112 protein-coding genes, 5 pseudogenes and 1 riboswitch (2 of these 118 running past the window's edge) are annotated in these 115,343 nt (G+C 43.7%); of the genes and pseudogenes, 46 read left to right on the forward strand and 71 right to left on the reverse strand.

Features of this window, described 5'->3' with window-relative positions:
• Positions 1-375, reverse strand: a pseudogene (locus F972_RS13215) (GGDEF domain-containing protein) (it extends 1,343 nt beyond the left edge of the window).
• 333 nt (positions 376-708) lie between these two features.
• Complete coding sequence (locus F972_RS13220) at positions 709-1,548, reverse strand: class D beta-lactamase OXA-279 (protein WP_004683508.1); 840 nt, start codon at positions 1,546-1,548, stop codon at positions 709-711.
• Positions 1,549-2,259: 711 nt separating this feature from the next.
• On the opposite strand from F972_RS13220, the gene omp33-36 reads away from it, so the two are divergent.
• Entirely contained in the window at positions 2,260-3,156 is an 897-nt protein-coding gene (gene omp33-36, locus F972_RS13225) for a porin Omp33-36 (protein ID WP_262450922.1), read from the forward strand.
• A 115-nt stretch (positions 3,157-3,271) separates the two neighbouring features.
• Here the strand turns inward: omp33-36 and F972_RS13230 are convergent, their stop codons facing one another.
• Positions 3,272-3,922, reverse strand: a complete 651-nt coding sequence (locus tag F972_RS13230) for a response regulator (protein ID WP_004678977.1) — start codon at positions 3,920-3,922, stop codon at positions 3,272-3,274.
• A gap of 349 nt (positions 3,923-4,271) precedes the next feature.
• On the opposite strand from F972_RS13230, the gene msuE reads away from it, so the two are divergent.
• Positions 4,272-5,012 (forward strand): FMN reductase, encoded by a 741-nt coding sequence (msuE, locus tag F972_RS13235; protein ID WP_004683512.1) that lies wholly within the window; start codon positions 4,272-4,274, stop codon positions 5,010-5,012.
• A 150-nt stretch (positions 5,013-5,162) separates the two neighbouring features.
• Here the strand turns inward: msuE and F972_RS13240 are convergent, their stop codons facing one another.
• On the reverse strand, positions 5,163-6,221 hold the full coding sequence (locus tag F972_RS13240; RefSeq protein ID WP_034428190.1) for an RNA-guided endonuclease InsQ/TnpB family protein: 1,059 nt from the start codon (positions 6,219-6,221) through the stop codon (positions 5,163-5,165).
• A 20-nt stretch (positions 6,222-6,241) separates the two neighbouring features.
• On the opposite strand from F972_RS13240, the gene tnpA reads away from it, so the two are divergent.
• Positions 6,242-6,655, forward strand: coding sequence for an IS200/IS605 family transposase (gene tnpA, locus F972_RS13245; RefSeq protein WP_004680797.1), 414 nt, complete (start codon positions 6,242-6,244; stop codon positions 6,653-6,655).
• A gap of 112 nt (positions 6,656-6,767) precedes the next feature.
• Here tnpA and acs read toward each other — a convergent pair whose 3' ends face one another.
• Positions 6,768-8,711 carry an acetate--CoA ligase gene (gene acs, locus F972_RS13250; RefSeq protein ID WP_004683516.1) on the reverse strand — a complete coding sequence of 648 codons (1,944 nt, stop codon included), beginning with the start codon at positions 8,709-8,711 and terminating at the stop codon, positions 6,768-6,770.
• 274 nt (positions 8,712-8,985) lie between these two features.
• On the opposite strand from acs, the gene F972_RS13255 reads away from it, so the two are divergent.
• Entirely contained in the window at positions 8,986-9,555 is a 570-nt protein-coding gene (locus F972_RS13255; RefSeq protein WP_004683518.1) for a DUF805 domain-containing protein, read from the forward strand.
• Positions 9,556-9,670: 115 nt separating this feature from the next.
• On the forward strand, positions 9,671-10,642 hold the full coding sequence (locus tag F972_RS13260) for a mechanosensitive ion channel family protein (RefSeq protein ID WP_034423051.1): 972 nt from the start codon (positions 9,671-9,673) through the stop codon (positions 10,640-10,642).
• On the opposite strand, the gene F972_RS13265 is transcribed toward F972_RS13260, so the two are convergent.
• The 5 genes from F972_RS13265 to prfB form a co-directional block, all read right to left on the reverse strand.
• The gene (locus F972_RS13265) at positions 10,639-11,346 is read right to left on the reverse strand and encodes a 16S rRNA (uracil(1498)-N(3))-methyltransferase (protein WP_004756924.1); all 708 of its coding nucleotides are present in this window, start codon (positions 11,344-11,346) and stop codon (positions 10,639-10,641) included. The two genes, F972_RS13260 and F972_RS13265, sit on opposite strands and share 4 nt — an antisense overlap.
• Complete coding sequence (locus F972_RS13270; protein ID WP_004769951.1) at positions 11,343-12,659, reverse strand: 3-deoxy-D-manno-octulosonic acid transferase; 1,317 nt, start codon at positions 12,657-12,659, stop codon at positions 11,343-11,345. Before F972_RS13270 ends, F972_RS13265 begins: the two co-directional genes overlap by 4 nt.
• A gap of 101 nt (positions 12,660-12,760) precedes the next feature.
• On the reverse strand, positions 12,761-13,825 hold the full coding sequence (locus F972_RS13275) for an alkene reductase (protein ID WP_004683524.1): 1,065 nt from the start codon (positions 13,823-13,825) through the stop codon (positions 12,761-12,763).
• A gap of 26 nt (positions 13,826-13,851) precedes the next feature.
• Positions 13,852-14,154: an ArsR/SmtB family transcription factor gene (locus F972_RS13280; protein ID WP_004683525.1), complete on the reverse strand. Its 303-nt coding sequence runs from the start codon at positions 14,152-14,154 to the stop codon at positions 13,852-13,854.
• 151 nt (positions 14,155-14,305) lie between these two features.
• Positions 14,306-15,401 (reverse strand): peptide chain release factor 2 gene (gene prfB / locus F972_RS13285; RefSeq protein ID WP_141629338.1). Its coding sequence is split into 2 segments (ribosomal slippage): positions 14,306-15,328 and positions 15,330-15,401, totalling 1,095 coding nucleotides; the frame shifts between segments, so codons are not numbered across the junction.
• Between the two features lie 409 nt (positions 15,402-15,810).
• Between prfB and F972_RS13290 the strand changes: the two genes are divergently transcribed.
• The gene (locus tag F972_RS13290) at positions 15,811-16,578 is read left to right on the forward strand and encodes a putative porin (RefSeq protein WP_004769952.1); all 768 of its coding nucleotides are present in this window, start codon (positions 15,811-15,813) and stop codon (positions 16,576-16,578) included.
• 75 nt (positions 16,579-16,653) lie between these two features.
• On the opposite strand, the gene recJ is transcribed toward F972_RS13290, so the two are convergent.
• The 10 genes from recJ to F972_RS13340 form a co-directional block, all read right to left on the reverse strand.
• Positions 16,654-18,354, reverse strand: coding sequence for a single-stranded-DNA-specific exonuclease RecJ (gene recJ, locus F972_RS13295; RefSeq protein WP_004769953.1), 1,701 nt, complete (start codon positions 18,352-18,354; stop codon positions 16,654-16,656).
• Positions 18,355-19,008, reverse strand: a complete 654-nt coding sequence (gene pdxH / locus F972_RS13300) for a pyridoxamine 5'-phosphate oxidase (RefSeq protein ID WP_004683530.1) — start codon at positions 19,006-19,008, stop codon at positions 18,355-18,357.
• A 12-nt stretch (positions 19,009-19,020) separates the two neighbouring features.
• Positions 19,021-20,358 (reverse strand): phosphoglucosamine mutase, encoded by a 1,338-nt coding sequence (gene glmM, locus F972_RS13305; protein WP_004769954.1) that lies wholly within the window; start codon positions 20,356-20,358, stop codon positions 19,021-19,023.
• 126 nt (positions 20,359-20,484) lie between these two features.
• Entirely contained in the window at positions 20,485-21,951 is a 1,467-nt protein-coding gene (gene guaB / locus F972_RS13310) for an IMP dehydrogenase (RefSeq protein WP_004756912.1), read from the reverse strand.
• A gap of 117 nt (positions 21,952-22,068) precedes the next feature.
• The gene (locus F972_RS13315; RefSeq protein WP_004679002.1) at positions 22,069-22,875 is read right to left on the reverse strand and encodes an oxygen-binding di-iron domain-containing protein; all 807 of its coding nucleotides are present in this window, start codon (positions 22,873-22,875) and stop codon (positions 22,069-22,071) included.
• Between the two features lie 161 nt (positions 22,876-23,036).
• The gene (locus F972_RS13320) at positions 23,037-23,612 is read right to left on the reverse strand and encodes a TMEM165/GDT1 family protein (RefSeq protein ID WP_004683535.1); all 576 of its coding nucleotides are present in this window, start codon (positions 23,610-23,612) and stop codon (positions 23,037-23,039) included.
• Positions 23,613-23,697: 85 nt separating this feature from the next.
• A riboswitch (yybP-ykoY riboswitch) is annotated at positions 23,698-23,838 on the reverse strand.
• Between the two features lie 40 nt (positions 23,839-23,878).
• Positions 23,879-24,160 carry a hypothetical protein gene (locus F972_RS13325; RefSeq protein WP_010589234.1) on the reverse strand — a complete coding sequence of 94 codons (282 nt, stop codon included), beginning with the start codon at positions 24,158-24,160 and terminating at the stop codon, positions 23,879-23,881.
• 123 nt (positions 24,161-24,283) lie between these two features.
• Positions 24,284-26,227, reverse strand: coding sequence for a 2-oxo acid dehydrogenase subunit E2 (locus tag F972_RS13330; protein ID WP_004683538.1), 1,944 nt, complete (start codon positions 26,225-26,227; stop codon positions 24,284-24,286).
• Between the two features lie 2 nt (positions 26,228-26,229).
• Positions 26,230-28,947, reverse strand: a complete 2,718-nt coding sequence (gene aceE, locus F972_RS13335) for a pyruvate dehydrogenase (acetyl-transferring), homodimeric type (RefSeq protein WP_004683539.1) — start codon at positions 28,945-28,947, stop codon at positions 26,230-26,232.
• A gap of 204 nt (positions 28,948-29,151) precedes the next feature.
• Positions 29,152-29,853, reverse strand: a complete 702-nt coding sequence (locus tag F972_RS13340; protein WP_004683540.1) for a M23 family metallopeptidase — start codon at positions 29,851-29,853, stop codon at positions 29,152-29,154.
• A 106-nt stretch (positions 29,854-29,959) separates the two neighbouring features.
• Here F972_RS13340 and F972_RS13345 point away from each other — a divergent pair, with 106 nt between their 5' ends.
• Positions 29,960-30,400 (forward strand): hypothetical protein, encoded by a 441-nt coding sequence (locus F972_RS13345; RefSeq protein WP_004683542.1) that lies wholly within the window; start codon positions 29,960-29,962, stop codon positions 30,398-30,400.
• 97 nt (positions 30,401-30,497) lie between these two features.
• Here F972_RS13345 and lpxC read toward each other — a convergent pair whose 3' ends face one another.
• The 9 genes from lpxC to F972_RS13390 form a co-directional block, all read right to left on the reverse strand.
• On the reverse strand, positions 30,498-31,400 hold the full coding sequence (gene lpxC, locus F972_RS13350; protein WP_004679015.1) for a UDP-3-O-acyl-N-acetylglucosamine deacetylase: 903 nt from the start codon (positions 31,398-31,400) through the stop codon (positions 30,498-30,500).
• A 111-nt stretch (positions 31,401-31,511) separates the two neighbouring features.
• Entirely contained in the window at positions 31,512-32,693 is a 1,182-nt protein-coding gene (gene ftsZ, locus F972_RS13355; protein ID WP_004683544.1) for a cell division protein FtsZ, read from the reverse strand.
• Positions 32,694-32,858: 165 nt separating this feature from the next.
• Positions 32,859-34,121: a cell division protein FtsA gene (gene ftsA, locus F972_RS13360; RefSeq protein ID WP_004769958.1), complete on the reverse strand. Its 1,263-nt coding sequence runs from the start codon at positions 34,119-34,121 to the stop codon at positions 32,859-32,861.
• Between the two features lie 67 nt (positions 34,122-34,188).
• Positions 34,189-35,046, reverse strand: a complete 858-nt coding sequence (locus tag F972_RS13365) for a cell division protein FtsQ/DivIB (RefSeq protein ID WP_004683548.1) — start codon at positions 35,044-35,046, stop codon at positions 34,189-34,191.
• A 3-nt stretch (positions 35,047-35,049) separates the two neighbouring features.
• Complete coding sequence (locus tag F972_RS13370; RefSeq protein ID WP_004683549.1) at positions 35,050-35,976, reverse strand: D-alanine--D-alanine ligase; 927 nt, start codon at positions 35,974-35,976, stop codon at positions 35,050-35,052.
• 46 nt (positions 35,977-36,022) lie between these two features.
• Entirely contained in the window at positions 36,023-37,468 is a 1,446-nt protein-coding gene (gene murC / locus F972_RS13375) for a UDP-N-acetylmuramate--L-alanine ligase (RefSeq protein ID WP_004683550.1), read from the reverse strand.
• Between the two features lie 13 nt (positions 37,469-37,481).
• Positions 37,482-38,579, reverse strand: coding sequence for an undecaprenyldiphospho-muramoylpentapeptide beta-N-acetylglucosaminyltransferase (gene murG / locus F972_RS13380; RefSeq protein WP_010589235.1), 1,098 nt, complete (start codon positions 38,577-38,579; stop codon positions 37,482-37,484).
• A gap of 225 nt (positions 38,580-38,804) precedes the next feature.
• On the reverse strand, positions 38,805-39,749 hold the full coding sequence (gshB, locus tag F972_RS13385; RefSeq protein WP_004756907.1) for a glutathione synthase: 945 nt from the start codon (positions 39,747-39,749) through the stop codon (positions 38,805-38,807).
• 215 nt (positions 39,750-39,964) lie between these two features.
• Positions 39,965-40,444 carry a glutathione peroxidase gene (locus F972_RS13390; protein WP_004769961.1) on the reverse strand — a complete coding sequence of 160 codons (480 nt, stop codon included), beginning with the start codon at positions 40,442-40,444 and terminating at the stop codon, positions 39,965-39,967.
• A gap of 179 nt (positions 40,445-40,623) precedes the next feature.
• Here F972_RS13390 and F972_RS13395 point away from each other — a divergent pair, with 179 nt between their 5' ends.
• From F972_RS13395 to F972_RS13410, 4 genes are all read left to right on the forward strand, one after another.
• Entirely contained in the window at positions 40,624-41,076 is a 453-nt protein-coding gene (locus F972_RS13395; RefSeq protein ID WP_004769962.1) for a MarR family winged helix-turn-helix transcriptional regulator, read from the forward strand.
• A 4-nt stretch (positions 41,077-41,080) separates the two neighbouring features.
• Complete coding sequence (locus F972_RS13400) at positions 41,081-41,269, forward strand: DUF3565 domain-containing protein (RefSeq protein ID WP_004769963.1); 189 nt, start codon at positions 41,081-41,083, stop codon at positions 41,267-41,269.
• Between the two features lie 221 nt (positions 41,270-41,490).
• The gene (locus tag F972_RS13405; protein ID WP_004769966.1) at positions 41,491-42,171 is read left to right on the forward strand and encodes a hypothetical protein; all 681 of its coding nucleotides are present in this window, start codon (positions 41,491-41,493) and stop codon (positions 42,169-42,171) included.
• Between the two features lie 5 nt (positions 42,172-42,176).
• A complete protein-coding gene (locus tag F972_RS13410; protein ID WP_004769967.1) occupies positions 42,177-42,728 on the forward strand; it encodes a macro domain-containing protein in 552 nt (183 codons plus the stop codon).
• Position 42,729: 1 nt separating this feature from the next.
• On the opposite strand, the gene F972_RS13415 is transcribed toward F972_RS13410, so the two are convergent.
• From F972_RS13415 to pyrE, 4 genes are all read right to left on the reverse strand, one after another.
• Positions 42,730-43,116, reverse strand: coding sequence for a type II toxin-antitoxin system death-on-curing family toxin (locus F972_RS13415; RefSeq protein WP_004769969.1), 387 nt, complete (start codon positions 43,114-43,116; stop codon positions 42,730-42,732).
• Positions 43,113-43,292, reverse strand: a complete 180-nt coding sequence (locus F972_RS13420) for a hypothetical protein (protein WP_004769971.1) — start codon at positions 43,290-43,292, stop codon at positions 43,113-43,115. Before F972_RS13420 ends, F972_RS13415 begins: the two co-directional genes overlap by 4 nt.
• Positions 43,293-43,341: 49 nt before the next feature.
• Positions 43,342-43,677, reverse strand: coding sequence for a hypothetical protein (locus F972_RS13425; protein ID WP_004769972.1), 336 nt, complete (start codon positions 43,675-43,677; stop codon positions 43,342-43,344).
• Positions 43,678-43,918: 241 nt separating this feature from the next.
• Positions 43,919-44,569, reverse strand: a complete 651-nt coding sequence (pyrE, locus tag F972_RS13430) for an orotate phosphoribosyltransferase (RefSeq protein WP_004760411.1) — start codon at positions 44,567-44,569, stop codon at positions 43,919-43,921.
• 41 nt (positions 44,570-44,610) lie between these two features.
• Between pyrE and F972_RS13435 the strand changes: the two genes are divergently transcribed.
• Both F972_RS13435 and F972_RS13440 read left to right on the forward strand, forming a co-directional pair.
• A complete protein-coding gene (locus tag F972_RS13435) occupies positions 44,611-45,435 on the forward strand; it encodes an exodeoxyribonuclease III (RefSeq protein ID WP_004769975.1) in 825 nt (274 codons plus the stop codon).
• Positions 45,436-45,919: 484 nt separating this feature from the next.
• Entirely contained in the window at positions 45,920-46,270 is a 351-nt protein-coding gene (locus tag F972_RS13440) for an arsenate reductase (RefSeq protein ID WP_034426706.1), read from the forward strand.
• Positions 46,271-46,328: 58 nt separating this feature from the next.
• Here the strand turns inward: F972_RS13440 and F972_RS13445 are convergent, their stop codons facing one another.
• Positions 46,329-46,766 (reverse strand): DUF2147 domain-containing protein, encoded by a 438-nt coding sequence (locus F972_RS13445; protein ID WP_004679055.1) that lies wholly within the window; start codon positions 46,764-46,766, stop codon positions 46,329-46,331.
• Positions 46,767-46,953: 187 nt separating this feature from the next.
• Here F972_RS13445 and F972_RS13450 point away from each other — a divergent pair, with 187 nt between their 5' ends.
• Both F972_RS13450 and F972_RS13455 read left to right on the forward strand, forming a co-directional pair.
• Complete coding sequence (locus F972_RS13450; protein WP_004679056.1) at positions 46,954-47,865, forward strand: alpha/beta hydrolase; 912 nt, start codon at positions 46,954-46,956, stop codon at positions 47,863-47,865.
• A gap of 272 nt (positions 47,866-48,137) precedes the next feature.
• Positions 48,138-49,325 (forward strand): GGDEF domain-containing protein, encoded by a 1,188-nt coding sequence (locus F972_RS13455; protein WP_004683564.1) that lies wholly within the window; start codon positions 48,138-48,140, stop codon positions 49,323-49,325.
• A gap of 114 nt (positions 49,326-49,439) precedes the next feature.
• On the opposite strand, the pseudogene F972_RS13460 reads toward F972_RS13455, so the two are convergent.
• From F972_RS13460 to F972_RS13480, 5 genes and pseudogenes are all read right to left on the reverse strand, one after another.
• Positions 49,440-49,803 (reverse strand): annotated as a pseudogene (locus F972_RS13460) (glutathione S-transferase); the annotation flags it as partial.
• Complete coding sequence (gene dsbD / locus F972_RS13465) at positions 49,772-51,640, reverse strand: protein-disulfide reductase DsbD (protein WP_004769979.1); 1,869 nt, start codon at positions 51,638-51,640, stop codon at positions 49,772-49,774. The gene dsbD and the pseudogene F972_RS13460, both read right to left, overlap by 32 nt.
• A 77-nt stretch (positions 51,641-51,717) precedes the next feature.
• Positions 51,718-52,485 (reverse strand): transporter, encoded by a 768-nt coding sequence (locus tag F972_RS13470; RefSeq protein WP_034422671.1) that lies wholly within the window; start codon positions 52,483-52,485, stop codon positions 51,718-51,720.
• A gap of 32 nt (positions 52,486-52,517) precedes the next feature.
• The gene (locus F972_RS13475; protein ID WP_004683570.1) at positions 52,518-53,063 is read right to left on the reverse strand and encodes an ankyrin repeat domain-containing protein; all 546 of its coding nucleotides are present in this window, start codon (positions 53,061-53,063) and stop codon (positions 52,518-52,520) included.
• 140 nt (positions 53,064-53,203) lie between these two features.
• Positions 53,204-53,575: an HPF/RaiA family ribosome-associated protein gene (locus F972_RS13480; RefSeq protein ID WP_004683572.1), complete on the reverse strand. Its 372-nt coding sequence runs from the start codon at positions 53,573-53,575 to the stop codon at positions 53,204-53,206.
• 367 nt (positions 53,576-53,942) lie between these two features.
• On the opposite strand from F972_RS13480, the gene F972_RS13485 reads away from it, so the two are divergent.
• On the forward strand, positions 53,943-54,668 hold the full coding sequence (locus F972_RS13485) for an outer membrane protein OmpK (RefSeq protein ID WP_004683574.1): 726 nt from the start codon (positions 53,943-53,945) through the stop codon (positions 54,666-54,668).
• A gap of 91 nt (positions 54,669-54,759) precedes the next feature.
• The gene (locus F972_RS13490) at positions 54,760-55,311 is read left to right on the forward strand and encodes a GNAT family N-acetyltransferase (RefSeq protein ID WP_004679067.1); all 552 of its coding nucleotides are present in this window, start codon (positions 54,760-54,762) and stop codon (positions 55,309-55,311) included.
• 23 nt (positions 55,312-55,334) lie between these two features.
• On the opposite strand, the gene urtE is transcribed toward F972_RS13490, so the two are convergent.
• The 7 genes from urtE to F972_RS13525 all read right to left on the reverse strand — a co-directional run bounded on the left by urtE (position 55,335) and on the right by F972_RS13525 (position 63,686).
• Complete coding sequence (gene urtE, locus F972_RS13495) at positions 55,335-56,033, reverse strand: urea ABC transporter ATP-binding subunit UrtE (protein ID WP_004683575.1); 699 nt, start codon at positions 56,031-56,033, stop codon at positions 55,335-55,337.
• 9 nt (positions 56,034-56,042) lie between these two features.
• The gene (gene urtD, locus F972_RS13500; protein WP_004679069.1) at positions 56,043-56,870 is read right to left on the reverse strand and encodes an urea ABC transporter ATP-binding protein UrtD; all 828 of its coding nucleotides are present in this window, start codon (positions 56,868-56,870) and stop codon (positions 56,043-56,045) included.
• Complete coding sequence (urtC, locus tag F972_RS13505; protein ID WP_004683577.1) at positions 56,871-57,941, reverse strand: urea ABC transporter permease subunit UrtC; 1,071 nt, start codon at positions 57,939-57,941, stop codon at positions 56,871-56,873. It abuts the gene before it with no gap.
• A 4-nt stretch (positions 57,942-57,945) separates the two neighbouring features.
• Complete coding sequence (urtB, locus tag F972_RS13510; protein WP_004769980.1) at positions 57,946-59,568, reverse strand: urea ABC transporter permease subunit UrtB; 1,623 nt, start codon at positions 59,566-59,568, stop codon at positions 57,946-57,948.
• A gap of 91 nt (positions 59,569-59,659) precedes the next feature.
• A complete protein-coding gene (gene urtA / locus F972_RS13515) occupies positions 59,660-60,937 on the reverse strand; it encodes an urea ABC transporter substrate-binding protein (RefSeq protein ID WP_004769981.1) in 1,278 nt (425 codons plus the stop codon).
• A 260-nt stretch (positions 60,938-61,197) separates the two neighbouring features.
• Positions 61,198-63,081, reverse strand: coding sequence for a DNA topoisomerase IV subunit B (gene parE / locus F972_RS13520; protein WP_004683582.1), 1,884 nt, complete (start codon positions 63,079-63,081; stop codon positions 61,198-61,200).
• Positions 63,082-63,098: 17 nt separating this feature from the next.
• On the reverse strand, positions 63,099-63,686 hold the full coding sequence (locus F972_RS13525) for a YqiA/YcfP family alpha/beta fold hydrolase (protein ID WP_034422666.1): 588 nt from the start codon (positions 63,684-63,686) through the stop codon (positions 63,099-63,101).
• Between the two features lie 261 nt (positions 63,687-63,947).
• Between F972_RS13525 and F972_RS13530 the strand changes: the two genes are divergently transcribed.
• The gene (locus F972_RS13530) at positions 63,948-65,294 is read left to right on the forward strand and encodes a PGAP1-like alpha/beta domain-containing protein (RefSeq protein ID WP_004769982.1); all 1,347 of its coding nucleotides are present in this window, start codon (positions 63,948-63,950) and stop codon (positions 65,292-65,294) included.
• Positions 65,295-65,655: 361 nt separating this feature from the next.
• On the opposite strand, the gene F972_RS13535 is transcribed toward F972_RS13530, so the two are convergent.
• Positions 65,656-66,156, reverse strand: a complete 501-nt coding sequence (locus F972_RS13535; RefSeq protein ID WP_004683586.1) for a disulfide bond formation protein B — start codon at positions 66,154-66,156, stop codon at positions 65,656-65,658.
• A gap of 18 nt (positions 66,157-66,174) precedes the next feature.
• Positions 66,175-67,752, reverse strand: a complete 1,578-nt coding sequence (gene gshA / locus F972_RS13540) for a glutamate--cysteine ligase (RefSeq protein ID WP_004756876.1) — start codon at positions 67,750-67,752, stop codon at positions 66,175-66,177.
• 234 nt (positions 67,753-67,986) lie between these two features.
• Between gshA and F972_RS13545 the strand changes: the two genes are divergently transcribed.
• The 3 genes from F972_RS13545 to F972_RS13555 are packed head-to-tail and all read left to right on the forward strand — an operon-like array spanning position 67,987 to position 70,447.
• Complete coding sequence (locus F972_RS13545; protein ID WP_004683589.1) at positions 67,987-68,526, forward strand: DUF924 family protein; 540 nt, start codon at positions 67,987-67,989, stop codon at positions 68,524-68,526.
• 37 nt (positions 68,527-68,563) lie between these two features.
• A complete protein-coding gene (locus F972_RS13550; RefSeq protein ID WP_004683590.1) occupies positions 68,564-69,121 on the forward strand; it encodes a CC0125/CC1285 family lipoprotein in 558 nt (185 codons plus the stop codon).
• Between the two features lie 18 nt (positions 69,122-69,139).
• Entirely contained in the window at positions 69,140-70,447 is a 1,308-nt protein-coding gene (locus F972_RS13555) for a DUF445 domain-containing protein (protein ID WP_004683592.1), read from the forward strand.
• 36 nt (positions 70,448-70,483) lie between these two features.
• Here the strand turns inward: F972_RS13555 and F972_RS13560 are convergent, their stop codons facing one another.
• On the reverse strand, positions 70,484-70,933 hold the full coding sequence (locus F972_RS13560; RefSeq protein ID WP_004683594.1) for a hypothetical protein: 450 nt from the start codon (positions 70,931-70,933) through the stop codon (positions 70,484-70,486).
• A 281-nt stretch (positions 70,934-71,214) separates the two neighbouring features.
• Between F972_RS13560 and F972_RS13565 the strand changes: the two genes are divergently transcribed.
• Positions 71,215-72,369: a pyridoxal phosphate-dependent aminotransferase gene (locus tag F972_RS13565; protein WP_004756874.1), complete on the forward strand. Its 1,155-nt coding sequence runs from the start codon at positions 71,215-71,217 to the stop codon at positions 72,367-72,369.
• Between the two features lie 91 nt (positions 72,370-72,460).
• Positions 72,461-73,828, forward strand: coding sequence for an MATE family efflux transporter (locus tag F972_RS13570; protein WP_004683597.1), 1,368 nt, complete (start codon positions 72,461-72,463; stop codon positions 73,826-73,828).
• A 63-nt stretch (positions 73,829-73,891) separates the two neighbouring features.
• On the opposite strand, the gene F972_RS13575 is transcribed toward F972_RS13570, so the two are convergent.
• Positions 73,892-74,719, reverse strand: a complete 828-nt coding sequence (locus F972_RS13575) for an SDR family NAD(P)-dependent oxidoreductase (RefSeq protein WP_004683598.1) — start codon at positions 74,717-74,719, stop codon at positions 73,892-73,894.
• A 346-nt stretch (positions 74,720-75,065) separates the two neighbouring features.
• Here F972_RS13575 and F972_RS13580 point away from each other — a divergent pair, with 346 nt between their 5' ends.
• The 4 genes from F972_RS13580 (at position 75,066) to F972_RS13595 (ending at position 79,400) form a co-directional block, all read left to right on the forward strand.
• The gene (locus tag F972_RS13580) at positions 75,066-75,743 is read left to right on the forward strand and encodes a TetR/AcrR family transcriptional regulator (protein ID WP_004683600.1); all 678 of its coding nucleotides are present in this window, start codon (positions 75,066-75,068) and stop codon (positions 75,741-75,743) included.
• 237 nt (positions 75,744-75,980) lie between these two features.
• Entirely contained in the window at positions 75,981-76,691 is a 711-nt protein-coding gene (gene phoB / locus F972_RS13585) for a phosphate regulon transcriptional regulator PhoB (RefSeq protein WP_004679100.1), read from the forward strand.
• An 8-nt stretch (positions 76,692-76,699) separates the two neighbouring features.
• The gene (gene phoR / locus F972_RS13590) at positions 76,700-78,058 is read left to right on the forward strand and encodes a phosphate regulon sensor histidine kinase PhoR (RefSeq protein ID WP_004683602.1); all 1,359 of its coding nucleotides are present in this window, start codon (positions 76,700-76,702) and stop codon (positions 78,056-78,058) included.
• A 352-nt stretch (positions 78,059-78,410) separates the two neighbouring features.
• Positions 78,411-79,400, forward strand: coding sequence for a restriction endonuclease (locus F972_RS13595; protein ID WP_004756871.1), 990 nt, complete (start codon positions 78,411-78,413; stop codon positions 79,398-79,400).
• Positions 79,401-79,462: 62 nt separating this feature from the next.
• On the opposite strand, the gene asd is transcribed toward F972_RS13595, so the two are convergent.
• The 3 genes from asd to pncB form a co-directional block, all read right to left on the reverse strand.
• Positions 79,463-80,314, reverse strand: a complete 852-nt coding sequence (gene asd, locus F972_RS13600) for an archaetidylserine decarboxylase (protein ID WP_004683606.1) — start codon at positions 80,312-80,314, stop codon at positions 79,463-79,465.
• Complete coding sequence (locus F972_RS13605; protein WP_004683607.1) at positions 80,311-81,159, reverse strand: sulfurtransferase; 849 nt, start codon at positions 81,157-81,159, stop codon at positions 80,311-80,313. Before F972_RS13605 ends, asd begins: the two co-directional genes overlap by 4 nt.
• A 104-nt stretch (positions 81,160-81,263) precedes the next feature.
• Complete coding sequence (gene pncB / locus F972_RS13610; RefSeq protein WP_004683608.1) at positions 81,264-82,469, reverse strand: nicotinate phosphoribosyltransferase; 1,206 nt, start codon at positions 82,467-82,469, stop codon at positions 81,264-81,266.
• Positions 82,470-82,620: 151 nt separating this feature from the next.
• Between pncB and dtd the strand changes: the two genes are divergently transcribed.
• On the forward strand, positions 82,621-83,061 hold the full coding sequence (gene dtd / locus F972_RS13615; protein WP_004683609.1) for a D-aminoacyl-tRNA deacylase: 441 nt from the start codon (positions 82,621-82,623) through the stop codon (positions 83,059-83,061).
• 47 nt (positions 83,062-83,108) lie between these two features.
• Here dtd and F972_RS13620 read toward each other — a convergent pair whose 3' ends face one another.
• The 3 genes from F972_RS13620 to serB form a co-directional block, all read right to left on the reverse strand.
• Positions 83,109-83,588 carry a hypothetical protein gene (locus F972_RS13620; RefSeq protein ID WP_004679115.1) on the reverse strand — a complete coding sequence of 160 codons (480 nt, stop codon included), beginning with the start codon at positions 83,586-83,588 and terminating at the stop codon, positions 83,109-83,111.
• A 148-nt stretch (positions 83,589-83,736) separates the two neighbouring features.
• Entirely contained in the window at positions 83,737-84,072 is a 336-nt protein-coding gene (aciT, locus tag F972_RS13625; RefSeq protein WP_004683610.1) for a ciprofloxacin tolerance protein AciT, read from the reverse strand.
• A gap of 403 nt (positions 84,073-84,475) precedes the next feature.
• A complete protein-coding gene (gene serB, locus F972_RS13630; protein WP_004679119.1) occupies positions 84,476-85,696 on the reverse strand; it encodes a phosphoserine phosphatase SerB in 1,221 nt (406 codons plus the stop codon).
• Positions 85,697-85,793: 97 nt separating this feature from the next.
• On the opposite strand from serB, the gene F972_RS13635 reads away from it, so the two are divergent.
• The 8 genes from F972_RS13635 (at position 85,794) to glmS (ending at position 93,969) form a co-directional block, all read left to right on the forward strand.
• Entirely contained in the window at positions 85,794-87,086 is a 1,293-nt protein-coding gene (locus tag F972_RS13635; protein WP_004769984.1) for a hypothetical protein, read from the forward strand.
• Positions 87,087-87,245: 159 nt separating this feature from the next.
• On the forward strand, positions 87,246-88,367 hold the full coding sequence (ribBA, locus tag F972_RS13640; protein ID WP_004769985.1) for a bifunctional 3,4-dihydroxy-2-butanone-4-phosphate synthase/GTP cyclohydrolase II: 1,122 nt from the start codon (positions 87,246-87,248) through the stop codon (positions 88,365-88,367).
• Positions 88,368-88,378: 11 nt separating this feature from the next.
• The gene (gene ribE / locus F972_RS13645; protein WP_004659764.1) at positions 88,379-88,849 is read left to right on the forward strand and encodes a 6,7-dimethyl-8-ribityllumazine synthase; all 471 of its coding nucleotides are present in this window, start codon (positions 88,379-88,381) and stop codon (positions 88,847-88,849) included.
• Positions 88,850-88,852: 3 nt separating this feature from the next.
• Positions 88,853-89,302 (forward strand): transcription antitermination factor NusB, encoded by a 450-nt coding sequence (gene nusB, locus F972_RS13650; RefSeq protein WP_004683615.1) that lies wholly within the window; start codon positions 88,853-88,855, stop codon positions 89,300-89,302.
• A gap of 12 nt (positions 89,303-89,314) precedes the next feature.
• Complete coding sequence (thiL, locus tag F972_RS13655; RefSeq protein ID WP_004769987.1) at positions 89,315-90,232, forward strand: thiamine-phosphate kinase; 918 nt, start codon at positions 89,315-89,317, stop codon at positions 90,230-90,232.
• Between the two features lie 22 nt (positions 90,233-90,254).
• A complete protein-coding gene (locus F972_RS13660; protein WP_050994563.1) occupies positions 90,255-90,731 on the forward strand; it encodes a phosphatidylglycerophosphatase A family protein in 477 nt (158 codons plus the stop codon).
• 22 nt (positions 90,732-90,753) lie between these two features.
• Positions 90,754-92,118 (forward strand): bifunctional UDP-N-acetylglucosamine diphosphorylase/glucosamine-1-phosphate N-acetyltransferase GlmU, encoded by a 1,365-nt coding sequence (gene glmU, locus F972_RS13665; RefSeq protein WP_004769989.1) that lies wholly within the window; start codon positions 90,754-90,756, stop codon positions 92,116-92,118.
• 12 nt (positions 92,119-92,130) lie between these two features.
• The gene (gene glmS, locus F972_RS13670) at positions 92,131-93,969 is read left to right on the forward strand and encodes a glutamine--fructose-6-phosphate transaminase (isomerizing) (RefSeq protein ID WP_004769990.1); all 1,839 of its coding nucleotides are present in this window, start codon (positions 92,131-92,133) and stop codon (positions 93,967-93,969) included.
• A gap of 85 nt (positions 93,970-94,054) precedes the next feature.
• Here the strand turns inward: glmS and F972_RS13675 are convergent, their stop codons facing one another.
• The 3 genes from F972_RS13675 to pncA all read right to left on the reverse strand — a co-directional run bounded on the left by F972_RS13675 (position 94,055) and on the right by pncA (position 96,097).
• Entirely contained in the window at positions 94,055-94,693 is a 639-nt protein-coding gene (locus F972_RS13675) for a YitT family protein (RefSeq protein ID WP_004756852.1), read from the reverse strand.
• 216 nt (positions 94,694-94,909) lie between these two features.
• Positions 94,910-95,374, reverse strand: coding sequence for an Lrp/AsnC family transcriptional regulator (locus F972_RS13680; RefSeq protein ID WP_004683644.1), 465 nt, complete (start codon positions 95,372-95,374; stop codon positions 94,910-94,912).
• Positions 95,375-95,464: 90 nt separating this feature from the next.
• A complete protein-coding gene (pncA, locus tag F972_RS13685; RefSeq protein ID WP_004769992.1) occupies positions 95,465-96,097 on the reverse strand; it encodes a bifunctional nicotinamidase/pyrazinamidase in 633 nt (210 codons plus the stop codon).
• Between the two features lie 268 nt (positions 96,098-96,365).
• On the opposite strand from pncA, the gene dapA reads away from it, so the two are divergent.
• From dapA to purC, 3 genes are read left to right on the forward strand one after another with little or no spacing between them, the layout of a single operon-like run.
• On the forward strand, positions 96,366-97,259 hold the full coding sequence (dapA, locus tag F972_RS13690) for a 4-hydroxy-tetrahydrodipicolinate synthase (RefSeq protein WP_004769994.1): 894 nt from the start codon (positions 96,366-96,368) through the stop codon (positions 97,257-97,259).
• A gap of 15 nt (positions 97,260-97,274) precedes the next feature.
• Positions 97,275-97,877 (forward strand): hypothetical protein, encoded by a 603-nt coding sequence (locus F972_RS13695; protein WP_004679173.1) that lies wholly within the window; start codon positions 97,275-97,277, stop codon positions 97,875-97,877.
• 36 nt (positions 97,878-97,913) lie between these two features.
• Positions 97,914-98,633, forward strand: coding sequence for a phosphoribosylaminoimidazolesuccinocarboxamide synthase (gene purC, locus F972_RS13700; RefSeq protein ID WP_004679174.1), 720 nt, complete (start codon positions 97,914-97,916; stop codon positions 98,631-98,633).
• Between the two features lie 171 nt (positions 98,634-98,804).
• Here the strand turns inward: purC and F972_RS16355 are convergent.
• From F972_RS16355 to F972_RS13720, 5 genes and pseudogenes are all read right to left on the reverse strand, one after another.
• Positions 98,805-99,047 (reverse strand): annotated as a pseudogene (locus tag F972_RS16355) (hypothetical protein); the annotation flags it as partial.
• A 123-nt stretch (positions 99,048-99,170) separates the two neighbouring features.
• The gene (locus tag F972_RS13710) at positions 99,171-100,442 is read right to left on the reverse strand and encodes a replication-associated recombination protein A (RefSeq protein WP_010589201.1); all 1,272 of its coding nucleotides are present in this window, start codon (positions 100,440-100,442) and stop codon (positions 99,171-99,173) included.
• A gap of 83 nt (positions 100,443-100,525) precedes the next feature.
• Positions 100,526-100,857, reverse strand: a pseudogene (locus F972_RS16085) (hypothetical protein); the annotation flags it as partial.
• Positions 100,858-100,964: 107 nt separating this feature from the next.
• The gene (locus tag F972_RS13715; protein ID WP_004769995.1) at positions 100,965-102,128 is read right to left on the reverse strand and encodes a PQQ-dependent sugar dehydrogenase; all 1,164 of its coding nucleotides are present in this window, start codon (positions 102,126-102,128) and stop codon (positions 100,965-100,967) included.
• 100 nt (positions 102,129-102,228) lie between these two features.
• On the reverse strand, positions 102,229-102,681 hold the full coding sequence (locus F972_RS13720) for a YcgN family cysteine cluster protein (protein WP_004683652.1): 453 nt from the start codon (positions 102,679-102,681) through the stop codon (positions 102,229-102,231).
• Positions 102,682-102,866: 185 nt separating this feature from the next.
• Here F972_RS13720 and F972_RS15575 point away from each other — a divergent pair, with 185 nt between their 5' ends.
• The 7 genes from F972_RS15575 to ahr all read left to right on the forward strand — a co-directional run bounded on the left by F972_RS15575 (position 102,867) and on the right by ahr (position 107,800).
• Positions 102,867-103,025 carry a DUF1328 domain-containing protein gene (locus F972_RS15575; RefSeq protein WP_004679179.1) on the forward strand — a complete coding sequence of 53 codons (159 nt, stop codon included), beginning with the start codon at positions 102,867-102,869 and terminating at the stop codon, positions 103,023-103,025.
• 115 nt (positions 103,026-103,140) lie between these two features.
• Positions 103,141-103,911, forward strand: a complete 771-nt coding sequence (locus F972_RS13730; protein WP_228127127.1) for a dienelactone hydrolase family protein — start codon at positions 103,141-103,143, stop codon at positions 103,909-103,911.
• Between the two features lie 378 nt (positions 103,912-104,289).
• Positions 104,290-105,327 (forward strand): A/G-specific adenine glycosylase, encoded by a 1,038-nt coding sequence (gene mutY / locus F972_RS13735; RefSeq protein WP_004683656.1) that lies wholly within the window; start codon positions 104,290-104,292, stop codon positions 105,325-105,327.
• 70 nt (positions 105,328-105,397) lie between these two features.
• Complete coding sequence (locus tag F972_RS13740; RefSeq protein ID WP_171062643.1) at positions 105,398-105,901, forward strand: M23 family metallopeptidase; 504 nt, start codon at positions 105,398-105,400, stop codon at positions 105,899-105,901.
• A gap of 9 nt (positions 105,902-105,910) precedes the next feature.
• The gene (locus F972_RS13745) at positions 105,911-106,156 is read left to right on the forward strand and encodes a hypothetical protein (RefSeq protein WP_004679184.1); all 246 of its coding nucleotides are present in this window, start codon (positions 105,911-105,913) and stop codon (positions 106,154-106,156) included.
• A 36-nt stretch (positions 106,157-106,192) separates the two neighbouring features.
• The gene (locus F972_RS13750; RefSeq protein ID WP_004683659.1) at positions 106,193-106,747 is read left to right on the forward strand and encodes a DNA-3-methyladenine glycosylase I; all 555 of its coding nucleotides are present in this window, start codon (positions 106,193-106,195) and stop codon (positions 106,745-106,747) included.
• A 27-nt stretch (positions 106,748-106,774) separates the two neighbouring features.
• On the forward strand, positions 106,775-107,800 hold the full coding sequence (gene ahr, locus F972_RS13755) for an NADPH-dependent aldehyde reductase Ahr (protein WP_004769998.1): 1,026 nt from the start codon (positions 106,775-106,777) through the stop codon (positions 107,798-107,800).
• Positions 107,801-107,812: 12 nt separating this feature from the next.
• Here ahr and F972_RS13760 read toward each other — a convergent pair.
• From F972_RS13760 to F972_RS13790, 7 genes and pseudogenes are all read right to left on the reverse strand, one after another.
• Positions 107,813-108,046: pseudogene (locus F972_RS13760) on the reverse strand (IS982 family transposase); the annotation flags it as partial.
• 136 nt (positions 108,047-108,182) lie between these two features.
• Positions 108,183-108,830 carry an START domain-containing protein gene (locus F972_RS13765; protein WP_004683666.1) on the reverse strand — a complete coding sequence of 216 codons (648 nt, stop codon included), beginning with the start codon at positions 108,828-108,830 and terminating at the stop codon, positions 108,183-108,185.
• 93 nt (positions 108,831-108,923) lie between these two features.
• The gene (gene dapB / locus F972_RS13770) at positions 108,924-109,745 is read right to left on the reverse strand and encodes a 4-hydroxy-tetrahydrodipicolinate reductase (protein ID WP_004679191.1); all 822 of its coding nucleotides are present in this window, start codon (positions 109,743-109,745) and stop codon (positions 108,924-108,926) included.
• Positions 109,746-109,853: 108 nt separating this feature from the next.
• A complete protein-coding gene (dnaJ, locus tag F972_RS13775; RefSeq protein WP_004756847.1) occupies positions 109,854-110,954 on the reverse strand; it encodes a molecular chaperone DnaJ in 1,101 nt (366 codons plus the stop codon).
• A 145-nt stretch (positions 110,955-111,099) separates the two neighbouring features.
• The gene (locus F972_RS13780; RefSeq protein ID WP_004679195.1) at positions 111,100-111,477 is read right to left on the reverse strand and encodes a hypothetical protein; all 378 of its coding nucleotides are present in this window, start codon (positions 111,475-111,477) and stop codon (positions 111,100-111,102) included.
• A 132-nt stretch (positions 111,478-111,609) separates the two neighbouring features.
• Entirely contained in the window at positions 111,610-114,738 is a 3,129-nt protein-coding gene (locus F972_RS13785; protein WP_004683669.1) for an efflux RND transporter permease subunit, read from the reverse strand.
• Positions 114,739-114,740: 2 nt separating this feature from the next.
• A protein-coding gene (locus tag F972_RS13790) for an efflux RND transporter periplasmic adaptor subunit (protein WP_004683670.1) crosses the window boundary here: on the reverse strand, positions 114,741-115,343 show its 3' portion. Its footprint extends 498 nt past the window's final position; the window shows 603 of its 1,101 coding nt (coding positions 499-1,101); its start codon lies off the right edge, out of view; the stop codon is at positions 114,741-114,743.

Here is a 115,343-nt window from a genome sequence, read left to right on the forward strand (position 1 = left end):
AGTTTGGAGCTGTGTTGCTACTGAATTAAAACCTGCTTGATTTAAAATAGATACTGTTTCATTAATCTGCTCATCAACGACTAATCTAAACTCTGCCAATTCCTGTTTATTTTTTACTATTTCTTCTGATGTACTTGACATAACCTTATTTGCAGGTCCGCGCTCTCTGGAAATCTTATTCGCTGTTTGGACTAATGCACGTAAACTGGTGATTTCACTCAAAACCTGATTTGTTTTATTATATTCTTGAAAACTGTTAAGAATTAAAGGAATAGAAATATATAGAATGGATAAAATAATAATCGCCATGCAAACAAAAAGTCGAAGGCTGATTTGTTCTGAACGTAATTTAACGCGCCTTAAGTTACGCCCCATTAACCCACCTTGTCTTTTTCAAAAAAGCCATTCCGATGTATTTTTAAACAAAAAATGATTTTACCTGTGTTTTCTCAACCACAGCAACTTTTTCAATTTTCTCAATATCATTGATCAAATCACCTAGCAGCAAGACTATTGAATAAATAGATTCTAAAGATAAAAATTATCAATTTCACAAATCAGGCTTGTCCGCACATAATTTAATCAAGCCAAGCAATATCTGAATCTGTACTTTTAACCCTCTAGGATGTTTTCTCCCCCAAATATAAACATCCTATTTCCAAGCCCAACTTTTTCGTTAAAGTTGGGCTTTTTTTTAAGAAAAAGATTTTATTGCGTCTCTAACAATTTCAATTGTTGTAATGCCTGATAAACAATCGCTTTACGCGCATCGCCCTGCTTAGAATTATTTATTTGCATATTTAAAGAAAATGCAATCACCTGCCCATTCGGTTGCTCAATCCAGCCTGTCCACCAACCTACTTGGGGCGTTACATCCATACCCCAACCACTTTTGGCATAAATTTTGGTTCCTTTAACTTCATCAACCAAAACCATCTGTTTCACTTGTTCCTGCACAGATTGATCAAATGTAAGCTGCTTATGAGCCAAAGCATAAGCAAATTTGACTTCTTCAACGGGGGTAATCTTCAGTGGACCAACCAACCAAAAATCATCGACTTGCGTTCCGATCTCAGCATTGCCAAAGCCCACTCGCTTCACTTCGTTCGCCATCAGCTCTAAACCAATACGTCGAGCCAATTCTTGATAAACAGGCACTGCCGATGCCTGCATCGCCTCAGCTAAGGTTAAATCTTTTTCCCAGCTCGCAAAAGCACGCTTTTTGCCATCCCATTTAAACACTTCGTTTGGCGAACTTTTGTGATGCTGTATCCCAATCAGAGCATTTAACATCTTGAAAGTTGAGGCTGGAATATAAGCTGTATTCGATCGACTCAGCGCATTGCCATATTCTTGAAGTGTTTGCCCATCATATGTAACAAATACGCCAACAGTTTGAGCATGTTGGAATAAAGAAGCGATCTCGGTTTGGTCGTGTTTTTTTGACACGGCGCTTTGAGTTGGGGCCTGCAAATTTTGGCAACCTAGCAACGTCAGTCCAATCATTACAGATGCGCAAAGGCCAAGATGTTTTAGTATTTTTGGCATAAGAAAAGCAGAAGTCGAGTATAGATTTGATTACTATAAACCTTTTGTATTATTCGCTCTGTATTGTTATCTCATCTATAATAGGAAAAGAACAGACAAAAAAAAGCTCAACCTTGGGGAAAGCTGAGCTAGTAAACTACAAATACACAAAGAAAATGTTCCGAGATCGTAAAATGCAAATTACCTATCTCTTGCTTCACATTATGTGAACTATACCTCACAATGTAAAACCGATTAAACAAATTGCATTTAAAAAACTAATCGGTAAATCAGATTTAACCTTTAAATCATTTCTTTCTCATTTTTAAATTGATCATGATTTCATCAAAAATTATTCGCTATTTTTTGTATAGTTCATCGCAAAATTATTAAAAAAATATGTTTAAACCACACTTTTAATGGCAAAATTATGACACAAGCCAGCACAAGTTGAATGTAAAAAACGATTGATACAATCGAATTAACCAATCAAACAAATCTCATACAGCACTTAAAAATGATCTTCCGCCTTAGCTATAAACAATTATATCTATTTGTTAATTATAACTTTTATTTAGCGTTGACAACAAACTTTGCTTTTGTTTGTTTTTTAAACAAAATGTGGTCAGTGTTTCACCCTTCGTCGGAGGCTTGGATTTATGACATTGACATCATACTTTGTTACAATACAATGACCCCAATTTAACTCAATCACTGTTAAAGCTGGAAATTATTATGAAAAAACTCGGTTTAGCCACTGCTTTATTATTAGCCATGACCGGTGCTAACGCTTATCAAGTTGAAGTTCAAGGTCAATCTGAATTTTTAGATACAACTGTAAATGACAAAAACTTTACTGGTGCTGGACAAGCAACTTACTACTTCAAAGATGTAGACGCTTCTAAAGGTCCTTTAGCTGAAGCTGCGTTCTTAAACCACGCATCTAATGTTTCTGCTGCTTACAGCTATACTAAACATGATGGTGATGAAGTTGTAACTTCTGAAACTCAATCATATGGCGCAAAAGGTGAAGCTTACATCCCTACACCATACCTACCGGTATATACAAGCGCATCTTATAGCCACACTAAATCTAAAGTTGACGGCGAAAAAGACAATGGTGACCGCTTCGCATTAGAAGTTGGTACTATGCTTACTCCTAACTTCTTAGTTGCTGTTGGTTATACAAACATTGCTGACCAATTTGCTTTAGATGCAAACAGCGTACTTTCAAGCGGTATCGTAAAATCAGTCGCTCAACCATTAGTGATTGGCGAAGACCAAGATGCAATTACTGCACGTACTAAATATGTAGGTAACATCGACGGTACAAACATGGCTGTAGGCTTTGAAGCTGGTCTTGTTTATGGCGATACAACTGCATATGAATTAAAGTCTGACCTTTACCTAACGCCTAAGTTAAGCGTTGGTGCTTCTTATGCAGAAGTAAGTGCAAGCTCTAACCCAGCAAGTGACAAATTCTCTCCAATCAAATCTGCTTGGGGCGCGAACGTAAACTACTTCATCACTCCAGCGGTTGCTGTTGGTGCAAGCTACGTAAATGCAAATGCAGTAAATGCTGACTTAGATACGCAAACTGTTGGCGTAAACGCGAAGTTCCGTTTCTAAGATTGAATTGCGGTTCTATCCAGAACCCAGATTGATCATAAAAAAACCAGTTCATTTTGAACTGGTTTTTTATTTTAGAAGAATCGGAAAAGTCTTTCAGTTCCCAGCTACAAGACTACATCTTTTTGTCTTCGATATTTAAGGCACTGATTGCCAACACTGCCTGAGTACGGTTTTGTACGCCAAGTTTACGGAAAATGGCGGTTACATGCGCCTTGATGGTTGCCTCGGAAACTTCCAGGTCATAGGCAATCTGTTTATTTAGCAACCCCTCAGCCACCATCATTAATACGCGGAACTGCTGCGGCGTCAGTGACTGTAAACGCTCTGCCAGTGCGGTTTCGTCCGCAGCCCTTGGGTCAAATCCTGCATGAGTCGGTAAATTCGGTGGCAGCCAGATCTCACCCTCCAGCACCTGCTTAATGGCCTCGCCAATATGGCTTGGGTGTGAGGATTTTGGAATGTATCCCATTGCTCCGTGTGCAATTGCCCGCTGGATAATCGACACTTCCTCATGGGCAGAAACAATAATGATCGGAATCGCTGGATACTGTGCTCGTACATACACCAGTGCAGAAAATCCAGAGGCACCTGGTAGATTCAGGTCCAGCAACACCAGATCGGGTTCCGCCCCATGTTCCAGACGCGCATAGAATTCGTCAACATCAGCAGTTTCCTGAATCTGTGCCTGTGGCAGGCTATAACGAACCGCTTGAATCAACGCATGTCTAAATAAGGGATGATCATCTACAATTAAAATATTCATAAGTGCTTTACGCAATCTGTAAGTACGTCAATGTACTGTGTTTATTCAAATTCAATCTATCCTAGCCTATTTTTAAATAAACCGCAGGTCAAGCACAAGACCTGATTTATTTCCTTTTCCAGCAAAATAAATCGAATATTTATATAATCCATATCCTATTTATTCAAGAATAAAGCCCTTAAAGAAATATTGAATAGAAACATGCAATTAAAACCAACTAAATTCAAGCCTATCATTATTTTTAGATATATCGATAAAAAAGATAAGCTTGCAGCATTTCCTTATTTTACAGCCAGCATATTCAGGTAGATAAATAGGGGCAATTCAGGAAAACTGCCCAGGCCCAACCATGCCAAATCACCAGACAATCGCCACTCCCCTCAACATTGTTGCCGTTTCAGGCGGGCTAAATAGTCCCTCTAAAACTGAAAGTTTAATTCAGGCCATCCTTGATGAACTTTCAGAAGCAATCAGCATTAAGGTGCATTTCATTAAACTCAGTGAAATTGGTCCTTTATTGGGTGGCGCCATTTACCGTAACCAACTACCACAGCGTGTACAGGATGACCTTGCCGCAGTTGAGGCGGCAGATGCCCTGATTGTGGGCACACCCGTTTACCGTGCATCATTCACTGGTTTATTTAAACATTTCTTCGACTTTGTTGAACAGACTGCTTTAGTCGATGTTCCTGTATTGCTGGCGGCTTCAGGTGGTAGTGATCGGCATGCACTGGTGCTGGAGCATCAGCTACGTCCGCTATTTAGCTTTTTTCAGGCACAGACCCTACCGATAGGCGTATATGCCACCGATCGGGACTTTACACCTGAATACACGGTAAAAAGTGAGCAACTGTCAGACCGTGTGACCCTGGCTGTAGCGCGTGCCTTACCAATTCTGGAGTGGGCACCTGCCAAGGGTCAGCGTGCGGCGGCAACCAGGGCAAAAACCGAACAGGCCAACCAGAATCTCGGCATTAACAAACAGATTGAACAGGCGGATGTACTCCCCTCAGCGGCAGTACCTGATCTGGATGCGGCAGAATCACGCCTCCATCCAAAACCACAAAAAAATCTAAACCACGTTGCATAAAGAAATAATTCGTTTTTAGACTTGATAAGAAGAAAAATAAAGTAATGGCAAGTATTATTGCCCCAGGACTCGGCTTGGGGCTTTTTATTTTCGGCAGGTTTCAATTTTCCTGGCTGACCATTAAATGCTGCTCTTGACATCCTCCCCGACCTAAAGGACGGGGATTCCTACTGCTAGACGCTCATGTCCGAGCGCAAGAATATTCAGTGCGGAATTTACATCCCGATCATGGAGCGTACCGCACTCCATGCACTGCCATTCTCTTATTCCTAAGCCTGCCCTACCTTTCGGACTACTGGAGCGTGAGCCACAGCACGAGCAAGTTTGGGTGGTATACGCTTCATTGACTTCTTCATACCATACCCCTGCGTTCTCGCATTTATACTTGAGCATGGTTCTTAGTGTTGTCCAACTTGCATCTAGCACTGATTTAGCTAATTTAGTTTGTGCGAGTGCTTTGGCATTCACATTGCCAACGAAGATTGCTGCATGTTCATTCACCAGTTTATGACTGAATTGATGCAACATGTTTTGACGTATATTTTTAATCTTGGCGTGAATTGCTTTGACACGTTTCTTATTTCTAGCACGTTGAGCAATGCCAAGTTTTTGTTCATATTGCCGATAGATTTGAGGGGCTTTGAGCTTTATACCATCTGAACAAGTAGCTAAGTCTTTTAATCCCAAATCTATACCAATTGAGGTTTTAGCGCTGGTTTTCTCTGTTTTAATTGAATCAACTACAAGACAGACATACCAACGCCCACGACTATCCTCTACAAACGAGCCTGTTTTAACATTGTATTTGCTTAGTCCGTAGCTGTCCCATAGTTTGAATTGATGCTTGCCGTATTGAACATATCCATCAGCATATTTGATTGCAACTTTTTTGAATGGTATCCAGCCCAATGAACGCCTAGCTGATTTTTTATTGCTGACTCGCCATTTTAATTTTGCTTTTTTGAATTGCTTTCTGCGTGTAATGAGTTCTTCTGTTATGGCTTGAATGGTTTGACTATGCAAATTGCATTCTTTCGATGTGCCTTTTGTGTATTTAGCAATATCGTATGCTGAAAAGAATTGTTGTTTTCGTTGTAGATGTTTAAAACACAAATCATTCACGTAATTCCAGACAAAATTCACCTCAGATGCCATCTGATTTAGCACCTTGCAATGTTTGTCTTTTATGCGTAATTTGAGTGTTTTCATTGCTAAAATATATTTGGTCTATGAGCTATAGTCAAGAGATTAGGACAGGTCGACATTGTGTTTTTAATATGCACGTTCATTTAGTCTTTGTGGCTAAATATCGGCGTGATGTTTTTACTAAAGCAATGCTTGAAACGATGCGTGAAGTATTTGAGCGTGTATGCTTGGACTTTGAAGCTGAGTTGGTAGAGTTTGACGGTGAACATGACCATGTACATTTGCTCGTCAATTATCCGCCTAAAGTCGCTATTTCTAGTTTGGTAAATAGCTTGAAAGGTGCATCTAGTCGAATTTTACGAACCAAACACCCTGAAATTAAAAGCAAATTATGGGGTAATGCCTTGTGGTCGCCTAGTTACTTCGCTGCATCATGCGCAGGTGCGCCTATTGGGATTATTAAGCAGTATATTCAACAACAGCAAACACCGCATTAATGGCTTACGCCAGTCGCTTATATCCTCGGGCTAAACCCCGAGGTTTTACGCTCCAATGGATAAAAAAGAGCGTTCACTTGAACACTCTTTTCTTTTATTATTTGGATAGGGCTTACCTGTCTGGATAGACCGTTGCAATGAGGGCATCCACCACCGCTGGTTCAGCCAGGGTTGAGGTATCACCCAGTGTATCTAGTTCATTGGCGGCGATCTTTCTCAGGATACGGCGCATAATCTTGCCTGAACGGGTTTTTGGCAAGGCAGGTGCCCAGTGCAAGGCATCAGGCGTTGCCACTGGTCCAAGTACCTTACGCACCCAGTTGACCAGCTCCTTACGCAATTCCTCTGATTCAGCGACATCAGCCTGTAAGGTGACAAAAGTACAGATTCCCTGCCCCTTGATGTCATGCGGCATTCCGACTACCGCAGCTTCGGCAACCGCCTCATGTGCAACCAGGGCACTTTCAATTTCGGCTGTACCTAAACGGTGACCTGAAACGTTGAGGACATCATCCACACGGCCAGTAATCCAGTAGTAGCCATCCTCATCACGGCGCGCACCATCGCCAGTGAAATAGCAGTTTTTAAAGGTGGAGAAATAGGCTTCAATAAAGCGCTCTGGATCGCCCCAGATAGTCCGCATCTGACCTGGCCATGAGTCTTTAATCACCAGATTGCCCTCATTCGCTCCTTCCAGCTCATTGCCCTCACCGTCAACAAGGGCAGGCTGCACCCCAAAGAATGGACGGGTCGCAGAACCTGGTTTCAATGCGGTTGCACCTGGCAGTGGTGAGATCAGGATTCCACCTGTTTCAGTCTGCCACCATGTGTCCACAATCGGGCAACGGCTTTCACCAACGACTTCATAGTACCAGTTCCACGCTTCTGGGTTGATTGGCTCACCCACTGAACCTAACAGGCGCAGGCTACTGCGGTCACTTTCACGCACATAGGCATCACCCTCGCGCATCATGGCGCGAATGGCGGTTGGTGCGGTATAGAGGATGGTGACATTGTGCTTGTCAATCACATGGCCGATACGCGCCCATGTTGGATACTGTGGAATCCCCTCAAACATCACCGTTGTGGTGGCATTGCTGAGTGGACCATACAGCAGGTAGCTATGCCCTGTAATCCAGCCCACATCTGCGGTACACCAGTACACGTCATCCTCTTTAAGGTCAAACACTTCCCTAAAGGTGGTGTTGACGTAAACCAGATAGCCACCCGTGGTATGCAGCACCCCTTTTGGCTTGCCTGTTGAACCAGAGGTGTAAAGGATGAAAAGTGGGTCTTCCGATTTCATCGGCTCAGGCGGACAGTGCTCATCCACTTCCATAATGGCAAGGTGATACCAGATGTCACGCGCCTCATTAAACTGAATCGGGTTGCCTGTACGGTGCACCACAATTACGTTCTCTACACTGTCTGTTCCCTGAATATCCAGGGCGGCATCAACATTTTCTTTCAATGGGATCAGCTTGCCACCACGCATTCCCGCATCGGCGGTAATCACCAGTTTGGCCTGACTGTCCTCAATACGGCTTGCCAATGAATCGGGTGAGAAACCACCGAACACCACGCAGTGCACCGCACCAATGCGGGCACATGCCAGCATGGCAATCGCAGCTTCAGGCACCATTGGCATGTACAGCACCACTCTGTCGCCTTTTCGAATTCCTTGTTTCTTCAACACATTGGCAAAACGGCACACCTCATCATGCAACTCGGCAAAGGAGATGATTTTATGGCGTGATGGATGGTCACCTTCCCAGATAATGGCAGGTTTTAATGGATTATCCTTGAGATGACGGTCCAGGCAGTTTGCGGAGACATTCAGCTCACCATCGGCGAACCATTCAATCCTGAAGTCATCCTGACTAAAACTGGTATTCTTGACCTGGGTAAAGGGCTTAATCCAGTCAATCTTTTGCGCTTCTTCCGCCCAAAATGCTTCAGGCTGCTCAATGGAATGCTGGTAACGTTTGAAATAGTCTGCTTCTGAGATTCTTGCCGTTTCTTTGAATTTATCAGGCACTGGGTAGATTTCTTTCATAGCTCACTTCCTTTGTTTTTTATTTCATACCCTAGATGGTCATATCTATTCTTCTGGTATGTTTTGTTCTCTCTTGCAGTATGGACAACATTTACAAGACTAAACAATGCGGCTTTGGTCGTAGGAATGTTACGCTCAGTTTATTTTCAAAAATTTACTCAAAATAATTTAAATTTGAACTGCTTGTCTATGTTTTTTGTTTTTAAAATAAGTGATTATTTTGATCATTGGCCATACCTTAAAAGATTTAATAAACAAAAAATAGGAAAATATGATGTTGAATCCTCCCCTCTCCTCCCAGACACAGCCTATCAATGACCATCCCTTATCCGCCAAGGGGCGGTTTAACCGACTCAGCTATCTAGGTTGGTATGGTTTCCTGAGTATCAGTTGGACGGTTCTTTTCATTCTTATTATCACAATTTCGGCGAGTCTAAGTGTAAATAATGTACAGATTCATGAACCGATCTTATCTGCATTTTCAGGAATCGGAGGATTTGCGCTGATTGCACTCTGGTTTGCTGGCTTTTATTTTCAGATCGTTTTTTTGATCCGACGTTTACACGATCTGAATAAAACAGGTTGGCTGAGCCTGCTGCTGCTCGTCCCCCTTATCCAGTTGCTGTTTACATTCTATGTGTTACTTGCCCCAGGTACGCCCTATCGCAATGATTATGGCGATATCCGCCCATCCACCACATGGGAAAAGCTGCTGGCATGGATCGTGATCATCCTGAGTATCTTGATGCTACTGTTTATCTTCATGTTTTTCTATTATTTTGCCAGCCCAGACTTATGGGAGGGGCCAACACAGATGATCCAGAACACCACTGGATACTTCTAGGTTTCCAGAGCATAAGTAGGGTGAAACAACAACTGAACTTTACATGCATATTTGCGATAAATTCATTATGATTGCTTCCCACTCCATTCCCACTTTGCGAAATAGAGATTTTTCTGTGGCAAATGAACAAACAACACTGACCAATGTCGCCAAGGACACAGGTGAACTGATCCAGCAGGCAGGTGCCAAAACCACGCAGACTGTATTGGCTCATACTGAAAAATACCATGATGCCTATACCACGATTGATAAGATCATCGACAGTTTCTGGCAGCGGGTTCCCTATATCTGCATCGCGATTGCGGTGTTTATCATTTTTTGGCTGCTAACCAAGCTTTTTAAATTTTTCGTGAACAAAACACTGAGCAACCGATCATATGCAAAACAGAATTTGGTTTTAGTCCTACACCGCGTTGGTGAGACGTTCATTTTATTCTTTGGTTTCCTGATCGCGCTGGTGATTGCTATTCCAGGGTTTACCCCAAGTCAGTTGATCGGGGCGCTGGGGATTGGTTCGGTCGCCATTGGTTTTGCATTTAAGGACATCTTCCAGAATTTACTTTCAGGCGTGCTGATTCTACTGAGTGAACCTTTCCGCATTGGTGATGACATTGTGGTGAATGGCATGGAGGGCAATGTTGAGGATATCCAGATTCGTGCCACATTCCTGCGTTCTCCAGATGGCCGCCGTATCGTCATTCCCAATGCGACGGTCTATACCAGTGCCGTGACGGTAAACAATGCCTACCAGCGCCACCGTTGTGAGTTTATGGTGGGTATTGGCTATGAAGACAATATCCAGCAGGCCAAGGACATTATCCTGAAGATTCTGGACCATAACCGTAACGTGCTGAGTCAGCCTGCCTTTTCAGTAAATGTTACCGCACTGGCCGACTTCTCGATTAACCTGACAGTACGCTGGTGGGTCAACACCACTGAAACCTCAACTGGAAGCTCAATCAGCGAAATTCAGGAACTGGTGGTGGCAGCCTTTGATGAACAGGGTATCTCAATTCCCTACCCTGTACAGGAAGTTAAAGTGTATCGTGGTGATCAATCAGAACCAATCAACGAACCAACCACCTAGATAAATAATCGCCCTAAAATATGCGATACCGCCGTTTCAGTTCGTAAAATTCGGTTGCCTAAGCGCCTTGCTTGGCAGCCATTTTTTTTGAACAGATCAACCTCAAAAGGAATAAATCCGCCTTCTGGCCCAACGATCAGGCAACATGAATGCTGAATCGCATGTGGCATCTGCTGTTCTGCATAGGGATGTGCGACATAAGCAGGTTTTTGATCCGAAATAAATGTAGGCAAAACATCTTCAACAAAAGGTTTAAACCTTTTGTAAAGCTGGATTTCTGGCTCGATAGTATCACCAGCCTGTTCCAGCCCCAGCGTTACATAATCATCCAGATGCTGTAAAAATGGGCTTTGCCAATAGCTTTTATCCACCCGATAACTATGGATCAGGCTAATCCGTTGCACACCCAAAGTCACAGCATCCATAATGATACGGCGTAATACTTTGGGTCGTGGCAAGGCCAGAATCAAATGTACAGGCAACTTTGCAGGCACGGCTTCCACCTGAATTGGCCTGAGTAAAATATGTTGTTCTGAAATCGTTACAACTTCGGTGAGATAACGCTGACCATTGCGGATACCCACCTTTAAGGTATCTCCAGCATTTAACTGCACATGCTGGCTTAAATGTTGTATTTGCCTTGGATTGTCAATTTTCCAGAACTCGGATTGGGTTTGTTCAGCTTCAAGTAAAACAATATTCATGATGATGCGGTTTGCTGTAAATAGTGGTCAAGCAACTGGATATGTTTTTGTAGAGAACCCTTATTGCGCTGCAATACCTGTTGAGCGTGCGCAACCTGTTGTTGGGTTTGCAGTGGATCATCCAAACAGCTTAAAAGTTGCTGTGCCACTTGTGCTGCATTTTCTCCAATTAAAATTCCCTGCGCTGCCACAAATTCATCGACAATACTTTGAAAATTAAAATAGCGAGGACCAATGACTGTCGGGATATTCAGCACCATCGGTTCCAGAATATTGTGTCCTCCCCCAGGTTCATTCAATGAACCACCGACAAAACAGGCCTGACTCAAGGCATACCATAACCACATTTCACCCATACTATCAGCAAGAAAAACCTGTGTATCAGTTTGAATTGGCTGTTTAAGACTACGACGTTGCGTATTTAAATTTAAACTCTGGCAAATTTTATACACCTCATCAAAGCGCTCTGGATGACGTGGTACAACCATACATAACAAATCAGGGTTGGAATTTAAATGTGGCTGTAATTGCTTAAGTAACTGTTCTTCTTCAGGTGCATGTGTGCTGGCTAAAGTAATTATTTGACGTTTCTCTAACTGCCATTCCTGTTTTAACTGTTCAGCTTGCTCAATAAAGGAGTTCGGAGCACTAATATCAAATTTAATATTTCCAACAACCTGACTTTTGCTTTGATCTAACCCCAAATCCACATAACGCTGTTGTGTCGTGATATCTTGAGCCAATAACCATGTGAGTTGCTGCAACATCGGCTGTGTTAAACGACGAACTTTGTCATAACCTTTCGCTGATTTTTCTGAAAGACGAGCATTCAATAAGATACATGGAATTTGCTTCTGTTTGGCTTGTGCAATCAAATTTGGCCAAATCTCAGTTTCAACTAAAGCAAGAAGTTTCGGTTGATACAGCTCAAAAAATTGTTTCAGTAACGGCTTCTGATCAACAGGCAAATAGACTGCCTGAAAAAGTGTCGAATATTTTTCGTAAAATAAACTCTTGGCTCTGGCTTGCCCTGTTTTTGTGGTGTTGGTCACTAAAACCGAATGTCCAAGTTTTAGATAGTGCTCAATCAAAGGTTGAGCAGCGTTGGTTTCTCCAACTGATACTACATGAAACCAAATCGTATTTAAATTTTTAGGGGGTTGAAACGGTCCAAAACGCTCTAGGCACTCTTGCTGATATAGCGCATCACTTTCAGCCCGTTGTCTTATTTTCCAGCGATAGAGCGGTTTGAGACATACCAGTAAAAAGTTATACCAGAACGGGGTTTGCTGTACTGCGTTGTGCTGCGCCATCCGAGACCAAGATTTACAATTTGATTTCAGCACATTATGCGGAATTTCAAAAAAAAACTCATGCCATTTTGGTAAATGACATGAGTAATTCTAAAAACGACTTAAGCTTCCAGTTGTTCAAAAACAGGATAATCGGTATAACCTTCGGCACTCGGACCATACAAGGTATCGAATTGAACCTGATTAAGCGGTAGATCATTTTCCAAACGCTCGAATAAATCAGGATTTGCGATATATGCTAAACCAAATGCAACTGCATCCGCTTGTTCAGTTGCTAAAATACGCTTGGCTGATTCTGGCGTTAATTTTTCGTTGGCAATCCAAGCACCTTTGAATTTAGGACGCAACTTTGGTTGTAAACTATCCTCAGCTTCGTACTCGCGAGTAAAGATAAACGCAACATTACGCTGATCCAATTGCTCAACCACATAACCAAAAGTCGCTAATGGATCTGCATCACCCATGTCATGTGAATCACCACGCGGTGCCAGATGCACACCCACCCGACCTGCACCCCATACCTCAATAAAGGCATCCACAATTTGCAACAACAAGCGCGCGCGGTTTTCAATTGAACCACCATACTCATCATCACGATGATTGGTCGTACTTTGTAGAAATTGATCGATCAAATAACCATTGGCTGCATGCAACTCAACACCATCAAAACCTGCTGCTTTCGCTAACTCAGCCGCATGTTTATATTGTGCGACGATTTCTTGGATTTCTTCATGCGATAAAGCACGAGGTGTAACGAAAGGACGTTTCGGACGCAGTAAACTCACTTCCCCCGCAGGTTGAATCGCACTTGGTGCGACCGGAATATCACCATCCAATAAGTCAGGATGTGAAATACGACCGACGTGCCATAGCTGAACCACAATCTTTGAACCTTGCGCATGCACAGCTTCAACAATTTTGTTCCACGCTTGAGCTTGTTCTTGTGACCATAAGCCTGGCGTATTGGCGTAGCCAACAGCTTTCGGACTAATCACCGTCGCTTCAGTAATAATTAAGCCCGCATTGGCACGTTGTTGATAGTATTCCAGCATTAAATCGTTTGGAATACGCTCAACACCACTACGAGCTCTGGTCAAAGGTGATAAAACCAAACGGTTTTTAATCGTAAAATCACCCACTTGTAACGCAGAATTTAGTTCAGCCATGATCGCCTCAATTTACACTTATTCAGTTAAAGTGTTTGTTTTAAATGTTCGATATATTGCTGAATCAAAGCTTCATTTCTGGTGAAATAGGACCACTGCCCATATTTCTCAACCTGAATCAAACCTGCCTGCTGTAACACAGACAAATGATTTGACATGGTTGATTGTGCAACTTTGCCTAAACGTTCAATGTGCCCTGCACAGACACCACGTTCAAAACTGCCACCACATTCCTGCACAGGCAAAAATTGCTCAGGCTGTTTCAGCCACTGCAAAATCTGTCGGCGTAATGGATTGGCTAAGGCTTTGCTTATAACATCAATATCCATAGACTCATCACATTTTCAACAGGCAAAACTTCGTTCAGCACCTAAAATCAGTATATCGAATTTAATAAATATTAATATCTATTTTTTACGATATTAATATCATATTTTTCCGATTAACTAAAATTTGCTGAACGAAAATGCCGTTTTAAAGTTATAGACCTTGTTTCAAACTTGCTTCAATAAACCGATCTAAATCACCATCTAAGACTGCTTTCGTATTTGAATTCTCAATACCAGTACGCAAATCTTTAATACGTGAATCATCTAAAACATAAGAACGAATCTGACTTCCCCAGCCAATATCTGACTTTGAGTCTTCTAATGCTTGAGCTGCTTCATTACGTTTGCTCATCTCTAACTCATAGAGTTTGGCACGTAATTGCTTCCACGCATGATCACGGTTCGCATGCTGTGAACGTTGGTTCTGACATGCCACCACGATACCCGTTGGTGCATGAGTGAGACGAACTGCCGAATCGGTTTTGTTAATGTGCTGACCACCCGCACCCGACGCACGGTAGGTATCGGTACGGACATCCGAGGGATTAATATCAATTTCGATATTGTCATCAATCTCTGGCGATACAAACACTGCCGAGAATGAAGTATGACGGTTGTTATTACTGTCAAATGGTGACTTGCGTACCAAGCGGTGTACGCCACTTTCAGTTCGTAACCAGCCATAAGCAAACTCGCCATCAACACGGATGGTTGCAGATTTAATGCCTGCCACGTCACCATCAGACACTTCCATCAATTCAGCTTTAAAGCCATGACGTTCGATCCAACGCAGATACATCCGCAGTAACATCGATGCCCAGTCTTGTGCTTCCGTACCGCCAGAACCTGATTGAATTTCAAGGAAACATGGATTTGGATCCATTGGATTACTAAACATGCGGCGGAATTCTAAATTACCTAAAGCCTGTTCAGCACTATCAAGTTCAGCCTGAACATCTTCCAGTAAAGTTTCATCATCGGCTTCTACAGCCAAATCAAGCATGGCTTTGGCATCATCTAGCTGCTCTGCAAGACGATCAAATACACCTAAAGTATTTTCTAAACTGCCCTTTTCTTTCGCAATCGCTTGCGCACGACTCTGATCATTCCAAATCGTTGGGTCTTCTAGTTCTCTTAAAACTTCTTCTAAACGCTCAGCCTTTAGATCGTAGTCAAAGATACCTCCGTAGTGTTTGGCTACGATCAGATAAATCTTTCAATTGGTTTAAATACGGATTAATTTCCACGCGTCTTTTCTCTCAATATTTTTCACACAATTCACTATTTTAACATAACTGCCCTATACGACACAGCCACCTGATTTTGACAAGTTTTATTGATAAGAAGAATTTTTTCAGAATAGTTTTTCTAATGGATTAATATTTATACTTATCTGTTTTTTTCATAGAAATGAGTAAAAATTACACGAAAAACACCAATATACACAATATCTCCTAAGTTTTAATAAATCAAAACATTTAAAAATTATTAATAATAATCAAATAGATAAAATGTAAATTTTACAATTCACTTACATTTTTAATGTTAAATTACTTTCCAGCAATTGACGATCATTTTTTTTCCACTAGACTAAAAGTTGTAACAAAAAATGTAATCAATATTCACTTGGTTCATTATCTCAAAAGGGGCATAACCATGAAAAAATTAGCAATTGCATCGGCACTTTTATCTGTACTTGCAGTGACAGGAACCGCTCATGCGTATCAAGCTGAAGTGGGTGGTTCATATACCTATACAGATTGGGACGATTTTGATAGCACAAACAATTTTGGTGTGGATGGGACTTATTATTTCAATCCTGTGCAAACCCGTAACGCACCACTTGCTGAGGCTGCGTTCTTAAACCGTGCCAGCAACGTGAATGCAAAGATTGACTATGCCAGCAATAGCGGTGTGAAAAACTCTGAATATGGCGCTGGGGTTGAATACTTCGTACCAAACAGCGACTTTTACTTAAGTGGTCGTTTGGGCCGTACCGAACTTGAAGTGGACAACACCCCAGTGGATCGAAAAGTAACAACTTATGGCGCTGAAGTGGGTTATTTACCAGCACCAGGCTTGTTGCTTGCATTGGGTGTGACTGGCTACGATGAGAAAGACGGTAAAGATGGTGCAGACCCAACCGTGCGTGCCAAGTACGTGACTCAGGTAGGTGGCAATGACGTCAACCTTGAAGCCTACGGTGCGTTTGGTGACCTGGATGAATACCGAGTTAAGGGTGACTACTATCTTGACAAAACCCTCAGTGTCGGCGCTGACTACTACAACAACGACTTAACTGATCGTGATGAGTGGGGTATTTCTGCGAAGAAATTCTTCAACCAGCAGGTCAGCCTTGAAGGCCGTATTGGCTTCGGTGATGACTACAATACCTATGGTATCCGTGGTGCATACCGCTTCTAATTCTCTCCAGAGAGAATATAGGGTCTGTTGATCTTTAACAGACGCTAAGGAATCCACCCTTTATGGGTGGGTTTTTTATTGGCTTAAATATACAACCTGAAGTTGCAGGCTGGTGATACCATTAAAAACATTGCGTTCCAGCGTATACACCAGGTCGACATAGCTCAGCATCGGATTGAACTCAAAACGGTCTGCCGCATTGAAAGCAATGGCATCCACAACCTGCTGTCCGAGCGCCAGTTTTAGCTTTAAATGCTGGTCTTTCAACCAGCGATAGTCGATGACCTTAAAGCTTCCCTCAAACTGTGGCAACGGAAACTTCTGTCCCCACGGACCAAGTTGTTCGATCTGGTCCAGTGTGCTAAGGCTTACTGCCATATCAGGTAATATCCCATCCGTCCACAAGGTTGCCTGAAACAACTCCTGATCCATTTCAGCAATATATTGGGTGAAGATCTGCCTAAATTCCTCAAAATGGGCTTTATTCAGGGTAAGGCCAGCGGCAGCGGCATGTCCACCAAAATGGCTGACCAAATGGGGATACCGCTCCGCCACCTGTTCAATGGTGTCGCGAATATGAATGCCCTCAATGGAACGCGCCGAACCCTTGATATGAATGCCATCCTCATCAGGGGCAAACACCAGACTGGGACGATGGAACTGTTCCTTTAATCGCCCAGCGACAATCCCAATCACACCCTGATGCCACTGTTCATCAAACATCACCAAAGCCGCGGGTAAATGTTCCGTTTCCAGTTGAATATGTTGTAAAGCACTGAGCGCCTGCTGCTTCATCGCCCCCTCAACCTGACGGCGCTCGATATTTAACTGGTTTAATTGCTGTGCAATTGGATAGGCAGTTGCCATATCGGGCGCAAGCAAGCACTCGATCCCTATTCGCATGCTTTCCATGCGACCCGCCGCATTGATACGTGGTCCAAGCACAAAACCCAGATCCTGTGCTTTTAAGGTTGCCGCATCTCTTTTGGCAATATCCAATAATGCTAAAATTCCTGCACGACATTGATATTGCTGAATTCGTTTTAAGCCAGCATCCACTAAAATACGGTTATTATAATCAAGCGATGCAACATCAGCATAAGTCCCCAATGCAACCAAATCTAAATACTGAGTGACTTTACTAGTACTTTTTCCCTGCTGAGAACGGTAACTGGCTAATTTTGCTAGTACATAAAACGCAACGCCAACACCTGCAAGTGCTTTACTTGGAAAAATGCAACCCAGTTGATTCGGATTGACCACTGCTTCAGCGTTTGGCGTAGGTTTTGTCGTCAAATGATGATCGGTAATGATGACCTGCATCCCTAAAGCTTGGGCAGTCTCCACCCCTGCATGGCTCGATATACCATTGTCCACGGTAATCAGTAAATCTGGCTGATAGGTCTGCTGTGCCAGTTCAGCAATTTTAGGCGTGAGTCCATAACCATACTTGAAACGGTCAGGCACCAAATATTCAACCACCGCGCCCATCTCTTGCAGCACCAAGACCATCAGGGCGGTACTGGTCGCGCCATCGGCATCATAATCACCAATAATGACAATCTTCTGCTGCTGGTCAATCGCCTGATCGATCAGTTCAACCGCCGTGTCCAGTCCCTTGAGAGTGGGTGCAAGCAGATGCTTGAGTTTAAGCTCAAGTTCCTGTTCAGACTGAACGCCACGTCGTGCCAATATTTCAGCAATAAACGTAGGCACGCCCTGAAATTGTTCAGGGCGTGTCAAAAATGGTCTTTGTTGAATTTGAATCATGGTCATTTATGGCATCAAGCGTTGAATAATCCAAAGTCCGTTACGTTTTTCATAACTTAAACGGTCATGTAAACGGTTCGGACGCCCTTGCCAGAATTCATAATAATCAGCATCTAAGCGATAACCACCCCAAAATTCGGGTTTATCCAACTCAGCTTCATGTACTTGGTTTTGTAAGTTTTGAAAACGCTGTTGTAATAACTCACGGCTTTCAATGACACCACTTTGTGGCGTACTAATATGTGCTGCAATCTGACTATCACGTGGACGCTTATGGTAATAATCCGTCGATTCCTGTTCTGGAATCTTGGAAACCTGACCACCGATACGTACCTGACGCTCTAAACTCGGCCAGTAAAATAAAAGTTCAGCATAAGGATTCTCGGCAAGATCAATGCCTTTCTGACTATCATAATTGGTGTAGAAGTCATAACCAGCTTCTGTCGCACCACGTAACAAAACAGTTCGCACGTGTGGGCGACCTTGAGCATTTGCTGTCGCCAAAGACATCGCATAGGGTTCATGTAATTGAGCAGTGAGTGCATGATTGAACCAATTCAAGAATTGCTCATGGGGATTTACACTCATCTGGGATTCGTGTAACTCACCTTGTTCATAACTTAAACGAAGTTCGCTCAGGTCTTTAATGACATCATTCATTATTACTCTCCTTTAAGCAGCTTGAGCATGAGCTCTGACTGCATCGGCTAAATGATTTGCGATGTCATCCACTTCCTGCTGTTGATCTCCCTCAACCATGACCCGAACCACAGGTTCAGTACCTGATTTACGAATCAAAATACGTCCACGACCTTTCAATTGTTGTTCAGCTTTCTCAAACTCTTCAACCAGCGCAGGGATTGAGTAGGGCTCAATCATCTGTTGCAAACGAACATTGATTAACACCTGTGGAAATAATTCAAAGTCTGCAACTAATTCATGTAATGCTTTGGCTTGCTCAACCATCACCGTTAACACTTGTAGAGCGGCAATAATCGCATCGCCAGTGGTGCTTTTATCCAGCGTTAAGATATGACCAGATGGCTCACCACCTGTGACCCAACCATTTTCTTCTAATGCCTGTAATACATAGCGGTCACCGACTTTTGCGCGTACAAAATCGACATCCGCTTTCTGTAATGCTAACTCAAGTGCCATATTACTCATGACTGTTCCAACAATACCTGTTGGTTTATTTTTGGCCTGAGTTGCAAGGATATACAGAATATGATCACCATCTACCAGCTGACCATTTTTATCCACCATCACGACACGATCTGCATCACCATCAAACGCAATACCTAAATCGGCTTGGTGATCAACCACGGCCTTTTGTAAAAATTCAGGATGGGTTGAGCCACAGTTTTCATTGATATTTAAACCATCTGGTTCATTAAAAAACGGGATCACTTTCGCCCCAAGCTCACGGAATACAGATGGTCCAACGCTATACGCAGCACCATGGGCACAGTCCACCACAATTTTTAAGTCATTTAAGTCAAAATGGTATGGAAATGTTGATTTACAGAATTCGATGTATCGCCCGTTGGCATCTTCCACACGAACACTTTTACCTAGGTTAGCCGTATCATCAATCACTAAATCTTTTTCTAATTCTTGATTGATCTCATTTTGTAAGGCATCTGGGAGTTTTTTACCTTCACCTGAGAAAAATTTAATCCCATTATCAAAATAAGGGTTATGTGATGCTGAAATCACAATGCCTGCATGTGCATGCAAAGCACGTGTTAAATGGGCAATCGCAGGGGTCGGCAATGGCCCAAGTAAATGCACATAGACACCTGCGGCATTTAGGCCTGCTTGTAAAGCCGCTTCCAGAATATAGCCTGATAAACGCGTATCTTTACCCATAACCACAATTGGTTTGTTTTTAGGACTATTTCTTTTTAATACTTTTCCTGCTGCAAATCCTAATTTTAATGCAAATTCAGGGGTAATCGGCATTTGTCCAAATTTGCCACGAATTCCATCAGTTCCAAAATAGCTCATTCTTTACTCGCTTTCTTATCTTTATATGACGTATCGTCATATTATTTTTCATCTGTTTTACTTTACACCAAAACAAAAAAACCGTCAGTCCACTGACGGTTTTTTTATTGCCAAAATTACTAAAGATCAACCTACACGGTAGTTTGGTGCTTCTTTAGTGATCGTCACATCATGCACATGCGATTCCGACATACCTGCTGAAGTAATTTTCACAAATTTCGCATTTTGACGAAGATCTTCAATCACAGATGAACCTGTATAGCCCATAGAAGAACGCAAACCACCCATCATTTGATGGATGATATTTCCCATTGGACCTTTGTATGGAACACGACCTTCGATGCCTTCTGGGACCAACTTTTCAGCACCTGCTTTAGAGTCTTGGAAATAACGGTCAGCAGAACCTGTTGCTCCCGCCATTGCACCCAATGAACCCATACCACGATACGCTTTATAGTAACGACCTTGGAAGAATTCCACTTCACCTGGCGCTTCTTCAGTACCTGCAAGGAGTGAACCGACCATAATCGTGCTCGCACCTGCGCCAATCGCTTTCGCCATATCGCCAGAGAAACGAATACCGCCATCTGCGATCAATGGAATTTGATCTTTTAATGCATTGGCAACGCTATCAATTGCCGAAATTTGCGGCATACCGATACCTGCCACAATACGAGTGGTACAGATCGAACCAGGGCCAATACCCACTTTAACGGCATCTGCACCTGCATCTAACAATGCTAAAGCTGCATCACCTGTTGCAATGTTTCCACCAATCACTTGAACTTGAGGATAATTTGCCTTTACCCAACGTACACGTTCAATCACACCCGCTGAATGACCGTGTGCCGTATCTACGACAATCACATCTACACCCGCATCGACCAATGCTTCCACACGGCTTGGTGTTTCTACGCCTGTACCAACTGCGGCACCAACACGTAAACGACCAAGGTCATCTTTACAGCTGCTTGGATAGCTTTCCGCTTTACGGAAGTCAGTAACTGTAATCAAACCTTTGAGTTCATTGTGTTCACCAACAACTAGAACTTTTTCAATACGATGCTTTTGTAGCAATGCTTGAATATTTTCTTTCGACTCACCTTCACGAACAGTCACTAAACGGTCTTGACCCGTCATGATGTTGCTGACGGGTTGTTCAAGATTGGTTTCAAAACGAGTATCACGGCCTGTGACAATACCCACAACTTTGCCATCTTTTACAACAGGTACACCGCTAATATTATTCGCTTGGGTAATTGCAATAAGTTCACGTACTGTCGTTTCAGGCGTTACTGTGATTGGGTCTTTCACCATTCCAGCTTCGAATTTTTTTACACGGCGTACTTCCGCAGCTTGTGCAGCGATATCCATGTTTTTATGCAAAATACCAATACCGCCATTTTGCGCCATTGCAATCGCCATACGAGACTCAGTCACTGTATCCATTGCAGCAGAAACGAGAGGGATATTAAGTTGAATTCCGCGAGTTAAACGTGTCTTTAAGGAGACATCTTTTGGGAGAACAGTTGAGTAGGCAGGAAGTAATAAGACATCATCGAAGGTCAAGGCTTCTTGAACGATGGTCAGCATAACAATCTCACTGGTAATTTCCGTGAGCTATTATAAACAAATTTTGCCGTGATTTTCATTTTCTATGATGAAAATAATTTATAGGCACTGACTATCCCTGTCCTGCCTTAAAAAATTCTAACTGATCTCGGCTGGAATACTGAACACATATTCATTCATCAGGTCCACCCCGCATTCAAGTCCCTCAATCCAGTCCAGAAACTGGTTGATCATCTCTTTTCCAACAAATGCAGTCCCGTGTTGCGGCACGATCATATCAATATCCATTTGACGAACCATATTCACCCACAAACGAATGACCTTGTTGGAACACATATAACGCTGATGGAAGCCTTTCATCTTCTTGATATGAGCTTCAAAATCGGTAATCGGCTGGTTGGCATCATCAACAATTGAGGCGCCCATATCCCCTGAAAAAAGAATTTTGGCGACTGGATCATAAAACTGGAAGTTGCCTACCGAATGCAGGAAATGGGCTGGAATGGCAACAATCGCAGACTCACCCAATGCAATCACCTGACCTGTATCAGGTAGCTCAATCAGTCGTTCCTCCCAGTCTCCTTTCATGCGGTCGCTCATAAATGCAGAGTTTAAGTGCGGTAAAAAGCGTGCCCATAGCTTGGATGCCACCACCTTGGCATCAGTGTAGACCAGCCAGCGCGGCATTGAGGTAATAATGTCAGGATCTTGATGCGATGCCATAACATAGTCCAGGTTTTTCAGTTTAGTATAGCGGTTTAACTCCATGGTTAAGGGCACATAGGTCAAGTCTCCCCCTGGATCAAGCACTGCGGCGCGGTCATGGTCAATAATCAGGAACTGGTTGGCCTGAATGCCCTCACCTTTCACTAAACTGGTAAAACTAATGCATTTATGTGTGCCATTATCAAATAGTATTTGCGATGTAGTCCGCTCAAAGCTCATAACAACCCCAGAAAAAACCTTTAGATATGAAATATTTTAATTCCATAACAAAATAATGGGGTTTAGCCCATGTTTCAATCTAATATTGGACTTTTATCGTAATTTATAAGAAAAAACCCATAACAAGGTATGGGTCCTGTTTATATGCCTGGGAATGGGTACTAGAAATAATAATGCTGCACCAATGCCGAAATACCCACAACAAGGAAGATCGCGGCACCAATTTTATGAATCAATGAGATGGGGAGCTTATCTGCCAGTTTGTCGCCAATAAATACTGCTGGCGCATTGGCAATCATCATCCCTACCGTTGTTCCACACATCACCCAAAACACACTGTCAAAACGTGCCGCAAGGGCAACCGTGGCAATCTGGGTTTTATCACCAATTTCTGCCAGAAAAAACAGGATAAAGGTGGCACCAAACACACCAAATCTCTGCCATTTATTGATGCTTTCAGTTTCATCACCCAGTTCATCTGGGATCAGCATCCAGATCGCCATGCCAATAAAACCAAGCGCAAGAATCCACAATAGAATTTCAGGACTCAATACTGTAGTGATCCATTGTCCCAACACAGCCGAAAGACCATGATTAATGGTGGTGGCCAGTAAAATGGCAATTAAGATGGGAATCGGTTTACGGAAACGCGCCGCAAGCAGCAATGCCAGCAGTTGGGTCTTGTCACCCATTTCAGCAAGGGCAACAACTGAGGTGGAGATGAGAAATTCATACATGGTTGAATGCTCTGGCTAGCAAAATATACCGATGACCTATCCCTCCTGCTAGCCAAAATCAAATGGATTGATTGCAGAGTGATAAATCAAAGGTCTTGCCAACAAAAGCACAGCTGAAAAGCTGTTTTTGGTTCTTTGCTATGATGACCATGTTCTGTTGAACAATTATGTTGATCATCACCTCTCTACTTTGCGTAAAGAGCGGCTACTCCCCAATGAAGTGGTTTTATTTTACCAAAGAATTAAATCGTTTTAAATCGCTAGACTCAAAATTTTTGGTAAGTCCAAATTAGCATACGGACGATGCCCAGTAAAAAGGCCAAATAGACACTGAGGCCAAGAAAACCAAAGCTGCCCCAGCCACTTGCGCCACCCACATGCTGTGCCTGATATTCCATTGCCATGACCATCGTCGCCACCAGCATTTCCAACCCCATAACCACATACATCACCCAATTCCATGGAAAATGCAGGAAGCTGACCCACAACCCCATCAGGACAAAAACGATGAGTAGCAATGGCAGCATCACCCGATAAATCACCAACATCCTTGCACCAATTCTAAAAAAGTGTTTTGAATAATGAATTTTTATTTTATCGCAATTACCAAATAAATGATCATCATAAAAAGAAAACCCCGCTTAGGCGAGGTATTCTCAATTTAAAAATCTTTACAGCAACAAACTTCGAATATCCTTTAACAGTTTGGTCAATTTATTAGTAAAACGCGCCGCATCCGCACCATTAATCACCCGATGGTCATAGGACAGTGACAAAGGTAACATCAAACGAGGATCAAAGTCTTTGCCATTCCACACAGGCTGCATGGTTGCAGGTGAGATACCCAGAATTGCCACTTGCGGCCAGTTCACCAATGGCGTAAACGCTGTTCCACCAATACTGCCCAGACTGGTAATGGTAAAGTTGGCCCCTTGCAAATCTTTCGGTGATAACTTACGATCACGCGCTTTTTGACTTAGCTCAGCCAATTCCATCGCGATTTGCTTAATGGATTTCTGGTCAGGATTACGCAATACAGGAACGGTCAATCCATCAGGGGTTGCCACCGCAATGCCCATATGAATTTCGTTACGCAGCAGCACCGACTTCTGGTCATCTGCCAAGTGCCCAGCAAAATAAGGCTCCTCTTTCAGCAAATGGGCAACCGCTTTGGCAATAAAGGCCAGGATGGTCAAGCTAATGCCCTGCTTTTTAAAGCCGTCTTTAAGTTCGCCGCGCCATGCTTCCAGTTCAGTAATATCCGCCAAGTCAAACTGTGTCACTTGAGGGATGAAGTTATTTAATGACAATTGCGGCACAGACACCTGCTGCAAGCGTGTCATTGCCTTTACTTCACCACCGCCAAAGGCACTAAAATCTGGTAATGCTGGTAAACCAGCAGTGACTGCTGCCGCTTGGGATGAGGACGCAGCCTGTGGCACGGTGAGTCGTGTTTTCACATAGGCAAACACATCTTCTTTCATCACACGGCCATGCTCACCCGAAGCTTTTACCTGAGCAAGCACCACTCCCAGTTCACGCGCCAGTTTACGCACGGCGGGGCCTGCATAGACTTTGGCATTATCTGCTTCCTGTGCCTTGGTCAGTTTCTCTGTCTGCACAGGAGTGGCTGGTGTCGATGCTGTCGGTTGCGGCTTCGCTGTGGCTTTACTTTCTGCTGGAACCACAGCCTTAGGCTTTGCTGGGACAACCTCCTCGCCACTCACCTCAATGATTGCCAGCGCCATGCCCTGACGGACTTCCTGATTCGGTGACACATGGATGGCTTTAACAATACCCGCAGATGGGCTTGGCACCTCAACCGAGGCCTTATCAGACTCAACCACACACAGGCTTTGCTGTGCTTCGACATGGTCACCCACATTCACCAGAATTTCTGAAACCAATGCCTTTTCCACACCCAGATCAGGCACGGTAATTTCTAGCTCACCTGTTTCTGTACTGGATGAGTCAGTTTCCTGCGTTTTATCTGGTTTGGCCTCTGGTTCAGATGGCGTATCGGTGTGTGTAGTCTTGACCTGAATCAATACCACACCCTCCTTAACGCTGTCGCCCTCCTTGATCTGGACCGCCTCAACAATACCAGCAACTGTACTGGGTACTTCCACTGTAGCTTTGTCCGACTCAACCACCACAATGCTCTGTTCAGGTTCAATCTGATCACCGACTTTCACCAGCACTTCCGCAACCAGCGCCTTTTCCACGCCAATATCTGGAACTTTCACATCAAGCACTTGGCTGGAAGCTGCTGCCTGAGTAGTTTCAACTGCTGGCTTAGCTTCTGGTTCTGCTTCCACCACAGGCTTTTGTTCTGCTTTTGCTGCATCGGACTCTGGCTTATCCTGCGCAGGTGATTCAGCAGTTTGAGATTCATCTTCCAGCTCGATCAGTGCCACGCCTTCTGTCACCTCATCACCTTGCTGAACCAAAATATTTTTGACGATGCCTGCCTTGGTACTTGGCACTTCGACCGTTGCCTTGTCGGACTCCAGCACCAAAAGGCTGTCATCGACCGCAACATGATCACCGACTTTCACCAGAATTTCCGCAACCAGCGCCTTATCTACGCCAATATCAGGTGTTTGGATTTGCATAATCAGTTCCCCTCACCTGCTTGATATTCATGATATTCAGCCACCGCCTGCACCTGAGGATGCTCTTGCGGTGCCCATGCCACTGGACGATCTGTATCCAGCTCAAATGATGAAATCGCATCCTTGACCAGACGGTTTTCCACCTCACCTTCATCTGCCAGTTTCTTCAGGGTTGCTACCACGATATGGGCCGCATCTACACCGAAATAACTACGCAGGTTGCCACGGGTATCCGAACGGCCATAACCATCGGTACCCAAAGTCACGTATGGACGGTTGTCTGGTAGATAGCCACGGATTTGCTCGCTGTAGGCACGCATATGGTCTGTCGCAGAAACCACAATACCATCAGTATGGCGTAACTGTTTTGATACCCATGACTCTTGTGCTGTCTCTGTCAGTGGATGTAGACGGTTATATTCATCACATGCCATCCCATCACGCGCCAGCTCATTAAAACTGGTGACACTCCACACATTGGAATGAATTTGATATTCATCACGCAAAATTTTCGCGGCTTTAATCACTTCACGCAGAATCACACCTGAACCGAGCAATTGAACAGTTGCCTGCTCATCTTTCTCTAATAAATACATGCCGCGTTTAATGCCCTCTTCAACCCCTGCTGGCATTTCAGGATGCTCATAGTTTTCATTCATCACCGTAAGATAATAGAACACCCGCTCCTGATCCTGATACATGCGTTTCAGGCCATCATGCACAATCACCGCAAGCTCATAACCAAAGCAGGGATCATAGGCAACACAGTTTGGAATGGTACTCGCCAGAATATGAGAATGGCCATCCTGATGCTGCAGGCCCTCACCGTTCAGTGTGGTACGGCCAGCGGTTGCGCCAAGCAGGAAGCCCTGTGCCTGTGCATCACCCGCTGCCCATGCAATGTCACCAATGCGCTGGAAACCAAACATGGAGTAGTACATATACATTGGAATCATCGGCAGGTTATTGGTTGAATAACTGGTGCCCAATGCCGCCCATGCGCTCATTGCACCCGCCTCGTTAATGCCTTCCTGTAGCATGTGCCCATCTTTGGCCTCACGGTAGTTCATGAGTTGCTCATTGTCTTCGGGCGTATATTTCTGTCCGTGTGCCGCATAAATGCCCAGTTGACGGAACATCCCCTCCAGACCAAAGGTACGTGCCTCATCGGGTACGATCGGCACCACATGGTCCTTGATGGCCTTTTCCTTCAATAATGCCGAGATCAGGCGCACCATCAGCATGGTGGTGGACTGCTGCTTCTCACCACTGCCTTTCAATACAGCATCAAAAATGGAAAGCTCTGGAATTGGCAGGGAGGTGCTGTTCTTACGGCGCGCAGGCAGGTAACCCCCCAACGCCTCACGACGCGCTTTCATATATTTCAGTTCAGGCGAGTTTTCCGCTGGGCGATAGAATGGCAGCTCTTCAAGCTGCTCATCATTGATCGGCAAATTGAAACGGTCACGTACATACTTCAATGAATCAAGCTGCATTTTCTTGATCTGGTGGGTTTTATTGACCGCCTCGACTTCATCGGACAAACCATAGCCTTTAACTGTCTTGGCTAAAATAACGGTTGGCTGTCCCTTGCTCTTGGTTGCCTCCGCATAGGCGGCATAGACCTTGTATGGATCATGTCCACCACGGTTGAGTGCATCAATATCTTCATCACTGAGATTCTTGACCAGTTCAGCCGCTTCTAGATATTTGCCAAAGAAGTTTTCACGGGCATAGGCACCACCTTTCACCTGATAGCGCTGGTAATCGCCATCCACTGCTTCTTCCATGCGTGCCTTTAATGCCCCTGAACTGTCTTGGGCAAGTAACGGGTCCCAGTGGCGACCCCAGACCACCTTAATCACACGCCAGCCTGCACCACGGAAAATAGATTCCAGTTCCTGAATAATCTTGCCATTGCCCCGCACTGGTCCATCCAGACGCTGCAAGTTACAGTTCACCACCCAAACCAAATTATCCAGCTTCTCACGACCTGCCAGTGAAATGGCACCCAGGCTTTCAGGCTCATCCATTTCTCCATCACCCAGATAAGCCCAAACCTTGCGGTCTTCTTCCTTGATCAGGCCACGATTCATCAGGTATTTTTGAATGTGTGCCTGATAGATCGACATAATGGGGCCAAGCCCCATCGACACCGTTGGGAACTGCCAATAGTCAGGCATCAGGTAGGGATGCGGATAACTTGGGAGACCATTACCCCCCACTTCACGGCGGAAATTATTGAGTTGTTCTTCAGTTAAACGGCCTTCCAGAAAAGAACGCGCGTAGATACCAGGTGCACAATGGCCCTGATAATAAATCATGTCACCGCCGAAATTATCCGAGGCGGCACGGAAGAAATGGTTAAAGCCCACATCATACAAGGTGGCGGAGGATGCGAAGCTGGCAAGATGCCCACCGAGGTCATCCCCCGTTTTATTGGCACGCAACACCATCGCCAGGGCATTCCAGCGAATCAGGGCGCGAATACGGCGCTCCATGTCCTGGTCACCTGGCATCGCAGGTTGCTCTTCAACTGAAATGGTGTTGAGGTAAGGTGTATTGAGACGTTGGATTGGAACATGTTTTGCAATTGCCCGTTGATATAGTTTTTCTAGTAAGAAAGCGGCGCGTTCCGTGCCCATATGTTGTAGTACTGAATCAAATGCTTCTTGCCATTCCTGGGTTTCCTGCGCGTCAGAGTCGCCATAAAACGCCATACAATTCACCTTTTCCCTTAAGTCATTTTGTCGGTACTATTTCTATCATGTTTTACTTTGATAAGGGTATTGCCCCAGATGAATATAAAACTCCTTATTATTTTCTTACTAAATAGTCATTGACCTAATTCAAACAAAAATAAAAAAAATCGCCAATAAAGGCGATTTTTCAGAGTATTTATATACAACTATTAACAAATTAAATTACGGTAACATTGCAAGATAGGTTGATGGATTTTTACGTTGACCATCCTTAACCACTTCAAAATGTAAATGTGGTCCTGTACAACGGCCTGTACAACCGACATTGGCAATATGCTCACCTGCATTGATACGGTCGCCTGCATTCACCAATAGGCGTGATGCATGGGCATAGCGAGTGATATAGCCATTGCCATGATCAATTTCAACATATTGCCCATAACCTGTACCCCAACCCGATTTGGTTACCACACCTGCACCTGTAGAGTAGATTGGTGTACCTGATGGTGCCGATAAATCAACACCTGAATGATGACGGGTTGAACCCAGTAAGGTTCGGGTTCCCCAAGTGGAACTCACACGTCCTTCCTGTAATGGATGGCTCACCATCCACGAATAACCTGTGTTTGCAGAGAATGTCGGTGCATTGTCCTGAGGGGAGATTGCTGAACGACCATACTTCTTCTCTATGGTTGCGTTGTTTAGTTCAATGGTTTTTTCACGTAGTTTAACAGACACGTTCGAAATGGCTGGCAGATCCAGATCATCTGGATGAGTATATGAACCCTGTGCCAAGGTTTGCGACAACTGTTCTAAACGGTCACCCTCTGTTGCCTGGGTGATATTCTGGTAGTCTGCAAAAGCAACTGAAGCAGCTGAAGCAGCCAATGAAAATGCGAGTAAAATACGACGCGTATGATGCATAAAAAACCTCTTGAAACCGTCCTTTAAAAGTCCCTTTATCATCTGTTCCTTGATCAGAGTCGAACTAAACGCTTAAGATGGACACACAACCTCCGAGGAAGTTTACATGTCTGAACCTAGCAACGTTTTTCAACAGAAAGGACAACACATAAAAACTGGAAACTTAACGTTTCTAACGACGCAAGTTACCCAATGGAAACAACTTACCAAAATTATTCAACCCTTGCTGCCCCAACCAGAGCAATGGCAGGTTGTTTGTTATCAACATGGTGTCTTGACCATAACTGGTGAAAATCAAGCGATGATTAGTCAACTCAGCTATTTACAAAGCAACTACGTTGCGCAGTTAGCTCAATTAGAAAGCCTCAGGGAATTACGAAAAATTCAAGTTCGCCTAAGAAACAAAATGAATGTTCTTCGTGAACCTCCTCGACTATCTAAAACACTTTCTTCAGAAACCCAAGAGCAGTTACGCAGCGCCGCTGAATATGTGAGCGATGCTAAGCTTAGCCAAGCTTTACTACGTTTGGCAAGCAATAAAAAGTAAATCGCTTATCTTAAACATTGCAATACAAATCTGCTGATGTGACAAAAATCTCAGTTTACATTGATACAATATAATGTTACCAAGAAAAGACAATGACTTATATCACACTCACATAAGGAATCGGACAGTCATTCTCGTTATTAAATGTTACAATTTCATAGCAGTCTGGATCATTCTGAACATTGCGCAACAACTGGTTATTCAGCGCATGCCCTGATTTATAACCATCAAACTTGGCAATCACCTGATGTCCCAGCAGATACAGATCACCAACTGCATCCAGAATTTTATGCCTTACAAACTCATCTGCAAAACGCAGTCCTTCTTCATTGACCACGCCTGTATCATCAACGCCAATGGCATTTTCCAGGCTAGCACCAAGTGCCAGATTGTTGGCTTTCAAGTAATCCAGGTCTTTCATAAAACCAAAGGTTCTTGCCTCACTCACTTCATAAACAAATGTTTCCGTTGAGAAATCAATGGTGGCCGACTGGTATTCCTTGGCAAAAGCAGGATGGTCAAAATCAATAGTGAAATTCAGCTGAAAACCTGCATGGGGGGTAAAGATCGCACGCTTATCATCAAGCAATGCCTCAACAGGTTTTAAAATGCGAATAAACTTTTTGGCGGCATCTTGCTCGGCAAGTTCACCCTGCATGAGCAAATAAATAAATGGTCCCGCACTTCCATCCATGATGGGTACTTCAGAGGCAGACACCTCAACAATCAGGTTGTCGATGCCAAGCCCTGCTATCGCACTCATGACATGCTCAATGGTTCCCACTTTAATGTCTTCACGGACAAGGTTGGAACACATGAATGCTTCCTGGATCAGCAAGGCATTTGCAGGGATGTCAACAGGTGGGTTCAGGTCAATGCGGCGAAAGACAATGCCTCCATCAATATGGTGTGGAACAAAATTGATCAGCACTTTTTGACCACTGTGCAGACCAATACCGCTCGCTTTCACCACACGTTTAAGAGTACGTTGTTTCACCATGCCATGCTAACTTCATTTGCAAAAACCGCTATAACTTAGCATATTTTGCCATTTTTAAAAAATAAAAAAGGGAGCAATTATTTGCCCCCTTTCTCTAAACATATGATTTTATTATTTACGCTGTTGATTTTTCAGATAGTCTTGAATACTCATTGGTGATGACCTTGGTGTAGAACTTGGCGCTACTGTCGCAGGCGCCTCTACATTTGCACGCTTACTGATCGCAGGTACATCATCTTCATCCACAGGTTGTTGGGTTTGAGCGATTGTTGTTGGCGTATGAGTGACTGTACGTTTTTTGGGTTCGGTATCATTCGCATTACGTGTCAAACCTGTTGCAATTACAGTCACACGCAGTTCATCACGCGCATCAGGATCAAACACTGTACCATAGAAAATTTCACCTTCATCCAAATCAACAATCTGGTTGACTACTTCTGAAATAATGTCAATTTCGCGTCCAGTAATATCTTCGCCACCTGTGATATTCACCAAGGCACCTTTTGCATTGGTGAGGTTCACATTATCAAGCAACGGACTACGGATAGCCTGTTCAGCCGCCTGACGAGCACGATCTTCACCACGTCCTGTACCCGACCCCATCATTGCGTAACCGCGAGTACTCATAGCTGTTTTCAGATCAGCGAAGTCGAGATTCATATGACCATGGTTCACTACAAGATCAAAAATACTCCGTACCGCATTAAGTAATACATCATCTGCCTTTTTATAGGCATCTTTCATTGAAATATCACCATAAACGCTCAGTAAGCGTTGGTTTGGAATAATAATCAATGAATCAACATGCACTTCTAAAGCTTCAATACCTTTTTCTGCTAACTTTTGGCGGCGACGACCTTCAAAATTAAACGGGGTCGTTACAACACCAACTGTCAGAATCCCCATTTCTTTGGCGACCTCTGCAACCACTGGAGCGGCACCTGTACCCGTACCGCCACCCATACCAGCGGTGACAAAGACCATATCGGTACCTTCAAGGTGCTGGCGAATCACTTCACGACTCTCTTCACCAGAAATTTGCCCCATCTCTGGTTTACCACCACAACCTAAACCACGTGTACTTTGTTCACCAATCTGAATTTTAAAAGGTGCATTCATGCTATCCAGTGCCTGTTTATCTGTATTGGCACAGACAAACTTTACACCCTGAATGTCAGACTGCACCATGTGCTGGACAGCATTACCACCACCACCGCCAACCCCAAATACTGTGAAACGGGCTTGACCGTTGTCATCGTCTAGTTCATCTTCTATAAATTCAAATGAGGCCATGACCTTTAGATTTCCTAATATATAAATGGCAGTTACTTCAGCCCGTTACTGCCCTGATTTTTAAAACAACTGATGTTTAGGATGCTGTTCAATAATACCGAGCTTGTCAAGTCCAGTGACTTACGATTACAACTTCCTAACAATTTCCCCCAAAATCCCTACAACTTAAAAGATCGCTTTCAGTTTGCTGTTCAATGCGTTCCAGCCATTGGCAACCCGATCCATAAAGCTACGGTCATTTGCTTCTTCTGGCTCCTCCACCGCATCCTGCAAGTCACTCTGGCTAAACATCAGCAAACCCGCAGCCGTTGCGTACATGGAACGGCGCAAGGCTGGCAAGTGCTGGTCATCGGCATAAACCTGCAAGGGTGGATTACCGAGGTGTGCGGACACTCCAAGCATACGGCGGGCCAAATTGACCATACCCTCAATCTGGCAGGCATCGCCTGTAAGCACCACCCCATGATACAAGCCATGAATCGCGCCACTATGTTCCAGCTCTTCACGAATTGAGGTGAAGATTTCTTCATAACGTGCAATGATAATTTCTGCAAGCTCAATGCGACTGATGGTTTGTGTGCCATCAATGCCCTGCACCTGAATCATGTGGTCTGGCTTCACCACACTCAGGTCTACACAGCCATGCAGAATCTTGATACGTTCGGCTTCTTCAGTGGTGGTCTGTAAAACAGCGGCAATATCGCGGGTCACATTTTCACCACCACGTTGCAAGGTACGTACTAATGCCAAACGCCCATCAAGATAGACGGCGAGATTGGTAGTGCCAGCGCCAATATCAACCAAACACACGCCATATTCTTTTTCATCTTTGAGCAAACTAGCTTCAGCCGTAGCTAAACTAGATACCACCATTTTCTCTACCCCGATATTCGCACCTTTCATGGCACGATCAAGGTTTTGCATGGTACTAATCGGCATCATCATCAATTGATAATGCCCTGTCATGCTATGCGCCGACATATTAACTGGGTTCTGCACCCACTCACCAGAGTTGCCCAGCTCAAAACCAAGCGGCACCGCACTGGCCAGATAATAGTCTGGCGAGATATGGCTGGCTTTTGCCAGTTCCAAAGCCCGCACCACTTCATTGGTTGTAATAATATGATCATGGTTGGACACAGGGGTACGGCCCGAAGCATAAAAACTCTGCAACTCTGTACTTGGAATGGACACCCACGCACTGTGGATACGGCACTCTGCCATATCCTCGGCCTCAGATACCGCATTTTTAATGGCGGCAATCACCTTGTCCAGACTGACAATCTTGCCTTTAACCATACCTCGGTTGCGAGCAGTTGCCATGCCAATGACCTGAATCTTATCTGGCGCATGGATCTTACCAATCAAGACTGAGACCTTATGGGTCCCAATATCAATCGCAACAACTGAGGGAACAGCTTCACTCATTACTTCAATACCATATCTTTTGTTGTGTAGTACGGGGGAAAATCTCCCGTTATTTTTAAGCCACGTATTATGGCTTTGCCTGAATTGCACCTGCAAGCTTTGTGTCATCAATCGTTACAACTAACTGACCATTGACAATCTTGGGCGGTGCCGCGTTCTTCCACTGAATGGCAAGGCCATTGCGGTAACGCAGGTCAATCGCCGAGATGTTTGACCATACAGGTTTAAGATCCGTTTGTGCCAAATGGCTGAGTCGCTGCAACTTGTTCATGGTCTGGTCCTGATCCACAATGATACGCAGACCCGAATCAAACTGCATAAACCATGTCATGCGCTCGGTTAAATACAGTTCTTTTAAACGCAGGTTCGCTGGATGAAACAACTGGTTGATTTCATTATAGCGACGCATCATCATTTTGGATTGGCTGACTGGACCATGAAGCAGCGGCAGGTTTGGGTGTGTTTTAGGTAGCGCCTCGCTAAACACCTCACCGTTGTCACTAAGCAAACGCCCTGTTCCCCAGCGTGCAATTGCGTGGCGTGGCATCACCCGCACCCGAATCGCATTTGGCCAAGCTCGTGACACCACCACACGGTCAACCCATGAGACCTTTAAAGCCTGGTCCCGAATTTGTTCTAAATCTGAAGTAAAGTAGTTGTGTTTAATAATCGGATTTAAGTGCTGTGCCAGCTGTTGATTTTCAACATCTGAATTGGTCCCAACAATCTGCAATTGCGCCACGGTTGCATCAGTCATGACTTTATACAAGCCATAAAGACCGATTGTGAGCACAGCGAAAGCGATCAGCAACAGTATCCACCCTCCCGCATTCACCATTTTTTGCTTGGGTGATGGCGGTTTCTCATGGATAGAACTGATTGCTGCCCGTGGTTTGCGGCGCATGGATGCAGGAAGTTGAGCCATGAATTAAGCCGACTTCGCCAGGGTTTGCTCTAGGATCGCAACACACAGTTGATCAAAACCATAGCCCACCGCCTGGGCCGCCTTAGGCACCAAAGAGTGGCTGGTCATGCCTGGTACGGTATTCACCTCCAGCAACCAGAAGTTTCCATCCTGGTCTTGCATGGCATCAATACGTCCCCAGCCCTCTGCACCAACCGCCTGAAACGCGCGCAGACAAAGCGCCTGTAGGCTTTTCTCCTCAGCCTCGCTTAAACCGCAAGGAATCCCATACTGCACATCATCACGCTGATATTTCGCCTCATAGTCATAAAAGGCAACATCTGCTGGCGGCTGCAAGCGAATCACGGGCAATGGCTGACCATTCAGGAATGAAATGGTAAATTCACGGCCTGTAATCCATTTTTCGGCCATCACCACCGCATCATGCTGTGTGGCTTTTTCAATTGCGTTGGCAAAATCCTCTGCTTTCTCAACCTTGCTCATACCGACACTTGAGCCTTCATGCACAGGCTTGATAATCACAGGCAGGCCTAAATCCGCGATCACCGCATCTAAGTCAGAATCCTTGGTGACGATGCGATAAGGCGCGGTTGGCAAGTCACTGCCCTGCCAGATCTGCTTGGTCTTGACCTTGTCCATGCCAATTGCGGAGCCCTGTACGCCAGTCCCCGTATATGGAATGTTTAGCCATTCTAGAACACCCTGAATCTGGCCATCCTCACCGCCACGGCCATGCAGCACAATAAAGGCACGGTCATAGCCAACCAGTTCCGTCACGCTACGATCCTGCGGGTCAAATGCCTCTGCCTGTACACCCGAACGCAGTAGCGCCTCTAAAACAGCCTGACCACTATCCAGTGACACAGCACGTTCAGCTGATTTCCCACCAAACAACACGGCAACTTTGCCGAATTTTGCAGCATTTGACACGTTTATATCCTTAAAACTGTAAAACTTTTAATATTCATAACACACATTATTTGGCATACAGGCGATGCTGGGCCAATTCTACCGAAATTGCGCCCACGTTACCCGCGCCTTGTGTTAATAACAGGTCATTTGCTTGTAACACTTTTTGTAAAACATTTGGCAAATTACCTTCAACGGGATCAACCAAAATCGGTTCAACTTCACCACGTAAACGAATACTGCGTGCTAAAGCACGGCTATCCGCACCCACAATCGGTTTTTCACCCGCTGGATAGACTTCCAGTAATAACAGTTGATCCACTTGCGATAACACATCGACAAAATCATCGAAACAGTCACGGGTACGGCTGAAACGGTGTGGCTGGAACATCATCACCAAGCGACGGTCTGGGTGGCTGGCACGGGCCGCCTTAATGGTTGCTTCAACCTCTTTTGGATGGTGGCCATAGTCATCCACCAACTTCACCAAACCCTCGCCAACTTCAAACTCACCCTGAACCTGGAAGCGACGGCCGACACCGCTAAAGCCCTCCAATGCGCGACAAATCGCTCCATCAGAAACGCCCTCATCAGTTGCCACACCAATAGCCGCCAATGCATTCAGGACATTATGCAGACCTGGCTGGTTGATGGTGACACGCAATGGCTCACGGTCTTTACGCAACACAGTAAAGTGCGACTGCATGCCATCCTGCACCACCTCAACCGCACGAATATCATTATCCTCACCAAAACCGTAGGTCAGGATTGGACGGCCAATACGCGGCAGAATCTCACGGATATTGGCATCATCACCACAGACCACCGCCAAGCCATAGAACGGCAGGTTATGCAAAAACTGGATGAACGTATCCTTTAACTTGTCAAAGCTACCCTCATAGGTATCCATGTGGTCGGCATCAATATTGGTGACAATCGCCGCCATTGGCTGTAAATACAGGAATGATGCATCCGACTCATCGGCTTCCGCCACAATAAAACGGCTTTCGCCCAGTGCCGCATTAACCCCTGTACTGTTTAGCAAACCGCCAATCACATAGGTTGGATCAAGGTTTTCCTCAGCCAGCATGGTGGTCAACAAGCTGGTGGTGGTGGTTTTACCATGTGTACCCGCAACCGCGATGCCATGACGGTAACGCATCAGTTCACCCAGCATTTCCGCACGGCGCACAATCGGGGTGCGTTGCTCAATGGCCGCCTTGATCTCTGGATTTTCAGGGTCGATTGCCGTTGAAACCACTAATACATTGGCATTCTTAATATTGTCGGCTGAATGCCCAATATAAACCTTGATGCCATTTGCTTCGAGATGCGTGGTGGTTTTGGATTCCTTAATGTCCGAACCCGAAATTTTATAGCCCTGATTTTTTAGAACTTCGGCAATACCACACATCCCTGCACCACCAATACCAACAAAGTGGATATGTTTAATACGGCGCATTTCTGGCACTTTAATCAGCTTTTTGGATTGGTTTGGATTTGTAGGAGACATAGATAAACTCGAATTACAATTTTTTAATCAGATCAACCACATGCTGAGTTGCATTCGGTTGTGCTTGTTGGCGTGCTTTAATTGCCATTTCAGACAGTAGTTGGCGATTTAATAATGTGGCTAACAATTCATCTAAAACAGCGGGTGTCATGTCTGCTTGTTGACAAATCTTCGCAGCGCCGACATTTGCTAAAAATTTCGCATTTGCAGTCTGGTGATCATCCACTGCGATAGGTAGCGGAACAAACACCGCAGCAAGACCTGCAGTTGCGACTTCTGTAACCGTTAATGCGCCAGCACGGCAAATAATTAAATCAGCATCACTGTAGGCTTTTGCCATATCATGAATAAATGGCTCAATCTGCACCTGTAGGCTTTTAGGCGCATCATGGTAGCGAACACGGGTTAAATCCTGCTGGTTCTGCCCACATTGGTGAAACACCTTTAAAGGAATATTCACCTTGCTTAACGCCTCAGGCAAACGCTCATTTAAAGCCTGCGCACCCAGAGACCCTCCGACAATCAGAACACTAAGGGGCTGCTGCTCCTGTTCACGGGTCTGATAACGCCATGATGGATTCAAAATCGCAGTAATCTCAGCACGCACAGGATTGCCTGTGGTCACCACTTTATCACTAGTTGGGAAAGTATTTGGAAAAGCCTGACAAACTGTTGTTGCGATACGAGCCAATTGCGTATTGGTAAATCCCGCAATGGCATTTTGCTCGTGAATCAGGATCGGAATCCCTAAGATACGTGCAGCCAAACCACCTGGTCCAGCCACATAGCCACCAAAGCCCGCCACCGCATCAACCTTGAGCTGCCGCATATAGCGCATCGCGCTCAGGGTCGCCTTGAGAATCTTGAAAGGTGCACTGAGTTTACGCAACAGGCCATTGCCACGCACACCCTGAATGTCAATTTGATAAATTGGAATATTTTGGTCTTTGAGTAACCGATTTTCCATACCTGTAGGCGTCGCAAGCCACGACACCTGACAGCCTTCCTGTTGAAGTTGTTTTGCAACAGCCAGTGCTGGAAAAACATGCCCACCTGTACCAGCGGCCATCATCATGACATGTTTGGGTTTGTTCTGCGGTGAATTGGTCACGGTCTAATTCTTCAACTCAAAAAAGAAAGTTATCGTCTATTGTTTTCGGAAGTTATTTTAATCCTAAAGCTTCATTCACGAAAAGCGAATTTCACCTGTTTACAACAGAAAGCCCCGCTTTTTTCAATTGTTTATTAAAAACAGGGGAGCACTACATCCGATTGCCCATTTACCTTGCAATCAGCGTCAAAAACAAATGGGCAATTCGGTCAATAAACAGGGAGTCTAGTTCTGTCGTCCAGCCTCAAGCACAGTAAACAAGTCATCGGCAATTGAGGTGCCAAACTGGGCATCAATTTCCCGAATACAGGTTGGACTGGTGACATTAATTTCAGTGACATAATTTCCAATCACATCCAGACCGACAAACACCAGACCCTTTTCACGCAGGAAAGGTCCAACCTTTGCAGCAATCATTTTGTCATTGTCAGTCAGTGGACGCGCCTGCCCCAAACCACCTGCCGCCAGATTGCCACGCACCTCACCATTTTGTGGAATGCGCGCCAGACAATAAGGAACTGGCTCACCATTGACCATCAGGATACGTTTATCGCCTTCGACAATTTCAGGGATATAACGTTGCACCATGATTGGACGTGTTCCCATTTCCGTCAGCATTTCCAGAGTCGAACCAATGTTCACACCGTCCTGATACAGGCGGAAAATTCCCATGCCCCCCATGCCATCCAGAGGTTTCACGATGACATCACCATGCGCCTTGATAAACTCACGAATCAGGCTTTGTTGTGATGTCACCAAGGTCGGAACTTGAAGTTCTGGAAACTGGGTCGCAAACAGCTTTTCATTACAGTCACGTAATGACTGGGGTTTATTGATGATCCATGCACCCTCACGCTCCGCCTGTTCCAAAATGTAGGTGGTGTAGACAAAGTTCATGTCGAATGGTGGGTCTTTACGCATCAGCACCACATCATAAGTAGCAAGTGACTCTTTTTGTTTCTCGCCCAGCTCATAATAATGGCTGTAGTCTTCAAACACCTTTAATGGTGAGATCAGACCGAATGCCTTGCCTTGTTCGATATATAAATCCTGTTGCAGTGCATAACCCAGCTCATGTCCACGACGGCTTGCCGCCCATAGCATTGCCATGGTTGAATCTTTCTTGAGATTCACAGTTTCAATTGGGTCCATCACCACAAGTACACGCATAACCTGACGCTCGTATTTTTAATCTTAGCGAAAAGTATAACCAAGTTTTCTGCTTATGGCTGAACAAGTTATGTAAATATTAAATAATAAAAAATCTATTTTATTCAATTATCTATAACATTATCATCTTTCTTTTTCAATTATGGGCAGGTTTGGGAAATGTTTGACTCATTTGAGTTCCAGCCAGATACATTTCCCAACATGCGAATATTGCCTTATGACAATAAACGTTGAATATCCTTGGCAATTTTTTCTGGTTTGGTGATTGGCGCATAACGTTTCACCACCTCACCTTTTTGATTGATCAAAAACTTGGTGAAATTCCACTTTATACTGCTTCCCAAAAGACCTTTGGCCTCTGAGGTTAAATACTGATAAAGCGGATGGGCAGTTGGTCCATTGACATCAACCTTGGCAAACATGGGGAATGACACGCCATAGTTGCGCTGACAGAAGCTGCCGATTTCCTCATTGCTGGATGGGTCCTGATTGGCAAACTGGTTACATGGAAAGCCCAAAATCACCAAGCCCTGCTGTTGATAGTCCTGATATAGTTTTTCCAGGCCCTCAAACTGTGGGGTTAAACCACACTGGCTTGCAGTATTCACCACCAGGAGCACTTTGCCTTGATAGTCTGCGAGGTCCTTTTGCTCACCCTCTAAAAGTTCAGCCTGAAAATCATAAATCTTGGCCATAAGAATTCTCTCTACAATAAAACTTGTGTCATTCCCAAAGTAGCTTGGTTGATTAATTCAGCTACGCCAAAATAATATTGCACACAATTATATTGTGCGCAAGTTAATTATACGCAATATACTTTTTGCGTTTTTCAATTTATACTATTTTATAGTTATTGCAGGTTAAGGACAGGATCATGACTGAGATTGCCTACTTGGAAAATCAAGTCTGTTTTGCCATGTACTCCGCCACCAATGCCATGATTCGTCAATATCGTCCATTGCTTCAGGAATATGACCTGACCTATCCGCAGTTTATTGTGTTGCTGGCGTTGTATGAAAAAGACAACGTAACCTTGTCTGAAATCGGACAAAAGACTTTTTTTGATTCGGGAACCTTAACGCCGATTATTAAAAAACTGGAAGAAAAGCAGTTTTTAAAGCGTGTTGCGGTTAAAGAAGATGAACGCATGAAAAAAGTCATTTTGCTGGAAAAAGCGCTTTCGGCAAAAGAGGAAATTACCCTGATTCCTTTTAAACTCGCCTGCTCTTTGGGTATTGAGCCCAATGATTTGGTGGCGATTCATAATCTATGCCATCGTTTCTTAAAAGGTTTGGAAAATTCTAAACTCGAAAGTTTGGGTGAATAAGTAAATGCAACAGGCCATTGTTGGATTTCATCTGGATAAAGAGAATCATTGGGTAGCAGAGCTTACCTGTGGGCATGGGCAGCATGTACGCCATGATCCACCTTGGCAAAATCGCCCTTGGGTGTTGACGGAACAAGGGCGTAGGGAAAAGTTAGGGGCGATGCTGGAATGTAAGAAATGTGAGGAAGAGTGATTCGCATAAGAGATTTTATGTTAAGTGTATTTTAATATCTATAAAAAACTTTCCATATAAATGATTTATATGAAATATATTTTTTGTTACAAATATTGCGATACCTAGAGCCTCATTAAAACCGTTGATGCAATTATATCACTAATCCAATAAATATAAATGATTGACATATATGAAATATATGTGATGATTTGAATCTTAAAAGTATCAGAGAAGATAAAATGGGAAAAAGTCTAAATTTAGCAAATTCAATTTTCGCAGGTTTTAATGATAAAAACGGATTAATGATTTGTGGTTATGAATGGGGTGAAGAATCACAAAGTAAGGGGCAAGAAGTTATAATAGATATGACTAAAGAATGTACCTTTTCTAATAAATCATTGCGATATGGTGATGTTGCTAAGACATGGAAATACGATAAAAGAATTAGAACTTGGTTTTCTATGTGGGGGCATCCTCTAAATGAGAAAGGCTTAGGCGATGCTTTCGACAAAATGATTGTACAAACTAATTGGGCTGTAGAATCAAAAAAATCTCGTTCTGCAATTCCTTTCTACAAACAAGATGAAAATGTTGATAATTTCATAGCACATATAGAAGAACTTAGACCTAAAGTAATTCTGTTTATGGGTAGTCAGCTTTTAACTGAGGTACTAAAATTTTATAAAGTAAGGGATAAATTCACTCCAATTATGGGCAATGAAATTGAAAAATTGCAAACATTAAAAATGCCTGATTATCATGGCTCATTGGCTTATATCAATAAATTTGAAAACTGCACTGTAGTTGGGTTGCCACATCCTTCTAGTGGTCGTGGAATTACAAATGAGTATATTGAATTCTGTGGATCTGAATTAAATCCTATTATTTCTCAATTTAAAAAAGATCGCGGTATTGCATAAAATTTATGAAAAAAGTCCATCTCACCCAAGCAGATATAACAGCTTTTGCTGTACATGCCATCGTTAACTCAGCAAATAAATCTTTGCTTGGTGGTGGTGGACTTGATTATGTGATTCATAAAAAAGCTGGACCATTGATGAAAGAAGAATGTGTTCGTCTAAATCAAGAAAAAGGTATATGTCCTACAGGTCAAGCAGAAGTAACAACAGCAGGTAATCTGCCTGCTAAATACCTTATTCATGCGGTTGGACCACGATGGTTAGATGGCGAACACAATGAGCCACAATTGCTTTGTGATGCTTATAGTAATGCACTATTCAAAGCTAATGAAATTCATGCACTCACTGTTTCTTTTCCATGTATTAGTACAGGTGTTTATGGTTTTCCACATCAAAAGGCTGCTGAAATTGCGATTGGCACCATACTCTCTATGTTGCCTCAATATGATCATGTTGCAGAAGTATTTTTTATCTGCCGAGAGGATGAAAATTATTTAATTTATAAGAATCTTTTATCGAATATCGATGATCCAAATATTCAGATTATGATTTCTTAGTTTAAATTATCGAAAGCTCGTATAAGAATTCAGCCACAATTTTGGCTAATAATTCATGTTCTTCTTGTGATTCAACAATATCGACCATCAAATCATCTAAACCTGTTTGTTCCTGAATGGTAACACCTTGAATTTCGAGATAAGTCAGCATTACAGCTAAACCAGTTCTTTTATTACCATCAACAAAAGCATGACCTTTTGAGATAGCTATACCAAACCATGCTGCGATCTCAAAAATGTCGCTTACATTGCTGTAATACATCTGCTGATCTATACGACTTAATACGCTTTCTAGCTTTTCAATATGACAGCCTGTTCGCCCCACGCCAGTTTGTAATAGGATCTCATCATGTACAGCGATCACGAATGTTGAGCTAATCAAACTCATTTATAAGCAAGCTCTTGAAGTTCTGCTTTATGCTGATTAATAACTCGTTTAGCACTGTGCATCACAACACGTTTTGTTGCTTCATCATTGCTAAATTGAATTGGTAATACTTGACCTGAAACCTTTTGGCGATTTGAAATTTGATCAAGGCTATAGTCTTTTAAGCGTTTTCTCATATTCATAGCTCCATTAATAGAGATGTCTATTTTAGCTCAAATTTTACAATTAGGTGCGATAGTGAGGATCTTTTCTAGGAATAGCTGACTCAGAGTCTATATCAAAGAAATCATAAATCTTAGATGCGGTTCGGGAAGTAAATAATGTCTTATCCATATAGACAATTACTTTATCTTTGTTCATATCGTAAATTACCCGACCTCGTGGAATCTGCTCATATTCATAAGCTCTAAGCTCTGGATATTCACTTTGTACATTTTTCCAATACTCGATATGCGTGTAAGGACTATCAATTAAGCCAATTGAATCAGCATCACCTAAATTAAACACATGAGCTATACCGATGACTTTATTATTCCAATGCCAGAAAATTCCAATTTTCACTATTTTTTCCTTTAATTTTAAGATTTTCTACAATTAACATAATACACCTTATACGAAATGCGTTATAATTATCTTTAGAAATCAATGCTGTAGTTACATGATTTTAGCCCACATACCCTCTGGTGGGCTTTTTTTATGATTTTTCACGTTCCACGCTTATTTTTCAATCATTATTTCCAATAATTCGTTAAATAAACTCAACAAAAAAGGAAGCCTTAGCTTCCTTTCCTACAGCTAAAACTTAGATGCCATACTTTTCACGATAGACCTGCATATTTGCTAAAGCTTCTTTCTCACCTTTGGCATCCAGATAATCCATTAAATCTTTCATGGTAATCAATGCATGCACAGGGATTTCCAGTTCTTTTTGTACTTCCTGAATTGCAGAAAGCTCACCTTGACCACGTTCCTGACGATCTAGCGCCACCAAAACCCCTGCAATGGTTGCTCCCGCATTTTTTAAGATGGTCACAACTTCACGAATCGCAGTTCCCGCGGTGATCACATCATCAATGATCCAGACTTTCTGGCCAGCAACCGATGCACCAACCAACACACCACCCTCACCATGATCTTTGGCTTCTTTACGGTTAAAGCCCCAAGGTACACTTTTACCATGCACCTGAGACAACGCCACTGCTGTTGCAGCAACAAACGGAATGCCTTTATAGGCTGGACCAAAAATCACACCGACATTGTCACACTGAACCAGTTTATCCGCATAGCCCTGCGCTAACAGCGACAGTGCCTCACCATCATTCAGTAAACCTGCGTTAAAGAAATAAGGACTGACACGACCTGATTTTAAGGTAAACTCACCAAATTTAAGCACACCACGTGATAATGCGAGTTCGATAAAAGCTTGCGGATGAAATGACACAGGCGTTGTCATATAAGGTGCTCCAGATTCTTTAATTGAGGTTAAACAGACGTATGATACCAAAGGATAGCTATCCAAGTGATGTAAAAATTCTTCGAGTGGTTTCAATTAACGTAAATGGTCTACGTTCATCTGTGACCAAAGGTCTGTTGGAATGGTTGGAACAGTCCGATGCCGATGTGGTGTGTATGCAAGAAAGCCGCATTACCCATGAACAGTGGACCGATAAATTCAAGCCTAAAGGCTGGCATACCCACCTGTTCCCTGCCGAACGTGCGGGCTATGCAGGTACGGCGATTTACAGCCGCCTCCCATTTGTTTCAGTACAAAACGGTTTGGGTTTTGAACTGGCTGATTCGCAGGGGCGTTTTATCACGGCGGAATTCGATCTAGGATTGTCACAGCCTGTTCATATTGCCTCGCTATACTTGCCATCAGGTTCAAGTGGCGATGAAGCACAAGCACGTAAAGATTTATTTCTTCAAGAATACGCCCAAATACTCAAACAATGGCGAGATGAAAATAAATCGATCATCGTATGTGGCGACTACAACATCGTGCATAAGCGCATTGATATTAAAAACTGGTCAGGCAACCAGAAATCTTCAGGCTGCTTACCGCATGAACGGGCATGGCTTGATCATATTTATGATGAACTGGGTTATGTCGATACATTCCGCGAAGTGCGAAAAGAGGCGGAATTGTATTCATGGTGGTCAAATCGTGGGCAGGCCCGTGCAAAAAATGTGGGTTGGCGGATTGACTATCAGGCCTGTTCACCTGACTGGAAAATGCGGACTGCAAACGCATGGGTGTATAAAGAACAATGGTTTAGCGACCATGCCCCTGTCATCATCGACTATAAAATACACGAATAAGTGAACACTTGTTCACTTTGACCACCTCTTTGGCTGACAGATTGTGTCGTTTTTTGTGTATTTTTATTTATCGGCTGTAACGGCATTATAGCACCACGGCACAAGGAAGCGGTCAGGATGACCAAAAAAGGATAGGAAGCCGTAGGAAGACAAAATAAACTTAGTTTAAGTTTATTTGCATGGATGAGACATTGGACGTTGAAATGAGACCCACATGATCAGGAAGATTAAATGCGGGTTTTCTCTTTTTTAATCTTAAATATTTTTCACCCCGTTTGTCTTTAGCTTTTTTCATCAAAAAGCATGATTGATTTGATCATTTTAATTTTGCTCAACACACTACATAAATTTACTTGATAAACAGGGTCTGTTGACCATTTCAAACATGCATTAAGTTATAGGCTAAAAAACTCAACTGGCAAATCACCCTCTTTTTGCGTTAGGCTTTCAGCCATATCTTTTCTTGTTTTCTATGGTTTACAGCATGTTTAAAATTTATGGTATTAAAAACTGCAATTCAATGAAAAAGGCCTTTGATGCCTTAGAGGCAAAGGGTATTGCCTATGAATTTCATGACTACAAAAAACAGGGAATTGATGCGGCAACTTTAGCGCTTTGGCTGAAAGAAATGGGTGCGGATAAGGTGCTGAATAAAAAAGGCACAACTTGGCGCAAGTTATCCGAAGCGGAACAGGCCCATGCCAGCAGCAATGAGCAAAACCTGATTGAGACCCTCATTGCCCAACCTAGCCTGATAAAACGTCCAGTGCTGCAAACTCCACAGGGCTTTGTGATTGGCTTTGATGAGGCGACTTACCAGAATCTCTCCGCTTAAACAGATAAAAATAAAAAACCGAGTCTCAGGACTCGGTTTTTTTCAGTTCAAACTCAAATTAGTTGGCACGAACCCAGGTCTGGTTACGGCCTAGAGCGGCCACACCAATATAGCCACGCAGTTTAAGCTTTTTACCACCCTCGATGATTTCAGCTTTCAACTTATAGGTCTTGCCATTTTTAGGGTCGATAATTGAACCACCATCGTAATTCACACCACCGACATTTTTCAGGCCATGCACAATAGTCACGCCTTTAAGTGATTTGTTGTGATAGGTTCCTTCACATTTAGAGCAGGCATCTTCCTGACCTGGGACTAAATATTTTTGAATAGACGCTGTTAACGAACCATCCTTTTGCTCAGTAAACTTCACAATCGCCTTTGGCTGCTTCGTTTCATCATCGATTGTCTGCCAAACGCTACCGTTTAATGCATCTGCCGCATTGGCAAAAGTTGTTAAACCGAGCAATCCAAATGCTAAAGCAATTTTCTTCATTTTTGTAATATCCTTAAGGGGTCTTTTCAAGACTAAGAGTATTGAGAATTTCTATCAATATTGCAATGCTTGATTATGACTATTGGGTATAGCCTGAGCAACAACAAAACATTGCTGTAATTACAGCGCAAGGCACATGAGTCAAAACTCTCTTGGTTATATACTGAACTAACAATATGGAAAAATTATGAAATTTGGTACTGTTTGGAAATATTATTTTACTGAATCATTACTAAAAGCGACCATTCGTACGCCGAGTCAGTTTAATTTAGCCCCGAATGCTTTGCGACCTTTATTAGACCAACTTTGTCGTCTATTCCCCCAAAATCCCACAGTACAAATTCGACCATTGCGCTTAGCAGGCGTGCGTGGTGAAGAAATCAAGGCACAAGCGTCTGCCACACAACTTATTTTTCATATTCATGGCGGTGCTTTTTTCCTGGGGAGTTTAAGTACGCATCGGGCCCTCATGACTGATATTGCTGCGCGCACGCAAATGCAAGTGGTTCATATGGATTATCCGCTTGCGCCTGAACATCCCTACCCTGAGGCAATTGACGCCATTTTTGATGTCTATCAGGCGCTTCTGGTACAAGGTATCCAACCCAAAGATATTATTATTTCGGGGGATTCTTGTGGTGCCAATCTCGCGTTGGCATTGTGCTTACGATTAAAAGCACAACCTGATCTCATGCCAAGCGGTTTAATTTTAATGTCACCCTATTTAGATCTGACCCTCACCAGTGAATCATTACGCTTTAACCAAAAACATGATGCTCTGCTCTCTATTGAAGCCTTACAAGCAGGAATTAATCATTACTTAAAAGATGGTGTACAAGCGGATGATCCGCGTGTTTCTCCTCTATTTGATGATCTTAAAGGCTTACCGCCAACACTGGTGCAAGTCGGTTCAAAAGAAATTTTACTGGATGATTCAAAACGCTTTAGAGAAAAAGCTGAAAAAGCTGGAGTCAAAGTACACTTTAAACTTTACACAGGCATGTGGCATAATTTCCAGATGTTCAATGCATGGTTCCCTGAAGCAAAACAGGCACTGGCGGATATTGCGGATTTCGCCCATTCACTTGACCGTGACTAGGCCGCTTAAATTTTATGCAAAAATGGTCAGCTATGGCTGACCATTGTCACTGTTAATTTAATTTTGTCATCATAAAATAAATCTGATTGGATATTCACATCACCCCCCTTTTTTCAAAAAATTTTCCCGTTATAATTTGCATTAAAAAGCCTAGAGCTAGACTTTTTTCTCATTCCAAAGATGTTATTGTTATTTTAATTATTATTCTTCAATATTTTGAGGACAACTCTACAGTTTCTACGGAATCTCATTGCATATAAGGATGCATGCCAATGGTCAAGATTCGTTTTAATAGGTCAACTGACACAAAGAGATGGGGCCTCAGGCTTTTTTTGGAACATCAAATTGTAGTCAATTGGACCATACTTAAAAAAAGTATTTTATTACTGATACTTGCTGCTGTTATGAACCTGTTCTGGATCAGCTGGGATATTTTTATCCTCACCCATCCAGCATATTCAGCATGGGTACATTTAAACCTGGTCTGGTCTCAGTTATGGACCAGCCTGATTATGCTTGTGGTTTTAGTGGCCATCATTTTTCCCTGCCACTTTTATAGGGATCGGAAATGGGCAAAGGAGTTTCTTCCCCTCATTACGGTGCAGGTCTTTACCGCAATGCTTTGCCATAACAGCTATCTGGTGGGAAGCTTTAGTCCAGCAACCATGGTGGGTTATGTCAGCGTGGTGGGTGTGGGCTTGATCCTGTTTAACCGTAAAATGATTTACTACGCCCTTGTGCCTGCCACCATTGCCCTGTTGTTCTGCAATTATATGAGCATTATCGGGGCACTCACCTACGCCCCTCTGTTTAAGATGGCGGAAATCAACAAGGTTGCCATGCATCCTTTCTGGGTGGGCAGCATGATGTTCTTCCTTGTTCCGGTTATGCTGGCCTGCCTATTCCTGTTTGAGGTTTTGCTGACCCAGTGGCGCACACGGGAAACCGCCATTCAGCTCCTCAGCCGTCTTGATCCCCTCACCAATGTACTGAACCGACGCAGTATTAGCAGCTCTCTGGAAAAGCTGCATCAGCAGCCAGACCCGTTATATTCAATTGTGCTGCTCGATTTAGACCACTTTAAGAATATTAATGACCAGTTTGGGCACAGCATGGGTGATCAAGTGTTGGTCAATGTTGCAAAATGTTTGGCGAATAATTTACGTGACCGAGATATGATTGGGCGTTTTGGTGGTGAGGAGTTTATTTTGCTACTGCCGAACACCACGACGGCACAGGCACAAAGTGTGGCGGAACGCTGCCGTCTTGCAATCTCCCACCTGAACTTTATCACGGAATATCAGCAGGAATTTTCGGTCAGCGCCAGCTTTGGCATTAGCAGTTCAGTGAGTGCGGATGAACCCCATTTAATCATTAGTCAGGCCGACCAGGCTTTATATGCGGTCAAGGCAGATGGACGGAATCAGGTGAAAATCTTTACTGATCTTGCCATTGATTAAAGGTATTTCCAGCCATTTAGGGGAAATGGCTGGAAATTTTTCATATTATGCAGGTTGGAGTTCTATTCAACTTCGATATATCCCTAGGCTTTATTTATCAATTTTTCCAGATTTTTAGGGTTTTAAATATTCATCACGACTTTTTCGATAAGGCTCATCAAACGCCACAAACATCTGCTCCTGTCTGGCTTCCGCAATCCACTGCTGCACGGATGCCAAAGACAATATCTTTTGCATATAGGCCTGGCTTGACGCCGATAATGGCAGCTTAAAACACTCAAAGCGCATCACCACAGGTGCATAGAATGCATCGGCAAGGCTAAACTCACCACATAAAAAGCTGTCCTCAGCTGGACGTTCAGACCAGATTTGCTCAATCCGTGCCACATATTCACAGATGGCCAGACTGTCCCAAACCACCAGTTCCTCATCCAACAGCACTAACCTTAGCTGTTGGGTTCAGCTTTAAAATTTCTGTCTAATGTCGTGAGTTGTTGTAATAATTCGTTCTTTTTAAATGCGCCTGTCAAACGGAGCGGACGGATTTCCTGTTGTTGAAAGTTCAGGAATAGATAGGTCGGTGGGCCTAAAATATCCCATTGATTGAGCAGTGCCTGATGTGAGGCATCATAATGGCTTAAATCCAGTTTAATCAAATAGTAAGGAGCTAAAGCCTGTTGCACCTCAGCATCCTTTAAGATGCGATGTTCAATCGGCTGACAAGCCACACACCAGTCTGCATATACATCAATCACAACGGCCTGATCTTTTGGTGCGTTAGCTAGAATCCGCTCAAACTCAGCAGCGGTTGTTGCGACATGCCACTCTGCTAATTTATCTGCCTGAACTGCGCTTAAATTTTGAATATGTTGATATTGGTTAAAAGCTAAAAACGGAACTGAGATCATCAGCAACAATGCATATAACCACTGTAATTGTCCTTTCTTCACAAACAGACGATATATCGCGAAACCAATAAATGCCATGCCCAATATAAGACTAAGTATTTGAATCGCTAATTCAGGCAACAACGGACGGATAAAATAAATACTTAAAGCCAACATCAAAAAGGCAAAAATCACCTTAATCTGGTGCATCCACTCACCCGCTTTCGGCAAGGCTTTCGCCCCCAACACGCTGGCAAGCAACAGTGGAATCCCCATGCCAAAACCCAGCGTAAACAGCAATAATGCGCCCTGCCACTGGTTTTGGGTCTGGGAAATAAACAGGAGTGTGCCTGCCAAGGGTGCGGTCATACACGGCCCAACCAGCAAGGCGGAGATCATGCCCATGACACTGGCACCAATCAGGGTTCCACCCTGCTGTACCGACTGCATACGATCCAGCCGATTAAGCAGTTTTTGCGGTAGCTTGATCTCAAACAGGCCAAACAGGTTTAAGGCGAACAGTACAAACAACAGGCTGAAAGCAACCAGTGTGGCAGGCTGCTGCAACCAGCGCTGGAAGTTCAGTCCAGCCGCCGAGGCGATCAGGCCAAGTACCGCATAGACCATCGCCATACTCAGCACAAAGGTCAGTGCAATTGTCCATGCCTTGACCCCTTTATGTTCACGAACAATCAATGAAGTCAAAATCGGCAGCATCGGCAACGAACATGGCGTAAACGCCAGTAAAATACCTAAACCGAGAAACAACAACAGGCTGTAGGCAAGGGAATGTTGTTCCAGCGTGCTTGACCATTTCTGATCTTGCGCCATACCAGTTGAATTGTTGGAAGATATAGAAACGGTAGCGTCTGATGTTTCCGCCCTGTCATTTGCGGCTGTCTGGGCATTTAAGGCATTGGCGGAACGAGCGACATCCAGAAAGCGTTTTTGTGAGTTTAAACCTGTATTTTCCATGCTGACCAAGCCATCGGCATCGGTCTGGAACTCAATGTTTTGCGGTGGATAGCAGATACGGTCTTTGGCACAGCCTTGCCAGCTCACCCGATAATGTTGTGATGCCTGCGTGGCAATACTGAATTCAACCTGCTGGTAATACACCTGGGTATGACCAAAATTTTCATCATACTGGTCAACCGCCTTGGGTAAATTCAAGGCGACCGCTTTATTGCCCTGCTGAACCTCAAATTTGTGTTGATACAAATAATAGTTGGGCTGAATGGTCCAGTGCAGGCGTGCCTCATTGTTTTTGGTTGATTCAACCGAAAAAGTAAAAGCCTGTTCTGAGCTAAGCAATGGCGCTAAAACATTATCCTGGGCATGGATGAGTGTCCCACATAACAACAGTAAACTGCCAAGAAAATAACGGATCAGCTGAAAACTGTAGCCGCCCTGAACACACTTTTTCATTATGTTTTCTCTGCTTTCTCTCCAGCACTCCCTATGCGCAACAGGAATTCAAGGGAGGAACATGGAGAGAGGTTTGATTAGAATAGGACCGAAACGCCAAAACCACCGTTATAGCTTTTGCCACTGCCATTTAAATCGACACCAACACTGGCATCCACTTGAGCACGGTCATTGATGGCATAAACCAGACCCGTACCTAAACCATATTCATAGTCCTGACTTTCCGCCTTACGGTAGATAAACTCTGAGAAACCAGACAATTTACCTGCAATTTTATAGTCAATGGTCGGAACGGCGGTGACTGCCCAATCACTGTTCTGCGCCTCATAACGCATGGTAATGGATGTACCAACCAAGTCACTTAACTCATACGCCACTGCCGAAGTCAGGCTATAGATATCGTCATGTGCAGTGAACTCGTCATTGCCCGTTGCAATAACCGCCTCAGCCAGCAACGCCATGCTTAAACGGTCATCCTTTAGGTCAATCGCCTTTTTCAAGCCAATGCTGACATCACCCAAACCATGAGTTTCCTTTTTCATGCCCGCATATTTGTTTTGCTGCCAGACAGGTCCCTGCCAGCCTAACTGGAGTTCAAGGCCATCGGTTAAACCTGTACGCAACAGCATGTCAGCATTGAGTGTTAGGGTTTTGTCTTTTGCCCCAGCGACATTGTCCTGCTGATAGCTGACAGAAGGCAATCCCTGCTCCCAAGCCAGATGACCCACTGGTGTAATCCCCGTGCCCATGCCAGCTCTAGGGCGGTCAAAAGAAAAATCCGCCGCAAAAGCTGTGCTGACCATCATTGAGGCTGCAATAAAGCCCAATGTTTGACGTGTTTTCATCATTCTCCCCTTTTTCATTCTACTGGCTAGGCTTATGCCGTTAACTCTTTTGACATTTTTGCGCCATGGCGACGTAGCAATTCTAGTGTTTCACGCTCTTCCTGCAAGGACTCCGACCAGTCAATTTCATCAAAATCGCAGTCAAAGAATAACTGGCTAATGGATGACAAAATGGTGAGACCCTCTTCATCGCGAGTATTTGGATCCACCTTTTCATCCAGTAGACGCTGTACCATAGGCACACAGGCCGAGCTTGCCGCATCCCAAAGTGGTCCATAAAATTCCTCGGCATCCCATAAATGAAGATTGGCTTTCGCTTGAATTAATGCTTCTAAAATGTCTTGATAAACTTGTAATTGTTGTTGTTTGTCTGCTTCAGTCAATGGCTGACCTGCTTCATAAGCTTCACAGACATTCTCCCACCAGACAAATAAGCCATCACATAAAATAGAGACTGGGAAACCATGTTCTGGATCAATAAAGTTCGGGTCGAGTCCTTCAGCAAGTAAAGATTGCACTTGGGCTAAATCGAGTTGTTGTATGGCTTGCACCAAGGCCTGATGCTGATTGCTTAACATGACCAATTCTCACAATATATTTAATGTTTCTATTATGCCGAATATCCCAACAGGTTTTTATAAAACAGCCCAAAAATCATGTATAAATTTGATACACACATAAAAAAAGCCCACTTTGGGCTTTTTTTATGCATATCTACCTATGCTTCTTTCAGGTCTACGTCATCATCGACATCAATATATTTTGGCAAGCCACCACGATGATGTTCTTTTTTCTCATATAAATGTTCCAAACTGCGTTTTAGTTTATCAATCGCACCGTGGATGGAGGCATCAACATTTGCCGCCTTGTTTGTCACAGCAACAGGTTTCAGGCCTGCTGGACGAGCCTCGATCGTACAACGTTTGTCATCATCGCCCTTTTTTTCCCCATTTTCATCACTAATATAAACCAAAAAATGTGTAATACGTTCGCTATAGCGTTGGAATGCTTGCATAAGTTCTGCACGGACATAACTAATTAAACGTTCGCCACCTTGAATGTTCTTATCTGTACGGACTTCAATATTCATAAATATCTTCCTCTCTTTTCTGTGAGACGGTTCTACTAAACTTTTTTATTTAGCACGCTTTGAGCATGCATTCATTCAGTGCAGTTGTATATTTTGATTATGTAAATGCTTGTGGTCTCCTTGCTTCACATCTGTTGCTTTTCAGTAGTTAAGAAAATCTTGTATAACTCCAATATCTGTCTTTCATCACAAATATGCAAGCTGATTTTTGACATTTTTATTAAAACTTGATCAAAAAGCAGCCTAATACCATCTCATTCCTGATTTGCCGTTCCATACAAATTTTTTGAGTAGTTGGTCAAATTTGGCTTTATTTTTGCTTAATTCCTTGTATGCTTGACACGCCATTTTGGGGGGGATTTTTTAAATGCAATTGAAGCAACTTGCAGCGACTTGTTTATTGGTATCTACAGCAGCTTTCGTTCAGGCAAAGCCTATTTGGCAAGATTTTAGCCTCACTGGTTTATACGGCGAAAACTACGAAGTTGTCGATGAAAAGCAAACGACTTTAACCATTGAATACGCGGCAAAAGTAAAATATGCCGATGTATTTTTCTTTATGGATCGCATGCGTGGTGGCGACGATCATAAAAGCACCTATTTCGAACTCTCTCCACGTTTAAGCCTAGGTGAGATTTCTGGTCAGAAGCTTGCTTTCGGCCCAGTAAAGGATGTGTTGGTTTCAACAACATGGGAAAGCAATAATGATGACTTTTCTAGTTTTGATAACTTCTTATACGGCGTAGGTTTCGATCTTGCAATTCCTTATTTCCAATATGCGAATGTCAATTTCTACCGTGCCAGCAATGAAAACACTGCTGATGACTATCAAATGACCATTGCCTACGCATTGCCATTTAAACTGTCAAATGAGGATTTTCTGGTGGATGGCTTTCTTGACTGGTCTACAGGTGAGAAAGATCATGCCAGCGAGCTGAACTGGACCACCCAATACAAGTGGAATGTCGGTAAGCATATTTCACCAGAAACACGCCTGTATCTAGGTATTGAACATTCGGTTTGGAATAACAAGTTTGGTATTAAAGGTAGTGACGAAAACAATGTCAGTGCGTTAGTGAAATATCATTTCTAAACAGTCAGTCAATTGAAAAACAGCAAGCTTAGTCTTGCTGTTTTTTTCAATCACGCATATTCAGAAGATGTGAACTTTCTTTTATTTTCTCATGTCATTCGTTCTTAAGCTCGCAGCACACAACTTGAATCCCCGTTATCAGATTCGTTTTGCCACAATGGATGATTTAGCACAGATTCTCGCTATTTATAATCATGAAATCCTCACAGGGACAGCCAACTGGAATGATCATGCCGTTGCTTTAGAACAATATCAACAACGTTTTCAAGACATGCAACAGCGGCAATTTCCAATGATTGTGGTTGAAGATCAACTCAATAACAAAGTTGCTGGTTATGCCTATTACTCAGCTTTTCGGGCGATTAGCGGTTATCGTCAAAGTATCGAACATTCTGTTTTTGTTGATCCAAGTTATGCACGTCAAGGTCTAGGCAAAGCCTTGATGCAACAACTGATCCATCTCGCGATACAACAAAACATGCATATCATGGTGGCTGCGATTGATAGTGAAAATACAGGTTCTATTGTGCTACATGAACAGCTTGGTTTTGTACAAACAGGTTATATGCCACAAGTCGGACAAAAATTTGGGCAATGGCGTGACTTGGTGTGGATGCAGCTACAACTTTCAACCACTCAATAAAAAAGCCTCTTACGAGGCTTTTATTAAATCGCCACCAACTCCCTTATCCCCTTTTCAGGCATTTCTACCCCTTGCCCATGTGCAATCACCTGACCACGCGCCATCACGGTATAGTTATCCGCAAGCTCTTCAGCAAAATCATAAAACTGTTCCACCAAGACAATCGCCATTTCACCCTGATCCCCCAGTTTACGAATCACACGGCCAATATCTTTAATAATCGAGGGTTGAATCCCCTCAGTTGGCTCATCCAAAATCAAAACACTGGGCTCAGAAGCCAACGCTCGCGCAATCGCAAGCTGCTGTTGCTGACCACCTGATAAATCTCCACCACGGCGGTGTTTCATTTCATCCAAAACAGGAAAAATTTCGTAGAGATGGCTCGGTACTTTTCGGGTTTTTGCACCTGAAAATTTCGCCATGCCAATTAAAATATTTTCCTCTACCGTCAAAGTTGAAAAAATATCTCGTCCTTGCGGTACATAGGCCAATCCTGCATGTACTCGTTGCTCAGGGGACATTTTGGCAATATCTTTGTCATCTAGCAAAATCTGTCCTGATTTAATCGGGAGAATCCCCATCAAGCATTTCAGCAACGTGGTTTTACCAACGCCATTCCGTCCTAGAATCACACTGCATTCACCTACAGGCGCTTGAAATGACACATCACGAAGAATATGACTACCACCATAAAACTGGTTAATTTCTTTCACTTCTAACATGGCAGTCTCCTAGCGTCCCAAATACTTTTCAATCACATCTTCATTGGCTTGTACCTCTGCCAATGTGCCTTCTGCCAAGATTGCGCCCTGTGCTAATACCGTCACTTTTTCGCTGATGGTATCAATAAAGCTCATGTCATGTTCTACGACCACCAGCGTATGATTTTTTTTCAATTCCAGACACAATTCAGCAGTGCGTTCTGTTTCCGCATCGGTCATTCCTGCCACAGGCTCATCCAATAAAATCAGCTTCGGACGTTGCATCAATAGCATGCCAATTTCTAACCACTGCTTTTGGCCATGAGATAATAATCCTGCGGGCTTTTTTACAAATTCCTTTAAGCGAATTTGCTCCAGACTTTCCTCCAGTGCTAACTGCGCTTGTGGATCAAGTCGGCTAAACAAGCTTTTTTTCACTCGCTTATCACGTGGTGCAGCGAGCAGTAAATTTTCCATGACTGTAAAATTTTCAAATACCGTTGGTTTCTGAAATTTGCGCCCAATCCCAGCTTCCGCAATTTCCTCTGTACTCATTTTGGCAAGATCATAGTTTTGTCCAAAAAAAGCAGTGCCCGTGGTTGGACGAGTTTTCCCTGTAATCACATCCATTAGTGTGGTTTTCCCCGCACCATTTGGTCCAATGATGCAGCGTAATTCACCTTCAGCGATATACAGTGATAAATCATTGAGGGCACGAAACGAATCAAACCAGACACTAACTTTTTCCAAATACAAGGCAATCCCATGACTAAAGTCTGCGCCCTCAGTTTTGGCGCGTCCATAGCCCTCGCCGAGTTGACCGCCATGTTGAGCTGAGTCTACGAATAAATCACTCATTTAATTGCTCTCCTTTTTAAAACGGTCAAATAAACCAATCACACCTTTCGGTAAGAAAATCGTCACCACGATAAATAAAGCACCTAAGATCAGTAACCATGCTTCGGGAGCGGCCACAGTGAAATAGGTTTTCACCGCATTGATTAAACCTGCACCAAGAATGGGTCCGATCAAGGTACCACGCCCCCCTGCGGCAACCCACACTGCCATTTCAATCGAGTTGACTGGATTCATTTCGCTTGGGTTGATAATGCCCACCTGTGGCACATACAACGCCCCTGCGATACCTGCAATTACGGCAGACAGTACCCATGCTGACAGCTTGTACCACAGCGTACGATAACCCAAATATTGCAAACGGTTTTCGCTGTCACGAATCGCCCCCAACACACGCCCGTAAGGACGATTCATCAGTTGACGTAAGCCGATAAAGCACAGCATCAAAACCAAAGCGGTGACAAAACATAAAGTGGCACGCATCGGCGCAGAAGTAATATCAAAACCCAATAAGGTTTTAAAACCCGTGAAGCCATTGTTACCACCAAAACCTGTCTCATTGCGGAAGAACAACAGTGCCGCAGCAAAAGTCATGGCTTGGGTAATAATTGAGAAATACACACCCTTGATTTTTGAACGGAAAGCAAAGAAACCAAAAATAAAAGCAACTAAGGCAGGTACAGATAAAACCAAGATCATTGCCCAAGCAAAATGCTCAGTTCCCACCCAATACCAAGGGAGTTCTGTCCAACTGAGGAAACGCATAAAATCAGGCAGACCATCGCCTGCGGATTCACGCATCAAGTACATGCCAAAGGCGTAACCACCCAAGGCGAAATATAAACCGTGCCCCAAGCTTAAAATCCCTGCATAACCCCACACTAAATCCAGTGCCAACGCGACTAATGCCAGACACATGATTTTGCCAATCAACGTAATCCAATACGCTGACAGATAAAATGCCGAATCAGGGGATAACAAATGCAACCACGGCAAGCTCAATAACACAGCAAAACAAATGGCAATCGCGATTGCACTATAGGGTTTATCTGCAAATAAAGAAGTGATTTTCATTGGCTTACTCCACGAAACGACCTTTGATGGCAAACAAACCTTGTGGACGCTTTTGGATAAACAAAATCACAAGAACCAAGAGAATAATTTTTGCTAAAACTGCACCTAGACCAATCTCCAAAACTGTACCGCTAATCCCTAAACCTAAGGCTGCAAGTACTGCCCCCCATACTTGACCCACACCACCGACGACAACGACAAGGAAGGCATCAATAATGTAGTTTTGCCCGAGATCAGGCCCGACATTCCCTACTTGTGCTAGCGCACAACCTGCAAGACCAGCTAAGCCTGAACCTAAGCCAAATGCCATCATGTCAATACGTGCAGATCGAATGCCCACGGCACGGGCCATTTGACGGTTTTGTGTCACAGCACGAACAAATAATCCAAAACGGGTTTTGTTTAATAAGAAAACGAGTAGCAGTAACACCGCCACAGTAAAACCAATAATCGCAATACGGTTATACGGCAACATCAGGCTTGGCGTCAGGGCAATACCACCACTGAGCCATGCGACATTCGACACTTCAACGTTCTGTGCGCCAAAGATCATCCGAACCGATTGCATCAAGATTAAGCTCACACCAAAGGTTGCCAATAATGTTTCCAATTGGCGACCATAAAGCGGACGAATCACAGTACGTTCAATCAACATGCCGATCAGCGCACTCACCAGAAATGCAGCAGGAATCGCAGCCAATAAATACCAATCGACTAAGCCTGCAAAGTGCGTTTTAAAAAAACTTTGAATGACGTAAGTGGTATAAGCACCGATCATGATGAGTTCACCATGTGCCATATTGATGACACCAAGCAAACCATATGTGATCGCAAGACCAAGCGCTGCTAAAAGTAAAATACTTGCGGTACTGAGACCCGAAAATACATGCCCTGACCACTCACTGATTTGCAAACGGGTTTTAATTTTATTTTGTGCTTCAACCAGAGCCGTCTTGAGTGCTGGATTGCTCTGCGGTTGCTCTAAGCTTTGTGTGATTAAAGCATATACATCTGGACGATTTGAATCCGCCAAAACTTTTACCGCTTCGATTTTGGTAAATTCATCTTGGCTATTAAAATCTAAACGTGCTTTCAGTTGTGCCAAACGTGCTTTAACCGCTTCACTTTTTTCATTGAGATAGAGTTGCTTAACTGTGGCAACATCGAGCTCATCTAAATTATTTTCTAAAATGTCCACCGCAGCTAAACGTTGTGATGCATCATCAGAATTCAATTTAACTTTGGCTTGTCCAAAGTTCAGTGCCTTACGCAAGGTATTGACCAGCGTCACTTGAGATAAATCTGAGGGCCAAGTGTCGATGGCTTGCAATTGCGGATAACTCAATAATTTTTCATCGTTTTTTAAAATGTAAGTATGACCTGAACTATCGGTATATAACTCATTTTGATCAATATACGCGACCAATTGATCCAGTTGCTCAATACTGGCTGGCCATTGATTCAACATGGCGCGACGAGTAGCAAAGTCAGATTTAACAAAAGTCTGGATGGCATCCTGAGAAGTTGTAGACGTCACAATTGTTGGTGAAGTAACTTCTGCCCATGCAGGATTAAACATGATCTGTGCCATGATGCAGAGCATTGCCAAAACATAGTGTTTCGCCATAAGACTCCCCTTATATTTTCTATTTAAACCAATCAATCAGAAATAAAACCAAGAAAAACCTGCTGCCAAAACAGCAGGTTGCATAGGAAAATTATTTAGGAATATATGGGCTCCAAGGCTCAGCCTTGATGGTTTGAGGCGTTTTATAAACCACATCAAATTGCCCATCACCACGAATTTGCCCAATCATCACAGGTTTATGTAAATGGTGATTGGTTTCATCCATTTTGAGGGTATAACCCGATGGTGCTGCAAAAGTTTGACCTGCCATTGCATCACGAACTTTATCAACGTCCGTTGTACCTGCTTTTTCGACCGCTTGTTTCCACATATTGATACCAACATAAGTCGCTTCCATCGGATCGTTGGTCACAACTTTATCGGCATTTGGAAGTTTGTACTCCACCGCATATTGCTTAAATTTATTCACAAACTCGGTGTTTTTTGGATTTTTAACTGACATGAAATAGTTCCATGCCGCTAAATGACCCACTAATGGCTTGGTATCAATACCACGTAATTCTTCTTCGCCAACTGAGAATGCCATCACTGGAATATCAGAGGCCTTAATACCCTGATTACCCAACTCACGATAGAAAGGAACGTTGGAATCGCCATTGATGGTTGAAATCACCGCAGTCTTTTTACCTGCAGAGAATTTCTTGATATTGGAAACAATGGTTTGATAGTTGCTATGACCAAACGGTGTGTATTCTTCCATGATGTCTGCATCGGCAATGCCTTTAGACTTCAAGAATGCCCGTAAGATTTTGTTGGTGGTACGTGGGTAGACGTAATCTGTACCGAGTAAAACAAAACGTTGTGCTTTACCGCCCTCATCACCCATTAAATATTCAACGGCAGGAATGGCTTGTTGATTCGGCGCTGCACCTGTATAGAAAATATTTTTTGATTGTTCCTGACCTTCATATTGCACTGGATAGAACAGTAAACCATTCAACTCTTCAACCACAGGAAGAACAGACTTACGTGATACTGATGTCCAGCAACCGAAAATAACGGCAACTTTGTCCTGAGTAATTAACTGACGTGCTTTTTCAGCAAATAACGGCCAATCTGATGCTGGGTCAACAATGACAGGTTCGAGTTTTTTACCCATCACCCCGCCGTTGGCATTGATTTCATTGATGGTCATCAATGCAGTATCTTTCAGAGAAGTCTCAGAAATCGCCATCGTGCCTGAGAGTGAATGTAAAATCCCCACTTTAATCGTGTCACCGCTTGCTGCAGGTGCAGCTTTCGTTTCAGTTTTTGTTTGTTCTGTTTTTTCTGCTGGTTTTGAACAACCGACCAGTCCTACCCCCATCATGGCTGCCATAAGAACGGACATTGATAATTTATTTTGCATCTTGTTTCTCCCCACACATGGATATTGTGATTTTTACTGAGTGGAGTTATTCAATTTCTATGCCAACAATTTAAATCATTGTTTTATTTTAATATTTATAAGATAAGATAAATAAGAATCCAATCTTGTATACAACATTGCATACAAAAAGAACGGGATGAACTAAAATGATGCAGATTAATTTATCCTAAATATGGCTAGACCCTAGATAAAGAAAAGCCAAGCATGAGCTTGGCTTTTAATCTTTCAATTAAAAAGAATTAAACAACTATATCCGCTAAATTACCTTTTTGCTCTAACCAATGCTTACGATCACTCGAACGTTTTTTTGCCAGCAATTTATCTAATAATCCTGCGGTAAAATGCGCATCATCCAAATCGAGTTGGACTAAACGGCGGGTATTGGGATCCATCGTGGTTTCACGCAATTGACTCGCATTCATCTCACCCAATCCTTTAAATCGAGTGATTTGCGGATTTTTATTGCCTTTCACTTTTTTCAAAATGCTTTCGAGTTCACTATCATCCAACGCATAATAAACATCTTTACCAATATCAATACGATATAGTGGTGGCATTGCAACAAACAAATGACCATCTTCAACTAAAGTCGGGAAATGCTTCACAAACAAGGCACAGAGTAATGTCGCGATATGTAGACCATCCGAGTCTGCGTCGGCAAGAATACAGATTTTGCCATAACGTAGTTCAGACAAATCATCACTGCCTGGATCAACCCCTATGGCAATCGCAATATCATGTACCTCTTGAGAAGCGAGCACCTCATCCGAAGATACTTCCCATGTATTTAGAATTTTTCCTCGAATCGGCATAATCGCTTGGAAGTTCTTGTCACGCGCTTGTTTAGCACTTCCACCTGCCGAATCCCCTTCGACAATAAATAATTCGCTGTCTTCACGCGTTAAACCCACACAATCAGCCAGTTTTCCAGGTAACGCAGGACCAGAGACGATCTTTTTACGTTCGACTTTCTTAGCTGCTTTTAAACGACGACCTGCTTTGGCAATTGCCATTTCAGCTAATTGAGTTGCGATCTCAGCATGTTGGTTTAACCATAAAGCAAACGCATCTTTGGCAATATTGAGCACAATATTCGAAGCTTCACGGCTCGATAGACGTTCTTTGGTTTGTCCTGAAAATTGAGGTTCTTGGAATTTCAGCGATAGAATAAAATTGACACCATCCCAGACATCTTCTGCCGAAAGTTTCATATTACGTGGTAATAAATTACGTAATTCGCAGAACTCTCGTAACGCCTCCGTGACCCCTGAACGCAATCCATTGACATGCGTACCCCCTTGCGCAGTTGGAATCAAGTTGACATAACTTTCTTGAATCTGTTCACCGCCCTCAACATTCCAGCAAATTGCAAATTCACACACGGCTCTTTCTGCTTGTCCACTACTGACAAAAGCAGGATCAGGTAGAATCTCTCGATCCTCAAGTTCATCCATTAAATAGTCAACCAGACCATTTTCAAACTGCCATTCAATTTTTTCGTTATTAATTTTATCGTCATAAATAATTTTTAAACCTGCCGCTAAAACGGCTTTGGCTTTTAAATTATGCTTCAATGCTTTTAGTGCAAATTTTGGACTGTCAAAATACTTGGCTTCAGGCCAAAAGCGAACGGTTGTGCCTGTGGCACGTTTTGCCACTTTCCCCTCTAGTACCGATAAAGGTGCCACAGGTTCACCCTGCTCAAACACCATCTGATACAGATTGCCCTGACGTTGTACCGCCACCTCAACCCGTGTGGATAAGGCATTGACCACGGAAATACCTACACCATGCAGACCGCCAGAAAATTGGTAGTTATCGGTACTGAACTTTCCGCCTGCATGTAATTTGGTCAAAATAATTTCGATACCACTTTGTCCATATTCAGGATGAATATCGACTGGCATACCTCGTCCATTATCTTCGACTGACAATGAACCATCTTCATATACGGTGACACAAATTTGATTGGCATGTCCTGCAAGTGCTTCATCCACTGCATTATCAATCACCTCTTGCGCCAAATGGTTTGGACGCGAGGTATCGGTGTACATGCCTGGACGACGACGAACTGGGTCTAAACCAGAAAGAACTTCAAGGGATTGTGCCGTGTATTGTGTCACTGGGTCTGACTTCCTTATTAGAGGGTTGCCGATAAAAATTCGAGGATTAAGGGTAGTTTTTCTTCAAAATCATCCATTGCATGATTGCCATCCATGTCAGTTAAAATCAACGATGATGGCTGCGCCGCACTATAATAACGTTGTGCCTGGCGATAATCCAAGACTTCATCGTCTTGTTGCAACAGCACAAGAATTTTATCAGCATGATTGAGTCTGGTGTTGGCAATGGATTGTAGTTGCTGCAATTGGTCAGTATCAAGTGTCCATGATTCAGTCACCTTGAGTGGAATTTGCTCAATCCCAAACAAATCCTTAAACAGTTGCCATGGTTGCATGGCTGGATTAATCAGTACAGCAGGACAAGCATATTTAGCGACAAAATATGTCGCATAAAATCCCCCTAAGCTACTTCCAACCAATGCAACGTGATCGAGTGGTAAACTTTCAATCAACTTAGAAATATCTCTTAAAACGTGTTTAGACGGTTTATTTAAATCAGGTAAATGCACATCAGCATGCTCGACAGTTGTGCAATATTGTTGTAATTGTTGCCCCTTTTTTGACATGGGGCTGCTCTGAAAGCCATGTAAATAAATAATTTGCATATGCACCAAAATAGACAGCAGTTTTACTTATAGTAAAATAAATCACATTATTAAGCACAACAGTTAATCAAATAACAATATAAATTACATTTAAGCTTGATATTGTCTGACATAAAAAACGATAGTGCACTCCGTTCATCAGTATTCTAAAAAAATTACTTATGAAACAAATAAGATGTAAGCGTTTGTTGTAGTTTGTCTAAACAGTATTAAACTGAATAACATCAAACCTTCGGTATACAAAAGGATGGGGAAATTAATATGCCAAGTTTAACACCTCTGCATGAAACCTACTGTAAGTGGGACCGTACCCCCCCAAGTCAGGCAGATGTTTTGGAAGGTTTCGCACAACTTGTGAGTACTAGTTTAAGCGGGGTTCATGAATTGTTGCAGTTGGTACAAACTGAAGTGTTACGGACTACGCTCGGTTTAAGTGCACAAAAAGCCAGAAATTTACAAAAACTTCCACAATTACAAAAGTTTTATCATTTTTCCTATGATGCCATCCAAAAATATGGTCGCTGTTTTCTTGCACCAAGTCTGCGCCGCATCATTGAGCGATTCCCAGTCCTACATGACAAACCACTGACCCCGACCCTACATTTTGTGGTGGGGGCGCTAAATGGGATTTTTGGGGATTTTTTCCTTAAGCAGCATAATCCAATGGCTTTGCCGATGGTGCTGTATGACCATTATGGATCACTACAGCAAGGTGAGTTAACTGGGCGTGTGGTGATTTTGACCCACGGTCTGTGCATGAACCATTTAACCTGGTCAAATCAGCGTTATGGCGGTATCGGTGAACGGTTATTGGCACAGCGTGACAACAACACCATGCTGTACCTGAACTACAATACAGGACGACGCATTTCCGCTAATGGCCATAGTTTTGCCGATACGCTTGAAGATCTGGTGCAACGCAATCCACGCATCACCAGTATCGACCTGATTGGCCACAGTATGGGTGGGCTGGTTTCACGCAGCGCGCTGTTCTATGGCAAACAGAACCTGTATCAATGGGTTCATATGGTTGAGAATCTGGTTTGTATTGGTTCACCTCACCATGGTGCAGCGCTTGAGCGTTTCGGTTTTGTATTGCAGGACAAACTTGGTGCATTTCCTTTTATTAACCTGATTGGTCAGTTGGTCAATATCCGTAGTAACGGTATTCTGGATCTGCGCTATGGCAGTGTCCGTGATGACGACTGGGAACATAATGACGCACGTATCGGGTTTGCAGACGACAACCGCAAACCTGCGCCATTACCCTCTCATATCAATACCTTCTTAATCGCAGGTACTTTAGAATTTGAGAAGTTGCGCAACAAGGCACTCAAGCTGATTGGAGATTCAATGGTCAGTGTCAAGAGTGCTTTGGGAGAGCATCCAAACCCTCGTTTCCAGCTTAAATTACCAGAAACGCATAAAGCTGTGTTTTATGGACTGAATCACTTTGAAATTCAGTATCATTCCAGTGTTGCGGAGCAGATTACCCGCTGGTTATATCCTGAAGTGGGTGAAGTGATTGAAGAAGGCGTTCAAACACATATGGTGAATATGCAACATAATTATACTTTCGATGATTTAGACGGCATTGTTGAGACTTAAAGTAAAAAGCTCGGCCAAAGCCGAGCTTCTTTTATCCGAATAGCCGTAAAACCTCGGGGTTTAGCCCGAGGATATAAGGCTGCAATCCGCTAGTCCCCCTTGTGGGGATTAGCTAGGATTGCTAAAAACATTTGAATCTAGTAATCCATGTGCTATGATAATTACGTTGTATATTTTTAGTCAGCAGACTGATACAACACGAAAAAAACAGTTTTCCCCATTGTAATCCGTGCACTCTTTGCAATCCGAAAGGTAGGACTACATTGGAATAAGAAGCAGAGAACTATAGTATCTGTTTCGTGGCAGGACATTGCCATCTAGCAGTAGGAATCCCCGTCCTTTAGGTCGGGGAGGATGTCAATTAAGCTGCACGATAATTTCTAAACAGTTGCCATAAACAGATCAACAGAATAAGGCTGAAATAGAGCAAAGACCAGACAGGCAATGACTGTCCCAGGAAAGTCCAGTCAATTGCAGCACATTCACCCGATCCTGAAAGCACTTCCCTAAACACCGCTTTCATTGGCAGGGCATCCACTAGATAGTCCAGACCTGGACCACAACTTGGCACCTTGTCGGGTGGTAAATGCTGTAGCCAAACATGGCGAGATGCCACGCCGACTGACCAACCGATGGATAAAGTCGCTAATAGTGCATAAAAACGTTTAAAGGCGTTTGAAATCGGATTATGAATAAATGCGACTAAGGCAATCAATCCCATTCCAATTAAGCCAATACGTTGGAAAATACATAGTGGACAAGGCTCTAAACCTTGCACATGTTCTAAATACAACGCAAACGAGATACCAATAATACTCGTTAGTACCAGTAATGCACTAACTAAGCGGTAAGTCCATCGCATGAGAAGTCCTCTAAAATTTTAACGGTATTGTGCAAGATATTGTTCGAAGCTGATGTCGTTATCTTGTTCAAGTTGCACCTGTTTTTGCAACGATGTTTGCGCTAATTCTGCAAAATATTGTTGTCTTTCTGCACTCAGCTGATGTTGCTCATAACGATTGACATGTTGTTGAGCCATAACACTCCCAAAGCTCCATGTCCCACCATGATCCAAAGTATCTTTAATCACATGCGCGGAAAGCGTATTGTCAACATGATCTAAACGCTGCTGCATCACTTGGATTGCCTCAGAATATAACTGTGAACCATCCATTTGATCTAACAAAATAGCGCAGTCTTGAATCGCATTTAAATGACGCTGAGCCCAATCATGAAGTGAAACTATTGTTTCACCTTCTATAATTTTAGCATCTACTGCACGTCCACGATTAACCACTTCAGTTTGATTATGATCAATTTGCTCTTGCTCTTCTGCAAACAAATCAGGACTGTCATTTAATAAACAATACAATGCTAAACTTTCAAGAAAACCCGCTGAAATTTCATCAATTCCAATCGCACTATAAGGGTTCACATCTACAGCACGTAATTCTACATATCCAACACCACGATTCTTCAATGCTTGTGATGGAGTTTCACCCGCTTGTGGTACTTGCTTCGGACGAACTAGACTGTAGTATTCATTTTCGATTTGGAGTACATGGTCATTGATTTGAATCGGCTCACCTTGTTCATCATTTAAACCTAAATCGGTAAATTCAGGATAAGGGGTATGTACCGCTTTTTGTAATCCCTCAAGATAATCGTGTAGATCGTTGTAATGAATACCTAATTCTTTTTGCGCTGAGTTTTGATAGCCTAAACGTCCCATACGCAAAGCTGTTGCTTCTGGTAAATATAATGTTCCTTTAACCAACGGCTGCAAGTGATGCTCACGCCCTGTTAAAAAGCAACGACAAACCGATGGGCTTGCCCCTAAAAGATACATAACCAATGGAGTAAGTCGGATAAAGTTCCGAATCAGGCCAAAATAGCGGTGACTACGGTAATCTTGCGGACTGAGTTGTTTTAATTCTGGCTTGGTTTCATGTTGTTGCAATACTGCAAACAATTGATCAGGGAAAGATAAATTGTAATGCACACCAGAAATGGTTTGCATACGGCGACCATAACGCACACCTAAACCATGACGGTATAAGGTTTTAAAGCGGCCAATATTAGAAGTGCCGTACTGTGCTAATCGGATATTTTCTTCATTATCATCCAACATACACGGCATGGACAGTGGCCATAGACGCTCACCATCTTCTAGCTGCTGATGTACCACGCTATGAATATCCCTGAGTTCATTTAACGCGGCGGCAATGCTAGTTTGTGGGTTGGTGATAAACTCCATCAACGCTTCGGAATAATCTGTGGTGATATGTGGATGGGTCAGTGCCGAGCCTAAAGCTTTTGGATGATTTTTTTGTGATAAAAATCCATTGCTTTGCATACGCAGACTTTCACGCTCTATACCACGCAGCATCCCCTTGAATAGCGAGGCATCTACCCACGTTGGTATCACAGAGGCGGAAAGTGTGCTGGGTTGATTCATATTATATGCTCGCTTGTTCAAGATCAGCCGACCAACGAAATGGCAACGACTTTGTCGAGTAGATTGGATTTGAATAATAGCAATCCTTTCGACTCAGCCAATTATAACGACAATTATGGCCTAGTCACCTGATTGTATTGGTTTAGCTTGGCAATTTTTAACACAATCCGATTATATAAAACACGCTGAAATTGTGATTTTATTAAAAATAAATCTTCCGATGGATATCCACCCATGCAAGCCCAAGACATTCTTGATTTCTGGTTTGATCCTGACCACCGTTCACTCTGGTTCGCCAAAAGTGATGAATTTGATGCAAAAATTCGTGAGCGTTTTCAAGCAATTCATCATCAGGCTATACAGGCTGAACTGTGGTCATGGCGCAAGACCGCCGAGGGACGCTTGGCAGAAATCATTGTGCTGGATCAATTCTCCCGAAACCTGTATCGCGACCAGCCACAGGCTTTTGCCCATGACAGCATGGCACTGATGCTGGCGCAGGAGGCGATTAGCCTGCAACTGGATGCCCAGCTCAGCCCTGATCATCGCTCATTTTTATATATGCCATTTATGCATAGTGAATCTAAATTAATGCATGAGTTTGCTTTAAAACTGTTCCAACGTTTAGGGAACGAAATTAATTTGAGCTTTGAAAAAAAGCATAAAGTGATTATTGACCGTTTTGGGCGCTATCCACATCGCAATGCGATTTTAGGGCGAAGCTCAAGCGCAGAGGAACTTGAATTTTTAACCCAACCGAACAGTAGCTTTTAGGACCATCTTCCCAGACGCTGAAAAACAGGAATTGCCTATGAAAACCTTATTGATGTGCACACCGCTCCTTGTCGCACTGACATTTACAGGCTGTGCCAGTGTCCCATCACAACCCAGAACATTCGACCAACTTGGACAGTTCACCGCTTATCCATTAAATAACAAAACTTACCGTGTGGGTTTTCAGGCTGATCGTAATTTGAGTTATGGTACAGCCGAGGAGATAACGTTGTTAAAGGCGGCACAAACCACTGTCAAAAACGGTTTCCGTTATTTTACCGTTGTTGATGATCCAAGTAATGCACGTCACAAGACACAACGCCAAGCTGTGATTTATCCGACACCCTCTTATTACCCATATGGTTATTATCGCCGACATCCTGCCTTTTGGCCTGATCCATTCTATGATATGCCTCAAGTGGTCAATCTTGATCCAATCCAAGTGTCGTATACTATTGAGTGTTTTCAGACTCAGCAGCAATCGCCTGACGCATTTGATGCGCACCTCATTTTGCAATCATTAGGGCAAAAATACGGATTGAGTCCAACAGGAGACGTGTTGCAGCCCCCTGCGCCATCTCAAAGCAAAAAGTAAATTGATAAGGATGACTCAATGAATTCAGTCGAAGAAATTCACGTACCGAGCCTGCAAAAAAGTAAGTACTTCGCCACTATGGCATTGATCATTGCGGTTATAGCATGGATTGGCTTAATGGTCGCGGCGCATTTTTTACCTGAATATAAATGGGTCATTCATATTTTTATGTTAGGTGCGGAAGCAGGTGTAGTTGGTGGGCTAGCTGATTGGTACGCTGTCACTGTGCTTTTCCGTAATCCTTTTGGAAAAATGCCTTTACCCAAACTATTGCGTGACCATACCGAAATCATTCCACGGAATAAGGCTCGAATTGCAGAATCAATGGGTCGTTTTGTACAAGAAAACTTTTTATCTCCTCAAATTGTTGAACGCAGTTTAAAAAATGCCGACCTCAGTTTGGCCGTCGGTCAATGGCTAGCTACCCCTCAAAATAACCAGCAAGTCGTACAGATGATTCAACATACTGTACCGAAAATTTTTGAATTTGTGAGCCAAGATCAAATTGCCCACTTTGTGCAAAACAATAGTGTGCAATGGGTACGCAGTACCAAAATCAATAAATTAGCCAGCGAAATGTTACGTGCCGTTCTGGAAAATGACTTCCATCAGGATGTGCTACAGCGTGGCCTTGATCTGGCCCATCAATGGATTGTGTCGCATCCTGAACAGGCACGCAACCTGTCACGCAAACTGTTTCAGGAACTCGGTGTCTGGAAACTTGCCAAAGGCGCAAGCTGGATTGGCATTGATGTGCAGCAGCGCACCATTGACTCACTGATTGAAAAGGTTGAGTCCATGCTGGCTAATCCTGAACATCCGTGGCGGCAGGACATTGAAACCACCACGCATAATCTGATGTTGCAGCTTGCGGACAGCAACAGTGAAGCCAGCAAGCGCTTAAATCAGAGCAAGGATGATGTGCTGGACAGTCCACAGGTGCTGAACTTTATCAGTGGTGCAATTGCCATTCTCTGTGATGCGGTCAAAACCGACTTGATGCAGGCAGATTCAGGTATTGCCAGCAATTTACAGGCGGCATTACAACAATTGGGCGAAAGCCTGGTTCAGAATGAAAAAGTGCGTCAGGTTCTGAATGAGAAAATGGTCGGTTTGGCAACCAACTTTAGCGAACAATATAGCGACAAGATCATCCGTTATATCAGCGAACGTATCCACGAGTGGGATTCACGGGAAATGATTGCCAAAATCGAAAGTGAGGTCGGTGGTGACTTACACATGATTCGCGTCAATGGCGTGATTGTCGGGGCATTTATTGGCTTGGCACTGGGTGTGATTCGTGCCATTGTTGAAAATGTTTTATAAATAGCAATATAACGATAGGGGATTTACTCCTCATCGTTATGCAGATTGCGCCAGTTGTTGCTTGCTTTGCTGGTAATATCGAACCAGTGCATCGGTGTCCTGCTTTAGGAACGCAGTGAGGTAGGTTTTGACCTGTACCAGAGAAAGCTGCTTAAACTGAACCGTCTCTTTCGCCTGAAGCGTAATCAACCCAAATATTTGTTTTTTAGCAACAACTACAGGAATGTCTGTCTTGATGATAAAGTTAAGTTCCTGAGATGATCCGTAGGTATTCAATACAATTTCTATGGTCCGTTGGGTCTTCTCATCTGTGATGGTAAAGGTCGGACTGGCACCATCCAGTTGCAACCAGCAGCTTAACTGCTGTTTCCAGCCCATTCGGTCAAATCTGGTCAATATCCCAATGGTATTCAAAGTCCCAAACTGCTCCACATCATTGAGATCAATATGATGCGGATAGCGTATTTTTAAATCGAAACTGTCCATTGCCTGATGTCCCATTTCACTATAATTGGTATTTAATTGAACCGCTCGATAGAAATTATAGCGCTTTACAGCAGCAACTAAAATAGCGTATCATCATGAAAAACAACAAATTTTTTAGACAATTTCAATAAAAAATGACCAATTCCGTCACTATTGTTTTTATTCAGACACAATTACCTGTTTTTACTGACCTAAGCCACATTTTTCAGTCAATTAACGGCAAACCTCAACATTTACTATACAATCACTGCAAAACAAAACGTCAATCAGGTTAAAAAACAATGTTGCAGCTTCAGTCAAAACTCCCAAGCCAAGGCGTGACCATTTTTAGCGTGATGACTGAACTTGCACAACGGCTCAATGCCCTAAACCTGTCACAGGGCTTTCCCGATTTCCCAGCACCGCCTGCCCTGATTGAAGCCCTCTGTCAGGCCACCCAGTCAGGATACAATCAATACTCTGCGGGTGATGGTCTACTGGCATTACGTGAGCAACTGGCGCAGCAATTTCTACAGCGTGACCAGCTACAGCTTGATCCCATCACTGAGATCACCATTACCCCAGGCGCAACCATCGCAATTTTCTGTGCTATTCAGGCCTGTATTCATGCAGGTGATGAAGTGATTATTTTTGACCCGAGCTATGACAGCTATGCCCCTGCAGTACAACTGGCAGGGGGGAAATCCGTTCATATTCATTTAGAAGCACCAACATTTCAGGTGAATTGGCAAAAAGTTAAAGATTGTATCAATGCAAAAACCCGCATGATCATTGTCAATACGCCGCATAACCCAACGGGTGCCATCTGGTCGGAACAGGACTGGCGGCAGTTGATTGAACTCATTCAAGATAAAAATATTGTGGTGCTGTCTGATGAGGTGTATGAACATCTGGTGTTTGATGGGCGGAAACACTACAGCGCGCTACAGTTTCCAGAACTGCGTGAGCGTAGTTATGTAATTGGCTCTTTTGGCAAAAGTTATCATGTGACGGGCTGGAAAACGGGCTATTGCGTTGCCTCAGCCAACCTGATGCGCCTGTTTCGCCAGATTTACCAGTTTGCCAACTTCTGCGGCACCACACCTTGCCAGATTGCGCTCGCTGATTATATGCAACAGCATCCTGAGCATATTCAGGAGCTTCCCGACTTTTATCAGGCGAAACGCGACCTGTTTAATGCCCAGATTGAAAACTCACGTTTTAAATTGATTCCATCGCAAGGTACTTATTTCCAAAGTCTGGACTACAGTGCAATCCGTCCTGACCTGAATGACATTGAAATGTGCCAGTTTTTAGCGGAACAGCATAAAATCGTCGCGATTCCAATCTCAGTATTTTATAAAAATGCACCAGATGATCTACGCCTGATTCGTTTCTGCTTTGCCAAAACCGACCAAACGCTGCAACATGCAGGTGAAATTCTGGTGCGTTGCTGATCAACAAAAAAATAAACCGAACAATCATGACTTCCACCTGACTGATGATGGTATGGTGAAAAAATAGATGTTTCAGGATGAAGCAAACTGAATGACACCACACCAACCTCTGGTGATGCAGCCAAACCTCTGGAAAACCTTTTTTGTCTTTCTGGTTCCCTTGATTGCTACCAATATTTTGCAGAACCTGTCGGGAACGATTAATACCATCTTTGTTGGGCAAATGATGGGCGTGGATGCCATTGCCGCAGTTTCAGTGTTCTTTCCAATCCTGTTCTTTCTGCTTGCCTTTGTGATTGGGATCTCGGCGGGAACAACCGTGTTGGTGGGACAGGCCTGGGGTGCACAGAATCTTGAGAAAGTGCGCTGTGTGATTGGTTCAACCCTGTTCATGACCCTGATTGGCGGGAGTGTGATTGCGGTTTTAGGCGTGATGATGGCTGAGCCCATGTTGAAATTGCTGGGTACAGATGCCAAGGTCATGCACCTGTCGCTACCCTATGTGCAATGGATGCTGGCAGGTAGCCCACTGTTATTTGTCTATATTATCTACACCTCAATTCTTCGCGGTGTCGGCGACAGTGTGACACCGCTGATCGCATTGAGCCTAACCAGCCTGATTGGTCTGGCGGTTACGCCTGTGTTGCTAAAAGGCTATTTTGGCTTTCCCGCCCTCGGGATTGTTGCACCAGCCATCGCAACCATTCTGGGTTATGCAGCCGTATTGATTTTTCTAGGGTTTTATCTCAATTATAAAAACCATCCACTGAAAATAGATGCGCGACTTTTGCAAAGCATTCGCCATGATGCAACATTAAGTAAACTAATCCTAAAGCTTGGTATCCCAACAGGCATCCAAATGGTGACAACTTCATTGGCAGGCTTAGTCATTATTGGTTTGGTTAATCATTATGGTGCACATGCCACTGCGGCTTATGGAGCAGTCAATCAGGTGCTGAACTATATCCAGTTTCCAGCGCTATCCATTTCAATTGCGGCTTCTATTTTTGCCGCACAGGCGATTGGTGCTGGCAAGCCCGATTTACTGGCCAAAGTCACCCGAACGGCTTTAGGAATGAATGTCATATTTACTGGCAGTTTGATCACTTTGGCTTACTTATTTTCCAAATATTTAATGGCGCTGTTTATTACCGATCACAGCGTGATTGAGCTTGGGCAGCAACTGTTGTTTATTGTACTGTGGGCTGTTTTATTCTTTGGGGCTAGCGCGATTTTTGCATCAATCATGCGGGCTAGTGGTACAGTGAATGTCCCAATGATGATCAATATTCTGACCATTATTTTAATTGAAGTTCCTTGTGCCTATTGGTTTAGTTCGTTATGGGGCTTAACGGGCATTTGGACGGCTTACGCACTTTCTTTTGTCTGCTTATGTGTATTACAAGCCTCTTATTATCAGTTCGTTTGGAAGAAAACCAAGATCAAAGTCCTTATTTAAAAATTTCTTTGATCCTCAAATAAAAAAGCCATTCTTTAAGAATGGCTTTTTTATGCTTGAAACTTACATCATTTTCGTTGCAATCGCTGCAAGACGTTGATAACCCGTTGGGAATAAACGCTGGAATGTATCCACAACGCGCGCATCTGTACCAATCAGCAGACGGCGTTTGTCTTTCAATACCGCATTAAGAATTTGACGTGCCGCCTCTTCTGGTGGAGTACGCAGGAACTTGTCAAACTGCTTGATGGACTTGTTCGGGTCCATGCCCAGACTCTTCAGGCTGTCATTCATCTTCGCTGCTTTTGCGATATTGGTGCGTATACCACCTGGGTGTACACAAAGAGAACTTACGCCACTCTTTTCAATATCAAGCTCCTGACGCAATGATTCAGTAAAACCACGTACCGCGAACTTGGTTGCGTTATAGGCAGACTGTGTTGGCTGCGAGGTTAGACCAAAAATACTGGAGATATTGATGATATGACCATCTTTGGTTTGCTTAATGAATGGCAAGAATTCCTTGGTGCCGTAAACCACGCCCCAGAAGTTGATACCTACGATCCATTCCAGATCTTCATAGCTTGCACCTTCCACAGTTGAGCCCAAAGCCACACCCGCGTTGTTGAAGATCATATTTACTGCACCATGATCATGTACCGTTTCCTGCGCCCACTGTTTCACCGCATCACGGTTTGAAACATCAAGCACCTTGGTGGTTACAGTCACTGGATATTGTTTTACCAGCTCAACAGTTTGCGCCAGTCCCTTTTCATTGATGTCACTCAATGACAAATGGCAGCCCTGTTTAGCCAATAAAACTGCGAGTTGCTGCCCAATCCCAGAACCTGCACCTGTGATCGCCGCGACTTTATTTTTAAAGTTTTTCATTGCCTATCCTTTGTATAAGGGTCTGTGAAATGCCAACAGACCCTATGAATGAGATGCACATAGTTCGCCCCAATCATGCGTTATCATGTGCAGTTTAAGCTGTAACCAATATAATTTTGACAATACATGTTGTCAATATAGTACAATGGACCTTTAAGACAAATGGCAATAACCAACACCTTACATGTCATAATAGGCCTATTTACATTTTATGGCCGAACATGGTTAAAAGAGACAAGATGGATTTTCAAAATTTGGTTATGCCAGGTCAGCACAACATTGTTGAAATACAGATAACCATGATCTACATGATTTAAAGACTTTTTATTAAGGAACGGTTTTCTCAATGGCAACTCAAGATCGATCGATACGCAAGAAAAATACGACTGATAGTAAAGAACGTCAGTTCAAGGGTCTCTCCTTGACTGAGCGCAAGCAAGCACGCCGTGAAAAACTAATTGAGGCAGGCATTGCCACGTATGGCACACAGGGATTCTTCTCCGTGACGGTTAAGGATGTCTGTAATGAAGCCAAGCTGACTGAACGCTATTTCTATGAATCATTTAAGAAAAGTGAGGAACTATTTCAGACGGTTTTCCTGAAAATGATTGAGAAAATGCAGACCTGCCTGACCCAGGCGGTACTCATGGCTGCGCCTGAACCGAACAACATGGTCACGGCGGGATTGTCCGCCTTACTCAGTACCATTAAGGATGATCCACGCATGGCACGGATCATTTATATTGATGCCATGCTGGTGCAGGATTTACATAACCAGGCCACCATTCAGGAAACCCTGACCCAGTTTGACCGTATTATTCAGGGCTTCGTGATGATCACCATGCCCAATGCCCCACAGAGTGCTGAAGGAGTGTCTTTAATGGCAACAGGGCTGAATGGCTATGTCACGCATATCATTATCCGTTGGGTTTCCGAGGGCTTTAAGCAGCCACTGGAGGATGTTTTGGCGGCCTGCTGTGCAGTGTTCCAGTCCTTTATCGAGACCACAGCCAAAAAAAATTAAAGTCGTTTTACAGTTTTATGACAGATACAGCCCTAAAACCGAGGTAGAGTTAAGCAAATGAATTGCATGGCTTTATTGATCGTTTAACTGTCATCATTTGGTCACTGCTCTGCCCCAAAACTGTCACAATTTATTGCTAAATTCGACTTTATCAGCTCTTTTGCAATGATATTGTCATAATTAATCTTTGTAATAAGCCTGTCATAACTAAAAAACCATATTTAAGGGTATTGCGCTGTGAAAGATGACTATATTTTAATTGTCGATGATGAGCTACCAATCCGCGAAATGATCCATACCTCTCTGGATATGGCGGGCTTCCAGTGTCTACAGGCGGAAGATGCCAAACAGGCGCACCAGATCATCGTTGATCAGCGCCCCGCACTTATTTTGCTGGACTGGATGCTTCCAGGGGGAGTCAGCGGTGTGGATTTGTGCCGTCGCCTGAAACGTGATGAAAATCTGGCAGAAATCCCAGTCATTATGCTAACGGCTCGTGGGGAGGAAGACCATAAGGTACAGGGTCTCGATGCAGGTGCGGATGACTACATGACCAAACCATTCTCCACCCGTGAACTGGTGTCACGCATCAAGGCGGTGTTGCGCCGTGCCAATGCGCTCAGCGGTGAAAAAGTGATTGATGCCAACGGCCTGATGCTTGATCCTGTCAGCCAGCGAGTTAGTTTTGGAAACAGTATCCTTGAGATGGGCCCGACTGAGTACCGCTTGTTGGCATTCTTTATGACCCATCCTGAACGTGCCTATACCCGTGCCCAATTGCTGGATCAGGTCTGGGGGGGTAATGTCTATATTGAGGACCGCACCATCGATGTGCATATCCGTCGCCTGCGCAAGGTGCTGGAACCATTTGGGGTGGATCGTTTTGTACAGACGGTACGCGGTACAGGCTATCGTTTCTCTACACGCGCTGATTTGGCAGCAGGTTAAAATCCTTTATGTATGAACCCTATCCCGTGCCTGAACTGGCACGTGAACACCAGCATTTTCGCTACAGCAGTTTATGGACGTTTGCAAAACAGGATTTAAGGCTGCTGCTGTTTTTCTTATTGATTGCAAGCTTGATTGGATTCGGGGTCGGATACTTCTGGAGCTGTGTTTTTATCGCGTTCGTGGTTTTTTTTGCCCTCCAGCTACGCTCGCTTTATCTGGTCAATGACTGGATTTCCAATCGCCCCTACGATGTGCCACCCAACCTCAATGGTATCTGGGGTGCATTGCTGTTCAATGTCTACCGTGCCCAGCGTCAGGAACGTATTGTTCAGGCGGAAATGGTCGGACTGATCGACCGCGCCCAATCATCTCTGGTGGCGTTGGCTGAGGCAGTGGTCTTGATTGATGACCAGCATCAAATTGAATGGTGGAATCCCGCTGCGGAAAAATTACTGGGGATTAGCCCATTGGACCGAGGGCGTAACTTGCTGGCGATTTTACGCCAACCCAACTTTATTGAATATTTCAAGCATAGTGATCAGGCACCCGATGGCATTCGTCTACAAGTCAAAATGGATGAAGAACATTATGTACAGGTGAAACTGACCCGTTTTGGGGGTGAAAGTCGGTTGCTGGTCGCCTATGACATTACCCGCATGCACAATCTTGAACAAATGCGTAAGGACTTTGTCGATAACATCTCACATGAACTACGAACGCCATTGACCGTGCTCAGTGGCTATATCGAAACCTTTACCGATCAGGATGACATTACCCCACGCTGGAAACGTGCCTTTACCCAAATGCAGTCACAAACCAAGCGGATGAATGCATTGGTCAACGATTTATTATTACTCTCCAATTTAGAAAATAATAAGAAAGTGGCAAAAAATCAGATTATTGATATGGCCAATTTAATGAACCAGATCTTCGATGATGCCCGTGCCTATAATCTGGATTATGGTCATACCCTGAATCTGGATATTGATAGCCACTGTGACCTCATCGGTTCAGATATGGAAATTGCCAGTGCATTCAGCAACCTGATTACCAATGCCATTAAATACACCCCTAAAGGTGGCATTATCACCATTGGCTGGCATGAAGATGGTGATCACGCCTACTTTACAGTGCAGGACACTGGTATTGGTATTAACCCCAAACACCTGCCTCGCCTCACCGAACGTTTCTATCGGGTGGACAGCGCACGTAGCCGCCAGACAGGCGGAACAGGTCTGGGCCTCGCCATTGTCAAACATGTGCTGATGCAACATGGCGCATATCTGGAAATCAGCTCGAAGGAAAATGAGGGTTCCACCTTTACCGCAGTTTTTCCGAAAGAACGTTTATATCGTATGATATAAAGAGCTACCCACGTTGTACCAAATGTAAAAAAGCCCGACATCCTGTCGGGCTTTTTTGTATTTCGCACTTTAGGTATAACTCCTGTCCTACCTCACGTCCTGATGCCTGAACTTATCATTTTTGTTTTATGTTCTGGAACTTCCTGTTCCTGATGGGTTCATAATAGGCAATTTTCTAGTGTATGAAAATGCGCCATTCACTGGAATTGGTGTAAGAAAAAGCGTACAGGGTTTTGTCTTATCCAATATTCTTTTCAAAACCTAACGACATCAATTGACGTAGTAGATAAATTCGTACTTTACTATAAATCACAGATAATTACATAATCATATTTAAAAAAAGGGGAAATTAATGAAAGTAATAATGATTAGAAGTCCAATGTCTGTGCTAGAAAAAGATCATATTGGATACGGTTGGACTAAAGTAAATTTTTCAAAATATGAAAATGCCACTGATGTAATTGCCAAAATTAATGAAGAATATACCAATGGTATTGGTAGACATTCCAATAGTATAAAAAGATTTTTTAACTTAACTACTGGAGATATTGTTGTCGTACCATTATCCAAAGCAATTGCCATTGGTATCGTAAATGGTAAAAAATCCTTTGATCAAAACCTGGCCAAGGCTAAAGCCTGCAATCTTATTTCAGTAAATTTCTTTAGAACTAATAATGGGCATATTCTACGAATACCTAGAAAATCCCTCACCCAAGGCTTTGAAAGTCGTCTAAAAGTAAGAAAGTCAAATACAAACCTGACTGATTTTAAAGAAGAAATTACTAGAATCATTGATTCTATAAAATCTAATGGTGCATATAAACAAGAAACATACCTGCTAGAGAAAATATCAGAAGCAGAGCAAAAATTTAAAAAAGATCTTCTTGACTCTATAACATCTGGAACAACCTGGTTGTCTGCTGGTGGAAATGGACTAGAACAACTGGTTAAAGAGCTTCTTGTTATTGAAGGTTATACGGCAACTATTCAACCTAAAAATCAATCTTCTGATATCTCTGATATAGATATTATCGCAAGTCGAGTAGACCGTTTTTCGGAATCTAATTTACTGATACAAGTTAAACACCATGCAAATATATCAGGTAGTCACGGACTTAAGCAATTGATGGCTTTCAACGATTTTGAGGATATGGAATACCAAAAGTGGTTTATAACTACAGCAGATATGACTGATTCATCATTGGATCTAGCTTCTCAAAACAACATTAGAGTTATGGTTGGTTCTGATTTTATTGATTGGGTTTATGAGAATATTTCGGATTTATCTTATGCAACAAAACAACAGTTAGGCATTATTGAAATACCACTACTTTTAAAATAGCCATACAACAATTATTTAAAAAAGCCCCTTAAAAATTTTCAGGGGCTTTTTTATCTGCAAATTTAAACCGAATGCCCCAACCGCTCACCCATCACCACAGTTGAATTGGCTTTAAACTGCTCTTCCCACACCATTTTATCTTGTTCAAATAAAACAACGGCTGTTGAACCCAAGTAGAAACGTCCAAGCTCCGCACCTTTATCCAGTTGCAGTTGATGATGCTGTAACTCAACTTTACCTGATGGCTTCACCTTACCTGTCGCAACGGTTTCAATCCCAGCCACAATCATCGCACCGACCAAAACTACTGCCATACGGCCCAGCTCAGTGTCAAACAGGCACACCATACGTTCATTACGGGCAAACAAACCTGATACATTTTCAGCAGTGGTTTGGTTGACTGAAAATAACTCGCCTGGAATATACAAGGTTTCCGTTAATGTTCCAGCAAATGGCATATGTACGCGGTGATAGTCTTTCGGTGATAAATAAACTGTTGCAAACTGACCATTGATAAATGGCTTGGCAAGTTGTGGATCACCGATTAATTTCTCAACTGAAAAGCTTTGACCTTTGGCCTGAAAAATATCACCTGCTTCAATTTTACCGAGCTGAGAAATCGTACCATCCGCAGGGCTAACAATACTATCGGCACGCTCATCTACACCACGCACACCCTGTTTTAATGCACGGGTGAAAAATTCATTAAATGATTTATATTGATTCGGATTCGTTTGTTCAGCAATACTCATATCAATGCCATATTTTGCTTTGAACGCCTGAATAACAGCAGTTTTCACCAAAACATTTTCACTTGCGGCAACCTTGCCAATGACACGGCTCAGTTGGTGTTGTGGCACAAGATTCTGTACTTTGATAAACAGTTGTTTTTTTAAATCTGCTGAAAAACTCAAGATGGTGACTCCCCTGAAATAATAGGACTATCGAGGCGATTGCCCCATTCACTCCACGCACCATCGTAGGCCCTGACTTGCCAATTGAGCAATCTTGCCAATATATACGCCAAACCCGAACGGTGATGCGACTGACAGTAGACCACCACAGGTTGTTGTAAATTAAAGCCTAATTGCTCCAAACGTTGTTGAGTGCGTTCAAGCGGGTGCAATTTTAGATGATTTTCACGATTAAGGGCAGTACTCCATTCAAAATGCAGTGCATTTGGGATGTGACCCCCACGACGCGCAGCTAAACGTAGTCCAGTATATTCTTCATTGGTACGACAATCCCAGAGCTGAATATTCTGTTCTTGAACCTGCTGCAATAGCTCGTTGTATTCAATCCGATGCTGTTGCACACTATCCAGATCAACCTGTAGCACATCAGCGACAGGCGTGACTTTTTCAACCTCTGTGGTGGTGGGTAAACCAGCGCCCAACCAGCCATGAATTCCGCCATTGATCAAACTGGTACGGGTAAAACCAAGGCAGTGTAAATTCCAGATCAGCCGCCCCGCCCAAGCACCGCCCTCATCATCATAAACCACGACATGATGCTGCGGTGAGATATTCAGCTTTTCAATCAGGGTTTTTAATCCCTGTACATCGGGCAATAGACCATTGGCCTGTTCCTGTTGCGCCACCAGATACTTTGGCTGCAAATGAATCGCATGCGGGATATGTAGTTGCTCATAAACCGATGCTCGGCTTAAATCAACAATACGAATCAACTCGTGCCCCAAGTAGGGCACAAGCTGCTCAGGTTCAATCAGTAAATCAAGTTTAAAGTCTACATCTGTCATGGTTAGGGGGTCTTGTCGCCACAGCACTGGAATGATTTTAACATAGCCTACTTTTTATCTTTGTCTGATTTTTTGCATTGGTTTAGCAAAAAAGGAGATATAAACTAAATCACTGGCTCAATCTCAAACACTTGTCTTAAATAAGCAAGGAATGTTTCATTATCGGTCATGGTTTTACCTGAACTATCGGAAATTTTTGCCACTGACTGCCCATTACATTCCAATAGTTTTAACACGATATTCAGCGGTGTCTGCCCCATGTCATTGGTGAGGTTGGTGCCAATTCCAAAACTAACCTGAAAACGGTCCTTAAAATATTGATGCAATAACCATGCTTTTTCCAGATTAAGACCATCACTAAAGGTTAGCATTTTGGTCTTAGTATCAATCTTTAATTGACGATAATGTGCATAGGCCTTGTCACCCCATTCATAGGGATCACCACTGTCATGGCGCAAGCCATCAAACAGCTTGGCAAAATAAAGATCAAAATCACGCAGGAACGCATCCATCCCCACCACATCGGTCAGGGCAATCCCCAGGTCACCCCGATATTCCTGTACCCATGCCTCTAGCGCGGCTTTCTGAAAATTGCGCAACCGCACGTCCAGCGCCTGAAATGCCTGTAAAAACTCATGGGCCATGGTTCCAATCGGGCTGATACCCAACTCTTTCGCCAGCAGTACATTGCTGGTGCCACGGAATACTTGCGGTGCAGCATCATGAAACGCCTGCACCACATGCTTCTGCCAATCAAAACTATAACGGCGACGGGTGCCAAAGTCTGAAACCAAGAATGGGGGATCATTGTCCTGCTGTTGCTGGGCATAGTGTTGCAGTTGCACCAGCTTGTGCTGTAAGCGACGTTCACCTTCCGCCAGTACCTCATCGGTACGGATACGGCGGAAATACAGTTCATTGACAATGGCCAAGACAAAAATTTCAAACATCATGGCCTGCACCATCGGCCCCTCAATCCGAATATCCAGCCGCCCTGCCGCATCAATACTGGCCTGAATAAAACGTCGTTTGAGCTGGAACAACTCCAGATAGTCAACAAAGTCGCTCTTGATGAAACGCAGTGAACGGAGATACTGCAATTCATCCTCTTTAAAGCGAAGTTCACACAGCAAATCGAGCTGATGGTTGAGATCACCCAAAATTTCCGTCAAGGGATAGGCGGTATCCTGCAGATTTCGGCAACGGAATAAATAAACACTGTGCGTTTGTGGAAACTGGTGCAGCACCACTTGCAGCATGGTGAATTTATACAGGTCGGTGTCCAGTAAAGATTGAATAACGGCAGACATAGGCGATGGTTTTAACCAATTTTTTTGCATAATATAAGTTGTTATACAACCAAATGGCTGGGATTGAATAGTAGACTTTTGCTGCACAGTCAATTTTCAGGACCATTTGTCTGCTAAAATTCCCTGTCTTTTTCATCTATCTTTCAATGTTATGCGCGCATTAATTCAACGAGTTTTAGAAGCGAAAGTCGTGGTTGAGGGCCAAACCACTGGCGAAATTCAGCACGGCTTACTGGTATTTTTGGGAGTCGGTAAAGAAGATACCCTGGAAAAAGGCCAGAAGCTGCTTGACAAGATTTTAAAATATAGAATCTTTGATGATGAGAATGGCAAGATGGGGTGGAATCTAAGCCAAGCTCAGGGCGGACTTTTATTAGTTTCACAATTTACTTTGATGGCGCAAACACAAAAAGGCTTACGCCCTGACTTTGGGTCTGCCATGCCGCCAGCCGAAGCCAAAGCGCTGTATGAACAACTGGTTGAATATGCACGCCAACAATTTGCAAATGTCCAAACAGGTATTTTTGCCGCTGACATGAAAGTGCATTTGGTCAATGATGGCCCAGTAACCTTTAATCTGGAAATTGAATAAGTTTAAGCCATAAAAAACTCCCGAATTGGGAGTTTTTTTATTTAGGCTTATTTGCCTGTTTTTTCTTTAATAAAGGCACGCGCCTGACGAATTTTTTCTTTTACAGCTTTTGGTACTTTCGGTGGAATCAATTTTGCCGCCTGGTTAAACCAAACCAGCAGGCTAAAGTCACCTTCCATTTTAATGCTGCCATCCTGCATGCCTGTCATGAAAGCCGTTGGATCACCTTTCACCAAGGTTTTCACGCCCTGCTCACTTGAAGCAAACTGTAAAATAAAGTCAGCCTTTTCTGGACTGCCTGCAACCGTATCAATCTTGCCACGGTTGACAATAATCTGACGTGCCAGTCCTGCATCCGTACCAATCTGGATACGGAATTCACGATCATGAACCAATTCAATAAACTTTGGGCTAGTACGTGCCAATTGCTTCATACGTAACGCCAAACCTGTCACCAACAAATCTAACGGATCAGTGCTTACATCAACAATAGGTAACTGAATCACAGGTAAAGAAGAAAGCTTCATGACATTTATGCCCACAGTATTATGATGAAAATTAAGACAACTGTATCCTAGCACAATTGTTGCAAAGGCGGTAAAAGCTTTGTTTCAGAAAGTTAGTGCAAAAAAGGCATGCCGAGCATGCCTTTAATGTGATTTATCTTATTATAAATTATCGGCTAGAGCATTGTTGCTGGTCATCCTTGTACACAGGGGTGTGTTCAATATATTGACGTGTTGCCAATTGTTTTTGCGCCTGTTTATCTTCACGTAATAAAACAAATGTGACCGTAATCATCGCGAAGCTCAATGCGGTGAGATAACTATATGCGACGGACATTTCAAACAGGGTTTGCACCCCAAAGCGCACCACTTCCAGCAGTCCCCAGCACATCATACCTGCCAACATAAAACCTAGCCAACGACGATAAGGAGAAAAGAAAACAGCAATAACTGCGACAGCGATCAAGCCAAATCCAACCCACATGGTGAAATTCGCTGCTTCCATATAAACCTCCGTCTTAAAAAAATTAGTCTGTTCTGTTCAGACCGCTATTGTTGTGTAATTTCTAACGCTTACTAACTCATTGCATTTAGGTCTTTATGCATTATGGAAGTTTTTTTTAAGAAGAAAAGAGGTAAAAACCAATGCTACGACACAAGCTGTCGCAATATGTTTTTGTCATTACACATTTTAAAATCATCAAACATCAATATTGCTATATGGCATCAATTACCGCGTGTCATTACAAATAAATAGCCGATATTTTTTGTGTAGAAAAACTTTTTCTTGAATTTTTTTATCGTTGTATTTCTATACATTTAGACATGATTATGAACAAATCATGACACCATAAAAATGCACCATATCGTGACAAAACGACATGATGCACAGGAAGTGTTTTAAGCTTTTAAGCGCGATTTAAGTCTTTATCGTGCATACCCAATAAGTACAACACACCATCTAAACCAACACTTGAAATTGCCTGATTGGCATTTTGACGAACCAATGGTTTTGCGCGATACGCCACACCTAAGCCTGCAATAGACAGCATTGGCAAATCATTTGCCCCATCGCCTACCGCCATCGCTTGCTCTAGTGATATACCCATTTTATCGGCAAGTTGACGCAGTAATTCAGCTTTTCGTGCGCCATCGACAATCGCACCTTTAACCTCACCAGTGACTAAACCATCCCGTACATCCAGAATATTGGCATGCACTTCATCAATCCCAAGTTTCGCTTGTAAATATTCGGCAAAATACTGAAATCCACCCGACAAAATAGCGGTTTTGTAGCCTAATGCTTTCAGGGTTGAAATCAGACGCTCTGCGCCTTCGGTCACAGTTAAACGTTCTGCAATTTTTGGTAGAACCGAAGCATCCAGACCTTTTAACAAGGCAACACGGGCGCGGAAACTTTGCTGAAAATCCAGCTCCCCCTGCATGGCTCGCTCAGTAATTTCAGCTACCTGAGCACCCACACCCGCCTCCAGCGCCAACTCATCAATCACTTCCTGCTCAATCAGGGTTGAATCCATATCGAAGCAAACCAGACGACGGTTACGGCGATAGGCATTGTCTTCCTGTACCGCAACATCAATGTTCAGTTCACCCGACAGGCTGAGACAGGCAGCACGCATGGCCTGCGCGTCCAGCATTTGTCCACTTAAACCAAACTGGACACAGGCACGGCGTGGAAATGGGCTATCGGTTTGCAAATCCAACCGACCCGACAAACGTGTCACCGTTTCAATATTAAAGCCCTGACTTGACACAATTTTGGTCACTGCCTGCAAATGTGCCGCCGTGAGTTCTGGGGCAAGCGCAGTCACGATATAGCGGGTCCGTCCACCCTCACTCACCCATTGTTCATATTCTGCGTTAGAGATTGGTTTAAATCGCACAGTTAAGCCAATATCATGTGCTAAAATCAGGATCTCTTTCATTGCCAATGCGGTTGCAGTCTCATTATCCGATGCAACAACAATCCCAAGGGTGAGTTGATTATGGATAACAGCCTGACCCACATCGAGTATTTGCAAAGAATGTACGGAGAGCACCTGCATTAATCGAGTAAACTGATTCGGTTGATCTGGTCCTAAAAAGGATATAAGAATGATTTCTCGCATGAATTGACTCGTGGTTGAGCGACAACTATTGTATGTAAGAATCATAACATAACCTGACCTGAATCTATTTGACTCTTATTTATCTTGGAAGTTTAACTTGAATGCGCCACGCCAAGGGCTATTTGCTAGCCTGCTGATCGTAAGTTTTGCACTGCATACCTTTTTACTGGTGATTGCAACGACACATCAACTCAATGAAAACCGCGCCAGTCAGGGACAACTGATGACCAGTCAGCTTGTGGCAGATAGCCTTTCAGAACTGGAACCTGCCAACACGGTCTCATTGGCGCTGGTGGCCAACCGTTATGCAACCAACCCAAGTGTCGCATCCATTCGTATCCTCGATGCCAATAAACAGGTGCTTGCAACCAGTGGTATGGCCAAAACCCGTCAGGGTGAAGTCTTTGTGCGTGATGCCCTACAAAATGAAAAGAAAGTAGGAACGGTCGAAATCACCTTGATCCAGCCAAGTATTGGTGAAATCTTACGCACACAATGGCTGGCGATTTTAGCATCATTGTTTATCCACTTCCTGATTTGGCTGGCTTACCGTGCCATTGCCCGTCCAACACGCAGTGAATATTTAGCCCGTATCAATCAGGAAAATCATCTTAAACATGAGATTCAGCGTTTAACTCAGGCATTGGTACTGGAAAAACAGAACACCGTGACGCTGGTCGCACAAGCCCAGCAACAGGCAAAAGCACAACCAAAATCACGCACTGAGAAGAAGCCAGCCGAACAAACCCAGCTTGACCACGCAACGCTGGCGCTGAATATCCAGTTTTATGATCCAAAGCAGTTGCTAAGCAGTGTAAACCAGTCAGTCTCTGTTCCCTACTTCAAGCTTTGCCAGTTATTTTTAGATAAAAGTATTGATCTGTGTAGTAGACATTATCAAATGGATGCCTCACATATTCATGTGGTACAGCAATTTAATGCCGAGGGTGCCACATTATCAACCACACTGGAAAAGCCACATGCGCTTGAATGCCTGATGATGGTGGGTGCAGTGTTCCAGTTGCTGGCAGAGGTGCTGTACAAGCGATACCGTGAAGATAAACGCTTTGCACTACAGACCCGTGGCGCGGTGGCAAGTGCGGTGGATGCGATGCAACTGGACGCAATTGAGGCATCTAAACGCCTTACCCAGCATTTGCATGCAAAAGAGGCCGCTTTGCACCTAAGCCACGATCAGCTTAAAGCCATTCAAAACAGTTATGAACTGGTTGCCATGCCAAATCCAAGCAATATCATGACCCGCCATGCCTTTATGATTAATGGCATGAATGAGCAGTGTGCGACTTTGGCACAGAATCTTCGCACTGAAATCCTGATGGGTAAGAAAGCAAAAGTTTCAAGTGAATCTTCTGATATTCCAGCGTCATAATCCATTATCATCTGTTTCCTGATTACCCTGATCGCTTTTCTAAGCCATCAGGCTTTTTAATTGATCAAGAAGCACAGGCGAAATTTGTTAAAATGCGGTAAACTATGCTCGGTTTATCGAATATGAGTGCCTTGAAAGGCAATAAAAAGGTGAAAGCGAATGCCGCTGAGTCGTGTTGAAGAGCTTGTCGCAGATATTCGTGCAGGCAAAATGGTCATCCTGATGGATGATGAAGATCGTGAAAATGAAGGTGATCTGGTCATCGCCGCAACGCATGTGCGCCCTGAAGATATTAACTTCATGATTACCCATGCACGTGGTTTGGTCTGCCTGACGCTCAGCCGTGACCGTTGTAAACAACTGAATCTTCCGTTGATGGTTGACCAGAACGGCGCACAGCACGCGACCAACTTCACCCTCTCAATCGAAGCAGCTGAAGGCATCAGCACAGGCATTTCCGCTGCTGAGCGCGCGCATACCATCCGTACCGCGGTTGCGGCACATGCCAAGCCAAGCGATATCGTTCAGCCAGGCCATATTTTCCCATTAATGGCACAGCCAGGTGGCGTACTGCACCGTGCAGGCCATACTGAAGCAGGTTGCGACTTAACCCGTCTGGCGGGTCTTGAGCCAGCGTCCGTGATCTGTGAAATCATTAATGATGACGGCACTATGGCGCGTCGCCCTGATTTAGAAGTATTTGCAGAGAAACATGGCTTAAAAATCGGTACGATTGCGGATCTGATTCATTACCGTATGACCAATGAACAAACGGTTGAGCGTTTGTCGCAAGAAACCATTCAGACTGCATATGGTGCGTTTGAACTGTATAAATACCGTGAAATCGGTAATCCAGATATTCATCTGGCGTTGGTGAAAGGTGAACCAAAACAAGGGGTCACTACAGTTCGTGTGCATGGTTTCAACCCTGTACGTGACTTGCTAAAACTCAATAAAGCAGATGGCTCCACTGCATGGAGTCTGGACCTCGCACTGAGAACCATATCAGAGAGCGACCGTGGAGTGCTGGTATGGATTGGACAGGACCATCTGGAAGATCTCGGTCATGCAATTCATCACCTGAATCAACCAATGCCTTTGAAATCCAATGCCGCCCTCTCCCAGCAATATCAGACCATTGGTGTCGGTGCACAGATTTTACGTGATCTGGGTGTTGAGAAAATGAAACTGTTGAGTTCACCACTTCGTTTCAATGCACTATCAGGATTTAATTTAGAGGTAGTGGAATACATCACTGCCGATCAAGTCACAGCAAAATAATCGAGGTTGTTATGGCAATTCGCCGAATTGAAGGTTTATTACATCTCGCAAGCGAAGGTCGTTATGCGATCTTGGTTGGTCGTTTCAACAGCTTCGTGGTTGAACATTTACTGGAAGGTGCGATTGACACCTTAAAACGTCATGGCGTTTCAGAGGATGCGATTACCGTGATTCATGCGCCAGGTGCGTGGGAACTGCCAATCGTTGCGAAAAAGCTAGCTGCCTCAAACAAGTTTGATGCCATCATTGCCTTGGGCGCAGTGATTCGTGGTAGCACACCACACTTTGACTTTGTTGCGGGTGAATGTGCCAAAGGTCTAGGTGTTGTAGCACTTGAAAGCACTATGCCTGTAATCAATGGTGTGTTGACAACAGACAGCATTGAGCAGGCAATTGAACGTTCTGGTACGAAAGCAGGAAACAAGGGTAGCGAAGCTGCATTGACTGCAATCGAAATGGTTAACTTATTAAAGGCAATTTAAAGCATGTCGCAAACACTTCAGGCCGCTTATGCAGCGAAACGCAAAGCACGTCGTTTTGCTGTACAAGGGATTTATGAATGGCAAATGAGTCAGAACCCTGTCCATGAAATTGAGGCACGCACCCGTGTTGAAAATGCCATGCACAAGGTTGACCTTAACTATTACCATGAATTGCTCACTCAAGTGGTTGCCCAACATGACGCTCTGGATGAGTTACTCATCCCTGTACTTGATCGTGAGTTAAATGCCCTCGATGGTGTAGAGCTTGCCACTTTACGACTTGGTGCTTATGAATTACGAGATCATCTCGAAGTTCCATACCGCGTTGTACTTGATGAAGCAATTGAGCTAGCAAAACACTTTGGTGGTGCGGACAGCCATAAATACATCAATGGTGTACTGGACCGTCTTTCTTCAAAGCTTCGTGAAGCTGAAAAACAGCAAGCTAAATAACAGGCTTGTGTCATGGCTGAGTTTTCAATTATTGATCAATACTTTAAACGTGCATCAAAATCCGATGTCAGTTTAGGAATTGGTGATGACTCAGCCATTGTGACTCCTGCTCCCTCACAGCAACTGGTGATCTGTACCGATACACTGGTTGCTGGTCGTCATTTTCCATTAGATACCACAGCCCATGCAATTGGCTGGAAAAGTGTCGCGGTCAATTTATCTGATCTCGCCGCCATGGGTGCAAAACCGCATAGTATTTTACTGGCATTAAGCCTACCAACAGTTGATCATGGCTGGCTGGCTGGCTTTAGTCAGGGCTTGTTCGATTGCTGCGATCAATTTGGTGTCAGCCTGATTGGTGGTGATACCACACAGAATTCCCAACTGACCATCACGGTCACGGCACTGGGCTGGATTGAACACGGTCAGGCCATTACCCGATCAAGTGCACAAGTAGGTGACTACATTTGTGTCAGTGGTCAGGTTGGTGATGCCGCATTTGGGCTACAGCATCCTGGTCATGCCCTACAGCAACGACTGGACTACCCAACGCCACGTTGTAATTTAGGGCAGCAGCTCAAAGGTCTGGCCTCCAGTATGATTGATGTTTCGGACGGATTGGCGCAGGACTTGGGACATATTCTGAAAGCGTCCAATGTCGGTGCAAAACTACAACTTGATCAGCTTCCGATTGATGAATCACTCAAAAAGCTGGAAAAACAGCAGGCATGGCACTACGCCCTTGCGGGTGGTGACGATTATGAGCTGTGCTTTACAATATCACCGCAAAATTTTGAAAAACTACTTCGACAACAATTAGATGTTCCGCTTACAATAATTGGTAAAATCACCCAACAAACTGGATTGTCATTTGTGTATATGGGCGAAAATCACCCATTAGCTGTTCAGGGATATCAACACTTTGCATAAGCCACCGATTCACTTTAAACAAATGAGCTGGTTCAACCGTTGCATCGTTTTTTGCGGTGTCGGTTTCGGTTCTGGTTTAGCACCCAAGGCACCTGGAACATTTGGTTCAGCCTTTGCCCTGCTGTTTGTACCATTGTGGCTACAATTGGGTTTGTATGGCAGCTTGATTGCCATCCTGATCATGTCAGTTGTGGGCATTTATATCTGCGGACAAACCGCCAAAGTCCTCAATGTGCATGATGACGGACGTATTGTCTGGGATGAGTTCGCAGGACAGTCCATTACTTTCCTGCCTTTGCTTTATTTACAGCAAATGAATGGGTTGTGGGTCATTGCTGGATTTGTATTATTCCGTATATTTGATGTCTGGAAACCATTTCCGATTAGTTGGGCAGACCAAAAAGTTACTGGTGGTCTAGGGATTATGCTTGATGACATCATTGCAGGTCTTTGGGCTGCGCTTTGTATTTTTATGATTCATTTTTATTTTTTGACTTAAACCATTGATATTAGGGTTAGTTATGTCAACAACTGTTATTATTCTTGCCGCAGGGAAAGGAACGCGAATGCGTTCACAAATACCAAAAGTACTACAACCCCTTGCAGGTCGACCACTTTTAGGACATGTGATTCAAACCGCAAAAAAATTGCATGCTGAAAACATTATTACCATTTATGGACATGGCGGTGAGCTGGTTAAGCAAAGTTTTGCCAATGAACAGGTTGAGTGGGTTGAACAAGCCGAACAATTGGGCACAGGTCATGCAGTGCAAATGACATTACCTGTTTTACCTCAAGACGGTATTTCGCTGATTTTATCGGGTGATGTACCTTGTATTCATGCAAATACCCTACAAAAACTATTAAATGCCTCTACTCAGACAGGCATTGGCTTAGTTACGCTTACCGTAGAAGATGCAACAGGTTATGGTCGCATTGTCCGCCAAGACGGTAAAATTCAGGCCATTGTTGAGCATAAAGATGCCAATGAAGCACAACGCCAGATTCAGGAAATCAATACAGGCATTTATTGCGTTAGCAATGCCAAGCTGCATCAATGGCTACCAAAACTTTCCAATGAAAATGCGCAAGGTGAATATTACCTGACCGATATTGTTGCGATGGCGATTGCGGATGGTCTGGAAGTTGCCTCAGTTGAACCAGATTTTGCGTTTGAAGTTGATGGTGTGAATGACCGCCTACAACTTGCAACTTTGGAACGTCAATTTCAGCAACAACAAGCAAAAGAATTGATGCAACAAGGCGTACATTTAATTGATCCAAATCGTTTTGACCTGCGTGGAACTGTGAAATGTGGTCAAGATGTACAAATTGATGTCAATGTCATTATTGAAGGGGATTGTGAGCTTGGTGACAACGTTCAACTTGGCGCAGGCTGTATTTTAAAAAATACCCGTATTGCCGCAGGTACCAAAGTTCAGGCCTATAGCATTTTTGAAAATGCGGTTGTGGGTGAAAATACCCAGATTGGGCCTTTTGCCCGTTTACGTCCTGGCACAAATCTGGCCAATGATGTGCATATTGGCAACTTCGTCGAAGTTAAAAATACCAATATGGGACAGGGTTCAAAAGCCAATCACTTCACTTATCTAGGTGATGCAGATATTGGTGCGAATTGTAATATTGGGGCAGGCACGATTACCTGTAATTATGATGGTGCAAACAAACATCGCACTATTATTGAAGATAATGTGTTTATCGGGACCAATAACTCATTGGTTGCACCAATTAAAATTGCTCAAGGTGCAACCACAGGTGCAGGCTCAACCTTAACTCGAAATGTGGCTGAGCATAGTTTAGCTGTCGAACGATCTAAACAGTTTGAAAAAGCAAATTATCAACGTCCCCAAAAGCTGAAAAAATAAGAGGATAAAATTATGTGTGGTATTGTTGGTGGCGTTGCTGAACGATGTGTAACTGATATTCTGATTGAAGGATTAAAACGTCTTGAATATCGCGGTTATGACTCTGCGGGTTTAGCGTTATTGAATAATCAACAAATCTTACGCGAACGTCGTGTAGGTAAAGTTGCAAATTTAGCTGAAGCAGTATCTGAGCAGCATTTGACTGGTCATGTAGGTATTGCACATACCCGTTGGGCAACCCATGGTAAACCGACTGAAGATAATGCTCATCCACATGTTTCAGGTGATGTGGCTGTTGTACACAATGGTATTATTGAAAATTATCAGGAACTCAAAGAAGAATTACAGGCTTTGGGCTATATCTTTACGTCCCAGACCGATACCGAAGTGGTTGCACATTTAGTGCATGATGCACTTAAGCAAACCGATAGTTTACTTGAAGCCGTACAGAATATTGTTCCTCGCCTTAAAGGTGCCTATGCACTGGGGGTTATTCATACGGGTCATACCGATGAGTTGATCACTGTACGGGAGGGTTCCCCTCTGGTGATCGGAGTCGGGATTGGTGAAAACTTTATTAGTTCTGATCAATTGGCTTTATTGCCTGTAACCAATCGTTTTGTTTATCTGGAAGAAGGCGACATTGCCCGTTTAACCCGTACCAGTATTGAAGTGTTTGTCAATGGTGAACTGGTCGAACGTCCTGTCAAAGAACTGGATGCCACGATTAGCAATGCGTCTAAAGGTGAATATAAGCATTATATGCTCAAGGAAATCTATGAGCAGCCAGAAGCAATTCAACAAACGATTTCCCAGGCATTGAATGGTAATACGTTACGTGACGATTTCCTTAATCATGCCAATGCGGATTTTGACAAAATCCAGCAGGTACAAATCATTGCCTGTGGCACCAGTTATCATGCGGGCATGATTGCCAAGTACTGGTTTGAACAGTTGATCGGTGTACCTTGCCAGGTCGAGATCGCCAGTGAATTCCGTTACCGCACGCCAGTGATTGTGGCCAATACACTGTATATCTGTATTTCCCAGTCTGGTGAAACAGCAGATACACTGGCAGCGTTACGTGAAACACAAAAACGCGCCAAGGTACAAAACCTTGACATCACCACCATGACAATCTGTAACGTTGCCACCTCATCGATGGTGCGCGAAACCAATCATCATTTATTGACACTGGCTGGTCCTGAAATCGGGGTTGCTTCAACAAAAGCATTTACCACACAGCTTGCCGCATTAATGTTGCTCATTCTCAAAATTGGTCAAGTCAAACAGCAGCTTGCGACAGATCAGTTGAATGAGATTGTGGAAGCATTATGGCATTGTCCAAAAGTGATTCTGGATACTTTGCAGCATAATACTGAGATTTTGCGTCTCTCGACCCTCTTTGTTGAGAAAAACCATTGCCTTTTCCTGGGACGTGGCACACATTTCCCAATCGCGCTGGAAGGTGCATTGAAATTGAAAGAAATTTCATATATTCATGCCGAAGGTTATGCAGCAGGCGAACTGAAACATGGCCCATTGGCTCTAGTCGATAATGAAATGCCTGTGGTGATCCTAGCTCCTCAGGATGAGATGTTGGATAAACTCAAGTCGAACATGGAAGAAGTTCAGGCACGTGGCGGTGAGCTGTTTGTATTTGCTGACCAAGACAGTGGTATTCACGGTAAAGACCGTCAGCATGTGGTTCACATTCCATCTGTCAATGAATGGCTGGCGCCAATTGTTTACAGTATTCCTGTGCAGCTACTTTCTTACCATGTTGCGGTATTACGCGGAACTGATGTGGATCAGCCACGTAATTTAGCGAAGAGTGTGACTGTAGAATAAAATGATAAAGTAGAAGGAAGGTTCGCCTTTCTTCTACCCTTTACCATCATTTTCAACTATAAATTAAGAATTTAAAAAATTTATTTTATGCCACATAACGACTATTTTTATGATTTAGCAAAATAATCAAATTCAAGATTACCGCACCTAAAATAGAAATTAAAACCAGTTTCCAGTCCACAAAAAACAGTGATGTTAATAAGATCGCCACATCAATTCCCATCTGTACCTTTCCAGCTGGAATCTTGAAATGTTCCTGCAAATACAGCGCAAGCAGGTTGATGCCACCCAGACTTGAACGATGCCGAAACAGGATCAGGAAACTTACCCCCATTAGCACATTGGCAAAAATCGTGGCATAGATTGGATTGACCTCTGACAACTGAAAGAAATGGGGAATGGTTTCTGTAAACCCAGCCAGTAACGCCACCGCGACAAAGGTTTTCACCACAAGGGCCATACCCATCTTTTTATAGGCAAAATAGTAAAATGGAATGTTGATCAAGAAAAATAAGATGCCAAACTTGATGTCAGTGATGTAGTGAATCAACAACGACAATCCTGCCGTTCCACCTGTCATAATGCCTGCCTGCTGCAACAGGGTCATGGCAAACGATAAAATAAATGTTCCAATCAACATCGCCAGAGCATCCTCCACTCTTGAGTGTTGGTCTACCACAGGCACGGCTGGGCTTAGCAAAGACACATGTTGATCAGTATTCATAACGGTATAACTCAAGAAAGAAGACAACAGCAGGGAGAGCATCCTGAATGTGGATGCGGATTGATATATTTGATCATTTTTATAGTTTTTACGCAATTTATTATTATATTTTTATCATAAATGCAATTTATAATTAAAATAACACATTAAAATACAAAAAGTTTGCGCTGTGATAACGTTATCTTGACTGGCATTATAAGGGTAGCAAAGTATTTATTATTTAATCGCAATGCCATTTTCCTTTAATTTTTCTAAAACAATAGATGTATTTAAATTACTGACTCCAAAGTTACTGGATGACAAAGTACCAATTAATTTCACCATTTCATCCAAACTCTTGACCGCAACTTTAAGTACAAAATCATAACTGCCTGTGAGTTTATGAATATCTTTAACTGCGGGCTCATGCAAAAGAAACTCAACAAAACGATCATGGGTTGCATCATTATAATTCTGCAATTTCACCTCAATAATCCCCATAATCGGCGTTGGGTCAGCATCCAGGGCAATCTGCGCATAATAGCCTGTGATAATTTTCTTCTGTTCGAGGTTAATCCGACGGCGTGAACACTGGGAAGTAGACAAGCCCACCAACTCAGCGAGTTGCTGATTGGCCAAACGTCCATTAAGCTGGAGGTGATGAATAATTTTGCGGTCAAAATTATCTATTTCTTCAGTCATAACACCCTCTATTACTATTCTAGTCCGCAAATACAATAAGGCATTTACTCGTGAACAAAAGTTTACGTTTTTAGCATGGCCGTCACAAGCCTAGGCAAGCAGGTTGGATGACTGTATCCGCTGAACCCCCTGCCCAGACATTTCCTGCCAGGCCTTTTGCAGTGAGCCATTCAAGTCAATCGCCTTACAGGCATCCTCAACCACATAGGTTTTAAAGCCAAAATGTACAGCATCCAAAGCCGTCCATGCCACACAGAAGTCCGTGGCAATTCCAACAATATAAACGGTATCCACCTGATGTTCCTTTAAATAACCGTTAAGGCCTGTGGGTGTCTTGCGATCAGCCTCCATAAAGGCGGAATAGCTATCAATATCTGGATGAAAGCCCTTACGGATAATCAACTGCGCGGCTGGAATATTGAGGCTGGGATGAAATTCAGCATCATGACTGCCCTGCACACAGTGTTTTGGCCATAGCACCTGCGTACCATAAGCCAGTTCAACCGTTTCAAAGGGCACTTTATCCTTATGGTTTTCCGCAAAGGAAATATGCTGTTCAGGATGCCAGTCCTGTGTCAGCACAACCGTATCGAACTGCTGTGCCAAATGATTAATCAATGGAATAATCTGGTCCGCATCGGCGACCGCCAGATTACCGCCAGGCGTAAAGCCATTTTGGACATCGACCACGATCAATGCGCTATGTCTGGAATGTTTCTGCATTTTATAATTCAACCTTAAGCTGCTGTTTTTACCTTACCCTGCTGCTGACTTTACCGCCACTGTTCTCTGAATTTTTATCGAGATGAATTAAAGTTTTCCACAGTTTGACTAAAGCATATTGTTCTTATACGCTCGATCAGTCATAATTTGCATAATTGTCATTCAACCAAGCTCATTGCTGAATGACCAATCAAAATACTGCAACCATCCATTATTTCGTTTTTTATTCACTTCAAATTCGGATGGGAAAATAGGATATTTTTTTAAAATGACTCAGCTAGCACAGAATATTCAAGGCTCAATTGTCGCAATCGTTACCCCTATGTTTGAAGATGGTGGTGTGGATTGGAAGAGTCTTGAGAAGCTTGTTGAGTGGCACATCCAGCAAGGCACACATAGCATTGTCGCTGTCGGCACAACAGGCGAAGCCTCAACTTTGAGTATGGAAGAACATATCAAGGTCATTCAGGAAGTGATCCGTGTTGCCAATAAACGCATTCCGATCATTGCTGGAACAGGTGCGAATTCGACACGTGAAGCGATTGAACTGACTCAGGCAGCCAAAGATGTTGGCGCTGATGCAGCGCTTTTGGTCACGCCTTACTATAATAAACCGACACAGGAAGGCTTATACCAGCACTATAAAGCCATTGCTGAAGCGGTTGAAATTCCACAGATTCTTTACAATGTTCCAGGCCGTACTGGTGTCGACATGCAAAATGAGACAGTGATCCGCCTTGCTGATGTCAAGAACATCGTCGGCATTAAGGATGCAACGGGTGACATTCCTCGTGGCAAGGCACTTATTGACGGTCTAAATGGCAAGATCGCCGTTTATTCAGGTGATGACGCAACCGCATGGGAACTGATTCTGCTGGGTGCCAAAGGCAATATTTCCGTCACCGCAAATGTTGCACCTAAGCAAATGAGTGAAGTGTGTGAGGCCGCACTGGCGGGAGAACAGGCGAAAGCGCAAGACCTGAATCAGCAAATTGCAAATCTACACAATATTTTGTTTTGCGAATCAAACCCAATTCCTGTGAAATGGGCGTTGCATGAGATGGGCTACATAGGTACAGGCATTCGCCTGCCTTTGACCCCGCTTGCGGAACAATATCGTGAACCTCTTCGCAATGGTTTAAAAGTTGCGGGAATTATCTAATACGAGCAATTTATGATGCAATTACGTCTTGGTGTTGTCCTGGTCATTTCAGCTTTAAGTTTGGCTGGTTGTGGTCGTTTTGCCCTGAATAACCATTCTCTGGATTATAAAAAGGCGCAGGCACTTGAACCCCTCAAATTCCCTGACAATGCAACGGTCAGACCATTTACACCATTGTATCCAGCTCCTACGGTTGACGCGCTTGCCATCGAGCATGCGCCAAATTTTGTAAACAAGACGGGCAACCGTTATGCGCTTCCCCGTCCAGAGGCAATGCAGAGTTCAGGCAATCCTGCTGCAAGCACAACTGCGACTTTAGGTCGTCCACAACTGGTGATGGATGGCAACAAGAATCCACTGCTTAAGGTAGATGGACCAACCGCAACCGCCTGGCAGTATACCTTTGCAACCTTGAGCAGCCTCAACTACAAGGTGGTTTCACAGGCGGAGAATGGTTATGAGGCAACCATCAAGGTAGGCGACCAGAACTACCTGCTCAAGCTCTCTGCCGTAGGCACAAGCAACACTGTTGCCCTGTTTAAACTTGACACCACCTTTGCAGACCAAGCCACGGCAACGGAAGTGTTAACCCAGATTTACCAAAATTGGCCAGCCTAGTGGTTGACTAGGCATTTTCTAAATAAAGGTTCCCCCATGTTAAAACAAACCTTGCTCTATACTGGTAAAGCAAAATCTGTCTATGAAACAGATCATGCTGACCACCTGATTTTAGTCTTTCGTGATGATGCCTCTGCGTTCAATGGCGAAAAAATCGAACAACTAGATCGTAAAGGCAAGGTCAACAACCGTTTTAACGCCTTTATCATGGAAAAACTGGCTGAAGCTGGCATTGAGACGCATTTTGAAAAACTGCTTTCTCCAACTGAAGTGCTGGTTAAGAAACTCCAGATGATTCCAGTTGAATGTGTGATTCGTAACTATGCTGCGGGTTCACTGTGCCGTCGCTTGGGTGTTGAGGAAGGCAAGGAACTGACGCCACCAACTTTCGAATTGTTCTTTAAGGACGATGCGCTTGGCGATCCAATGGTGAACGAGTCTCAGGCGATTGCCTTGGGTTGGGCGAATGCTGAACAGCTTGAAAAAATGAAAGAGCTGACTTATCAGGTGAATGATGTGCTTAAAGCATTGTTCGACGCGGGCAACATGATTCTGGTTGACTTTAAACTTGAGTTTGGTGTGTTCCATGACCGTATTGTACTGGGTGATGAGTTCTCTCCAGACGGTTGCCGTTTATGGGATAAAGACACCAAGAAAAAACTAGATAAAGACCGTTTCCGTCAGGGTTTAGGTGGTGTAGTTGAGGCCTATGAAGAAGTTGCTGCACGTTTGGGCATCAACCTAGATGATATCTAAGCTTTTATAGAGCTTAAGTTTTCATATAAAAAACCAGCCATTTAGGCTGGTTTTTTTATTATCGGTCAATTGAACCTAGAACCGACTTGCCAATTGGTTTGAAATCTTGATTGCTGCATCATCCACATAACGGCTATACGGATATGCCAGCATAATACTCATGATCACGGTAAAAAGACTTGCCCATAGTCCCGCACCACTCAGGACAAAGAACACAAAAACCGCGCCTGTTCCTGAATAGAAAAATGCCAGCGGCGAGTTGTGCAACTGGGCGAAAAGAGCATATTGCGGAACCGCACTTTCACCAAAATTATGAAGTTGTGGAAAGAATGTCAGCGACAGGTGTGACAACACCACCGCAAGACAGGCAAGGCCCCGTATACTTTCCGCAGCATTAATTTTTTGGGTGGACATTGATGGAACTTTATCATCCGTGATAAACGGCGATGATGCGTTGTTTTATATGAAGTGTCTAGTATCACTATAAAAATATCTGTCCATTTGCCTGCTACATTATAGACCCAGACCAGCTCAGAGTTATTGCTGCTGTTCCTGCTGCCAACGACGTTGCTGCAAACGTTCGCCCTCAACTTCACGCTTGTTTCTGGCAGATTCATACAGCTTAGTGCCTTTTAACTCAGGCGGCAGATATTCCTGCATCACAAAATGCTCTGGGAAATTGTGTGGATACAGATAATCCACGCCATAGCCCTGCTGTTTCATCAACTTGGTCGGTGCATTGCGTAAATGCAAAGGCACAGGCAAATTCGCTGTTTTATCTGCCAGTTCCAGCGCGCGATTGATGGCTAAATAGGTACTGTTACTTTTCGGGCTGGTGGCCAAATACACCGCACATTGCCCCAGAATAATCCGAGCTTCGGGCATACCCACCGCCTGCACTGAACGGAAACATTCGCCTGCCAGCAACAAGGCATTGGGATTGGAATTACCAATATCTTCTGAAGCGGCAATCAACATGCGACGGGCGATAAACACAGGGTCTTCGCCCCCCTTGAGCATGCGAGCCATCCAGTACAATGTTGCATCTGGATCACTGCCCCGAATCGACTTGATAAATGCTGAGATAATGTCGTAGTGCTGCTCGCCTGACTTGTCATAACGCGCAATATTCTGCTGTGCCACCCTGACCACGATGGCATTGGTCACGATATTTTCAATATCGGGCTCAAAGGTACTGGCAATCAGGTCAATCAGGTTGAGTGCCTTGCGGGCATCTCCTGCGGCAAACTGAACCAACGCATCATATTCCTCAATCTGGATATGCCGTTGCCTTAAAAATGAATCAGTTTGAATCGCCCTATTGATCAGGGTTTGAATCGCATCCGCATCCAGACTGTTCAGGGTATAGACCTGACAACGGGACAACAGTGCGCTATTGACCTCAAAGGATGGATTTTCAGTGGTGGCCCCGATCAGGGTAATTTTGCCTTTCTCCACCGCACCCAGTAAGGCGTCCTGCTGCGACTTATTAAAACGGTGAATTTCGTCAATAAACACTATTGGCGTAAGCAGATCACCACTTTCGGCAATCACTTCGCGCAGTTCTTTCACACCTGTATTCAGTGCAGACAGGCTAATGAAAGGACGATCCACCGCCTGAGCCAGCAATAGGGCAATGGTGGTTTTACCTACTCCAGGAGGCCCCCAGAAAATGATCGATGGCAAATGTCCTTGATCAATCATCTGGCGCAAGGGTGCATGCTCACCCAGCAAATGATCCTGCCCGATGATTTCGGATAAATCACGGGGACGTAAGCGTTCAGGAAGTGGAATATGCGTATCTGACATCATCAAGGGCTTTCTGCTGTTTTATCCTAGTCTATTGCGTCTGGCGCAAATCTACAATTTGAATCTGCATGCACTGCGTCATTCTATTGCGCACTGCTTGCTTCAATGAGCTGCTGCACCACTTCATAGCTGGCTTTAATCCTTGCCTCATTGGGGAAATTGGTATTGGCAAGCTTCACGAGGCCAATTTTTTGCTGGGGAATAAAGGCGACATGAGCAGCAAAGCCATTGGTGGCACCTGTTTTAACTGCTGCACATTGATATGGACATCCAGAAATTTCAGCATATCCGAGCTGGTGCTTTTTATGCCATCAGCTTCAGCATCAAACATGCCTGCTGACACTCGAATCGGCTGATCATTTTTATAGCCTCATGCATATTGCGATTGCTGCTGTTCAGGTACATGAATAACTGATGCCACGCACCTAGCCTATATGTTGTAAATTTTCAAAAATTCAAACACAACATATTGTGGTGAAAGTGCCCAAAAATGCACTTACTGCGTAACATCAGTAATTAAGTTTATTTGGCACTCAGTTTAAGTAATTTTGCTTTAGGGCCATCTTCAATCACCCAGATTGAACCATCCTGTGCCTGATGCAGGCCACGGATACGCTGTTTCATGTCCAGTCGCTGCACTTCCCTGACAGGCTTGGCATTTAGATCAACCACAATAATCGCCTCGGAGGACAATCCACCAATAAGGGCTTTTTGTTGCCACAAGGGAAATTGATTGCCTGTATAAATCATCAGACTGGAGGGTGAAATGACAGGTGTCCAGTCAATCTCAGGTGCCTTAAATTCTGGATGGGTATGATGGTCAGGAATCGGCAAGCCTGAATAATGATCACCATTGGAGACAATCGGATAGCCATAATTTTGTCCTTTAACGATACGATTTAGCTCATCACCGCCTTTTGGCCCCATCTCCACCACCCAAAGCTGCCCCTGCGGATCAAAGGCCATGCCCAGTGGATTACGATGACCCAGTGACCAAATTTGCGCCGTGACACCGCCTTGCTGGATAAATGGATTATCTTTGACTGGCGTAGCATCGTCATTTAGACGCAGAACCTTACCTAGATTGCTTTGCATATCCTGAGCAGGATCAAATTTTTGTCGCTCGCCTGAACTGACCCATAATTTTCCATCAGGCCCAAACATCATCCGATGGCCGTAATGCCCCTGCCCTGAGACTTTCGGCACTTGTTGCCAGATGGTTTTTAAATCGGTCAGTTTTGGCTGTGCAGGATTGGATAAATCCAGCTTTGCCCGTGAAATTTCCGCTCCATAGCCACCCTGTCCTTTGCTGGCATAACTTAAATACAGCCAGTGATTATTCTGAAAATCAGGATGTAAAATGACATCGCCCAAGCCGCCCTGTCCACCATAACTCACCGCAGGAACAGCACTGACATTGACAATACTTTTGGTTTTTGGATCGAATAATTTTAATTGTCCCTTACGCTCTGTAATCAGTAGACGCTGGTCAGGCAAGCTGCTGATGGCCCACGGTTCATTGAACTGGGCAATCGTTTCAACACGATAGCTCTGGCTAATCGTCTTTTGAGTATTTGCCTGTGCCACCTCCTGTTCAAGGGTTTTGGAATTGGTTTTATTGGAACCGCAGGCCAGCAAAAATAAAAAACTGCTACACAGCAAAGGCATCATGATCAATTTATTCATTATCTATCTTCCCTGTTTATACAATTTATTTTACGGAGATCAGCCAATAACAATGCTGTAGAAATGTTGCTTTATCAAATACCAACCGTTAAATTTGTGCTTAACGCACCCAGCGCACAATATAGTCCTCAATCTGTTCCTGATCGACTTCATCTTCTGAAATACAACGGCCAGCGGCCGATTTCTTCGCCTTGATCACACTCTGGCGTGAGCCTGTGTTCAGGTAATGCCAGGAGGGCAGGTTTTTCCCATCCTTTAAGCGACGGTAAGCACAGCTTGGAGGCAGCCATGAAATGGTCTGCAAGCGTTCTGGCGTGAGTTGGATACAGTCAGGCACCCGTTGCTGGCGGTTTGGATAATCTGAACAGCGTGCCGTTTTACAGTCCAGTAATTTACATGCCACCTTGGTATAGGCCACCTCAGCAGTGTCCTCATCCTCAAGCTTGACCAGACAGCACAAACCACAACCATCGCACAAAGCTTCCCATTCAGTCAGGCTAAGCTGCTCAAGTGGGTAGTGTTTCCAGAAGTTTGGACGGAGCTCAGATGACATAGGCCGTTTTTCAGTTTCAGTTTGAGCTGATTATAACATTGACCAGACTTCTGATGGGCCAGCGCAGTGATCTGTTCATTAACAATTCTTTAACTATTACACACTCATACCACAGAAACAGTACATTTTATTCAGAAAAGTCAAGATATATTTTAAACATAACGAAAAATTGAGGAGATATTAATATGTTCCGTTGGGCTATTATTTTTGCAGTGATTGCATTAATCGCCAGCTTGTTGGGTTTTGGTGGTGTTGCAGGTTTATCTAAAGACTTTGCTGTGATTTTACTCGTGGTTGCCGTAATTTTGGCAATTGTTGGTTTTATTTCCAGAGGTCGAGTCTAAAAAAATTTTAGAGAGAATAAAAAAGAAGAATTTAATATTCTTCTTTTTTTATTGATAAAAATCATGTTTCTATTTATTTCTTCTCCAGCAAACCATTATTTTTATGTTTTAATCAATGCATTCTAACAATACAGATCAGGACAATAGAATGAACTTTGCCATCCATACCCGTGAAATTGAATATAGCGCTCCAGATGGCGAACGCCTTATTGGCTATTTTGCTGCACCTGTTACAGATGAACCTGTTGCAGGTGTGATTGTTGCACCTGAATGGTGGGGTCGTAATGACTATACAGAACAGCGCGCCCGTGAGTTGGCGGAGCATGGCTTTGCTGCGCTGGCGATTGACATGTATGGCGACAAGAAAGTTACTACGGATGTACCACAAGCCTTAGCATGGATGATGCAAACATTTGATCATGTAGACACCGTGGTTGATCGTGCTCAAGCAGGCTTAGATGCTTTAAAAGCACAACCAGAGGTCAATACTGAAAAATTGGCAGCAATTGGTTTTTGCTATGGTGGTAAAGTTGTTCTGGATTTGGCGCGATCTGGTGCCGATTTGAAAGCTGTGGTGACTTTCCATGCGAATTTAAGCCCGAAAGCACCTGCACAAAAAGGAAAAATTCAGGCTGAAATTCTTGTATTACATGGTGAGATTGACACCATGGTTTCTTTGGATGATGTCGAAAGCTTCCGTCAGGAAATGCATGACGCAGAAGTGGATCATGAAGTGATTATTTTTGAGGATGCCAAACACGGTTTTAGTAATCCGCTTGCTGATGAACGGGCCAAAGCCAATAATGTTGACTTAGGCTATAACGCCGAGGCTGAACGTCAGGGTCTTGAAGCCATGTATGAGTTGTTAGATAAGCATTTGAAGTAATCGGTAAATACAAAATTTAGGTTCTCGGAAATAGCTGCTAGTGCAAATCTGAGATCTAAAATTTTGAAAATATTTGCTCGTGCAAAGGCGGCATGGATGCCGCCTGTTTGGCTGCGGCATCAAGGATGTGCCGTCAGCCAAACAAAGGATTTTTGCTTACTTTTCATCCTTGAAAAGTAAGTCCAGCTGAAAGCTTATCCTAAAATTGGAGGAGTACTCGGCATGACTCCATTTAGAAGAAACTATACAGCCTCATAAGCCATACGAAATCAAATATAATTTGCGTAAGCGATGCCTTATTTTTGACGGGTCAAAAGTAACAAAACCCCTCTCCCCATTTCCGCTATACTACCCCTCTGCTTTTGATTGTTCTGATTCATGCCTGATTTTTCATTTTCTGACGCACTCCTGACATGGTACGACCAACATGGTCGCCATAACCTGCCTTGGCAAATTGCCGATAATCCCTACAAGGTCTGGGTCTCAGAAATAATGCTGCAACAAACTCAAGTTAAAACTGTTCTGCAATATTTTGATCGCTTTATTGAAAGATTTCCGACTGTACAGGATTTAGGCCAAGCCAGTTGGGAGGATGTTGCGCCTTATTGGGCAGGTCTAGGCTACTATGCCCGTGCGCGTAACCTGCATAAAGCCGCAGCCATTGTCAGTCAACAAGGTAAATTTCCTGAAACATTAGAACAGTGGATTGAATTACCAGGCATTGGTCGTTCAACTGCTGGTGCATTAATGTCTCTTGGCTTACGACAATATGGCGTGATTATGGATGGCAATGTAAAACGGGTTTTAGCACGTTTTTTTGCGATTGAAGATGACCTGTCCAAACCACAAAATGAACGCAAGCTTTGGGAAATTGCCGAGCAACTTTGCCCTGAACAGCGCAACCATGACTATACTCAGGCAATCATGGATTTGGGTGCAACGATTTGTACCCCGAAAAAGCCTTTATGTCTTTACTGCCCGATGCAGCAACATTGTCAGGCCTATCAACAAGGGCTTGAACAGGAACTGCCATTCAAAAAGGCCAAGAAACCCGTTCCTGTCAGAACGGCTGATGTGGTTGTGATCCAGTCGGGTGATGAATGGTTTTGGCAACAGCGTGAGGCACATGGGTTATGGGGCGGATTGTATTGCCTGCCGATCATTGAGCAGGCAACCGAATTACAACAGATTGAGCAGCACTTTAAGCTGCAAGCTCAAGTATCATCTTTGCAGATTAGCCATAGTTTCACTCATTTCACATGGGTGCTCAATGAAAAACTGTTCCACGTGGAACATGACCAAAAAGAACAGCTCAGCATTGAACTGAATGGAATATGGCTCTGTCCAGAAGCCGCGATTGCCAAAGGCATTCCAACGGCCATGAAAAAACTGATTACAGCCAAACAAAAGGCCTAAAACCTGCATGCTGTAAATTCGAACGCAAGGAGTTTGTGTGCGTTACCCGATTTGCTATACGGTTCTTGCCATGCTGATGCTAATCTTTTCAGCATGTACCACTGCACCAAAGAAGCCTGCATCCTTGCCAAATGCACAGGTGAACAAACTTAAAATGATACGTCTGGACAGCCGCCTGCCTGTTCCTGTCAAGGGGATCAGTCGCAATCAATTGCGTGATACCTGGGGTTCGGCACGCAGTCATGGTCGCAGCCATGAAGGCATTGACATCATGGCGGAGCGTGGCACGAAAGTGTATAGTGCCACTGAGGGCTTAGTGGCTGATTTACGTAATAATAATTTAGGTGGTAAGGTCATCTGGATTCTTGGGCCATCTGGTTCTTGGCACTACTATGCCCATTTAGATGGTCATAAACGGGGGCTTAATGTGGGGGATTATGTTCATAAGGGCGACCTCATTGGTTATGTAGGCAATACAGGCAATGCTCGTGCGACTGCCCCACATTTACATTATGGTATTTATTTAAATGGCAAAGGGCGTGGAGCAGTCAATCCATACTCATATTTACGTTAGGAACACAGCATGTCAGAAGCATTGATTGAACGACTGGTTAAATTTGCAGAGTCTGGAAATCAACAGAAAATCATCATCAATGGTACAAGCTATCAAGGCTGGATTATGGAAATTACCGAAGATGCTCTGCTGATTAGCACAGGTTTTGCAGATAAATCAGGCAAGGACTTTTGGCTTAAATTTACTGATTTAACCACAGCGGAATTGTATTATTGGGATACCCGTCAAGATGACTGGGTCACATTCAAACTCTAAATTTTTCCCTGATAATAACAATAGGAAGCATCCAATATGACAATTCAACGCTGTGGCTGGTGTTCCTCTGATCCGCTCTATATCACCTACCATGATAAAGAATGGGGCAAGCCCGAGCATAATGAAGCACAGCTGTTTGAGATGCTGTGCCTTGAGGGGCAGCAGGCAGGCTTGTCATGGATTACCGTATTGAAAAAACGTGAAAACTACCGCACACATTTCTTTCAATATCCCATCACGCAGATTGCCACCCTCAGCGATGAGCAACTGGAAAATAAGCTTAGTGATGCAGGCCTTATCCGCCATTTAGGTAAATTAAAAGCCATTCGGGATAATGCGATTGCATGGCTCAAGCTTAAGGATGAGGTAGATGATGTCTCCTCTTGGCTTTGGAGTTTTGTCGATCATCAAACACCAAATAATGTTGTGCTGAATTACCGTGATGCACCTGCACAAACCGCAATCAGCCAGAAATTGTCCAAAACCTTAAAAAAACGTGGTTTTAAGTTTGTTGGACCAACCACCTGCTATGCCTTTATGCAGGCAGTGGGAATGGTTAACGATCACGAAAATCATTGTGAGTTTAAATAATCCATTCTTTATAAAAGGAAAATAATAATGAGTAATAACCAAATTCGTGCTTATGCTGCCATGCAGGCAGGCGAGCAATTGGTTCCTTATCAATTTGATGCAGGTGAATTAAAGCCACATCAGGTTGAAGTTAAAGTTGAATACTGCGGTTTATGTCATTCTGATTTGTCTGTGATCAATAATGAATGGCGTTCATCCGTTTATCCTGCTGTCGCTGGACATGAAATTATTGGCACAATTATCGCACTCGGTTCAGAAGCCAAAGGACTGAAACTTGGTCAACGTGTTGGCATTGGCTGGACAGCTGAAAGTTGCCAAGCATGCGATCCATGTATTGGTGGTCATCAAGTTTTATGTACGGGTGGCAGCGTTGCGACTATCGTTGGTCATGCGGGTGGCTTTGCAGAAAAAGTTCGCGCAGGTTGGCAATGGGTCATTCCTCTACCAGAGGGTTTGGATCCTGAAAGTGCAGGACCATTGCTTTGTGGCGGCATTACCGTGTTTGATCCTTTACTTAAACATCAGATCCAAGCAACACATCATGTCGGTGTGATTGGGATTGGTGGTTTAGGGCATATGGCCATCAAGTTACTTAAGGCTTGGGGTTGTGAGATTAGTGCATTTAGTTCAAATCCAGACAAAACTGAAGAGCTCAAAGCCATGGGCGCTGACCATGTGGTAAATAGTCGTGATGCTCAAGCGATCAAAGCGCAACGTGGCAAGTTTGATCTATTGCTTAGCACCGTCAATGTAACCCTGAATTGGCAAGCCTATCTCAATACCTTGGCACCGAATGGTAGTATGCATTTCTTGGGGATTACCTTAGAGCCTATTCCAGTTTCTGTAGGTACTATCATGAGTGGAGCGAAATCTGTTACAGCTTCACCAACTGGGTCACCTTTAGCACTGCGCCAATTACTACAATTTGCCGCACGTAAAAATATTGCGCCACAAATTGAGCTATTTCCAATGTCTCAACTCAATGAAGCCATTGAACGACTCCATTCAGGTCAAGCACGTTATCGTATTGTACTTAAAGCAGACTTTGATTAAAGTGAATTCGGTTTAAGCAGATTTTAATTCAATCGGTTTTAAAATCTGCTGAATCCCAGACTTATATCCATTTACAAGCATCAAAGCATATAATGTTAAAGCAGCAAATATTGTAGTCAGTAGCCCTATTTTTGATCTGTGGCGAGTATGTTCAAGATCAAACTGGCTTTTCATCAGATGAAATGGAGCTGCAATCGTTCCTCGTTTTCTTAATACTGCACTATCAAAAGCATCCAGGGATTGGGGCGGTGTTGGCAGCGATTGGTTTAATCTTGGTGTTTTTATCCAGATCAAATTATCCACCAAGGCAGATTCAGCATTACAGCAATGTCCTCAGAGTTAAATGCCAATAAAAAAGCCTGATTGAATCAGGCTTTTTTATTTATTTTAGTAAGTCAGGTAGATGTGGCTGCGCATATAATGGATTGTAAATTTCTTTCTTCATCTTCATCAGCATTTGATACGGTTGCTGCTGCACAAACATATTCACAAAACTCAATGGAATCGAACCTGCTGGGTCGGCATAACCAGTAGTCATGACTTTAACCTTATTATTGGCAAGTCTTTGGAACGTCCAATCTCCTGTATATTGATTCAAACGAATCACATCAGGTCGTTCAGGATAACTATTTTTAATTGCGTTATTCTTAATACTAATACTCCCATCAGCATTCTTATTCATCTTGCCTTTAATTACCAGATCACGGTCTTTCAAAGGAAATGGCAAATCCAACAGCATATACAGGGTAAATTCCCCCTTTTTTTCATCCCGAGACAAAAGCTGTGCCTTAGCAACATAGGGTACCCATTGTGGTGTGCGTTCAACATCAAGTACTACTGCAACTGCCCGTTCCAAAGGTACATCAAAAGTCGTTTCTGCTTTGTACTGAAAGACAGGATTATTCTCTGTCTGATAGGTCCAGACTTTAATGTTATTGCGGTTTAGGCTGAGTTTGGCTGCGTCTGTTGCAGCCGTGGCTGTCAGGCTGGTGATACTGAGAAGTGCGGCAACAATATGTTTTTTTTTCATGTCATGCTCAATTTATTTTAATGGTCGTGAGTGCCTGTTTCACCCCTACAAATGGAGGCTCGCCAGGCGCTGGATAGTGCGAAAATTGATGTGTTATACCTGAATATCGTTAAAGCCCAGAACATCTTTCATGTCATATTTACGAGCTTCACGTCCCACTACCCAGGCGGCTGCACGTACTGCGCCTGAAGCAAAGTTCATACGGTTGGTGGCTTTATGGGTGACTTCCACACGCTCCCCTTCACCAATAAACATCACCGTATGCTCACCGACGATGTCACCTCCACGAATGGTTTCAAAACCAATGGTCTGGCGATCACGTGGACCTGTATAGCCCTCACGACCATACACCGCCACTTCCTTGAGGTTACGGCCCAAGGTATCAGCAATTGCCTCACCCATCATAAACGCGGTGCCGGACGGCGCGTCCACCTTATGACGGTGATGTGCCTCAATGATTTCAATATCAACGGTATCACCAAACACTTTTGCCGCCAGTTCCAGTAATTTAATGGAAACGTTTACACCCACAGAATAGTTCGCGGCATACACGACTGGTGTTTGTGTCGCCGTTTCATCCAGAAATGCTTTCTGTTCATCATTCATGCCTGTGGTGCCAATCACCATGGCCACACCCGCTTCACGGCACAGTTTCAAGTGCTGTTCGGTGGCGGCTGGTGCAGTAAAGTCAATCACCACATCACAATCCTTGAGCACTTCACTCAAACTTCCCACCACCTTGATGCCCAGACTTCCCACACCCGCAAGTTCCCCTGCATCTGCACCCACCAAACTGCTTTCTGGACGTTCAACAGCTGCTGCCAGTTGGTAGCCTGCTTGTTGTACTGCTTGAATCAGAATACGCCCCATGCGTCCGCCTGCACCCAAGATTCCAATGCGTGGAGAAGTTGACATAATTTTTTCCCAGTCTTTTATTTAAACAATTCCGCTACTATAGCAAAACTCTGTGCCTACGCTAAAAAATTCCCATAAAAAAACCTGCCGAAGCAGGTTTTTTCAACATCAGTTAAACCAGTCAAAGAATGACTTTTTCTTTGGTGATGAGGCATGACCATCCCCATCAAAAGACGCTTGCAGCTCTTTCAACAATTCACGCTGACGACTGTTTAAATTGACAGGGGTTTCCACCACGATACGGCACAATAAGTCACCGACCATGCTGCTACGTACAGGACGAACACCTTTACCACGTAAGCGGAATAGCTTACCTGTCTGCGTACCTTCTGGGATTTTTAAGCTGACACGACCATCCAGCGTCGGGATTTCGATTTCTTTACCTAATGCAGCATCTGCAATACTGACTGGCACATCCATATACAGGTCTGCACCGTCACGTTGGAAGACTTCATGTTCACGAACTACGACTTCAACGTATAAATCACCCGCCTGACCATCACGAATCGCTTCACCTTTACCTGTTAAGCGAACACGATCGCCATTGTCCACACCTGCAGGAATAGTGACTTCAAGCGTTTGCTGGCGGTCTGCAACGCCTGAACCATGACAGGTGTTACATGGATTCTTGATGATTTTGCCTTGACCGCGGCAAGTACTACAAGTTTGTTGAACCGAGAAGAAACCTTGCTGCATACGTACTTGACCAGCACCATGACAGGTACGACAGGTTTCCACATCATTTGGATTCTTAGAACCTTTACCATCACATGTTTCACACGGCGCTGGTGCAGTAAAAGTAATCGTTTTTTTCACGCCTTTGACTGCTTCTTCAAGCGTCAATTCCATCACATAGCGGAGGTCTGAACCACGGCGCTGGCGTTGTTGCTGGCGACCACCACCACCGAAAGCACTACCAAAAATATCACCAAACTGGCTAAAGATGTCTTCCGCACTAAAACCACCACCGCCACCGAAACCACCCTCAAAGGCACTATGACCAGCACGATCATACATGCTGCGTTTTTCGCCATCAGAAAGTACTTCGTAAGCCTCTGCTGCTTCTTTAAACTTTTCTTCCGCCTGAGCGTTATCTGGGTTACGATCTGGATGATACTTCATCGCCAACTTACGATAGGCTTTTTTAATCTCATCATCACTTGCGGTTTTCGAAACGCCTAAAACCTCATAATAATCACGTTTAGCCATGGTTGGCGATGCTCCTCACGGAATTTATTCAAACTTGAAAAAACAAATAGGCTCTGCTGACATTTTATTTCTAAAGTCAACAAAGCCTTAATAGGGCCTGTACAATACGTTTACAAGAGTGATTGTGATAAAAAAAGCGATAAATTTAGAAAACCGCTTTATTTCTAAAGTATCTGGCAATACCTTTCAGCCATGCATTCAACAGAAATAGCCATGCAATCGAGCTAAACACCACACCCACAACCGTCATGGCGGTCACCCAGAGGGCGCTGTTCCAGACAAAAAAGAACAGTGGAATAAACCACAGGGCAGCAAAGAAAGCCATCAGAATAAACAGCAGCACATTACGCATAATCCACAGTGCATGTGCGTGTATCCATACTTCAGCATTATTCGCAGTCGCAACTTTTCGTGCCAGCAGATACGCAAACACTGCAAACACGATTGTAAATAATGCAAGAAACATGAACACATAAGATATCGCCACATAGCGGCGATGCTGCTCAATACTGTCTTGCCCCATGCTCTAGATCACCTCATTCACCGCATTTTGCCAAAACAGTCATGCAATGAAATTCAATTATTTTTTGGTCTTAAAATATAGGTGCTACTATATTAAAATTTTCAATATTTCGCACCTTTATTCACAAAATAATTACGATAGATGTGTTGCTTTCTTGACCTTAAACCACGCCGCATAGAGTGCAGGCAGGAAAAACAGGGTCAACAGGGTGGCTACAATCAAGCCGCCCATAATCGCAACCGCCATCGGACCAAAGAAAATACTGCGTGATAATGGAATCATCGCAAGTACTGCGGCAAGTGCGGTTAACACAATCGGACGGAAGCGGCGCATGGTGGCACCAATCACCGCGTCCCACGGTTCATGCCCTGCCTGAATGTCCTGCTCAATCTGGTCAATCAGGATCAGCGAGTTACGCATGATCATGCCAGACAGGGCAATGGTTCCGAGCATGGCCACGAAACCAAACGGTTTATTGAACAACAACAGGAACGCCACCACCCCAATCAGGCCAAGCGGTGCGGTCAGCAAGACGATGGTCGCGCGAGACATGCTACGCAACTGAATCATCAACAGGGTCATGACCACCGCAAGGAACAGTGGCATACCTGCATTCACAGAATTTTGACCTTTGGCCGACTCCTCAACTGTACCACCCACCTCAAGTAAATAGCCATTTGGTAAATCGGCACGTAGAGTCTGCATCTTTTCCGCCAATTGCTGAACCACTGTTGCAGGTTGTAAATGGGTACGAATATCCGCGCGAACGGTAATCGTCGGTAAACGATTACGATGCCAAATTAAACCTTCTTCAAAACGTGACTCAATTTTTGCTATTTGTGCTAGAGGTACAGTGGTTCCTTTGGTGGTTGGCACGGCTAAATTTGCTAACGAAGCCACTTCGACACGTTCTGACTTATCACCACGTAAACGAATTTCAATGAGTTCACGTTTTTCACGATATTGATTCATCACCGCGCCTGTCACTGAGGCATTGAGGAAATTGGCCAGATCAACACTGGAAACGCCCATTTGACGCGCACGGTCCTGATCAATCTCAATGGCAATAATCTTGCTTGGTTCACCCCAGTCCAGATGTACATTAGTGGTGTTTGGGTCTTCGCTCAGCACTTTAGCCACTTTCTGAGCCTCTGCCCGAACCGTCGCCAAATCTTCACCTGAGACCCGATACTGCAATGGATAACCCACAGGAGGGCCATTTTCCAATAAGGACACACGAGTACGCACCTGAGGCAACAACTGCTTAATTTGTGTCTCTAAAGAACGGCGGATTTCATCACGGTCATCTAAAGACGATGCCAGCACCACAAACTGGGCAAAGCTGGCCTGTGGCAATTGTTGATCTAAAGGCAGATAGAAACGTGGTGAACCTGTGCCGACATAAGCGACATAATTATCAATCCCTTTTTGTTTGGATAGGAATTGTTCTACCTTATGTACTGCTTGTTCTGTCGCCGTTAGGGAAGCCCCTTCTTCCAGCTTTAAATCCACTAAAATTTCAGCACGATTCGATGGGGGGAAGAATTGTTGCGGTACCAACTTAAACATCGCAACAGACAACACAAAGATACCCACCGTAATAGCAATTACCGTTTTACGATAGGTAATACAGATTTCCACCACATTACGGAAAGACTGGTAAAACCTGGATTGATAAGGATCGTGATGCGTTCCATGTGCCTCGACCACAGGCTCAGGTTGCTTACGCAGTCGCGCCCATAGGCGCAGATACCATGCCGCTTTCTGCTGTTGTTTGGTGAAGTCAGGCAGTAGCTTCTCACCCAGATAAGGTACAAACAATACCGCCGCAATCCACGACACAATCAGGGCAATGGTGACTACCTGGAAAATGGAACGAGTATATTCACCTGTTCCTGATTGGGCCGTGGCAATCGGCAGGAAGCCTGCCGCGGTGATCAAGGTTCCTGTGAGCATTGGAAAGGCGGTGGTTTGCCAAGCAAAGCCTGCGGCCTTGAGTCGACTATAACCTTGCTCCATTTTGATCGCCATCATTTCCACGGCGATAATGGCATCATCAACCAACAAACCTAGGGCCAGAATCAATGCGCCTAATGAGATTTTATGTAAGCCAACGTCAAATAAACTCATCCCAGCAAAGGTCATTGCTAAAACCAATGGAATCGACAATGCAACAACAAGCCCTGTACGAAAACCGAGTGAGAAGAAACTGACCAATAAAACGATAATGACCGCTTCAGCTAAAACTTTTAAAAACTCTTGAATACTACGTTGTACTGCAACAGGTTGGTCTGAAACTTTTTGCAGTTTCATGCCCAAAGGTAAGCTTTTTTGTAGACTGTTAAATTCAGTTTCAAGGTTTTTACCCAATGCAATGATGTCCCCACCTTTACGCATGGACACCGCAATGCCAATCCCATTTTCGCCCATAAAACGCATACGTGGCTGCGCAGGCTCACTAAAGCCACGATAGACATCAGCAACATCACCAAGTTGAATGGTTTTATCACCCACCAATAACGGCATTTTTTTAAGGTCATCAACACTATGTAAGTGTCCGCTAACTCGGATTTGAATACGGTCTGTGCCTGTTTCAAAGAAGCCCGCACCTGCCATGTCATTCTGCTTTTGAATCGCTTCCTGAATGGCTGTGACAGGGACACCAAGCTGCACCGCCTTAGTATTGGACAGTTCAATCCAGATTTTCTGGTCTTGTAGACCAACAAGATTCACCTTGCTAACATCCTTGACCCGTTGCAATTGTAGTTGCAAACGATCGGCATATTCTTTCATTACCGCATAGTCAAAATCTTTGCCCGTCAGTACATAGATATTGCCGAAGGTATCGCCGAACTCATCATTAAAGAACGGCCCCTGCACACCGCTTGGCAGTTGCGAGCGAATGTCATTGACCTTTTTACGCACGTTATACCAAACATCAGGAATTTCACTGGAACGATAAGAATCCTTGGCGATAAATGTCACCATAGATTCCCCAGGCCGTGAATATGCCCGAATATTTTCATATTGCCCTGTGGTCATCAGTTCTTTTTCAATACGATCTGTCACCAGGGTTGCAACCTCCTGAGCCGTTGCTCCTGGCCAATAGGTCTGCACCACCATCACTTTAAAGGTAAATGGCGGGTCTTCGCTCTGTGACAGCTTGGAATAGGACATCACCCCAACAATGCCAAGTAACAGCATAAAATACAGAACAATGCCCTTATTCTTCAGCGCCCATTCTGAAAGGTTAAATTTCATGATCAGGCTCCCGCTTTTACCGTGACTTCACGATTATCACGGTCTACAGGATGAATCTTTTGCTGATCACGCAACAGGTGTACACCACCAACCACAACCCAATCTGAAGCTTTTAGACCTGAAAGAATAGGCACACTGTCACGGCCATAAGTTCCCAAAGTCACAGGAACTTTACGTAAGGTTTGATTGGCATTGACCACCCAGACATAAGCTTGTTGATCATTGGCAGTGACGCTGGATAAGGGCACACTCAGAACATTATTTTCATTTGCCACGAAGAACACTCGCGCACTTTGTCCAAGTTGAATCGTGGACTGCCCCTCAAGCAATGAAACTTTCACGGTGAATGTTCGCGATTGGTCTGCAGCGGGTGACACCTCGCGGACTTTTGCTGCAAAACGTGTATCTGGCTGTGACCATAAGGTGACCCAGGCAGGCTGCCCCACCTTGAGGGTACTGACCGCCTGTTCAGGCACACCAAATACCACCTCACGCTCGCCATCAATCGCCAGTTGATAGGCTGCCTGTCCTGCCGCCACCACCTGTCCTGTTTCAATGTTGCGCTGGGTAATCACGCCATTTTTATTGGAGACCAACTGGTTATA

Origin of the sequence: Acinetobacter sp. CIP 102529, assembly GCF_000368325.1 — a bacterium.
In the GTDB taxonomy this organism is placed as follows: Bacteria; Pseudomonadota; Gammaproteobacteria; order Pseudomonadales; family Moraxellaceae; genus Acinetobacter; species Acinetobacter parvus.

Coding starts and splice junctions, on each gene's coding strand:
- guaB (WP_004756912.1), bottom strand. CDS start 21,951: ATGCTGACCATCGTTCAAGAAGCCTTGACCTTCGATGATGTCTTATTA.
- urtD (WP_004679069.1), bottom strand. CDS start 56,870: ATGAGTGATTTATTCGTAGACTCAGCTCAACATGGCGGTCAACTCGGC.
- glmS (WP_004769990.1), top strand. CDS start 92,131: ATGTGTGGTATTGTTGGTGGCGTTGCTGAACGATGTGTAACTGATATT.
- F972_RS13275 (WP_004683524.1), bottom strand. CDS start 13,825: ATGGCTGAACTAAATTCTGCGTTACAAGTGGGTGATTTTACGATTAAA.
- F972_RS13340 (WP_004683540.1), bottom strand. CDS start 29,853: ATGCATCATACGCGTCGTATTTTACTCGCATTTTCATTGGCTGCTTCA.
- urtC (WP_004683577.1), bottom strand. CDS start 57,941: ATGAAAATCACTTCTTTATTTGCAGATAAACCCTATAGTGCAATCGCG.
- F972_RS13410 (WP_004769967.1), top strand. CDS start 42,177: ATGAAAAAAGTCCATCTCACCCAAGCAGATATAACAGCTTTTGCTGTA.
- F972_RS13220 (WP_004683508.1), bottom strand. CDS start 1,548: ATGCCAAAAATACTAAAACATCTTGGCCTTTGCGCATCTGTAATGATT.
- F972_RS13715 (WP_004769995.1), bottom strand. CDS start 102,128: ATGAATAAATTGATCATGATGCCTTTGCTGTGTAGCAGTTTTTTATTT.
- dtd (WP_004683609.1), top strand. CDS start 82,621: ATGCGCGCATTAATTCAACGAGTTTTAGAAGCGAAAGTCGTGGTTGAG.
- urtE (WP_004683575.1), bottom strand. CDS start 56,033: ATGTTAGAAGTGAAAGAAATTAACCAGTTTTATGGTGGTAGTCATATT.
- F972_RS13290 (WP_004769952.1), top strand. CDS start 15,811: ATGAAAAAATTAGCAATTGCATCGGCACTTTTATCTGTACTTGCAGTG.
- F972_RS13620 (WP_004679115.1), bottom strand. CDS start 83,588: ATGAAGCTTTCTTCTTTACCTGTGATTCAGTTACCTATTGTTGATGTA.
- glmU (WP_004769989.1), top strand. CDS start 90,754: ATGTCAACAACTGTTATTATTCTTGCCGCAGGGAAAGGAACGCGAATG.
- F972_RS13570 (WP_004683597.1), top strand. CDS start 72,461: ATGACACCACACCAACCTCTGGTGATGCAGCCAAACCTCTGGAAAACC.
- msuE (WP_004683512.1), top strand. CDS start 4,272: ATGCCAAATCACCAGACAATCGCCACTCCCCTCAACATTGTTGCCGTT.
- pyrE (WP_004760411.1), bottom strand. CDS start 44,569: ATGACAACGCCTGTGTCATTTCATCCGCAAGCTTTTATCGAACTCGCA.
- purC (WP_004679174.1), top strand. CDS start 97,914: ATGTTAAAACAAACCTTGCTCTATACTGGTAAAGCAAAATCTGTCTAT.
- dapA (WP_004769994.1), top strand. CDS start 96,366: ATGACTCAGCTAGCACAGAATATTCAAGGCTCAATTGTCGCAATCGTT.
- F972_RS13390 (WP_004769961.1), bottom strand. CDS start 40,444: ATGGCCAAGATTTATGATTTTCAGGCTGAACTTTTAGAGGGTGAGCAA.
- F972_RS13365 (WP_004683548.1), bottom strand. CDS start 35,046: ATGGCTCAACTTCCTGCATCCATGCGCCGCAAACCACGGGCAGCAATC.
- F972_RS13330 (WP_004683538.1), bottom strand. CDS start 26,227: ATGCAAATCCAAACACCTGATATTGGCGTAGATAAGGCGCTGGTTGCG.
- F972_RS13445 (WP_004679055.1), bottom strand. CDS start 46,766: ATGAAGAAAATTGCTTTAGCATTTGGATTGCTCGGTTTAACAACTTTT.
- F972_RS13280 (WP_004683525.1), bottom strand. CDS start 14,154: ATGGATATTGATGTTATAAGCAAAGCCTTAGCCAATCCATTACGCCGA.
- lpxC (WP_004679015.1), bottom strand. CDS start 31,400: ATGGTGAAACAACGTACTCTTAAACGTGTGGTGAAAGCGAGCGGTATT.
- F972_RS13745 (WP_004679184.1), top strand. CDS start 105,911: ATGTCAGAAGCATTGATTGAACGACTGGTTAAATTTGCAGAGTCTGGA.
- dapB (WP_004679191.1), bottom strand. CDS start 109,745: ATGTCAACTTCTCCACGCATTGGAATCTTGGGTGCAGGCGGACGCATG.
- recJ (WP_004769953.1), bottom strand. CDS start 18,354: ATGACCATGATTCAAATTCAACAAAGACCATTTTTGACACGCCCTGAA.
- ftsZ (WP_004683544.1), bottom strand. CDS start 32,693: ATGGCCTCATTTGAATTTATAGAAGATGAACTAGACGATGACAACGGT.
- dsbD (WP_004769979.1), bottom strand. CDS start 51,640: ATGAAAAAGTGTGTTCAGGGCGGCTACAGTTTTCAGCTGATCCGTTAT.
- F972_RS13395 (WP_004769962.1), top strand. CDS start 40,624: ATGACTGAGATTGCCTACTTGGAAAATCAAGTCTGTTTTGCCATGTAC.
- F972_RS13765 (WP_004683666.1), bottom strand. CDS start 108,830: ATGAAAAAAAAACATATTGTTGCCGCACTTCTCAGTATCACCAGCCTG.
- glmM (WP_004769954.1), bottom strand. CDS start 20,358: ATGAGCTATTTTGGAACTGATGGAATTCGTGGCAAATTTGGACAAATG.
- F972_RS13270 (WP_004769951.1), bottom strand. CDS start 12,659: ATGGCGCAGCACAACGCAGTACAGCAAACCCCGTTCTGGTATAACTTT.
- F972_RS13450 (WP_004679056.1), top strand. CDS start 46,954: ATGAAATTTGGTACTGTTTGGAAATATTATTTTACTGAATCATTACTA.
- F972_RS13675 (WP_004756852.1), bottom strand. CDS start 94,693: ATGAATACTGATCAACATGTGTCTTTGCTAAGCCCAGCCGTGCCTGTG.
- pncA (WP_004769992.1), bottom strand. CDS start 96,097: ATGCAGAAACATTCCAGACATAGCGCATTGATCGTGGTCGATGTCCAA.
- F972_RS13740 (WP_171062643.1), top strand. CDS start 105,398: ATGCTGATGCTAATCTTTTCAGCATGTACCACTGCACCAAAGAAGCCT.
- F972_RS13780 (WP_004679195.1), bottom strand. CDS start 111,477: ATGGGGCAAGACAGTATTGAGCAGCATCGCCGCTATGTGGCGATATCT.
- ribBA (WP_004769985.1), top strand. CDS start 87,246: ATGCCGCTGAGTCGTGTTGAAGAGCTTGTCGCAGATATTCGTGCAGGC.
- pdxH (WP_004683530.1), bottom strand. CDS start 19,008: ATGAATGATGTCATTAAAGACCTGAGCGAACTTCGTTTAAGTTATGAA.
- F972_RS13475 (WP_004683570.1), bottom strand. CDS start 53,063: ATGTTAAGCAATCAGCATCAGGCCTTGGTGCAAGCCATACAACAACTC.
- tnpA (WP_004680797.1), top strand. CDS start 6,242: ATGAGCTATAGTCAAGAGATTAGGACAGGTCGACATTGTGTTTTTAAT.
- gshA (WP_004756876.1), bottom strand. CDS start 67,752: ATGAATCAACCCAGCACACTTTCCGCCTCTGTGATACCAACGTGGGTA.
- F972_RS13660 (WP_050994563.1), top strand. CDS start 90,255: ATGAGCTGGTTCAACCGTTGCATCGTTTTTTGCGGTGTCGGTTTCGGT.
- F972_RS13480 (WP_004683572.1), bottom strand. CDS start 53,575: ATGAATATTGAAGTCCGTACAGATAAGAACATTCAAGGTGGCGAACGT.
- ahr (WP_004769998.1), top strand. CDS start 106,775: ATGAGTAATAACCAAATTCGTGCTTATGCTGCCATGCAGGCAGGCGAG.
- mutY (WP_004683656.1), top strand. CDS start 104,290: ATGCCTGATTTTTCATTTTCTGACGCACTCCTGACATGGTACGACCAA.
- acs (WP_004683516.1), bottom strand. CDS start 8,711: ATGAAAGAAATCTACCCAGTGCCTGATAAATTCAAAGAAACGGCAAGA.
- F972_RS13470 (WP_034422671.1), bottom strand. CDS start 52,485: ATGAAAACACGTCAAACATTGGGCTTTATTGCAGCCTCAATGATGGTC.
- F972_RS13400 (WP_004769963.1), top strand. CDS start 41,081: ATGCAACAGGCCATTGTTGGATTTCATCTGGATAAAGAGAATCATTGG.
- F972_RS13545 (WP_004683589.1), top strand. CDS start 67,987: ATGCAAGCCCAAGACATTCTTGATTTCTGGTTTGATCCTGACCACCGT.
- F972_RS13320 (WP_004683535.1), bottom strand. CDS start 23,612: ATGTATGAATTTCTCATCTCCACCTCAGTTGTTGCCCTTGCTGAAATG.
- F972_RS13440 (WP_034426706.1), top strand. CDS start 45,920: ATGTTTAAAATTTATGGTATTAAAAACTGCAATTCAATGAAAAAGGCC.
- urtA (WP_004769981.1), bottom strand. CDS start 60,937: ATGCAAAATAAATTATCAATGTCCGTTCTTATGGCAGCCATGATGGGG.
- F972_RS13535 (WP_004683586.1), bottom strand. CDS start 66,156: ATGCGATGGACTTACCGCTTAGTTAGTGCATTACTGGTACTAACGAGT.
- F972_RS13710 (WP_010589201.1), bottom strand. CDS start 100,442: ATGTCAGATACGCATATTCCACTTCCTGAACGCTTACGTCCCCGTGAT.
- F972_RS13405 (WP_004769966.1), top strand. CDS start 41,491: ATGGGAAAAAGTCTAAATTTAGCAAATTCAATTTTCGCAGGTTTTAAT.
- F972_RS13325 (WP_010589234.1), bottom strand. CDS start 24,160: ATGTTGGTGATTTATCGGGTGATGCTGCCATTGCTACTCATCGTTTTT.
- F972_RS13605 (WP_004683607.1), bottom strand. CDS start 81,159: ATGACAGATGTAGACTTTAAACTTGATTTACTGATTGAACCTGAGCAG.
- F972_RS13565 (WP_004756874.1), top strand. CDS start 71,215: ATGTTGCAGCTTCAGTCAAAACTCCCAAGCCAAGGCGTGACCATTTTT.
- thiL (WP_004769987.1), top strand. CDS start 89,315: ATGGCTGAGTTTTCAATTATTGATCAATACTTTAAACGTGCATCAAAA.
- F972_RS13695 (WP_004679173.1), top strand. CDS start 97,275: ATGCAATTACGTCTTGGTGTTGTCCTGGTCATTTCAGCTTTAAGTTTG.
- F972_RS13595 (WP_004756871.1), top strand. CDS start 78,411: ATGAAAGTAATAATGATTAGAAGTCCAATGTCTGTGCTAGAAAAAGAT.
- F972_RS13255 (WP_004683518.1), top strand. CDS start 8,986: ATGTTGAATCCTCCCCTCTCCTCCCAGACACAGCCTATCAATGACCAT.
- F972_RS13420 (WP_004769971.1), bottom strand. CDS start 43,292: ATGAGAAAACGCTTAAAAGACTATAGCCTTGATCAAATTTCAAATCGC.
- F972_RS13580 (WP_004683600.1), top strand. CDS start 75,066: ATGGCAACTCAAGATCGATCGATACGCAAGAAAAATACGACTGATAGT.
- F972_RS13435 (WP_004769975.1), top strand. CDS start 44,611: ATGATACCAAAGGATAGCTATCCAAGTGATGTAAAAATTCTTCGAGTG.
- F972_RS13530 (WP_004769982.1), top strand. CDS start 63,948: ATGCCAAGTTTAACACCTCTGCATGAAACCTACTGTAAGTGGGACCGT.
- F972_RS13415 (WP_004769969.1), bottom strand. CDS start 43,116: ATGAGTTTGATTAGCTCAACATTCGTGATCGCTGTACATGATGAGATC.
- F972_RS15575 (WP_004679179.1), top strand. CDS start 102,867: ATGTTCCGTTGGGCTATTATTTTTGCAGTGATTGCATTAATCGCCAGC.
- F972_RS13575 (WP_004683598.1), bottom strand. CDS start 74,719: ATGAAAAACTTTAAAAATAAAGTCGCGGCGATCACAGGTGCAGGTTCT.
- F972_RS13315 (WP_004679002.1), bottom strand. CDS start 22,875: ATGAGCTTTGAGCGGACTACATCGCAAATACTATTTGATAATGGCACA.
- urtB (WP_004769980.1), bottom strand. CDS start 59,568: ATGGCGAAACACTATGTTTTGGCAATGCTCTGCATCATGGCACAGATC.
- F972_RS13345 (WP_004683542.1), top strand. CDS start 29,960: ATGTCTGAACCTAGCAACGTTTTTCAACAGAAAGGACAACACATAAAA.
- F972_RS13230 (WP_004678977.1), bottom strand. CDS start 3,922: ATGAATATTTTAATTGTAGATGATCATCCCTTATTTAGACATGCGTTG.
- aceE (WP_004683539.1), bottom strand. CDS start 28,947: ATGGCGTTTTATGGCGACTCTGACGCGCAGGAAACCCAGGAATGGCAA.
- F972_RS13490 (WP_004679067.1), top strand. CDS start 54,760: ATGTCATTCGTTCTTAAGCTCGCAGCACACAACTTGAATCCCCGTTAT.
- ribE (WP_004659764.1), top strand. CDS start 88,379: ATGGCAATTCGCCGAATTGAAGGTTTATTACATCTCGCAAGCGAAGGT.
- F972_RS13455 (WP_004683564.1), top strand. CDS start 48,138: ATGGTCAAGATTCGTTTTAATAGGTCAACTGACACAAAGAGATGGGGC.
- F972_RS13680 (WP_004683644.1), bottom strand. CDS start 95,374: ATGACTGAAGAAATAGATAATTTTGACCGCAAAATTATTCATCACCTC.
- F972_RS13560 (WP_004683594.1), bottom strand. CDS start 70,933: ATGGACAGTTTCGATTTAAAAATACGCTATCCGCATCATATTGATCTC.
- phoR (WP_004683602.1), top strand. CDS start 76,700: ATGTATGAACCCTATCCCGTGCCTGAACTGGCACGTGAACACCAGCAT.
- serB (WP_004679119.1), bottom strand. CDS start 85,696: ATGCGAGAAATCATTCTTATATCCTTTTTAGGACCAGATCAACCGAAT.
- F972_RS13240 (WP_034428190.1), bottom strand. CDS start 6,221: ATGAAAACACTCAAATTACGCATAAAAGACAAACATTGCAAGGTGCTA.
- F972_RS13265 (WP_004756924.1), bottom strand. CDS start 11,346: ATGAATATTGTTTTACTTGAAGCTGAACAAACCCAATCCGAGTTCTGG.
- aciT (WP_004683610.1), bottom strand. CDS start 84,072: ATGGAAGCAGCGAATTTCACCATGTGGGTTGGATTTGGCTTGATCGCT.
- dnaJ (WP_004756847.1), bottom strand. CDS start 110,954: ATGGCTAAACGTGATTATTATGAGGTTTTAGGCGTTTCGAAAACCGCA.
- nusB (WP_004683615.1), top strand. CDS start 88,853: ATGTCGCAAACACTTCAGGCCGCTTATGCAGCGAAACGCAAAGCACGT.
- F972_RS13730 (WP_228127127.1), top strand. CDS start 103,141: ATGCATTCTAACAATACAGATCAGGACAATAGAATGAACTTTGCCATC.
- F972_RS13550 (WP_004683590.1), top strand. CDS start 68,564: ATGAAAACCTTATTGATGTGCACACCGCTCCTTGTCGCACTGACATTT.
- F972_RS13485 (WP_004683574.1), top strand. CDS start 53,943: ATGCAATTGAAGCAACTTGCAGCGACTTGTTTATTGGTATCTACAGCA.
- F972_RS13750 (WP_004683659.1), top strand. CDS start 106,193: ATGACAATTCAACGCTGTGGCTGGTGTTCCTCTGATCCGCTCTATATC.
- F972_RS13525 (WP_034422666.1), bottom strand. CDS start 63,686: ATGCAAATTATTTATTTACATGGCTTTCAGAGCAGCCCCATGTCAAAA.
- murC (WP_004683550.1), bottom strand. CDS start 37,468: ATGTCTCCTACAAATCCAAACCAATCCAAAAAGCTGATTAAAGTGCCA.
- gshB (WP_004756907.1), bottom strand. CDS start 39,749: ATGCGTGTACTTGTGGTGATGGACCCAATTGAAACTGTGAATCTCAAG.
- F972_RS13720 (WP_004683652.1), bottom strand. CDS start 102,681: ATGTCATCTGAGCTCCGTCCAAACTTCTGGAAACACTACCCACTTGAG.
- ftsA (WP_004769958.1), bottom strand. CDS start 34,121: ATGAGTGAAGCTGTTCCCTCAGTTGTTGCGATTGATATTGGGACCCAT.
- pncB (WP_004683608.1), bottom strand. CDS start 82,469: ATGTCTGCCGTTATTCAATCTTTACTGGACACCGACCTGTATAAATTC.
- F972_RS13555 (WP_004683592.1), top strand. CDS start 69,140: ATGAATTCAGTCGAAGAAATTCACGTACCGAGCCTGCAAAAAAGTAAG.
- F972_RS13785 (WP_004683669.1), bottom strand. CDS start 114,738: ATGAAATTTAACCTTTCAGAATGGGCGCTGAAGAATAAGGGCATTGTT.